98 protein-coding genes and 1 pseudogene (1 of these 99 running past the window's edge) are annotated in these 115,343 nt (G+C 61.8%); 51 read left to right on the forward strand and 48 right to left on the reverse strand.

Features of this window, described 5'->3' with window-relative positions:
- Positions 1-151: 151 nt before the first annotated feature.
- The 4 genes from JMN22_RS05700 to gpmI all read right to left on the reverse strand — a co-directional run bounded on the left by JMN22_RS05700 (position 152) and on the right by gpmI (position 5,358).
- Complete coding sequence (locus JMN22_RS05700) at positions 152-931, reverse strand: divergent polysaccharide deacetylase family protein (RefSeq protein ID WP_198797371.1); 780 nt, start codon at positions 929-931, stop codon at positions 152-154.
- 1 nt (position 932) lies between these two features.
- Entirely contained in the window at positions 933-2,249 is a 1,317-nt protein-coding gene (locus JMN22_RS05705; protein ID WP_198797372.1) for a S41 family peptidase, read from the reverse strand.
- A gap of 32 nt (positions 2,250-2,281) precedes the next feature.
- Positions 2,282-3,574 (reverse strand): murein hydrolase activator EnvC family protein, encoded by a 1,293-nt coding sequence (locus JMN22_RS05710; RefSeq protein ID WP_198797373.1) that lies wholly within the window; start codon positions 3,572-3,574, stop codon positions 2,282-2,284.
- 254 nt (positions 3,575-3,828) lie between these two features.
- A complete protein-coding gene (gpmI, locus tag JMN22_RS05715) occupies positions 3,829-5,358 on the reverse strand; it encodes a 2,3-bisphosphoglycerate-independent phosphoglycerate mutase (protein ID WP_198797374.1) in 1,530 nt (509 codons plus the stop codon).
- A 152-nt stretch (positions 5,359-5,510) separates the two neighbouring features.
- Between gpmI and JMN22_RS05720 the strand changes: the two genes are divergently transcribed.
- The 3 genes from JMN22_RS05720 to secB are packed head-to-tail and all read left to right on the forward strand — an operon-like array spanning position 5,511 to position 6,699.
- The gene (locus JMN22_RS05720; RefSeq protein ID WP_030141473.1) at positions 5,511-5,924 is read left to right on the forward strand and encodes a rhodanese-like domain-containing protein; all 414 of its coding nucleotides are present in this window, start codon (positions 5,511-5,513) and stop codon (positions 5,922-5,924) included.
- On the forward strand, positions 5,925-6,179 hold the full coding sequence (gene grxC, locus JMN22_RS05725; protein ID WP_030141472.1) for a glutaredoxin 3: 255 nt from the start codon (positions 5,925-5,927) through the stop codon (positions 6,177-6,179). It abuts the gene before it with no gap.
- Between the two features lie 37 nt (positions 6,180-6,216).
- Positions 6,217-6,699 carry a protein-export chaperone SecB gene (secB, locus tag JMN22_RS05730; protein ID WP_030141471.1) on the forward strand — a complete coding sequence of 161 codons (483 nt, stop codon included), beginning with the start codon at positions 6,217-6,219 and terminating at the stop codon, positions 6,697-6,699.
- Between the two features lie 122 nt (positions 6,700-6,821).
- Here the strand turns inward: secB and trmL are convergent, their stop codons facing one another.
- Complete coding sequence (gene trmL, locus JMN22_RS05735) at positions 6,822-7,277, reverse strand: tRNA (uridine(34)/cytosine(34)/5-carboxymethylaminomethyluridine(34)-2'-O)-methyltransferase TrmL (RefSeq protein ID WP_030141470.1); 456 nt, start codon at positions 7,275-7,277, stop codon at positions 6,822-6,824.
- On the opposite strand from trmL, the gene JMN22_RS05740 reads away from it, so the two are divergent.
- Positions 7,276-7,716, forward strand: a complete 441-nt coding sequence (locus tag JMN22_RS05740; protein WP_030141469.1) for a hypothetical protein — start codon at positions 7,276-7,278, stop codon at positions 7,714-7,716. The two genes, trmL and JMN22_RS05740, sit on opposite strands and share 2 nt — an antisense overlap.
- A gap of 530 nt (positions 7,717-8,246) precedes the next feature.
- On the opposite strand, the gene ntrC is transcribed toward JMN22_RS05740, so the two are convergent.
- From ntrC to glnA, 6 genes are all read right to left on the reverse strand, one after another.
- Positions 8,247-9,683: a nitrogen regulation protein NR(I) gene (gene ntrC, locus JMN22_RS05745; RefSeq protein ID WP_030141468.1), complete on the reverse strand. Its 1,437-nt coding sequence runs from the start codon at positions 9,681-9,683 to the stop codon at positions 8,247-8,249.
- Complete coding sequence (glnL, locus tag JMN22_RS05750) at positions 9,680-10,765, reverse strand: nitrogen regulation protein NR(II) (RefSeq protein WP_030141467.1); 1,086 nt, start codon at positions 10,763-10,765, stop codon at positions 9,680-9,682. Before glnL ends, ntrC begins: the two co-directional genes overlap by 4 nt.
- 254 nt (positions 10,766-11,019) lie before the next feature.
- The gene (locus tag JMN22_RS05755; protein ID WP_198797375.1) at positions 11,020-11,646 is read right to left on the reverse strand and encodes a DUF4124 domain-containing protein; all 627 of its coding nucleotides are present in this window, start codon (positions 11,644-11,646) and stop codon (positions 11,020-11,022) included.
- Positions 11,643-12,161, reverse strand: coding sequence for a DUF4124 domain-containing protein (locus JMN22_RS05760; protein WP_198797376.1), 519 nt, complete (start codon positions 12,159-12,161; stop codon positions 11,643-11,645). Before JMN22_RS05760 ends, JMN22_RS05755 begins: the two co-directional genes overlap by 4 nt.
- A gap of 194 nt (positions 12,162-12,355) precedes the next feature.
- A complete protein-coding gene (locus JMN22_RS05765; RefSeq protein WP_198797377.1) occupies positions 12,356-12,913 on the reverse strand; it encodes a chorismate mutase in 558 nt (185 codons plus the stop codon).
- Positions 12,914-13,034: 121 nt separating this feature from the next.
- Positions 13,035-14,441: a type I glutamate--ammonia ligase gene (gene glnA / locus JMN22_RS05770; protein WP_030141463.1), complete on the reverse strand. Its 1,407-nt coding sequence runs from the start codon at positions 14,439-14,441 to the stop codon at positions 13,035-13,037.
- Between the two features lie 328 nt (positions 14,442-14,769).
- Here glnA and thiI point away from each other — a divergent pair, with 328 nt between their 5' ends.
- Together thiI and typA are read left to right on the forward strand one after the other, a co-directional pair.
- The gene (thiI, locus tag JMN22_RS05775) at positions 14,770-16,224 is read left to right on the forward strand and encodes a tRNA uracil 4-sulfurtransferase ThiI (RefSeq protein ID WP_198797378.1); all 1,455 of its coding nucleotides are present in this window, start codon (positions 14,770-14,772) and stop codon (positions 16,222-16,224) included.
- A 134-nt stretch (positions 16,225-16,358) separates the two neighbouring features.
- Positions 16,359-18,179 carry a translational GTPase TypA gene (gene typA / locus JMN22_RS05780; RefSeq protein WP_198797379.1) on the forward strand — a complete coding sequence of 607 codons (1,821 nt, stop codon included), beginning with the start codon at positions 16,359-16,361 and terminating at the stop codon, positions 18,177-18,179.
- 223 nt (positions 18,180-18,402) lie between these two features.
- Here the strand turns inward: typA and JMN22_RS05785 are convergent, their stop codons facing one another.
- A complete protein-coding gene (locus JMN22_RS05785) occupies positions 18,403-18,840 on the reverse strand; it encodes a YkgJ family cysteine cluster protein (protein ID WP_024778075.1) in 438 nt (145 codons plus the stop codon).
- Between the two features lie 254 nt (positions 18,841-19,094).
- On the opposite strand from JMN22_RS05785, the gene JMN22_RS05790 reads away from it, so the two are divergent.
- The 5 genes from JMN22_RS05790 (at position 19,095) to JMN22_RS05810 (ending at position 28,668) form a co-directional block, all read left to right on the forward strand.
- Complete coding sequence (locus tag JMN22_RS05790) at positions 19,095-21,545, forward strand: glycogen/starch/alpha-glucan phosphorylase (RefSeq protein ID WP_030141460.1); 2,451 nt, start codon at positions 19,095-19,097, stop codon at positions 21,543-21,545.
- A 290-nt stretch (positions 21,546-21,835) separates the two neighbouring features.
- Positions 21,836-25,456 (forward strand): DUF2339 domain-containing protein, encoded by a 3,621-nt coding sequence (locus tag JMN22_RS05795; protein WP_198797380.1) that lies wholly within the window; start codon positions 21,836-21,838, stop codon positions 25,454-25,456.
- A 32-nt stretch (positions 25,457-25,488) separates the two neighbouring features.
- Complete coding sequence (locus JMN22_RS05800) at positions 25,489-26,823, forward strand: DUF3999 domain-containing protein (protein WP_437127688.1); 1,335 nt, start codon at positions 25,489-25,491, stop codon at positions 26,821-26,823.
- A gap of 234 nt (positions 26,824-27,057) precedes the next feature.
- A complete protein-coding gene (locus tag JMN22_RS05805; protein ID WP_198797382.1) occupies positions 27,058-28,068 on the forward strand; it encodes a class 1 fructose-bisphosphatase in 1,011 nt (336 codons plus the stop codon).
- A 3-nt stretch (positions 28,069-28,071) separates the two neighbouring features.
- Positions 28,072-28,668 (forward strand): DUF924 family protein, encoded by a 597-nt coding sequence (locus tag JMN22_RS05810; protein WP_198797383.1) that lies wholly within the window; start codon positions 28,072-28,074, stop codon positions 28,666-28,668.
- Between the two features lie 122 nt (positions 28,669-28,790).
- Here the strand turns inward: JMN22_RS05810 and JMN22_RS05815 are convergent, their stop codons facing one another.
- Entirely contained in the window at positions 28,791-30,683 is a 1,893-nt protein-coding gene (locus JMN22_RS05815; protein ID WP_198797384.1) for a methyl-accepting chemotaxis protein, read from the reverse strand.
- A gap of 284 nt (positions 30,684-30,967) precedes the next feature.
- Between JMN22_RS05815 and JMN22_RS05820 the strand changes: the two genes are divergently transcribed.
- Both JMN22_RS05820 and JMN22_RS05825 read left to right on the forward strand, forming a co-directional pair.
- The gene (locus tag JMN22_RS05820; protein ID WP_003186715.1) at positions 30,968-31,222 is read left to right on the forward strand and encodes a hypothetical protein; all 255 of its coding nucleotides are present in this window, start codon (positions 30,968-30,970) and stop codon (positions 31,220-31,222) included.
- A 43-nt stretch (positions 31,223-31,265) separates the two neighbouring features.
- Entirely contained in the window at positions 31,266-31,835 is a 570-nt protein-coding gene (locus JMN22_RS05825; protein ID WP_030141454.1) for a lipocalin family protein, read from the forward strand.
- Between the two features lie 138 nt (positions 31,836-31,973).
- Here the strand turns inward: JMN22_RS05825 and JMN22_RS05830 are convergent, their stop codons facing one another.
- Positions 31,974-33,338 carry a formimidoylglutamate deiminase gene (locus JMN22_RS05830; protein WP_198797385.1) on the reverse strand — a complete coding sequence of 455 codons (1,365 nt, stop codon included), beginning with the start codon at positions 33,336-33,338 and terminating at the stop codon, positions 31,974-31,976.
- A 145-nt stretch (positions 33,339-33,483) separates the two neighbouring features.
- Here JMN22_RS05830 and hutC point away from each other — a divergent pair, with 145 nt between their 5' ends.
- From hutC to mdoH, 17 genes are all read left to right on the forward strand, one after another.
- Positions 33,484-34,194, forward strand: coding sequence for a histidine utilization repressor (hutC, locus tag JMN22_RS05835; protein WP_181291028.1), 711 nt, complete (start codon positions 33,484-33,486; stop codon positions 34,192-34,194).
- A complete protein-coding gene (locus tag JMN22_RS05840) occupies positions 34,191-34,760 on the forward strand; it encodes a HutD/Ves family protein (RefSeq protein ID WP_198797386.1) in 570 nt (189 codons plus the stop codon). Before hutC ends, JMN22_RS05840 begins: the two co-directional genes overlap by 4 nt.
- A gap of 478 nt (positions 34,761-35,238) precedes the next feature.
- Positions 35,239-36,927 carry a urocanate hydratase gene (gene hutU, locus JMN22_RS05845; RefSeq protein ID WP_039592729.1) on the forward strand — a complete coding sequence of 563 codons (1,689 nt, stop codon included), beginning with the start codon at positions 35,239-35,241 and terminating at the stop codon, positions 36,925-36,927.
- Between the two features lie 149 nt (positions 36,928-37,076).
- Positions 37,077-38,543 (forward strand): purine-cytosine permease family protein, encoded by a 1,467-nt coding sequence (locus tag JMN22_RS05850; RefSeq protein WP_198797387.1) that lies wholly within the window; start codon positions 37,077-37,079, stop codon positions 38,541-38,543.
- 70 nt (positions 38,544-38,613) lie between these two features.
- Entirely contained in the window at positions 38,614-39,582 is a 969-nt protein-coding gene (locus JMN22_RS05855) for an ABC transporter substrate-binding protein (RefSeq protein WP_014336129.1), read from the forward strand.
- A gap of 71 nt (positions 39,583-39,653) precedes the next feature.
- Positions 39,654-40,505, forward strand: a complete 852-nt coding sequence (locus JMN22_RS05860; RefSeq protein ID WP_030138265.1) for an ABC transporter permease — start codon at positions 39,654-39,656, stop codon at positions 40,503-40,505.
- Entirely contained in the window at positions 40,502-41,332 is an 831-nt protein-coding gene (locus tag JMN22_RS05865; RefSeq protein ID WP_050586211.1) for a quaternary amine ABC transporter ATP-binding protein, read from the forward strand. The genes JMN22_RS05860 and JMN22_RS05865 overlap by 4 nt, the downstream gene beginning before the upstream one ends.
- A gap of 169 nt (positions 41,333-41,501) precedes the next feature.
- Positions 41,502-43,025, forward strand: a complete 1,524-nt coding sequence (gene hutH, locus JMN22_RS05870; RefSeq protein ID WP_198797388.1) for a histidine ammonia-lyase — start codon at positions 41,502-41,504, stop codon at positions 43,023-43,025.
- A gap of 129 nt (positions 43,026-43,154) precedes the next feature.
- Positions 43,155-44,687, forward strand: a complete 1,533-nt coding sequence (hutH, locus tag JMN22_RS05875) for a histidine ammonia-lyase (protein WP_198797389.1) — start codon at positions 43,155-43,157, stop codon at positions 44,685-44,687.
- Between the two features lie 129 nt (positions 44,688-44,816).
- Positions 44,817-46,019, forward strand: coding sequence for an imidazolonepropionase (hutI, locus tag JMN22_RS05880; RefSeq protein ID WP_198797390.1), 1,203 nt, complete (start codon positions 44,817-44,819; stop codon positions 46,017-46,019).
- Between the two features lie 11 nt (positions 46,020-46,030).
- The gene (hutG, locus tag JMN22_RS05885) at positions 46,031-46,834 is read left to right on the forward strand and encodes an N-formylglutamate deformylase (protein ID WP_198797391.1); all 804 of its coding nucleotides are present in this window, start codon (positions 46,031-46,033) and stop codon (positions 46,832-46,834) included.
- Positions 46,835-47,141: 307 nt separating this feature from the next.
- On the forward strand, positions 47,142-48,089 hold the full coding sequence (locus JMN22_RS05890) for a choline ABC transporter substrate-binding protein (protein ID WP_198797392.1): 948 nt from the start codon (positions 47,142-47,144) through the stop codon (positions 48,087-48,089).
- A gap of 165 nt (positions 48,090-48,254) precedes the next feature.
- Positions 48,255-49,166, forward strand: coding sequence for an alpha/beta hydrolase (locus tag JMN22_RS05895; protein ID WP_030138258.1), 912 nt, complete (start codon positions 48,255-48,257; stop codon positions 49,164-49,166).
- A 105-nt stretch (positions 49,167-49,271) separates the two neighbouring features.
- Positions 49,272-50,243 carry a prolyl aminopeptidase gene (gene pip / locus JMN22_RS05900; protein ID WP_198797393.1) on the forward strand — a complete coding sequence of 324 codons (972 nt, stop codon included), beginning with the start codon at positions 49,272-49,274 and terminating at the stop codon, positions 50,241-50,243.
- Positions 50,240-50,677, forward strand: coding sequence for a D-aminoacyl-tRNA deacylase (dtd, locus tag JMN22_RS05905; protein WP_198797394.1), 438 nt, complete (start codon positions 50,240-50,242; stop codon positions 50,675-50,677). Before pip ends, dtd begins: the two co-directional genes overlap by 4 nt.
- A gap of 350 nt (positions 50,678-51,027) precedes the next feature.
- Complete coding sequence (locus JMN22_RS05910) at positions 51,028-52,770, forward strand: glucan biosynthesis protein G (RefSeq protein ID WP_206768577.1); 1,743 nt, start codon at positions 51,028-51,030, stop codon at positions 52,768-52,770.
- On the forward strand, positions 52,763-55,333 hold the full coding sequence (mdoH, locus tag JMN22_RS05915; protein WP_198797396.1) for a glucans biosynthesis glucosyltransferase MdoH: 2,571 nt from the start codon (positions 52,763-52,765) through the stop codon (positions 55,331-55,333). The genes JMN22_RS05910 and mdoH overlap by 8 nt, the downstream gene beginning before the upstream one ends.
- Before the next feature lie 127 nt (positions 55,334-55,460).
- Here mdoH and JMN22_RS05920 read toward each other — a convergent pair whose 3' ends face one another.
- The gene (locus tag JMN22_RS05920) at positions 55,461-55,802 is read right to left on the reverse strand and encodes a DUF6124 family protein (protein WP_030138254.1); all 342 of its coding nucleotides are present in this window, start codon (positions 55,800-55,802) and stop codon (positions 55,461-55,463) included.
- Positions 55,803-56,245: 443 nt separating this feature from the next.
- Here JMN22_RS05920 and JMN22_RS05925 point away from each other — a divergent pair, with 443 nt between their 5' ends.
- Positions 56,246-56,428, forward strand: coding sequence for a nucleoid-structuring protein H-NS (locus JMN22_RS05925; RefSeq protein ID WP_198797429.1), 183 nt, complete (start codon positions 56,246-56,248; stop codon positions 56,426-56,428).
- Positions 56,429-56,626: 198 nt separating this feature from the next.
- On the opposite strand, the gene JMN22_RS05930 is transcribed toward JMN22_RS05925, so the two are convergent.
- The 11 genes and pseudogenes from JMN22_RS05930 to ubiE form a co-directional block, all read right to left on the reverse strand.
- A complete protein-coding gene (locus tag JMN22_RS05930; protein WP_198797397.1) occupies positions 56,627-58,543 on the reverse strand; it encodes a methyl-accepting chemotaxis protein in 1,917 nt (638 codons plus the stop codon).
- Positions 58,544-58,680: 137 nt separating this feature from the next.
- Positions 58,681-60,585 (reverse strand): methyl-accepting chemotaxis protein, encoded by a 1,905-nt coding sequence (locus JMN22_RS05935; protein WP_198797398.1) that lies wholly within the window; start codon positions 60,583-60,585, stop codon positions 58,681-58,683.
- Between the two features lie 115 nt (positions 60,586-60,700).
- Positions 60,701-61,408: a 16S rRNA (uracil(1498)-N(3))-methyltransferase gene (locus tag JMN22_RS05940; RefSeq protein ID WP_030139114.1), complete on the reverse strand. Its 708-nt coding sequence runs from the start codon at positions 61,406-61,408 to the stop codon at positions 60,701-60,703.
- Positions 61,405-62,202 (reverse strand): twin-arginine translocase subunit TatC, encoded by a 798-nt coding sequence (gene tatC / locus JMN22_RS05945; protein ID WP_030139115.1) that lies wholly within the window; start codon positions 62,200-62,202, stop codon positions 61,405-61,407. The genes JMN22_RS05940 and tatC overlap by 4 nt, the downstream gene beginning before the upstream one ends.
- Entirely contained in the window at positions 62,199-62,612 is a 414-nt protein-coding gene (gene tatB / locus JMN22_RS05950; protein WP_198797399.1) for a Sec-independent protein translocase protein TatB, read from the reverse strand. The genes tatC and tatB overlap by 4 nt, the downstream gene beginning before the upstream one ends.
- Before the next feature lie 10 nt (positions 62,613-62,622).
- A complete protein-coding gene (locus JMN22_RS05955) occupies positions 62,623-62,910 on the reverse strand; it encodes a twin-arginine translocase TatA/TatE family subunit (RefSeq protein WP_030139117.1) in 288 nt (95 codons plus the stop codon).
- 24 nt (positions 62,911-62,934) lie between these two features.
- Complete coding sequence (locus JMN22_RS05960) at positions 62,935-63,267, reverse strand: phosphoribosyl-ATP diphosphatase (protein ID WP_017126935.1); 333 nt, start codon at positions 63,265-63,267, stop codon at positions 62,935-62,937.
- On the reverse strand, positions 63,260-63,658 hold the full coding sequence (gene hisI / locus JMN22_RS05965; RefSeq protein ID WP_181290774.1) for a phosphoribosyl-AMP cyclohydrolase: 399 nt from the start codon (positions 63,656-63,658) through the stop codon (positions 63,260-63,262). The genes JMN22_RS05960 and hisI overlap by 8 nt, the downstream gene beginning before the upstream one ends.
- A gap of 129 nt (positions 63,659-63,787) precedes the next feature.
- Positions 63,788-65,392: a ubiquinone biosynthesis regulatory protein kinase UbiB gene (gene ubiB, locus JMN22_RS05970; RefSeq protein WP_030139119.1), complete on the reverse strand. Its 1,605-nt coding sequence runs from the start codon at positions 65,390-65,392 to the stop codon at positions 63,788-63,790.
- A pseudogene (locus JMN22_RS05975) lies at positions 65,389-66,013 on the reverse strand (ubiquinone biosynthesis accessory factor UbiJ). Before JMN22_RS05975 ends, ubiB begins: the two are co-directional and overlap by 4 nt.
- A complete protein-coding gene (gene ubiE, locus JMN22_RS05980) occupies positions 66,013-66,783 on the reverse strand; it encodes a bifunctional demethylmenaquinone methyltransferase/2-methoxy-6-polyprenyl-1,4-benzoquinol methylase UbiE (protein ID WP_024779926.1) in 771 nt (256 codons plus the stop codon). The pseudogene JMN22_RS05975 and the gene ubiE overlap by 1 nt, the downstream one beginning before the upstream one ends.
- 154 nt (positions 66,784-66,937) lie before the next feature.
- Here ubiE and JMN22_RS05985 point away from each other — a divergent pair, with 154 nt between their 5' ends.
- The 3 genes from JMN22_RS05985 (at position 66,938) to JMN22_RS05995 (ending at position 68,841) form a co-directional block, all read left to right on the forward strand.
- Entirely contained in the window at positions 66,938-67,213 is a 276-nt protein-coding gene (locus JMN22_RS05985; protein WP_030139120.1) for a polyhydroxyalkanoic acid system family protein, read from the forward strand.
- A gap of 265 nt (positions 67,214-67,478) precedes the next feature.
- The gene (locus JMN22_RS05990; protein WP_198797401.1) at positions 67,479-67,901 is read left to right on the forward strand and encodes a phasin family protein; all 423 of its coding nucleotides are present in this window, start codon (positions 67,479-67,481) and stop codon (positions 67,899-67,901) included.
- Positions 67,902-67,911: 10 nt separating this feature from the next.
- Positions 67,912-68,841 carry a phasin family protein gene (locus JMN22_RS05995; protein WP_198797402.1) on the forward strand — a complete coding sequence of 310 codons (930 nt, stop codon included), beginning with the start codon at positions 67,912-67,914 and terminating at the stop codon, positions 68,839-68,841.
- Positions 68,842-69,018: 177 nt separating this feature from the next.
- On the opposite strand, the gene JMN22_RS06000 is transcribed toward JMN22_RS05995, so the two are convergent.
- The 10 genes from JMN22_RS06000 to JMN22_RS06045 form a co-directional block, all read right to left on the reverse strand.
- The gene (locus JMN22_RS06000; protein WP_198797403.1) at positions 69,019-69,639 is read right to left on the reverse strand and encodes a TetR/AcrR family transcriptional regulator; all 621 of its coding nucleotides are present in this window, start codon (positions 69,637-69,639) and stop codon (positions 69,019-69,021) included.
- 60 nt (positions 69,640-69,699) lie between these two features.
- Positions 69,700-71,382 (reverse strand): class II poly(R)-hydroxyalkanoic acid synthase, encoded by a 1,683-nt coding sequence (gene phaC, locus JMN22_RS06005; protein WP_198797404.1) that lies wholly within the window; start codon positions 71,380-71,382, stop codon positions 69,700-69,702.
- A gap of 111 nt (positions 71,383-71,493) precedes the next feature.
- Positions 71,494-72,351: a poly(3-hydroxyalkanoate) depolymerase gene (gene phaZ / locus JMN22_RS06010; protein WP_030141002.1), complete on the reverse strand. Its 858-nt coding sequence runs from the start codon at positions 72,349-72,351 to the stop codon at positions 71,494-71,496.
- Between the two features lie 212 nt (positions 72,352-72,563).
- Complete coding sequence (gene phaC / locus JMN22_RS06015) at positions 72,564-74,243, reverse strand: class II poly(R)-hydroxyalkanoic acid synthase (RefSeq protein ID WP_030141001.1); 1,680 nt, start codon at positions 74,241-74,243, stop codon at positions 72,564-72,566.
- A gap of 278 nt (positions 74,244-74,521) precedes the next feature.
- Positions 74,522-74,899, reverse strand: coding sequence for a gamma-butyrobetaine hydroxylase-like domain-containing protein (locus tag JMN22_RS06020; protein WP_030141000.1), 378 nt, complete (start codon positions 74,897-74,899; stop codon positions 74,522-74,524).
- A gap of 181 nt (positions 74,900-75,080) precedes the next feature.
- On the reverse strand, positions 75,081-76,418 hold the full coding sequence (gene hslU, locus JMN22_RS06025) for an ATP-dependent protease ATPase subunit HslU (protein WP_198797405.1): 1,338 nt from the start codon (positions 76,416-76,418) through the stop codon (positions 75,081-75,083).
- A 43-nt stretch (positions 76,419-76,461) separates the two neighbouring features.
- On the reverse strand, positions 76,462-76,992 hold the full coding sequence (gene hslV / locus JMN22_RS06030) for an ATP-dependent protease subunit HslV (protein WP_003186641.1): 531 nt from the start codon (positions 76,990-76,992) through the stop codon (positions 76,462-76,464).
- A 277-nt stretch (positions 76,993-77,269) separates the two neighbouring features.
- Positions 77,270-77,974 carry an SPOR domain-containing protein gene (locus JMN22_RS06035; RefSeq protein ID WP_030140998.1) on the reverse strand — a complete coding sequence of 235 codons (705 nt, stop codon included), beginning with the start codon at positions 77,972-77,974 and terminating at the stop codon, positions 77,270-77,272.
- 1 nt (position 77,975) lies between these two features.
- Entirely contained in the window at positions 77,976-79,712 is a 1,737-nt protein-coding gene (argS, locus tag JMN22_RS06040; RefSeq protein WP_030140997.1) for an arginine--tRNA ligase, read from the reverse strand.
- Positions 79,713-79,975: 263 nt separating this feature from the next.
- Complete coding sequence (locus JMN22_RS06045; protein WP_030140996.1) at positions 79,976-82,195, reverse strand: primosomal protein N'; 2,220 nt, start codon at positions 82,193-82,195, stop codon at positions 79,976-79,978.
- Between the two features lie 289 nt (positions 82,196-82,484).
- On the opposite strand from JMN22_RS06045, the gene rpmE reads away from it, so the two are divergent.
- The 3 genes from rpmE to JMN22_RS06060 all read left to right on the forward strand — a co-directional run bounded on the left by rpmE (position 82,485) and on the right by JMN22_RS06060 (position 84,981).
- Positions 82,485-82,703: a 50S ribosomal protein L31 gene (gene rpmE, locus JMN22_RS06050; RefSeq protein ID WP_030140995.1), complete on the forward strand. Its 219-nt coding sequence runs from the start codon at positions 82,485-82,487 to the stop codon at positions 82,701-82,703.
- 41 nt (positions 82,704-82,744) lie between these two features.
- Positions 82,745-83,527 carry a thermonuclease family protein gene (locus tag JMN22_RS06055; RefSeq protein ID WP_198797426.1) on the forward strand — a complete coding sequence of 261 codons (783 nt, stop codon included), beginning with the start codon at positions 82,745-82,747 and terminating at the stop codon, positions 83,525-83,527.
- Between the two features lie 185 nt (positions 83,528-83,712).
- The gene (locus tag JMN22_RS06060; protein ID WP_030140993.1) at positions 83,713-84,981 is read left to right on the forward strand and encodes a malic enzyme-like NAD(P)-binding protein; all 1,269 of its coding nucleotides are present in this window, start codon (positions 83,713-83,715) and stop codon (positions 84,979-84,981) included.
- Between the two features lie 300 nt (positions 84,982-85,281).
- Here the strand turns inward: JMN22_RS06060 and JMN22_RS06065 are convergent, their stop codons facing one another.
- On the reverse strand, positions 85,282-87,726 hold the full coding sequence (locus JMN22_RS06065) for a PBP1A family penicillin-binding protein (RefSeq protein WP_198797427.1): 2,445 nt from the start codon (positions 87,724-87,726) through the stop codon (positions 85,282-85,284).
- A gap of 208 nt (positions 87,727-87,934) precedes the next feature.
- Here JMN22_RS06065 and JMN22_RS06070 point away from each other — a divergent pair, with 208 nt between their 5' ends.
- From JMN22_RS06070 to hemE, 11 genes are all read left to right on the forward strand, one after another.
- Positions 87,935-88,999 carry a pilus assembly protein PilM gene (locus JMN22_RS06070; protein ID WP_030140991.1) on the forward strand — a complete coding sequence of 355 codons (1,065 nt, stop codon included), beginning with the start codon at positions 87,935-87,937 and terminating at the stop codon, positions 88,997-88,999.
- The gene (locus JMN22_RS06075; RefSeq protein ID WP_030140990.1) at positions 88,999-89,565 is read left to right on the forward strand and encodes a PilN domain-containing protein; all 567 of its coding nucleotides are present in this window, start codon (positions 88,999-89,001) and stop codon (positions 89,563-89,565) included. Before JMN22_RS06070 ends, JMN22_RS06075 begins: the two co-directional genes overlap by 1 nt.
- Positions 89,562-90,185, forward strand: a complete 624-nt coding sequence (gene pilO / locus JMN22_RS06080) for a type 4a pilus biogenesis protein PilO (RefSeq protein WP_030140989.1) — start codon at positions 89,562-89,564, stop codon at positions 90,183-90,185. The genes JMN22_RS06075 and pilO overlap by 4 nt, the downstream gene beginning before the upstream one ends.
- Positions 90,182-90,709: a pilus assembly protein PilP gene (locus tag JMN22_RS06085; protein WP_030140988.1), complete on the forward strand. Its 528-nt coding sequence runs from the start codon at positions 90,182-90,184 to the stop codon at positions 90,707-90,709. The genes pilO and JMN22_RS06085 overlap by 4 nt, the downstream gene beginning before the upstream one ends.
- A 13-nt stretch (positions 90,710-90,722) precedes the next feature.
- Positions 90,723-92,795 (forward strand): type IV pilus secretin PilQ, encoded by a 2,073-nt coding sequence (gene pilQ / locus JMN22_RS06090; RefSeq protein WP_198797406.1) that lies wholly within the window; start codon positions 90,723-90,725, stop codon positions 92,793-92,795.
- Positions 92,796-92,799: 4 nt separating this feature from the next.
- Positions 92,800-93,318, forward strand: coding sequence for a shikimate kinase AroK (gene aroK, locus JMN22_RS06095; protein WP_033864550.1), 519 nt, complete (start codon positions 92,800-92,802; stop codon positions 93,316-93,318).
- Between the two features lie 148 nt (positions 93,319-93,466).
- Positions 93,467-94,567 (forward strand): 3-dehydroquinate synthase, encoded by a 1,101-nt coding sequence (aroB, locus tag JMN22_RS06100; RefSeq protein ID WP_030140985.1) that lies wholly within the window; start codon positions 93,467-93,469, stop codon positions 94,565-94,567.
- A 10-nt stretch (positions 94,568-94,577) separates the two neighbouring features.
- Positions 94,578-96,155: an AAA family ATPase gene (locus JMN22_RS06105; RefSeq protein ID WP_198797407.1), complete on the forward strand. Its 1,578-nt coding sequence runs from the start codon at positions 94,578-94,580 to the stop codon at positions 96,153-96,155.
- A gap of 350 nt (positions 96,156-96,505) precedes the next feature.
- Positions 96,506-100,954, forward strand: coding sequence for a glutamate synthase large subunit (gene gltB / locus JMN22_RS06110; RefSeq protein ID WP_198797408.1), 4,449 nt, complete (start codon positions 96,506-96,508; stop codon positions 100,952-100,954).
- A gap of 33 nt (positions 100,955-100,987) precedes the next feature.
- Positions 100,988-102,406 (forward strand): FAD-dependent oxidoreductase, encoded by a 1,419-nt coding sequence (locus JMN22_RS06115; RefSeq protein ID WP_024779900.1) that lies wholly within the window; start codon positions 100,988-100,990, stop codon positions 102,404-102,406.
- 252 nt (positions 102,407-102,658) lie between these two features.
- Positions 102,659-103,726 (forward strand): uroporphyrinogen decarboxylase, encoded by a 1,068-nt coding sequence (hemE, locus tag JMN22_RS06120; protein ID WP_030140982.1) that lies wholly within the window; start codon positions 102,659-102,661, stop codon positions 103,724-103,726.
- A gap of 48 nt (positions 103,727-103,774) precedes the next feature.
- Here the strand turns inward: hemE and JMN22_RS06125 are convergent, their stop codons facing one another.
- The gene (locus JMN22_RS06125) at positions 103,775-105,016 is read right to left on the reverse strand and encodes an MFS transporter (RefSeq protein WP_437127689.1); all 1,242 of its coding nucleotides are present in this window, start codon (positions 105,014-105,016) and stop codon (positions 103,775-103,777) included.
- Between the two features lie 152 nt (positions 105,017-105,168).
- Here JMN22_RS06125 and JMN22_RS06130 point away from each other — a divergent pair, with 152 nt between their 5' ends.
- Together JMN22_RS06130 and JMN22_RS06135 are read left to right on the forward strand one after the other, a co-directional pair.
- On the forward strand, positions 105,169-106,074 hold the full coding sequence (locus JMN22_RS06130) for a LysR family transcriptional regulator (RefSeq protein ID WP_198797410.1): 906 nt from the start codon (positions 105,169-105,171) through the stop codon (positions 106,072-106,074).
- Between the two features lie 122 nt (positions 106,075-106,196).
- Positions 106,197-106,640, forward strand: coding sequence for a DUF2846 domain-containing protein (locus tag JMN22_RS06135; RefSeq protein ID WP_198797411.1), 444 nt, complete (start codon positions 106,197-106,199; stop codon positions 106,638-106,640).
- A 156-nt stretch (positions 106,641-106,796) separates the two neighbouring features.
- Here JMN22_RS06135 and queC read toward each other — a convergent pair whose 3' ends face one another.
- Both queC and JMN22_RS06145 read right to left on the reverse strand, forming a co-directional pair.
- Positions 106,797-107,510 (reverse strand): 7-cyano-7-deazaguanine synthase QueC, encoded by a 714-nt coding sequence (gene queC, locus JMN22_RS06140; RefSeq protein WP_198797412.1) that lies wholly within the window; start codon positions 107,508-107,510, stop codon positions 106,797-106,799.
- 78 nt (positions 107,511-107,588) lie between these two features.
- Positions 107,589-108,518 carry a DMT family transporter gene (locus JMN22_RS06145; RefSeq protein ID WP_198797413.1) on the reverse strand — a complete coding sequence of 310 codons (930 nt, stop codon included), beginning with the start codon at positions 108,516-108,518 and terminating at the stop codon, positions 107,589-107,591.
- An 85-nt stretch (positions 108,519-108,603) separates the two neighbouring features.
- Here JMN22_RS06145 and JMN22_RS06150 point away from each other — a divergent pair, with 85 nt between their 5' ends.
- Positions 108,604-109,482: a LysR family transcriptional regulator gene (locus JMN22_RS06150; RefSeq protein WP_198797414.1), complete on the forward strand. Its 879-nt coding sequence runs from the start codon at positions 108,604-108,606 to the stop codon at positions 109,480-109,482.
- 180 nt (positions 109,483-109,662) lie between these two features.
- On the opposite strand, the gene JMN22_RS06155 is transcribed toward JMN22_RS06150, so the two are convergent.
- The 8 genes in view from JMN22_RS06155 to JMN22_RS06190 are tightly spaced (at most 32 nt apart) and all read right to left on the reverse strand, a layout consistent with a single transcriptional unit that may run on beyond the window.
- A complete protein-coding gene (locus JMN22_RS06155) occupies positions 109,663-110,109 on the reverse strand; it encodes a hypothetical protein (RefSeq protein ID WP_030140968.1) in 447 nt (148 codons plus the stop codon).
- Between the two features lie 32 nt (positions 110,110-110,141).
- Positions 110,142-111,368 (reverse strand): beta-ketoacyl-ACP synthase, encoded by a 1,227-nt coding sequence (locus JMN22_RS06160; protein ID WP_030140967.1) that lies wholly within the window; start codon positions 111,366-111,368, stop codon positions 110,142-110,144.
- Complete coding sequence (gene fabG, locus JMN22_RS06165; RefSeq protein WP_030140966.1) at positions 111,368-112,096, reverse strand: 3-oxoacyl-ACP reductase FabG; 729 nt, start codon at positions 112,094-112,096, stop codon at positions 111,368-111,370. The genes JMN22_RS06160 and fabG overlap by 1 nt, the downstream gene beginning before the upstream one ends.
- Positions 112,093-112,560, reverse strand: coding sequence for a hotdog family protein (locus JMN22_RS06170; RefSeq protein ID WP_030140965.1), 468 nt, complete (start codon positions 112,558-112,560; stop codon positions 112,093-112,095). The genes fabG and JMN22_RS06170 overlap by 4 nt, the downstream gene beginning before the upstream one ends.
- Positions 112,557-113,753, reverse strand: coding sequence for a beta-ketoacyl-[acyl-carrier-protein] synthase family protein (locus JMN22_RS06175; RefSeq protein ID WP_198797415.1), 1,197 nt, complete (start codon positions 113,751-113,753; stop codon positions 112,557-112,559). Before JMN22_RS06175 ends, JMN22_RS06170 begins: the two co-directional genes overlap by 4 nt.
- On the reverse strand, positions 113,750-114,232 hold the full coding sequence (locus JMN22_RS06180; protein WP_198797416.1) for a DUF3261 domain-containing protein: 483 nt from the start codon (positions 114,230-114,232) through the stop codon (positions 113,750-113,752). Before JMN22_RS06180 ends, JMN22_RS06175 begins: the two co-directional genes overlap by 4 nt.
- Positions 114,229-114,957 (reverse strand): class I SAM-dependent methyltransferase, encoded by a 729-nt coding sequence (locus JMN22_RS06185; protein ID WP_198797417.1) that lies wholly within the window; start codon positions 114,955-114,957, stop codon positions 114,229-114,231. The genes JMN22_RS06180 and JMN22_RS06185 overlap by 4 nt, the downstream gene beginning before the upstream one ends.
- A protein-coding gene (locus tag JMN22_RS06190; RefSeq protein WP_198797418.1) for a tryptophan 7-halogenase crosses the window boundary here: on the reverse strand, positions 114,954-115,343 show its 3' portion. Its footprint extends 870 nt past the window's final position; only the last 390 of its 1,260 coding nucleotides appear in the window; the start codon falls outside the window, past its right edge — the gene reads right to left on this strand; the stop codon is at positions 114,954-114,956. The genes JMN22_RS06185 and JMN22_RS06190 overlap by 4 nt, the downstream gene beginning before the upstream one ends.

Here is a 115,343-nt window from a genome sequence, read left to right on the forward strand (position 1 = left end):
CGAAATCATATCGCCCTTAAGAGGTGTCCGGAATTATTAGGCCAGTTCAAGCTCGCTCCCACAAAGTTGCCAGGGTATTCACAGATGCGGTGGCCGCCACAGATTCGATGTGGGAGCGAGCCTGCTCGCGATGAAGGCAACGCGCTCGTCGCTACCGATAAACCCCATCTTTCCCATGCCCAACCATCGCCCGGTTGCTGCGCAGGCTGATCATCGACTTGATGTCGATCCATTCGATGCCCTGGGCCTTGAGCTTGGGCAGTTCGCGTTCGAGCACGGCCAGGGTCTGCGGGTAGGGGTGGCCGATCATCACGGCCGAGCCTTGCCGGCGGGCCAGGTCGATGGCGGTCTGGAGCTGATGGGCGATGGCGGCTTCGGTGCGCTCGTCATCGAGGAATACATCCCGCGACACGCTGGCGAGGCCGATCTTCTGCGCTTCGGCGGCAGCGACGGTCTGGGCGCTGGTGCGGCTGTCGACGAAAAACTTGTGCCGCTGCTGCAGATTCGCCATCAACCACGCCATGGCTTGGGGCTGGGCGGTCATGCGGCTGCCCATGTGGTTGTTGATGCCGGAGGTGTAGGGTACGGCGGCAAACGCGGCGTCGAGGCGCTTGCCCAGTTCTTCGATGGGCAAATCCGGATGCCAGGCGAACGGCCCGGTGGCCGGGTCCATGGGCATATGCAGCATGACCAGCTTGCCGGCGCGATGGGCCTCGCGGGCGAATTCGGCGGCGTGGGGCGTGTCAGGCATGATCGCGGCGGTGACCGGGCCGGGGAGGGCCAGGACCTGGCGATCCCGAGGCAGGTTTTGCCCCAGGTCGTCGATGATCAGGCTCAGGTAAGCCTTGTGCGGCGAGGAGGGTGTGGCGGGGGCCGCGTCAACGGCCCCCGCCAGCAGGCACAGCAGGATGAAGAGGCAACGCAGGCCCATCTCAGCGGCCGGACGTGATGTTCAATCCTTTGAGCAGGCTCAAGGCCTGTGCCAACTGATAATCGTCATCCTGCGGCATCGGCTTGGCCTTGGCACCGGAACCGGTCGGTTTGTCGGCGCCGCCGTTGCCATTGCCCAGGTGACCTTGCAGGTCGGCTTCCTTGAAGTACTCGCTGTCCGCCTCGCTGGTGATCTTGGCCTTGCGCACTTCGATGTCTGGGACGATGCCCTGGGCCTGGATGGAGCGGCCATTCGGTGTGAAGTACAGCGCGGTGGTGATCTTCAGGGCGCGGTCGTTGTTCAGCGGCAACACGGTCTGCACCGAGCCCTTGCCGAAGCTGGTGGTGCCCATGACCACGCCGCGCTTCTGATCCTGCAGGGCGCCGGCGACGATTTCCGAAGCCGAGGCGCTGCCGCCATTGATCAGCACCACCAACGGCACGGCTTCGCTCAGGTCGTTGCCGGTGGCCGAGAAGCGCAGTTCGGAATTGGCGATGCGACCCTTGGTGTAGACGATCAAGCCCTTGGTGATGAAGTGGTCCACCACTTCCACCGCTGATTGCAGCACGCCGCCGGGGTTGTTGCGCAGGTCCAGGACCAGGCCGTTGAGTTTCTTGCCGTTGTCCTTGCGCAGCTTGGCCAGGGCCTTGGCGACTTCTTCGCCGGTCTTGACCTGGAATTGGGTGATGCGGATGTAGCCGTAGCCTGATTCCAGCAGTTGGCTCTTCACGCTCTTGACCTGGATGACCGCCCGCGTGAGCGTCACGTCGAACGGCGTGCCACCGTCGCGTACCAGGGTCAGGGTGATCTTCTGGCCGATCTTGCCGCGCATCTTGTCCACGGCTTCGGTCATGCTCTGGCCGCGTGTCGGTTGGCCGTTGATCTTGACGATGAAGTCACCGGCCTGGATGCCGGCCTTGGAAGCAGGGGTGTCGTCGATGGGCGAGACGACTTTGACGAAGCCGTCTTCGCTGCCGACCTCTATACCCAGGCCGCCGAATTCGCCGCTGGTGCTTTCCTGCAGCTCGGCAAAGTCGTCCGGCCCCAGGTAGGCGGAGTGCGGGTCAAGGTTGCTGAGCATGCCCTTGATGGCGTTTTCCAGCAGCATCTTGTCGTCCACCGGTTCGACGTACGCGGCTTTGATCCGGTCCATGACCTCGGCAAAGGTGCGCAGTTCGTCCAGCGGCAACGGTGCCTTGGTAGTCGCGGCCGTGGCGGCGGGTGCCGACGGGGCCGGCTCGGCGGCGAAAGCCAGGGGCGCGCCGATCACGAGGGCGATCGTCAGGGCCAGCGAGGTGAGGCGGGACAAATGCAGCATGTCGAACGAACTCCTGAGTTGGATGGGCGCGCTTATCCTTGCGCACGACACCATTGGGCCGGGTCACTGGGGCGACCCTGCTGGCGAATAGCGAAATACAGTGCTGGCGTATCCTGCCCGCCACTGTTGCCGACCGTTGAGATGGACTCGCCGGCCTTGACCACATCCCCCGCCGATTTGAGCAGGGTCTGGTTGTGGCCGTAAAGGCTCAGGTATCCATTGCCGTGATCGAGGATCACCAGCAAGCCGGCGCCGCGCAGCCAATCGGCAAACACCACACGCCCGCCATGTACGGCATGCACCTGGCTTCCGGCGGAGGCGCTGATCATCACGCCGTCCCACTTGGTGCGGGTATCGTCGCCGCGGGTTTCACCGAAGCGCGCAAGTAATCGACCATTGACCGGCCATGGAAGTTTGCCTCGGGCCGAAGCAAAAGCGCCGCCGAAGGTTTCACCGTCACTGGAAACCAGTGCGCCGGGGCTGGATTTTGCAGATTTGCGCGGTGCGTCGCCGGCGTCCGCGTCGGCCTGGGCTTCACGTAACCGCTTTTTTTCGGCTTCCTGCTGGGCGATCAGCGCTTTCTGGCGCGCTTCTTCTGCCTCACGGGCCTGGCGAGCCAGGGTTTCTTCGATGGTTTTCAACACATTGGCCAGTTCGGCCTGGTCTTGCTCGCGGGCCTTGAGCTTGCTGTCTCGGGCCTTTACGTCATCGTTGAGCTTGGCCAGGGCCACCTGGCGCTCCTTGCGGACCTTTTCGAGTTCTTCGCGCTGGGTGTCGAGGCTGCTTTTCTGCACCAGCAACTGGGCTTGCTGCAACTCGATGTCTTTTTCGACATTGGCCAGCTGGCGCAGGGTTTCGTTGAAGTTCTTGAGCTGCTCCAGGCGGGCCTGGCTCAGGTAGTCGTAATAAGTGAGGGTGCGGGCGAATTTCTCGGGGTTCTGCTGGTTGAGCAGCAGCTTGAGGTATTCCTGGCGCCCGTTCTGGTAGGCCGCCCGAGCCTGGATGGCGATCAGCTTTTGCTGTTCAGTGCGCGCGCTCTGGAGTTTTTTTTTCTCACCATCGAGTCGCTGCAGCTCGGATTCGCTTTTCTTCAGTTCTTTCTGCAGGGCGTCGACCTGCTTTTCCAGCTTGCCCATCTCGGTCTCGGTGCCGCGCAGGTCTTTCTGCACGCTGGATTTTTCTTCCTGCAGCTTGTTCAGCAGCTTTTTCAGCTCGGCAATGTCCTGGCGCGTGGCTTCCAACTGTTGTTGGGTTTGCGCGCGCTCGTCGGCGAAGGCCGGTTGGAGCAGGCAGGTCAGGGCAAGGGCTATCAGGACGCGAAGCATAGAGGCGGGCGACACCAGGGAAAGGGACGGCCTAGTATGCCCGCCCCACGCTGCAAAAAAAACGCCCATTTGGGGCTGTGTGATAACTGGCCGAAAAAACACCAAAAACCATTGTGGGAGCGAGCTTGCTGTGGCGAGGGAGCTTGCTCCCGCTGGGCTGCGAAGCAGCCCCTCGACAAGATCAAGCCAGAAGCATCTGCGACGGGAGCAAGCTCCCTCGCCACAAAAGCCCTGCTCAATGCTGCGACGCCTGGTCAGACCAGGATCGAGGTCCCGGTCATCTCCGCCGGCTTTTCCATGCCCAGCAACATCAGCATGGTCGGGGCCACGTCAGCCAGCACGCCGCCGTCACGGACCTTGAAATCGCGCTTGCCGACATAGATGAACGGCACCGGCTCGGTGGTATGGGCGGTGTGGGCCTGGCCGGTGGACTCGTCGGACATCTGCTCGACGTTGCCATGGTCCGCCGTGATCAGGGCTTCGCCACCGACTTTCTCCAGGGCGTCGACGATGCGACCCACGCAAGTGTCCAGGCATTCCACCGCCTTGACCGCTGCGTCGAACACGCCGCTGTGGCCGACCATGTCGCCGTTGGCGTAGTTCACCACGATCACGTCGTAGCGCTGGTTCTCGATGGCATCGACGATGCGGTCGGTCACTTCCGGCGCGCTCATTTCCGGCTGTAGGTCGTAGGTGGCGACTTTCGGCGATGGGATCAGGATGCGTTCTTCGCCTGGGAAGGGTTCTTCACGGCCGCCGGAGAAGAAGAATGTCACGTGGGCGTACTTTTCGGTTTCGGCGATGCGCAGCTGGGTCTTGCCGTTTTTCGCCAGGTAATCGCCCAGCACGTTTTCCAGGCTGCCGGCGGCGAAGGCCGATGGCGCGGGAATGCTGGCGGCGTATTGGGTCAGCATCACGAAACCGGCCAGTTTCGGCTGGCGGGCGCGCTCGAACTCCTTGAAATCGTCTTCGACGAATACACGGGTCAATTCGCGGGCTCGGTCGGCGCGGAAGTTCATGAACACCACGGCGTCGCCGTCCTCGACTTTTACCGGCTCGCCGATAGTGGTGGCCTTGACGAATTCGTCGCTTTCGCCGCGTTCATAGGCGGCTTGCAGGCCTTCTTGGGCGGTGGCGGCGTGGAATTCGGCATTGCCGTCGACGATCAGGTTGTAGGCCTGGGCGACGCGGTCCCAGCGATTGTCACGGTCCATGGCGAAGTAGCGGCCGATCAGGCTGGCAATCCGGCCCTTGCCCAGCGCCTTGAAGGTGTCGTCCAGCAACGTGATCGACGACTCGGCGCTCTTCGGCGGCGTGTCGCGACCGTCGAGGAAGGCGTGCAGGTAGATGTTTTGGGCGCCGCGCTTGGCGGCCAATTCGGCCATGGCGACCAGGTGATCCTGGTGGCTGTGCACACCGCCATCGGACAGCAGGCCCATGAAATGCACGGCCTTGCCGGCGGCCACGGCTTTATCCACCGCGGCGCAGATGGTCGGGTTCTCGAAGAATTCGCCATCGCGGATCGACTTGGTCACCCGGGTGAAATCCTGATACACCACGCGGCCCGCGCCAAGGTTCATGTGGCCGACTTCGGAGTTGCCCATCTGCCCGTCGGGCAGGCCTACATCCATGCCGCTGCCGGAGATCAAGCCGTTCGGCACGGTGGCCCACAGGCGATCCAGTACAGGCTTGCTGGCCGCGTATACGGCGTTGGATTCGTGGCTGTCACTGTGACCGAAGCCGTCCAGAATCATCAGGACCAAAGGTTTAGGCGTGGTAGTCATGGAATCCACTCGTGGCTGGTTGAAAGAAGACGATGGAAAAGGGACGGGCAGTTTAAAGGTAAGTTCCGGTGCCGTCACCGCCGGGCGGGGTTTGGCCGGCCTTGTGTGCTGTGTATACTGGCCGACATTTTAACGCCCTGGAACCTCCTTCGATGGTTGCTCACCTGATTCAATTTGCCACTAACCACTACATTCTCGTCGGTATCTTCGTCGTACTGTTGGCGTTGCTGTTGGCCCATACGATGCAGGGCGGCGGACGCAGCCTGAGCACTGGCGAGCTGACCGCGCTGGTCAACAAGGATGCCGGCGTGGTGGTCGATATCCGCCCGAGCAAGGAATACGCCGCCGGTCACATTGTCGGCGCGCTGAACATTCCGCAGGACAAACTGATCGCGCGCGTTGGCGAACTGGAAAAGCACAAGGCCAAGACGCTGATCCTGGTGGACGCCCAAGGCCAGCAGGCCGGTACCCTTGCCCGCGAACTGATGAAGTCCGGCTTCACTGCCGCCAAACTGTCCGGTGGCGTTGCGAGCTGGAAAGCCGACAATCTGCCCCTGGTGAAGTGAATGCCCCACGTAGTTGTCTACTCCAGCGATTACTGCCCCTATTGCTCCCGAGCCAAGCACTTGCTCCAGAGCAAAGGCGTGGCTTTCGAAGAGATCAAGGTCGACGGCAAGCCGCAACTGCGCGCCGAAATGACCCAGAAGGCCCGGCGTACCTCCGTGCCGCAGATCTGGATCGGCGACACCCACGTGGGCGGTTGCGATGATCTGTACGCCCTGGAGCGCGCCGGCAAGCTCGACGCGCTGCTCAAGGCCTGAATTCCTATCAACAGAACTGAAGTAAGAAGGATCTGCGATGACTGACCAACAGAACACTGCTGCCACTGAAGAAGAAGCCGCACCGCAATTCTCCTTGCAGCGCATTTATGTCCGCGACCTGTCCTTCGAGGCCCCGAAAAGCCCGGCGATCTTTCGCCAGCAGTGGGAGCCGAGCGTAGGCCTGGACCTGAACACCCGTCAGAAAGCCCTGGAAGACGATTTCCACGAAGTGGTGCTGACCCTGTCGGTTACCGTGAAAAACGGTGACGAAGTGGCTTTTATCGCCGAAGTGCAACAGGCCGGGATCTTCCTGATCAAGAACCTCGATGCCGCTTCGATGAGCCACACCCTGGGCGCGTTCTGCCCCAACATCCTGTTCCCGTACGCTCGCGAAACCCTGGACAGCCTGGTGACCCGCGGTTCGTTCCCGGCCCTGATGCTGGCCCCGGTGAACTTCGATGCCCTGTACGCGCAAGAGCTGCAGCGCATGCAAGAGGAAGGCGGCGCGACCGTTCAGTAAACGGTCGACGCAAGTCCAATGTGGGAGCGGGCTTGCTCGCGAAGGCTATGGGTCAGTGACATTGATGCCAACTGACACTCCGTCTTCGCGAGCAAGCCCGCTCCCACATTTGTTATGCGGTGTTATTGAAAGCCGTTCTGCCGCCACGCCTCGTAAACCGCTACCGCCACGGTGTTGGACAGGTTCAGGCTGCGACAGCCTTCGCGCATCGGCAGGCGCAAGCGTTGCTCCGCCGGCAGGGCGTCGAGCACTTCGGCTGGCAGGCCGCGGCTCTCGGGGCCGAACAGGAACGCATCACCGGCGACGAAGCTGGCGTCATGGAACGGCCGCGAGCCCTTGGTAGTGAAAGCGAACAGGCGTGGATGCCCCAGGCTCTCCAGGCAACTGGCCAGGTCGGCGTGCCGCTGCAAAGTGGCATACTCGTGATAGTCGAGGCCGGCGCGGCGCAGGCGCTTGTCGTCCATGTCGAAGCCCAGCGGTTCGATCAAATGCAGGTGGCAGCCACTGTTGGCGCACAGCCTGATGACGTTGCCGGTATTCGGCGGGATTTCCGGTTGAAAAAGGATGACGTGAAACATGCACGGCTCCGCAGATGAAGATGAGCGGCATTCTACGCCGCAAACTGATCGACGTTCGAAGCTAATGCCTCGGGTGATGGGCTCGTTGGCGATTTTCGGCATGATGATCGGGTTGATGATCGGCCGCCTGACCACACCCGAGCCGAGCGTGCTGCAGCAGGTCGAGGTCACCAACGGCGGGCTGGTAGCCTGGTTCAACAACGAACCCAAGTTGCACGGGGAAATCATCGACGGCTCGGTGGCGCTGTTGTTCGACGCAGAGGGGTCACCGCAGAAGGGCCAGCTCAAGCTCAACGGCAAGGACGTGAATTGGCGGGTGCGGTTGAGTGACAAGGGCTTGTTGCTGACGCTGGTGGCGGCGCGTTCGTTGCGAGGGGAGTGGGCCGGCAGCGAAGTCGATGACCGCTGGCGGCTGGAGATCCGTCTCCAGGAGCAATAAAAGAGGGAATCCCCGGCCTGCCTGTACCAAGGTCCCCAAAACGGGAGGGCTCGCGCTCGGCGCAGGGCCCTGGGTGTAAAGAAGGGAAACCTTGACCTGCCTGTATCAAGGCCCCCAAAACAGTGGGCTAGATGAGCCCGGTATAAAAGAGGGGAATCCCCGGCCTGCCTGTACCAAGGTCCCCAAAACTGGGTAGTGATCTAGCTATTGCAGGGGGCGTGCCAGTTTTAAACGGCTTGTCACAAAAACATTGTTGTAGATGCGCAAAGCCCCGTAATCCGGGGCTTTTGCTTTTGTTTGTGCGGTTTTTTTCGAACTGGGTCGATTGGTTTTGGCTGGAGGTGCATGTGCAATTGCGGTTCGTAGTGCATTGATGCGGTGCACGAAGCTTTTAAAAGCATCGTCGGATCGCCGCCCGGAGCAAGCTCGCTCCCACAGGACGGCGGTGATAGTCGCAACACCGCAAAACCTTGTGGGAGCGAGCTTGCTCGCGATTGGGCCTTCAAATTCAGCGAAGGGTCAAAGGCTGATCAGCCCTCATCCCCCTCGTCATCATCCCCGCCATCAACCTTCATCCCCAATTCCTTGATCTTGCGGGTCAAGGTATTGCGGCCCCAGCCCAGCAGCACGGCGGCGTCGCGGCGGCGGCCGGCGGTGTGCTTGAGAGCGGTTTCGATCATGATGCGTTCGAAGCTCGGCACGGCGCTGTCCAGAAGGCTCGATTGGCCGCGGGCCAGCGCCTGGTCAGCCCACTGGCGCAGGGCCTGTTCCCAGTTGGTCACCGGCGCCGAATCCTGTGGCAGGCTCAACAGTTCCGGTGGCAGGTCGCTGATATGCACTTCGCGACCCGACGCCATCACCGTGATCCAACGGCAAGTGTTCTCCAACTGACGGACGTTGCCGGGCCATGGCAGGTTCTTGAGGTATTCCTCGGTTTCGTTCTTGAGCAGCTTGGGCTCGACCGCCAGTTCCTGGGCCGCGCGGCCGAGGAAGTGCCGGGCGAGGGTCGGGATGTCTTCGCGACGGTCCGCCAGGCGCGGAATATGGATACGGATCACGTTCAGGCGATGGAACAAGTCTTCCCGGAACTTGCCGGCGTGGACCAGGGTTTCCAGGTTCTGGTGGGTCGCGGCGATGATCCGTACATCGACCTTGACCGGTGTATGCCCGCCTACTCGATAGAACTCGCCATCGGCCAGTACGCGCAGCAAGCGAGTCTGGGTGTCAGCGGGCATGTCGCCGATTTCATCGAGGAACAGCGTGCCACCGTCGGCTTGCTCGAAACGTCCGCGTCGCAGGTTGGCGGCACCAGTGAACGCGCCTTTCTCATGGCCGAACAGCTCGGATTCCATCAGGTCCTTCGGGATCGCCGCCATGTTCAACGCAATAAACGGCGACGCCGCCCGCGGGCTGTGGCGGTGCAGGGCGTGGGCAACCAATTCCTTACCAGTGCCCGACTCGCCGTTGATCAACACGGTGATATTGGAATGGCTCAGGCGGCCGATGGCGCGAAACACTTCCTGCATCGCCGGCGCTTCGCCGATGATTTCCGGCGTGCGGGCCAGGGCCGGCACTTCTTCCAGGCCTTGTTGTTCCTGGGCGTGCTGGTTGGCGCGCTTGACCAGGGACACGGCTTCGTCGACATCGAACGGCTTGGGCAAGTATTCGAACGCACCGCCCTGGTAGGACGCGACGGCGCTGTCCAGGTCGGAGTGGGCGGTCATGATGATCACCGGCAGCCGTGGGTGCTGCTCGCGAATCCGCGCCAGCAGGTCCAGGCCACTGGCGCCGGGCATGCGGATGTCGGAGATGATGACGTCCGGCTGCTGACGGGCCAGGCGGCTCATCACCCCGTCGGCGCTGTCGAAGCTCTGGGTGGTCATGCCTTCCTGTTGCAAGGCTTTTTCCAGGACCCAGCGGATAGAACGGTCGTCATCGACGATCCACACGGTTTCACTACGGCTCATGTCGATGTGGCTCCTTGTTCCAGTGGCAGGAAGATCGAGAAAGTGGTGTGGCCGGGGTGGCTTTCACATTCGATCAAGCCCTGATGCTGACTGATGATGTTCTGGGTGATGGACAGCCCCAGCCCGGTACCGTCCGGGCGGCCGCTGACCATGGGAAAGAAGATGGTTTCCTGCAGTTCCTGGGGAATGCCTGGGCCGTTGTCGATGATCTCGATCTTGGTCACCAGGCGATGGCGCACATGGCCGATGGTGAACTGGCGCATGGCTCGGGTGCGCAGGCTGATGCGACCCAGGCGCAGCTCGTTCTGGCTGCTGATGGCCTGCATGGCGTTGCGCACGATGTTCAGCACCGCCTGGATCATCTGTTCGCGGTCGATCAAGACGTCGGGAATGCTCGGGTCATAGTCGCGCACCAACGTGATGCAGCCCTGGCTTTCGGCTTCGACCAGGCTGCTGACGCGTTCCAAGACTTCGTGGACGTTGCACAACGCCAGCGAGGGCAGCTTGTTCGAGCCGAGCATGCGGTCCACCAGGTTTCGCAGGCGGTCGGCTTCTTCGATGATGACGTTGGTGTAGTCCTTGAGGCTCTCTTCCGGCAGTTCCCGGGCAAGCAGCTGTGCCGCGCCGCGAATGCCGCCGAGCGGATTCTTGATCTCGTGGGCGAGGCCGCGCACCAGCATCTTGCTGGTTTCCTGCTTGGAGATCTGCGCCTCTTCCTTGGTGATGCGCAGCAGGCGATCACGGGGATGGACTTCCAACAACAGCAGCGTCGCGTGGTTGTTCAGGATTGGCGTTACGGCGTAGTCGACGGTCAGCGTCTGGCCGGTCAGGGCGGTCAGCATCGCTTCGCGCTTGGTGAACGGATGCGCCTGTTCCACGGCCTGGCGCAGGGAATTGAGCGCTTCGGCGGACTCGGTAAACAGTTCGCTGATGAACTGCCCATGGCTGCGCTGGCCGCTGACGGCCAGGAGCATCTCCGCCGCCGGGTTCATGTACTCAAGGCGCAGTTCGGCGTCGAGCAGGATGGTCGCGGTGGTGAGATTGTCGAGCAGCAAGCGGTGTAGTGCGTCGCTAATGGTCATCAGGACCTCTTTTAAAGCGTAGCGATCGAGGGCAGGCCCCCAAATCGCGCGCGCGGTTAATGCGCTGATACCAGCAAAATGCAAAAACCAAACCAAGGCTCCGAAAAGAAGCGTTTAGAGCCTCAAAAGGCCTTTATTCGCCCAGTTGCGTGGCGTTCTGCCAGCTTTTTCGGGTACTTTCGAACCAAAATGGGATTTGAAACTGGGTAGCGTGCAGCGTATTGCACCAATATAGTGCGCGACCCTGGGCGGCTTTAGAAGAACGGCAGGATGCTGGGTTTTTCTTCTTCGGGTTTTTCAGCAAGGGGGCATTCGGGACGCTGGCCATAGTCGGCTATGGCGCAGGGCTTGACGCGGCGCTTCTGCGCCAGGGACATGCGTTGCATGTGGAAGGGTTGGTTGGCGGTGCGTTCGACGATACGGCCTTGCTCATCCAGGATTTCCACTGCCAGATGGTGGGTGCCCCGGTCGATGTTTTTCAAGGCAAATACCGGACTGGGCCCTGGCTCTGCGGTGGGCTTGCCGTCCAGCAGCAGACGGTAGCGGTGGCCTCTTTGCAGGCCGGGTTCGCTGGTCGCGGTGACGATCAGCTCCCCGGCGGTGCTGCGTATCGTGGCGTCCGGTTCGGGAATCAACAGTCGGAGCATCTCGTAACGGAACAAGGGCTCGGGTTGTGGCGATTCGACCGGCATTGTCGAGTTGATGCCGGCGGCGGGTGTCGGCATGCGATTACCGGGCGGCAGTTGTACTTTCCTGGCATTGCCGGGGCGTGGCTGGTCGGTGAAGACGCGATTGCCCTGGGCGTCGATGTAGGTGTAGACCTGCGCCAGGCCAGGCATTGCGATCAGCAACAGGCCAAGGGCGACCAGCGGGCGAATCATGGCAGGTGCACTCGCTGCACGGTGAAGGTGACGGTTTCGCTCTGCTGCACGAGACGTTCCCCGTCGATTACCTGGACCGCCAGACTGTGCTCGCCGCGATCGATATTCACCAGTTGCAGGCGCGGCACGTTGCTCGGCTGGCCGTAAGGCTGGCCGTCGAGCAGCAACCTGAACAGATGTGGGCTCTGCAAGCGTGGTTGCGACCTAACGCTGACGGTGAAAGTGCCGTTGTTGGCACGCAGGGCCTCTTCGGTGGGGATGTCGGTCAGCTCCAACAGCTCGTAGGCTTTGCGCGGCGCGTTGGTGTTTTCTGGCGTTGGGGGTGTGTCGGGGTTGATCGGGGCCTGGGTTTCAACGCTGTTGAGCGGTGGTAATTCCACGGCTTGAGCCGGTACCCCGTCAGGCGGCTGGTTGCTGTAGGCGGTGTTGCCGTCGGCGTCGGTGTATTTGTAGATCTGCGCGGCGGCGGGCAGCGTCAGCAGCAACAAGAGCAGGATTGAAAAACTGCGACCCATGGGAAAATCGACCGAAAACTAAAAGTGATGGGTGCAGCATAGGCCAGGGTGGATGGCTGGCCCAAATTGTTGTGCTGCTTACATCCTCTGTGGGAGCGGGCTTGCTCGCGAAGGCGGCGGCGCAGTCGATATTGATGCAAGCTGACACACCGCTTTCGCGAGCAAGCCCGCTCCCACAGGGGAAGGGAGGTGGCTCAGGATTTCGGGGAGATACAGAGCCCGGCGGTTGCCCGGATCAGGGCCAGCCGGTGTATCGGGTGCTGCTTGTTGTGGTGAGTGGCACGGGCCAGCCATTGCGGACACTGCGGGTCGGTGCGGTAGGGCGCGAAGTCGGCCAGTTGCTGCAGCAGGCGCTTTTGCAGGCGGTCGAGTTTGGGGCGGATCTCGCCCACCAGGTCCGGGCGTGGCAGATCCGGTGCCTTGCCCTCCAGGGCCCAGTCGGACAAGTTGACGTATTGGATAAATTTGTTGGCCTCTATCTGGGCGGCGAAAAACGTTTCCACGGTTTCACCGCTCAGCTTGTAGATCGGCGCCTGGGCTACGGCGGCGGCAATGACTTCACGTTCGCGCTGACGGTCTTCCACGGGTTTGCCGCTGTCCCATTTGCTCAGCGCCACTTGATCGGCGATCTGCAGGCGTTCGCCGATGGCATTGAGCAGCGGGGTCAGCGCTTCGGGGGCGTTGTTGGCCTCGGCTGTGGAACATAGCAGTGCTGCAGACAGGGCGAGGCAAATCTTCAAGCGGGAAGTCATTGGCAATCTCGTCTTGTGAGGGAAGCGGCGCATCATCATGCACGTAACCTGCGCCCATAAAAAAGGCCTCCCGAAGGAGGCCTCTCTTTAACTCACGCCGTGCGTGGCGGCGCTTACTGGATCAGCAGCTGTAGTACAGCTCGTATTCCAGTGGGTGTACGAAGGTGCGAACCTTGATTTCTTCTTCGCTTTTCAGTGCGATGTAAGCGTCGATGAAGTCATCGCTGAATACGCCGCCCTTGGTCAGGAACGCACGGCCCTTGTCCAGCTCTTCCAGGGCTTCTTTCAGGCTGCCACAAACCTGTGGGATTTCCTTGGCCTCTTCAGGCGGCAGGTCATACAGGTTCTTGTCAGCGGCATCGCCAGGGTGGATCTTGTTCTGGATACCGTCCAGGCCAGCCATCATCAGTGCAGCGAAGGCCAGGTAAGGGTTGGCAGCCGGATCCGGGAAGCGCGCTTCGATGCGGCGGGCTTTCGGGCTGTTCACGTAAGGAATACGGATCGAGGCGGAACGGTTGCGAGCCGAGTAGGCCAGCATCACCGGGGCTTCGAAGCCTGGCACCAGACGCTTGTAGGAGTTGGTCGACGGGTTGGTGAAGCCGTTCAGGGCCTTGCCGTGCTTGATGATGCCGCCGATGAAGTACAGGGCGGTGTCCGACAGGCCGGCATAACCTTCGCCAGCAAAGGTGTTCTTGCCGTCCTTGGAGATCGACATGTGCACGTGCATGCCCGAACCGTTGTCGCCGTACAGAGGCTTCGGCATGAAGGTCGCGGTGCGGCCGTAGGCGTCGGCAACGTTGTGTACGCAGTACTTCAGGGTCTGTACTTCGTCAGCCTTCTTCACCAGCGTGTTGAATTTCACGCCGATTTCGTTCTGGCCGGCAGTCGCCACTTCGTGGTGGTGAACTTCGACGGTCTGGCCCATTTCTTCCAGTGCGTTGCACATGGAGGTACGGATTTCGTGGTCGAAGTCGAACGGTGGAACCGGGAAGTAGCCACCCTTGATGCCTGGACGGTGGCCTTTGTTGCCGCCTTCCACGTCCTGGTCGGACATCCACGAACCTTGTTCGGAGAAGATCTTGAACATGGAGCCGGAGATGTCGGACTTGAACTTGACCGAGTCGAAGATGAAGAATTCGGGCTCTGGACCGAAGAAAGCGGTGTCGCCAATACCGGTGGACTTCAGGTATTCCTCGGCACGGTGGGCGATGGCGCGTGGGTCGCGGTCATAGCCTTGCATGGTCGAAGGTTCGATGATGTCGCAGACCAGGATCAGGGTCGGCTCTTCGGTGAACGGGTCCAGGACGGCAGTGCTGTCGTCCGGCATCAGGATCATGTCGGAGGCTTCGATGCCTTTCCAGCCGGAGATGGAGGAACCGTCGAACATCTTGCCGATTTCGAAGAATTCGTCGTCCAGTGCATCACGGGCCGGCATGGTCACGTGATGTTGAGTGCCTTTGGTGTCAGTGAAGCGCAGATCAATCCACTTGACGTCATGATCTTTGATGAGTTGAACCGACTTCGACATATGTCCTCCGGGTGGCTTCGGGCGGGTAGTGGAGTGCCCTTAGATATGGGTGATGCCGGCGCGAATACTCTGCCAAGGCAACCTGCCTCACAAGGGAGCAAATTGCATGCCAGTGCCCCACCATGGGTTTTTTGCACCAAATCCACGCTTTTAAAGGCGTAAATCCAAGATTGTCGGACAATAACGCACTGCAATGTGGCGCCGTCAATCAATAATGACCTGTTTTGGTGCATGCAAAACCATCTGCACATTAACTGGTTAAACCTTGAGCAATTTCCGCTATAATCCGCGCCCCCCTTTTTCGGCTGGCCGTTCGCGCGCTGTTTTCATGAAACTAATCGTAAAAGTCTTCCCCGAGATCACCATCAAGAGCCGCCCGGTACGGATGCGTTTCATCCGCCAGTTGGCCAAGAACATCCGTGCCGTGCTCCGTGACCTGGACCCGGCCGTGGTGGTGAATGGCGTGTGGGACAACCTCGAACTGGAAACCCGCGTCAGCGAACCCAAGCTGCTGAAGGAAATGACCGAGCGTCTGAGCTGCATGCCAGGCATCGCGCATTTCCTGCAGGTCGACGAATACCCGCTGGGGGACTTCGACGACATCCTCGCCAAATGCATGCTCCATTATGGTGATGCGCTGGCCGGCAAGATCTTTTCGGTACGCTGCAAGCGCGCCGGCAAGCACCCGTTCAGTTCGATGGACGTGGAACGTTATGTCGGCAGCCAGTTGCGCCGGCAGTGCGGCGCCGCCGGGATCTCCTTGAAGGATCCTGAAATTGAAGTGCGCATCGAGATTCGCGACCAGCGGTTGTTCGTGATCCACAGCCAGCACGACAGCATCGGTGGATACCCGCTGGGCTCGTTGGAGCAGACGCTGGTGTTGATGTCCGGTGGTTTCGACTCCACCGTCGCCGCCTACCAGATCATGCGTCGCGGCCTGATGAGCCATTTCTGCTTCTTCAATCTCGGCGGGCGCGCCCACGAATTGGGCGTAATGGAAGTGGCGCACTTCATCTGGAAGAAGTACGGCAGCTCCCAACGCGTGTTATTTGTGAGCGTGCCGTTCGAAGAAGTCCTGGGCGAGATTCTCGGCAAAGTCGATAACAGTCATATGGGCGTCATTTTGAAGCGTATGATGTTGCGTGCCGCGACGAGCATCGCCGACCGCCTGCACATCGACGCGCTGGTGACCGGCGAGGCGATTTCCCAGGTATCGAGCCAGACGTTGCCGAACCTGTCGGTGATCGACTGCGTGACCGAGAAACTCGTGCTGCGTCCGCTGATCGCCAGCCACAAGCAGGACATCATCGACACGGCCAACGAGATCGGCACCGTCGATTTTGCCCGGCACATGCCGGAGTATTGCGGGGTCATCTCGGTCAATCCGAAGACGGCGGCCAAGCGCGGTCGCGTGGAACACGAAGAGAAAGAATTCGACATGGCGGTACTCGAACGCGCGATCGAGAACGCCAGGCTGGTACCGATCGATCGGGTCATCGACGAATTGGGCCAGGACATCCAGATTGAAGAAGTCGGCGAAGCGCTGGCCGGTCAGATCATCATCGACATCCGTCATCCGGACGATGCTGAAGACGACCCGCTGAGCGTCGCCGGCGTCGAGGTACAAACGATGCCGTTCTATGCAGTGAACGCGCGTTTCAAGGAACTGGACCCTACTCGCCAGTACCTGCTGTATTGCGACAAAGGCGTGATGAGTCGCCTGCATGCCCACCATTTGCTCAGTGAGGGGCATGCCAATGTGCGCGTTTATCGACCGAGCTAAGTGCCCGGGGCTGTTTGCCTGTGGCCTGCGTCACCGGCCCCCCGACGCCGCCGACACGCTGTAACTGTCGGACTCTACTGTAAATCGCTGCCACGACCTGTCAGCACACCGAATCCTCTGATCGAGATACACAAGTGATCGAAAATCTACGCAACATCGCCATCATTGCTCACGTTGACCATGGTAAGACCACCCTGGTAGACAAACTCTTGCGTCAATCCGGCACCCTGGAGCGCAACGAGCTCAACGACGAGCGCGTGATGGACTCCAACGACCAGGAAAAAGAGCGCGGTATTACCATCCTGGCGAAAAACACCGCCATCAACTGGAACGGCTACCACATCAACATCGTGGACACCCCGGGCCACGCCGACTTCGGTGGTGAAGTAGAGCGCGTGATGTCGATGGTCGACTCCGTGCTGCTGCTGGTCGACGCCCAGGACGGCCCTATGCCGCAAACCCGTTTCGTGACCAAGAAGGCCTTCGAAGCCGGCCTGCGTCCGATCGTGTGCATCAACAAGGTTGACCGTCCAGGCGCGCGTCCGGACTGGGTCCTGGACCAGATCTTCGACCTGTTCGACAACCTGGGCGCCACCGAAGAACAGCTGGACTTCAAAGTCGTCTACGCCTCGGCCCTGAACGGTATTGCCGGTCTGGACCACACCGACATGGCTGAAGACATGACCCCGCTGTACCAGTCGATCGTCGACAACGTACCTGCGCCGAAAGTCGACCGTGACGGTCCGTTCCAGATGCAAATCTCCGCACTGGACTACAACAGCTTCCTGGGTGTTATCGGTGTTGGCCGTATCGCCCGTGGTCGCGTCAAGCCGAACACTCCAGTCGTGGCTATCGGCGCCGATGGCAAGCGTCGCAACGGTCGTATCCTGAAGCTGATGGGTCACCACGGTCTGCACCGTGTAGACGTCGAAGAAGCGGCTGCCGGCGACATCGTCTGCATCAGCGGCCTGGACTCGCTGTTCATCTCCGACACCCTGTGCCACCCGGACACCGTTGAAGCGATGAAGCCGTTGACCGTCGACGAGCCAACCGTTTCCATGACCTTCCAGGTAAACGACTCGCCATTCTGCGGTAAAGAAGGCAAGTTCGTGACGTCCCGTAACATCAAGGAGCGTCTGGACAAGGAGCTGCTGTACAACGTTGCACTGCGCGTTGAAGAAGGCGACTCGGCTGACAAGTTCAAGGTCTCCGGCCGTGGCGAACTGCACCTCTCGGTACTGATCGAAACCATGCGTCGCGAAGGCTTCGAAATGGCTGTAGGTCGTCCGGAAGTGATCATCCGCCTGGTTGACGGCGTGAAGCACGAACCGTTCGAAAACGTCACCATCGACCTGCCGGAAGAATCCCAGGGCAAGGTGATGGAAGAGATGGGCCTGCGTAAGGGCGACCTGACCAACATGGTGCCGGATGGCAAGGGCCGTGTACGCCTGGAATACAACATCCCTGCTCGCGGTCTGATCGGTTTCCGTAACCAGTTCCTGACCCTGACCAACGGTGCTGGCATCCTGACCTCGATCTTCGACCGTTACGACGTGATGAAGTCGGGCGACATGTCCGGTCGCCAGAACGGCGTTCTGGTTTCGGTTGAAACCGGCAAGGCACTGACCTACTCCCTGGAAACCCTCCAGGCGCGTGGCAAGCTGTTCGTTGAACACGGCCAGGAAATCTACGGTGGCCAGATCGTTGGTCTGAACAGCCGTGACAACGACCTGGGCGTGAACCCTACCAAGGGCAAGAAGCTCGACAACATGCGCGCTTCGGGCAAAGACGAAACCATCGCCCTGGTTCCACCTGTTCGCTTCACCCTGGAACAGGCCCTGGAATTCATCCAGGACGACGAGCTGTGCGAAGTGACGCCGAAGTCGATCCGCCTGCGCAAGAAGATCCTGGACGAAAGCGAGCGTACCCGCGCCGCCAAGAAAGCCAAGGCCTGATTGCTTTAGCCTCGGCTGAATGAAAAACGCCCCCGGTTGCGAGACCGGGGGCGTTTTTTTGTGCCTGGGATTTTATGTGGCGCCTGTAGGGCCCCATCGCGAGCAAGCTCGCTCCCACAGTGGATTTATGTCGGACACAAAATCTGTATCCGCTGAAAATCAACTGTGGGAGCGAGCTTGCTCGCGATGGCGACGGTTCAGGCGCTGCTGAATCAGCAATAGATCAAAACCGATCCAACGTCCGCGGATTCCGCTCGCGTTCCACTTCCTTGGGCTTGTACGCGCAATAGCCCGGCCGTGGCCCGACCCGTGGATGATTGCGGCAGGTGTCCGGGCGCTTCTCGTAAATGGTGCACAACCGGCTCTTGCGGTCCAGATACAGGCAGTCGTTGTTGCTCATGCGTTGCAACGTGAAGATTTCCGACTTCTGGTTGTAGCGCTCGACGATCCCTTCCTTTTGCAGGCGCTTGGCGATGTTTTTTGGCGGGTCGCCCAGTTCGAACTCATCGACGATGCCAATCCGGATCAGGTCCTTGATCTTGACCTCCACCGGCAGGGTACAGCAGCTCGACACGCAGGAACCGCACATCGGGGCGGAGTACTTGGCCCAGGTATCGAGTCGGTCGATCTCCGCGGCGGCGATCAGGTTGGGCTTCATCATCACGGTTTACCAGCATGCATCAGGGCGCGCGATCATACCGGGACTGGTGAAATTTTGAACGACCATCTGCCGGTTTTTTTTGCGTCCCGACAAAACCCGCCTGTACCGGCACGGCCCCTGCATTCATTCGTCCATCGGCAATTCCTTGGCGACGATTCTCCGGCACCAGGGGAAAAACCACCGAACCAAGAGCCTGTACCGTCTGTCAGACCGACTAGGCTCAGACAATTCCATGCTCGTTCGAGGTCTCATCAATGACTCAAGAACCACTTGTTCGCGAAGCTGAGGTTGCGGCATTTCGCGACGCCGTGTTGACCAAACTCACTTATGCCGTCGGCAAGGACCCCGATCATGCGTTTGATCACGATTGGTTCGAAGCCATAGCCCTTGCCGCCCGCGACCACATGGTCGAACACTGGATGGACCACACGCGGCAGATCTACCGCAAGGGCCAGAAGCGCGTCTACTACCTCTCCCTGGAATTCCTCATCGGTCGCTTGCTCTACGACAGCCTGAGCAACCTAGGCCTGCTGGACACGGCGCGCGAGGCCCTGACCGAGCTGGGCGTCGACCTGGAACGCATCCGCCTGCTGGAGCCCGACGCGGCCTTGGGCAACGGTGGCCTCGGTCGCCTGGCGGCGTGCTTCATGGAGAGCATGTCGACACTGGGCATCGCCGGCCATGGCTACGGTATTCGGTATGAGCACGGCTTGTTCCGCCAGGCGATTGTCGACGGCTGGCAGCAGGAGCAGACCGAGCACTGGCTGGATTTCGGCAACCCGTGGGAGTTCGAGCGGCCGGAAGTGGTCTACCCGATCGGCTTTGGTGGCAGCGTTGAAACCGTGACGGACGACAACGGCAAGACTCGTCAGGTCTGGTCTCCGGCCGAAACCGTGCGCGCCATTGCCTATGACACGCCGGTGGTGGGCTGGCGCGGTGCCAGTGTCAACACCCTGCGCTTGTGGCGCGCCCGGGCCGTGGAAGACCTGCACCTGGAGCGCTTCAATGCCGGCGACCACCTCGGCGCCGTGGCGGAAGTGGCCCGGGCCGAGAGTATTTCCCGCGTCTTGTACCCGGCCGACAGCACCGAGGCCGGCCAGGAATTGCGCCTTCGCCAGGAGTATTTCTTCGTCGCCGCCTCGCTGCAGGATTTGCTGCGCCGCCATCGCAACATGCACACCTCGGTGCTGACCCTGGGCGATCACGCGGCGATCCAGCTCAACGATACGCACCCGTCCATTGCCGTGGCCGAGCTGATGCGCCAATTGGTGGACGTCTACGACGTCGCGTGGGACGCGGCCTGGCAGATCACCCAGGACACGTTGTCCTACACCAACCACACGCTGCTGCCCGAAGCCCTGGAAACCTGGCCGGTGGGGCTGATGGAGCGGATGTTGCCCCGGCACATGCAGATCATCTACCTGATCAACGCCCAGCACATCGATTCGCTGCGGGCCAAGGGCGTGCACGATTTCGACGTGCTGCGCTCGGTGTCGTTGATCGAAGAGGACAACGGCCGCCGGGTACGCATGGGTAACCTGGCGTTCCTCGGTTCCCACAGCGTCAACGGCGTGTCCGGGTTGCATACCCAACTGATGCGCAGCACGGTGTTCTCCGAGCTGCACAAGCTCTATCCGGAGCGAATCAACAACAAGACCAACGGCATCACCTTCCGCCGCTGGTTGTTCCAGGCCAACGCCGAATTGACCTCGATGATGGTCGACGCCCTTGGCCCGAGCGTGCTCGACAATCCCGAGGAGCGCCTGATCGAGCTGGAGCCGTTCGCCGACAAACCGGCGTTTCGCAAGCAGTTCGCCGAACAGCGCCTGCACAGCAAGAAAGCCCTGGCCTACCTGATCCACGAGCGGCTGGGCATCGCCGTCAACCCGGCGGCGATGTTCGACGTGCAGGTCAAGCGGATCCACGAATACAAGCGTCAGTTGCTCAACCTGATGCACACTGTGGCGCTGTACCAGGCGATTCGTGCCGAGCCGGAAGTGGACTGGGTGCCGCGGGTGAAAATCTTCGCCGGCAAGGCCGCCGCCAGTTATCACCAGGCCAAGCTGATCATCAAGCTGACCAACGACATCGCCCGGGTGGTGAACAACGACCCGACCGTGCGCGGCTTGCTCAAAGTGGTGTTCCTGCCCAACTACAACGTCAGCCTGGCCGAAAGCATCATCCCGGCGGCGGACTTGTCGGAGCAGATTTCCACGGCCGGTTTCGAAGCCTCGGGCACCAGCAACATGAAGTTCGGCCTCAACGGCGCGCTGACCATCGGCACCATGGACGGCGCCAACGTGGAAATGCACGAGCGTGTCGGCGGTGACCATATGTTCATCTTCGGCCTGACCGCCGAGCAGGTGGAAGCGCGCAAGCGCAACGGTGAATTCAGCGCCGCGCCGGACATCGCCGCGTCCCATCGCCTTGGCGATGTATTGCAAGCGATTCGTGGTGGCGTCTTCTCGCCGGATGACCCGATGCGCTACACCGGGCTGGTGGATTCGCTGGTGGATTACGACCGCTTCCTGGTCTGTGCCGATTTCGACGCGTACTGGAACGCCCAGGCCAAGGTCGAAGAGAAGTGGCACGACTCCAAGCAATGGTGGCGCTCGGCGGTGCTCAATACCGCGCGCATGGGCTGGTTCTCCTCTGACCGGACCATCCGCGAATACGCCACCGACATCTGGAAGGCGCTGGAGTAAACGTTGCAAGAAATGTGAGCGAAGCCCAACGGCGGTTGGGCTTCGTCGATATACTAAGCGCCAGATTCGCCGGGGTTGTGCGGCCGGACTCGGTACTGGAAATGCCAACCATTCCATGTGGGAGCGAGCTTGCTCGCGATAGCAGCCTGTCAGGCAACATCAATGTCGCCTGACACACTGCATCGCGAGCAAGCTCGCTCCCACAGGGTTTGGGGGTTTTCCACTAGACTGAGTCAGGCACTGCATCACCCGGTCATGCCCGCAACGGGCCGCTTAGGGATATCGACCATATGCAATGGATTTTGACACTGTTGGGCCTGGCTCTTGGCTGGGTGGTGGACGAGTCGTTCGCCGATGCGCTGATAGGTGCGTTGGTCGGGCTCGGCATCGCCCAGTCGTTTCGGCTGGGGCGCCTTGGCATCCAGGCGGCCAAACAGCAGATCCTGCTGCAAGAGGCCCAGCAGAGTCTGCTCACCCTGGAAGCGCGGCTGGCGGTTCTCGAACGCGGCAAGGCCGCCCAGCCGAGTGATCCGGCGCCGGCGGCCGAGGTCATCGCGCCACAGGCTGCAAAACCCGAAACGCGCACCGAGCCGGACCTCGTCTGGGAATTGCCGCCAGACCTCGAACCCGTCTCCGTGATGAGCACCCAGGCCAGCCAGCCGTTGCCTGACGAAATCTGGAGCCCTGCGCCAGCCGCTTCCAGCCGTCGCGCCAATCGCGATTTTGCGCCGTTGCCCCTTGAACCGACGGCGCCTGCGCCTGCGGCTCCCCGTGGCCCGAATCTGTTCGACCGCGCCCTCATCGGCGCGCGCGACTGGTTGTTCGGCGGCAACACCGTGCTGCGGGTCGGCGTGGTGTTGTTGTTCCTCGGCCTGGCTTTCCTGCTGCGCTACGCCACCGAAGGCATGGTGGTGCCGATCGAATTGCGCTACGCCGGCGTTGCGGCCAGCGCCTTGGGCCTGCTGGGCCTGGGTTGGTGGTTGCGCCAACGCAACAGCAGTTATGCGCTGATGCTGCAGGGGACCGGGATCGCCGTGTTGTACCTGACGGTGTTCGCCGCCATGCGCCTGCATCCGTTGCTCGATTCCAAGGCTGCCTTGGGGCTGCTGGTCGCGGTCACTGTGTTCTCGGCGATCCTGGCAGTGACCCAGAACGCCATGGGCCTGGCGGCGGCTGCGGCGCTGGGCGGCTTTGCCGCACCGATCCTGACCTCCACCGGCAGCGGTAACCATGTCGCGCTGTTCAGCTATTTCATCCTGCTCAACGCCGGCATCCTCGCAATCGCTTGGTTCAAGGCCTGGCGGATGCTCAACCTGATCGGCTTCGTCGGCACGTTCGGCATCGGTTTCGCCTGGGGCTTGCGCTCCTATACGCCGGAACTGCTGTGGAGCACCGAACCCTTCCTCATCGTTTTCTTCCTGGTGTACCTGGCGATCGGCTTGTTGTTTACCCGGCGCAAGCTGCTGGAAATGAGCGACGCGCCTGAAGATGACAGCCGCGACGCCATGCTGCGCTGGTCGGCGCGCAAGGGCGATTACGTGGACGGCAGCATGCTGTTCGGCCCGCCGCTGGTTGGCTTCGGCTTGCAGTTCGCCTTGGTGCAACACCTGGAATTCGCCGCAGCGTTCAGTGCCTTGGCCCTGGGCATGATCTACATGGGGCTGGCCCGCGTATTGATGGGTGGTCGCGCTGTATTGTTGGCTGAAACCTGCCTCGCCTTGGGCGTGATTTTCGGCAGTCTGGCGATTCCGCTAGGCCTCGATGCCCGTTGGACTGCTGCAGCCTGGGCGGTGGAAGGCGCCGGGATTTTCTGGCTGGGCCTGCGCCAACAGCGACCCTTCGCACGAATCTTTGCCCTGTTGCTGCAATTGGGTTCGGCGCTGGCCTTCGTCAGCGAATTGCATGCAGGTGAAGGCAGCCTGCTGGAGGGGTCGTGGCTGGGCGCGTTGATGCTCGGTTGTGCCTTGCTGTTCAGCTTCTATCAACTGCACAAGGCCGAGCCCGGCCATGTCGCAAGCTGGGAGCGTCAGGCTCAGCCTGTGTTGGCGGTGTTGGGGTTGGGCTTCCTTTACTTGCTGGCACCGCTGTTCTTCTTTACCCACGGCACCGCCATCGCCTGGGCCTTCGCCGGCCTGGCGACGCTGTTCATTGGTCTGCGCCTGCAATCACGGGCCTTTCTGTTTACCGCGTTCGCGGTGCAACTGTTGGGCGGCGCGCTGTTCCTGATGCGCCTGCAAGGCGCCGATGGAGATTCGGCGGTGTTGAATGCCGGCTGGAACGGACTGCTCAGCGCCTCGCTGATCGGCCTGGCGTTGATTGGCGGGATGCTGTTGGCGGCTCGCGACGACATGGTGCGCAACGATCCCCGGCTGTTGCGCGGCCTGTCGGTGGTGCTATTGGCGGGGCTGGTGCTGATCAATCTCGCGGTGTTGTTCGTCCTGCCGTGGCAAACGGCGAGCGGCGTATGGGCGGCCAGCGGCTTGTTGATCATCTGGCTGAGCCTGTACTTGAAGCAACGCGTGAGCTTTGTCTTCGGCCTGTTGCTGCAACTGTTGGGCGGCGCAGCGTTCCTGGCGGCTGGGCCGTTCCTGCTTGGGCCTCTTCAGTCCGAAGGTCTGCGACCCTTGGCCCACAGTGGTTTCTGGACACCGCTGGTGCTGGGATTGGCGGCATTGGTCGGCGCCTGGCGATTGCAACGGGCACACGCCGCGCAGGAACTGGACGTCCTGAGCTTGCAACGCCTGTCCGAGCTGTTGCTGATCTGGGGCGCCGGCTGGTGGGCGCTCGCGTGGGTCAGCGAGGTGCTGCGTTTTGCTCCGGCGAACCTGCAAGGCAGCTGGCTGCTGCTGGTCGCGGCGATCAGCGTGGCGGTGTGGACAGTTCTGGCCCTGCGCTTGAAATGGCCGGCGCTGGGGCTGCTGTGCACCTTGTTGATTCCGGCGGCGGGCTGCGTGCTGGTGGCAACGGGGCACAGCCACTATCACCCGGCGGCGGATTTCGGCTGGTTTGCCTGGCTGGCAATATTTGCCGTGCACTTCTTTTCGCTCAAGCGCCTGGCGCCGATGCTCCCGGCCCGGGCGCGCAGTACCGCCCACGTGCTCGGTTGCTGGTTGCTGATGACGGTGTTGATGCTGGAGCTGCGTTACGGCCTGCTGTTGCTGTCCGAACAGTACAACGCCTGGCGCTGGCTGGCCTGGGCAATCCTGCCAGGCCTTTACCTCGTGTTGATGGCCACGCCGCGTACCTTGCCATGGCCGGTTTCGGCCCAACCGCGCGAATATCGCGTCTACGCGGCGGCACCCATGGCACTGTTGATGCTCGGTTGGTTCTGGCTGACCAACACCTTCAGTGACGGCAACTCCGAGCCACTGCCTTATGTGCCGTTGCTCAATCCTCTGGAGCTGGGCCTGCTGTTCGCCTTGTTCGGTATCTATGTGTGGGCGCGCAACGCGGTGGAGCAATCGACGAACCGTTGGAGCCGCATCGGGTACGTCGCCCAATTGATCGCCGGTGTGTCGCTGTTCGCGTTCTTCACGGCCCTGGTGATGCGTACGGCCCACCAGTGGATGGGTGTGCCGTACGAGCTGGATGCGCTGCTCGACTCGATGTTCGTGCAGGCCGGCTTGTCCATCGTCTGGACCTTGATTGCCCTGGGCCTGATGATCGGCGGGCACCTGCGCCATCGCCGGGAAGTGTGGCTGGTCGGCGCGGTGTTGATCGCCGTGGTCGTGGCCAAGTTGTTCTTCGTCGAATTGAGTAACCGCGGCGGTCTGGCGCGGATCGTGTCGTTTATTGGCGTGGGTGTCTTGCTGCTGGTGGTCGGCTATTTTGCGCCGCTGCCACCCAAGCGCCCGGAGCCGGCCGTGGATGCCGAGCCGCCGATGCCTGTCAGTGAGGGAGTGTCGTCTTGAGTCGCAAGTTGAGTCGAATCGGGCTGGGCCTGATGGGGTTGTGGGTGGCCTTGGCGGCTGCGGCACCGGAGCAGCCGCAAGACTTCGCCCATCAGGTGCCGTTGGCCTTGAGCGGTGAAGGCCCGTGGTATCGCCTGGCGTTGCCGCTGGATGTCCAATTGCGGGCTCGGCAAACCGACCTGAGTGACGTGCGGGTGTTCAACGCCGCCGGCCAGGCCCAGGCCTATGCATTGGTGCGCGAATCGGCCCAGAGCCGGGAGAATCGCACCCTGACCGATGTGAAGTGGTTTCCGCTGTACAACGCTGCCGACGACAGTGAACGCGCGCCCAGCGTACGTGTGCAATCGAACGCCAACGGCACGCTGGTGGAAGTCCAGCCGTCCAGTCGGCTCGAAGCCGGGGAAGAGGAATTGCGTGGCTGGCTGCTCGACGCCAGCGCGATCAAGGCGCCGCTGCAACAATTGATCCTGGACTGGACCAGCGAGCGCGACGGTTTCCAGCGCTTCACCATCGAGGCCAGTGACGACCTGCAGCACTGGCAGGCGTGGGGCGAAGGCCAGGTCGCGCGGCTGACATTCGCCGATGAGCGGGTCGAGCAGCACGAAGTGAGCCTGCCCGGACAATCGGCGCGGTACTTGCGATTGCTGTGGGATTCGCCGTCCTCGGCGCCGGTGCTGACCTCGGCCCAACTGCAAAGCGCCAGCCGCGAAAGCCTGCCGCTGCCGCTGGTCTGGTCGCAACCGTTGGCGGGCACCACGACGAAGGCGGGTGAATATACCTGGCAATTGCCGATGGGGCTGAACATCGAGCAAGTCCAGGTGGAACTGAGCCAGGCCAACAGCCTGGCGCCGGTGACCCTGGCCGGTCGCCGTGAAAGCAGCCATCCGTGGCAGTCGATGGGCGGTGGCTTGCTCTATCGCCTGACCCAGAACGGTCAGGATGTGCAGCAAAACCAGCTGCAGTTGTCCGGCCAGACCGTGCAGCAATTGAAACTGACCGTGGACGAGCGCGGCGGCGGCCTGGGCACCGAGGCCCCGGCCCTGCGTTTTGCCGTGCGCCCGACCCAAGTGGTGTTCCTGGCGCGCGGCGACGCGCCCTACAACCTGGCACTGGGCAGTGCGACGGCGAAGGCAGCCAGCTTGCCGCTGACCACGCTGATCCCGGACTACAAGCCGTCGCGCCTGGCGACGTTGGGTGCCGCAACGGTCAACGGAACGGCGACCTCGACGCCAGCGGTTGAAGCGCCGCCGGTGGCTGTGAGTACCAACTGGAAGAAGATCGGCCTGTGGGCGGTGTTGCTGCTCAGCGTGGTGTTCCTCGGTGCGATGGCGTTCAGCCTGCTGCGCAAGCCGCCGGACAAGAACTGAGGTGTGCTCATCGCGAGCAAGCTCGCTCCCACAGTTGACCGGGTTGTTCCGACGAACGCGGTCTATTGTGGGAGCGAGCTTGCTCGCGATGGCGCCCTGTCAATCAACAGAAATACCCAAACGAGCCGCCAGCCCGTGAACTCAATCCTCCATATCCCGTCTCATAGGAGGAATTAAGTCCCGACTCGCGCTAAACTGCGCGGGTTTTCCGCCCCCTATTCTTCGGAGCCGTCCATGTCCCGCGTTACCTTGAGTCGCTATTTGATTGAGCAGACCCGCAGCAACAATACCCCTGCCGATCTGCGCTTTTTGATCGAAGTGGTGGCGCGTGCATGCAAGGAGATCAGCCACGCCGTGTCCAAGGGCGCGCTGGGCGGTGTCCTGGGCAGCATGGGCACCGAAAACGTGCAGGGCGAAGTGCAGAAGAAGCTCGACGTGCTCTCCAACGAAATCCTGCTGGAAGCCAACGAATGGGGCGGTCACCTGGCCGGCATGGCGTCCGAGGAAATGGACAATGCCTACCAGATCCCGGGCAAGTATCCGAAAGGCGCCTACCTGTTGGTATTCGACCCACTGGACGGTTCGTCGAACATCGACATCAACGCGCCGGTCGGCACGATCTTCTCGGTACTGCGTTGCCCGAACGAGTACCTGAGCCAGAACGAAGCCCTGAATGAAAAGGCCTTCCTGCAGCCCGGCACCGAACAGGTCGCCGCCGGTTATGCCATCTACGGTCCCCAGACCATGCTGGTGCTGACCCTGGGCGACGGCGTCAAGGGCTTCACCCTGGACCGTGAGATGGGCAGCTTCGTCCTGACCCACGAAGACATCACCATTCCTGAGACCACCCAGGAATTCGCCATCAACATGTCCAACCAGCGTCACTGGGAAGCCCCGGTACAACGCTACGTCGAAGAGTTGCTGGCCGGTGAAGAAGGTCCGCTGAAAAAGAACTACAACATGCGTTGGGTCGCTGCGATGGTCGCCGATGTACACCGCATCCTGACCCGTGGCGGTCTGTTCATGTACCCACGCGACAGCCGCGAGCCGTCCAAGCCGGGCAAGCTGCGCCTGATGTACGAAGCCAACCCGATGTCGTTCCTGGTGGAGCAGGCAGGCGGCGCTTCCACCGACGGCCACCAGCGCATCCTCGACATCAAGCCTGAAGGCCTGCACCAGCGCGTCGCAGTGTTCCTCGGCTCGAAAGAAGAAGTGGCGCGCGCCACGGCTTACCACAAGGAGTAAATCATGGCCGAGCCCTGGCAGCCGTTGCTCGATTGGTGGTTTGGCACAGCCGAAAAACCAGATGAGATCGCGGCTGACAAGGGCAAGCTGTGGTTTGGCAAAGGCCATGATCGCCAGGCGCGAGAGCGCTTCGGTGATCTGGTCGAGCAAGCACTGGCCGGCGGATTGACCGATTGGGCGCAACGCCCGGAAGGTTGGCTGGCCCTGGTGCTGCTACTGGATCAACTTCCGCGGATGATCTTTCGCAACACACCCAAGAGCTTCTCCGGCGACCTGCGTGCCCAAGCGCTGGTGGCCCAGGGTCTGGCGGCGGGTTTCGACCGGCAACTGCGGCCGATCCAGCGCGTATTCATCTACCTCGTCCTCGAACACTGCGAAAACCTCGCGGTGCAGAACGAAGCCGTGTCGCGGTTCATCGAACTGGTCCGGGAACAGCCCGAGGCGCAGCGGGCGGTGTTCGAAGACAACCTGGATTATGCCGAGCGGCATCAGAAGATCATTGCCCGGTTCGGGCGCTTTCCCCATCGCAATGCGGTGCTGGGGCGCGAGTCTACGGCGGATGAGCTGGAGTTTTTGAGCAGGCCTGGGTCCAGGTTCTGAATTTTCTGCGAGGCTGATACCGTCTTCGCGAGCAAGCCCGCTCCCACAGTTGATCAGGTTTCCCTGACGGAACGCGGTCAACTGTGGGAGCGAGCCTGCTCGCGAAAGGGCCCTTGAGAGCACTAGATCCGGAAACTCCCCACCAACTGCTTCAACCGCGCCGCCTGCTGCTCCAGGTCGGAACAGGCGCGCAGGGTGGCTTGCAGGTTTTCCACACCTTCCTGGTTCAGGGTGTTGATCTCGTTGATGTCGACGTTGATCGATTCCACCACGGCGGTCTGTTCTTCGGTGGCGGTGGCCACGGATTGGTTCATGCCGTCGATTTCGCCGATGCGCTGGGTCACGCTACCCAGGCGTTCGCCCGCCTGGTTGGCGATGCTGACGCTGCCTTCGCTTTGGCGCTGGCTGTCGGTCATGGTCAGCACCGCTTCCCGCGCGCCGACTTGCAGCTCTTCGATCATCTTCTGCACTTGCTGCGCTGAATCCTGGGTGCGGTGGGCCAGGTTGCGCACCTCGTCGGCGACGACCGCGAAGCCGCGACCGGCTTCACCGGCCCGGGCCGCTTCGATGGCAGCGTTGAGAGCGAGCAGGTTGGTCTGCTGGGAAATGCTGGTGATCACTTCGAGAATCTGGCCGATGTTCACCGTGTTGCTGTTCAGCGTTTCGATGTTGCCGCACGAATCGCTGATCTTGGCCGACAGCTGCTGCATCGCCGTGATGGTTTTATCCACCACTTGCTGGCCATCTTCGGCCAGGTTGCGGGCCTCGCTGGAGTGCTGCGAGGCGAGGGCGGCGTTCTGGGCGATTTCCTGGGCGGCGGCGCCCAGCTGGTTGATGGCCGCGGCGACGCTGCTGGTGCGCGAGGCCTGCTGGTCGGAGTTGAACATCGACGAGTTGGACGCGCTGACCACGCGCAGGGCGACTTCATTGACCTGGCCGGTTGCAGAAGCCACTTCACGAATCGAGGTATGGATACGTTCGACAAAGCGGTTGAACGAGGTGCCCAGCGCGCCGAATTCGTCATGGCCGTGGATGGTCAGGCGGCGGGTCAGGTCGCCTTCGCCTTCGGCGATGTCGTGCATGGCGCGGCCCATGGTCAGCAGCGGTTGCATCAGCACGCGGATCAGCATGCCCAGCAGCGCGATGATGAACACCACTGCAATGGCCATGGCAATCAGCGCCGAGGTGCGGAATTCGCTGAGCATCGCCAAGGCTGTGTCTTTATCAAGCACCAGGGCCACGTACCAGTTGGCACCGGGGACGCCGTTGACCTGGGTGAAAGAGATAAATTGGGTTTTGCCGTCGAGGTCGACTTCTTTAACGCCCGGACTGATTTGAGGCGCACCGTTGGGATAGGCCTCGGCGAGGGTCTTGAGCACGCGCTTGCTGTCCGGATGCACGAGGATCTTGCCGTCGGCGCTGACGATGAACGCATGACCGTGGCCGCCAAAGTTCAGCGAGTTGATGATGGCGCTGACGCTCGACAGATCAATGTCCGCCCCGGCCACGCCGATCATCTGGTTCTGGCGCTGTACCGGCGTGGCAACGGTGATCACCAGCTTGCCCGACGAAGCGGCGATGTAGGGTTCGGTGACGATGGTCTGCTGGGCGCTGTTGGCGGCCTTGTACCAGCCACGGGCGCGCGGGTCGTAATCGGCGGCACGATTGCCGGCCGGTACCGAAAACATCACGCCGTCAGTGCCGCCGAAGTAGCTGAGCTGAAAATTGCTGGTGTAGGCCGGCAGGCCCACGGCGCGTTTCAGGCTGTCGGCAGCGCTGCCGTCGATAGCGATTTGCTGGGCCAGCGATTGCAGCAATTGGATTCGGCCTTCGACCCAGGTCTGGATGTTACGGCTGGTCAGGCTGCCGAGTTCCTGCATGGACGTCTCGGTGCTGGTGTTGAGGCTTTGTCGTTGGCGGTAGTCGTTGAACAGGATGAAACAGGCGAATGCGACAGCCACCACAAGGGCGGCAGCCAACAGGATTTTGTGGCTGAATTTCATGTTTCTGGTCATTAAGAACGCTACCGCGAAGGGACGGGTCAAAAAGGGGAGTCAATTTGCCATAACGCAGGATTTTGCGCTGTTACTTTTTATCGGCCCGCAAGCCCGGCTCATCAGGCTCCGGGGCAGCTATCCCGACGAAAGGCACGACCCCGTCACGCTCTGACTGATTCATCGGTGAAACACCTCTGCACGGCCAATAAATACTGGGGGAGTCGGGGAACCAGATAGGGGTTTTCTCTTCTAAGGTTCAGGTTGGCACCCTGCCACCTCCCTTCCGTTCCAGGAGTTACACCATGTCGCTGCGTTCTATCGCCCTGCTGTTTATGTGCGTCGTGTTGACCGCATGCAGCAAGGTCAACCAGGAAAACTATTCGAAGCTGTCGGCCGGGATGCCCAAGGCCGAGGTCGAGACGTTGCTGGGAAAACCGACTGACTGCTCGGGCGCGCTCGGCATGTCCAGCTGCACTTGGGGCGACCAGAAAAGCTTTATCAGCGTGCAGTACGCCGGTGACAAAGTGTTGATGTTTTCCGGCCAAGGCCTGAAGTAACCTGGAGTAAACCGGGGCCAAGCGCCCACGGGAGAAAAAAATAATGATGCGGTTAGTTTTTGTGCTTTTGGCTGGCCTGGTATTGGCCGGCTGTGCCACTTCTGGCGTAGACCCGTTGGCGCCCAAGACTGTCAACAGTGTCAATCTCAAGCGTTACCAAGGGACCTGGTACGAGCTGGCCCGCCTGCCGATGTATTTCCAGCGCAACTGCGCGCAATCGGAAGCCCATTACACCCTCAAGCCCGATGGCAACGTGGATGTGTTCAACCGCTGCCTGACTTCCGACTGGAAATGGGAAGAAGCCAGGGGCACCGCTTACCCGCAGGTACCGGGCAAGACCGACAAGCTCTGGGTCGAATTCGATACCTGGTTCTCGAAAGTCCTGCCGGGCGTGGCCAAGGGTGAGTATTGGGTGCTGTACGTCAGCGATGACTACAAGACCGCCATTGTTGGTGACCCGAGCCGTCGCTACATGTGGCTGCTGTCCCGCACGCCAACGGTCAAGGTCGATGTACGCGAAGAGCTGCTGAGCAAGGCGCGGCAGCAAGGGTATGACACGACGCGGTTGGTCTGGCGTGCGTCGGACCGGCAGATGGCCAAGACTTCGGACTGACCGTCACCCGAAAACCAAATGTGGGAGCGAGCTTGCTCGCGATAGCGGACTATCAATCAACATTCATGTTGAAGGTAAAGGCCTCATCGCGAGCAAGCTCGCTCCCACATTTGGTATCTGTCACATTGATTTTTGGGCTCAGCCCAGCAGTTCGCGCAGTACCTGGGTAAACGCCCGGGCGCTTTCTTCCTCGCCGGCATGGTGTCCGTCGCGCACTTGCCACTTGCCGGCAACCATCACATCCCGCACCTGGCGATCGCCGCCGGCAAACAGCCAACGGTTGAGGATGCCGTCGCCATTGGCCGTGGCCAGGTACGGATCGTTGCCATCGAGCACCAGCCAGTCGGCGCGCTTGCCGACTTCCAACGCGCCGATGGGTTGGCCCAACGCCTGGGCGCCACCTTCCAACGCTGCGTCATACAGGGTACGTCCCACCATCGGCTGATCCGTTCGGTACAACCGGTTGCGGCGCTGGTCCCGCAGCCGCTGGCCGTATTCCAGCCAGCGCAACTCTTCAACGACGCTCAGCGACACATGACTGTCGGAGCCAATACCCATTCGCCCACCTTGGGCGAGGAAGTCCACGGCTGGAAAAATCCCGTCGCCCAGGTTGGCTTCGGTGGTCAGGCACAGGCCGGCAATCGCCCGGCTCCTGGCCATCAGGCTGACTTCGTGTGGATTGGCGTGGGTGGCATGGACCAGGCACCAGCGTTGATCCACCTCGGCATTTTCGTACAGCCATTGCAGCGGACGCACGCCGCTCCAGCTCAGGCAGTCGTCGACTTCCTTTTGCTGTTCGGCGATGTGGATGTGCACCGGGCAATCACGGTCGCTGGCGGCCAGCACGTCATGGATCTGCCCCGGTGTCACGGCGCGCAGCGAGTGGAAGCACAAGCCCAGCGCCTGGGACGGTTGCCCGGCCAGGATCGGTTGCAAGCGTGACTGGAGCTTCAGGTAGTTTTCGGTGCTGTTGATGAACCGGCGCTGTCCGTCATTGGGCGCCTGGCCGCCGAAGCCGGAATGGCTGTAGAGCACCGGCAGCAAGGTCAAGCCAATGCCCGCGGCACTGGCGGCCTGACTGATACGCAGGGCCAGTTCGGCCGGGTCGGCGTAAGGCGTGCCGTCGATGTCATGGTGTACGTAATGGAATTCGGCAACCGAGGTATAGCCGGCCTTGAGCATTTCGATGTAAAGCTGCCGGGCGATGATGCCAAGCTGGTCGGGGCTGATCTTTCCGACGAGGCGATACATCAGGTCGCGCCAGGTCCAGAAACTGTCATTGGGATTGCCCGCCACTTCCGCCAGGCCGGCCATGGCCCGCTGGAACGCATGGGAATGCAGGTTCGGCATGCCCGGCAACAGCGGACCGCCAAGCCGTTCGGCGCCGTCTGCGTGGGAATCGGCCTGGACATGGGTCAGGACGCCCTCGGCGTCGACCTCAAGACGTACATCGTTGGCCCATCCATTAGGCAGTAGCGCACGCTCGGCAAAGAAGGCGGACATCGGTTGAACCTCGTTGCGTGTAATTTGTATATACATATACAGACGTTTGCCTGCCCGGTAAACTCCGGCAAGCTAGTCATCAACATTCGCAGAACAGGAATACGCCGTGCCGACTCCGCCTGCCAAACCGCCGCTGGCCGCACACATGGGTGACAGTCCGGCGCCCTTGTACGCCCGCGTCAAACAGATGATCACCCAGCAGATCGACAGTGGAAACTGGCCGCCGCATTATCGGGTGCCCTCGGAAAGCGAACTGGTCAGCCAGTTGGGCTTCAGCCGCATGACCATCAACCGCGCCCTGCGGGAAATGACCGCCGATGGCCTGCTGGTGCGCATGCAGGGTGTCGGCACGTTCGTGGCCGAACCGAAGAGTCAGTCCGCGCTGTTCGAAGTGCACAACATCGCCGATGAAATCGCCTCCCGCGGTCATCGCCACACCTGCAAAGTCATCACCCTCGAAGAAGAGGCCGCCGGTTCCGAGCGCGCGTTGGCCCTGGACATGCGCGAAGGCCAGAAGGTGTTCCACTCGTTGATCGTGCATTTCGAGAACGACATCCCCGTGCAAATCGAGGACCGTTTCGTCAACGCACTGGTGGCGCCCGAGTATCTCAAGCAAGACTTCACCCTCCAAACCCCCTACGCCTATCTGAATCAGGTTGCGCCGCTGACCGAAGGCGAGCATGTGGTCGAGGCGATCCTGGCCGAGCCGAGCGAATGCAAGCTGCTGCAGATCGAGCGGGGCGAGCCGTGCCTGTTGATCCGTCGCCGCACCTGGTCCGGGCGCCAGCCGGTGACCGCCGCACGCCTGATCCATCCGGGCTCCCGTCACAGTCTGGAAGGGCGTTTTCATAAATGAGCCAGTTGAAGGTTTTACGCGCTGCGGATTACCCGCGCATGCCGTGGAAGAACGGCGGTGGCAGCACGGAAGAAATCACCCGCGATGCCGGTGCCGGCCTCGAAGGCTTCGGCTGGCGCCTGTCGATTGCCGATATTGGTGAGTCGGGTGGTTTTTCCACCTTCGCCGGTTACGAGCGGGTCATCAGCGTCTTGCAAGGGGATGGCATGACACTGAACGTCGATGGCCAGGCCACGCGGCCTTTGCATCCGCTGGACCCTTTTGCGTTCAGCGGTGAGAGTCATGTGAATTGCACCCTGCTGGGTGGACCGATTCGCGACTTCAACCTCATCTACGCGCCGCAGCGTTACCGTGCGCGGTTACAGTGGTTGGGCGGCCAGCAGCGGTTTTTCAGCGAGGCGGAGACGGTATTGGTGTTCAGTGCGGCTCCGGGGTTGGTTATCAGGATCGGGGAGTCCGCCGTTGACTTGGGGCTTTACGATTGTCTGCAACTGAGCGGTAACACCACGCTGGTGGATGTTTCCACTCACGGTCAATGCTGCGTGATTGAGCTGACGGCCCACTAGGCGCCTTCACTCACCCTGTGGCGAGGGGATTTATCCCCGCTGGGCTGCGAAGCAGCCCCAGATCTACCAACTCAGTGAGTCAGGCTGATCGCATTTATGCTTTTTGGGGTTGCTGCGCACCCCAGCGGGGATAAATCCCCTCGCCACAAAGTGCCTGCCCTCTGTTTCTTCTGTGCACCAATTTGTTACCGAACGCCCCAGCGTGGCGCAATACCACGCTTTTATGACCTTCCGATTTTTCCCAAAAAATCTCCTTCAAAAAATTCATTCAGCTCGGCAGCCTTTCTACAACGGGGCTTTCCGGCAATTCTCCAATCTTTCTTGAACATCCCTTCAACAAGTTGGCCGCTTGATTGCATATGCTTGTACATACAAGTAAAGACGTATGCGTATGAGTTACCTGCATTCAACGCAACGTTCGCTAAATCGCTGCCCACTGCCCGGGCTGGTCTGGATTGATCGCTGAGGAGTTTTTGCTGTGACCGACGCTACCCGCAAACCCGAAAAATACCGTGACGTTGAAATCCGCGCCCCTCGCGGTAACACGCTGACCGCCAAGAGCTGGCTGACTGAAGCGCCGCTGCGCATGCTGATGAACAACCTCGACCCGGAAGTGGCCGAGAACCCCAAGGAACTGGTGGTCTACGGTGGCATCGGCCGCGCGGCGCGCAACTGGGAGTGCTACGACAAGATCGTCGAAAGCCTCACCAACCTGAACGACGACGAAACCCTGCTGGTGCAATCCGGCAAGCCGGTGGGCGTGTTCAAGACCCACAGCAACGCCCCGCGCGTGCTGATCGCCAACTCCAACCTGGTGCCGCACTGGGCCAGTTGGGAACACTTCAACGAGCTCGACGCCAAGGGCCTGGCCATGTACGGCCAGATGACCGCCGGCAGTTGGATCTACATCGGTAGCCAGGGCATCGTGCAGGGCACCTATGAAACCTTCGTCGAGGCCGGTCGCCAGCACTACGATTCCAACCTCAAGGGCCGTTGGGTCCTGACCGCCGGCCTGGGCGGCATGGGTGGCGCGCAACCGCTGGCCGCGACCTTGGCCGGTGCGTGCTCGCTGAACATCGAGTGTCAGCAGGTGAGCATCGATTTCCGCTTGAAAACCCGCTACGTCGACGAGCAAGCCAAGGACCTCGACGACGCCCTGGCGCGCATCGAGAAATACACCGCCGAAGGCAAGGCAATATCCATCGCGCTGTGTGGGAACGCCGCCGAGATCCTGCCGGAAATGGTCCGTCGTGGTGTGCGCCCCGACATGGTCACCGACCAGACCAGCGCCCATGACCCACTCAACGGCTACCTGCCGGCCGGCTGGACCTGGGACGAATACCGCGCCCGCGCCAAGACCGAGCCTGCTGCCGTGGTGAAAGCCGCCAAGCAATCGATGGCCGTCCACGTCAAAGCCATGCTCGCCTTCCAGAAGATGGGCGTGCCGACCTTCGACTACGGCAACAACATTCGCCAGATGGCCCAGGAAGAGGGCGTCGAGAATGCCTTCGACTTCCCGGGTTTCGTCCCGGCCTACATCCGTCCGTTGTTCTGCCGTGGCATCGGCCCGTTCCGCTGGGCGGCGCTGTCGGGTGACCCGCAGGACATCTACAAGACCGACGCCAAGGTCAAGGAACTGATTCCCGACGACGCCCACCTGCACAACTGGTTGGACATGGCCCGCGAGCGCATCAGCTTCCAGGGCTTGCCGGCACGGATCTGCTGGGTCGGCCTGGGCCAGCGCGCTAAGTTGGGCCTGGCGTTCAACGAAATGGTCCGCAGCGGTGAGTTGTCGGCGCCGATCGTCATCGGCCGTGACCACCTCGATTCCGGTTCCGTGGCCAGCCCGAACCGTGAAACCGAATCCATGCAGGACGGCTCCGACGCCGTTTCCGACTGGCCGCTGCTCAACGCCTTGCTCAACACCGCCAGCGGCGCGACCTGGGTGTCGCTGCACCACGGTGGTGGCGTCGGCATGGGCTTCTCCCAGCACTCGGGCATGGTGATCGTCTGCGACGGTACCGACGAAGCGGCCGAGCGGATTGCCCGCGTGCTGCACAACGACCCGGGCACCGGCGTGATGCGCCATGCCGATGCCGGTTACCAGATTGCAATCGATTGCGCGAAGGAGCAGGGGCTGAACCTGCCGATGATCACCGGCAAATAACGCAACATCCCATGTGGGAGCGGGCTTGCTCGCGAAGACGGTTTTACATCCGAGGCAGGTGTTGAATGACACACCGCTTTCGCGAGCAAGCCCGCTCCCACAGGAATGCGGCGCAAACGAATACCAGAACAATCCACAGAGGTTGAACCATGGCTGTCACCAGCACACGCGAAAGCAGCAAGCCGTTGATCGAGAAACGTTCGATCGACTACATCCCGGAAGCGGAGCGGCACGGGCGGTTATTGAGCCAGTTCACCCTCTGGATGGGGGCAAACCTGCAGATCACTGCAATCGTCACCGGTGCATTGGCGGTGGTGTTGGGCGGTGATGTGTTCTGGTCGTTGATCGGTTTGCTGATCGGCCAATTGCTCGGCGGTGGCGTCATGGCACTGCATGCTGCGCAAGGGCCCAAGCTGGGACTGCCGCAGATGATCTCCAGCCGGGTGCAGTTCGGCGTGTACGGCGCGGCCATCCCGATCGTGCTGGTGTGCCTGATGTACCTGGGCTTCACCGCAACGGGAACCGTGCTTTCCGGCCAGGCGCTGGGCCAGTTGTTTGGCGTCAGCGACAGTGTCGGCATCCTCATTTTCGCCAGTGTCATCGTGCTGGTCACGGTGCTCGGTTATCGGGTGATTCACTTCATTGGCCGTGTCGCCAGCGCCATTGGCGTGATCGCCTTTGTCTATCTGTTCGCTCGGTTGATCAGCCAGACCGACGTTGGCGCACTGCTGCAAATCCGCCATTTCAGCTGGAGCAGCTTCCTGCTGGCGGTGTCGCTCGCGGCTTCCTGGCAGATCGCCTTCGGCCCCTACGTGGCGGACTATTCGCGTTATCTGCCGAGCAAGACGTCGTCGGTGAAAACCTTTTTCGCCGCAGGCGCCGGTTCAGTCATCGGCGCACAAGTGGCGATGATCCTCGGCGTGTTCGCCGCCGCCTCGGCCAACGGCCAGTTCGCCGGTCACGAAGTGGCCTACATCGTCGGCCTGGGCGGGACCGGTGCCACCGCTGCGCTGCTGTACTTCAGCATCGCGTTCGGCAAGGTCACCATCTCCACGCTGAACTCCTACGGCAGCTTCATGTGCATCGCGACCATCATCAGCGGATTCCGTGGCCACTTGAACGTAACGCGTGTGCAGCGCCTGGTGTTCGTGCTGTTCATTGTCGGCGCCGCGACCCTGATTGCGCTGCTCGGCCAGCACTCGTTCCTCGGTGCGTTCAAGTCCTTCATCTTGTTCCTGCTGGCGTTCTTCACGCCGTGGAGTGCGATCAACCTGGTGGACTACTACTGCATCACGCGCGAGCGCTATGACGTGCCGGCGCTGGCCGATCCGAACGGTCGCTACGGCCGTTGGAACGTGCTCGGCATCAGCGTCTATGTCTTTGGCGTACTGGTTCAATTGCCGTTCATTGCGACCAAGTTCTATACCGGCCCACTGGTGAAAGCCATGGGTGGAGTGGATATCTCCTGGATCATCGGCCTGGTGGTCCCGGCGGCGCTGTACTACGTCCTCGCCAGGAAGTGGCACAGCGCAGTACCCGATCAATTGATCCTGCCAGTCGAGCAGGACGCGGTTGACGCACAACCGAGCAGGGCGGGCCGCATCCAAGCGGTCTGATGGGACGTTGACAGGGCTGGATGCCTCTTGACTGCCGTAAGCCAATCCAACTGATTAGGAGCGTCACATAATGAAGTCGAACAAGACCCTGCTGACCACATTGCTTTCCATGGGCCTGCTGGCCAGCGCCGGCGCCACGCAAGCGGCCGGTTGGTGCGAGTCGGGTAAACCGGTGAAGTTCGCCGGCCTGAACTGGGAAAGCGGCATGCTGCTGACCGACGTCCTGCAAGTGGTGCTGGAAAAAGGCTACGACTGCAAGACCGACAGCCTGCCGGGCAACTCCATCACCATGGAGAACGCCCTGAGCAGCAACGACATCCAGGTGTTCGCCGAAGAGTGGGTCGGCCGCAGCGAAGTGTGGAACAAGGCCGAGAAGGCCGGCAAAGTGGTCGGCGTCGGTGCCCCGGTGGTGGGCGCCATCGAAGGCTGGTACGTGCCGCGCTACGTGGTTGAAGGCGACGCCAAGCGCAAGCTCGAAGCCAAGGCGCCGGGCCTGAAGAACATCGCCGACCTGGGCCAGTACGCCGCCGTGTTCAAGGACCCGGAAGAACCGTCCAAGGGCCGTTTCTACAACTGCCCGGCCGGTTGGACCTGCGAGCTGGACAACAGCGAAATGCTGAAAAGCTACGGCCTGGAAAAAACCTACACCAACTTCCGTCCAGGCACCGGCCCGGCGCTGGATGCGGCGGTGCTGTCGAGCTACAAGCGTGGCGAACCGATCCTGTTCTACTACTGGTCGCCAACGCCGCTGATGGGCCAAGTGGACCTGGTGAAATTGGAAGAGAAACCGGGCGTGGATAAAAGCGTGAGCATCAAGGTCGGCCTGTCCAAGACCTTCCACGACGAAGCCCCGGAATTGGTGGCGGTCCTGGAAAAGGTCAACCTGCCCATCGATATCCTGAACCAGAACCTCGGGCGCATGGCCAAAGAGCGGATCGAGTCGCCGAAACTGGCGAAGATCTTCCTGAAGGAACATCCTGAAGTCTGGCATGCGTGGGTCAGCGAAGACGCTGCCAAGAAAATCGACGCGGCTCTGTAGGTCGAATATCTCCCGGCCAACCCATGGGCTGGCCGGGACATTCACCGCATCCACCTGATCGAGAGTCTCTTATGTTTCCCGAAAGCTTTACCTTCTCCATCGCCGACTGGGTCAACGGTTGGGTCGACGCCCTGGTGACCAACTATGGCGACGTGTTCCGGCACATCTCCGACACGCTGCTGTGGGCTATCGTCAACCTCGAAGGCCTGCTGCGCATGGCGCCCTGGTGGCTGATGCTGGCCATTGTCGGCGGCGTTGCCTGGCACGCCACGCGCAAGGTCGTCACCACGGCGGTGATCGTCGGCCTGCTGTTCCTGGTGGGCGCGGTGGGCCTGTGGGACAAGCTCATGCAGACCCTCGCCCTGATGCTGGTGGCGACGCTGATTTCGGTGATGATCGGCATTCCCCTGGGCATCCTCTCGGCGCGCAGCAATCGCCTGCGTTCGGTGCTGATGCCGTTGCTGGACATCATGCAGACCATGCCGAGCTTCGTGTACCTGATTCCGGTGTTGATGCTGTTTGGCCTGGGCAAGGTCCCGGCGATTTTCGCCACGGTGATCTACGCCGCGCCGCCGTTGATTCGCCTGACCGACCTGGGCATCCGCCAGGTGGACGGCGAAGTGATGGAAGCCATCAACGCCTTCGGCGCCAACCGCTGGCAGCAGCTGTTCGGCGTGCAACTGCCCCTGGCCCTGCCGAGCATCATGGCCGGGATCAACCAGACCACCATGATGGCCCTGTCGATGGTGGTCATTGCCTCGATGATCGGCGCCCGTGGCCTGGGTGAAGACGTGCTGGTGGGCATCCAGACCCTCAACGTCGGGCGCGGCCTGGAAGCGGGGCTGGCCATCGTGATTCTCGCCGTGGTCATCGACCGCATTACCCAGGCCTATGGTCGTCCTCGGCATGAGGTGAGCAAATGAGCAACGCAGCCATCAGCAAGATCGAAGTCAAGAATGTCTTCAAGATTTTCGGCAACCGCTCCAAGGAGGCCCTGGAGCTGATCCGCCAGAACAAGACCAAGGACCAGGTGCTGGCCGAAACCGGCTGCGTGGTCGGTGTGAACGACCTGTCGCTGAGCATCGGTACCGGTGAGATCTTCGTGATCATGGGCTTGTCCGGCTCCGGCAAATCCACCCTGGTGCGCCACTTCAACCGGCTGATCGATCCCACCAGCGGCGCGATCCTGGTGGACGGCGAAGACATCCTGCAACTGGACATGGACGCCCTGCGCGAATTTCGCCGGCACAAGATCAGCATGGTCTTCCAGAGCTTCGGCCTGCTGCCCCACAAGAGCGTGCTGGACAACGTCGCCTATGGCTTGAAAGTGCGCGGCGAGAGCAAGCAGGTGTGCGCCGAGCGTGCACTGCACTGGATCAACACCGTCGGGCTGAAAGGCTACGAAAACAAATACCCGCACCAGCTCTCCGGCGGCATGCGCCAGCGCGTCGGCCTGGCCCGGGCGCTGGCGGCGGACACCGACATCATCCTGATGGACGAAGCCTTCAGCGCCCTCGATCCGCTGATTCGCGCGGAAATGCAGGACCAGTTACTGGAACTGCAAAAGACCCTGCACAAGACCATCGTCTTCATCACCCACGACCTCGACGAGGCCGTGCGCATCGGCAATCGCATCGCGATTCTCAAGGACGGCAAGCTGATCCAGGTCGGCACGCCGCGGGAGATCCTGCACTCGCCGGCGGATGAGTATGTCGATCGGTTTGTGCAGCGGCGGGCGGCGGTGGTTTGAGGGATTTATGATGGCTGGGCTGGCGTCATCGCGAGCAAGCTCGCTCCCACAAGGGGCCTCCTTTGTTCACACATTTTTTGCCCAAAGGAAATCCCTGTGGGAGCGAGCTTGCTCGCGATAGGGCCGGCAAAGCTGCATCAATGTTCAGGTTGCAAGCATGAGGTTTGAGATGTCCCAGGCTGAAAAAATCATCATCACCGGCGCCCCCCTGCGCTGGCAGGACGTGGTCGCCGTCGCCCGCTTCGGCGCGCCGCTGGAACTGTCGGCCCAAGTCTGGGCGCGGATCGACAATGCCCAGGCCATCGTCCAGCGCATCGTCGAAAGCGGCGAGCGCGCCTATGGCGTCAACACCGGCCTCGGGGCATTGTGCAATGTCTCGCTCAAGGATGAACAACTCAGCCAGCTGTCGCGCAATACCTTGCTCAGCCATGCCTGTGGTGTCGGCCCGGCACTCTCCGACGAGCAGACCCGGGCAATCCTCTGTGCCGCCATCCACAACTACAGCCAAGGCAAGTCCGGCATACATCGCCGGGTGGTCGAGGCGTTGCTGGCGCTGCTCAATCGCGGCATCACGCCGCAAGTGCCGTCCCAGGGTTCGGTGGGTTACCTGACCCACATGGCGCACATTGGCATCGCGCTGCTGGGCGTCGGCCAGGTCAGCTATCGCGGGCAGATCGTTTCGGCACAACAGGCCCTGGCTGCCGAAGGTCTGCAACCGGTGCAACTGGGAGCCAAGGACGGCTTGTGCCTGGTCAACGGCACGCCGTGCATGACCGGCCTCAGTTGCCTGGCCCTGGCCGATGCCACGCGGCTGGTGCGATGGGCGGATGTGATCGGCGCCATGAGCTTCGAGGCCCAGCGCGGGCAGATTGCCGCGTTCGATGCCGAGATCATCGCGCTCAAGCCACACCCCGGCATGCAGCAGGTTGGCGTGAACCTGCGGGCATTGCTCGATGGCAGCGAAGTCATTGCGTCAAGCCTGGGCATCCGCACCCAGGACGCCTTGAGCATCCGCTCGATTCCGCAAGTGCACGGCGCTGCTCGCGATCAACTGGAGCACGCCCGGCAACAGATTGAAACCGAGCTCAACGCCGTCACCGACAACCCGCTGCTCCTGGGGACGCCAGAGAATTTCCGGGTCATGTCCCAGGCCAATCCCCACGGCCAATCGGTGGCGTTGGCGGCGGACTTGCTGGCGATTGCCATGGCCGAGATCGGCTCCATCGCCGAGCGCCGCCTCGACCGCTTGATCAACCCGCACGTCAGCGGTTTGCCGGCATTCCTTGTCGCCAATCCTGGTGTGAATTCGGGGATGATGATCGTGCAATACGTCGCCGCGTCGCTGTGCGCGGAAAACAAGCAACTGGCGCAACCGGCGGTGCTGGATAATTTCGTCACCTCCGGCTTGCAGGAAGATCACTTGAGCATGGGCACCAACGCGGCCCTGAAGCTGCATCGGGCGCTGGAAAACTGCACGCAGATCCTCGCCATCGAATACCTGCTGGCGGCCCAGGCCTTTGAGTTCCTCAAGGCCCAACGCTTCGGCGCCGGCACCGACATCGCCTGGAAGCTGCTGCGCGAGCGCGTTCCAGCCTACGATCAGGACCGCTGGCTGGCGCCGGACATCGCCAGTGCCGCCGGGCTGATCAGAGACCCCGACGTGCTGGGCACCGTGTTACCGAATTTGAATTGATCAAAAAAGCGCCAGCGTGCCAAGGCACCTATAGCCCACAAGGCATCGCCCAAAAGCGAAGGTGACGGATAACGGAACATTCCGGAGCGACTGGCGGGTGAAAAACAAAACTCTCAAAAGGAGCACTACATGACTGCCTTAAACCTGATTCCTGGCCAATTGAGCCTGGCTCAATTGCGTGACATCTATCAGCAACCGGTGAACCTGAGCCTCGACGCCAGCGCGTCGGCGCAGATCGAAGCCAGTGTTGCCTGCGTGGAACAGATCCTCGCCGAGAACCGCACCGCCTATGGCATCAATACCGGTTTCGGCCTGCTGGCCTCGACCCGCATCGCCAGCGAGGACCTGGAAAACCTCCAGCGTTCCCTGGTGCTGTCCCATGCCGCCGGTGTCGGCGAGCCGATCAGCGATGCACTGGTGCGGTTGATCATGGTGCTCAAGGTCAACAGCCTGAGCCGGGGTTTTTCCGGTATCCGCCGGCAGGTGATCGATGCGCTGATCGCACTGATCAACGCCGAGGTTTATCCACACATTCCGTTGAAAGGTTCGGTGGGTGCATCCGGTGACCTGGCGCCACTGGCGCACATGTCCCTGGTGCTGCTGGGCGAAGGCAAGGCCCGCTACAAGGGTGAATGGCTGCCGGCCGTCGAGGCCCTTAAAGTCGCTGGCCTCGCGCCGCTGACCCTGGCCGCCAAGGAAGGCCTGGCGCTGCTCAATGGCACCCAGGTGTCCACCGCGTTTGCCCTGCGTGGCCTGTTCGAAGGCGAAGACCTGTTTGCCGGTGCGCTGGCCCTGGGTGGCCTCACGGTGGAAGCGGTGCTCGGCTCGCGTTCGCCATTCGATGCACGCATCCATGCCGCCCGTGGCCAGAAAGGCCAGATCGACGCCGCCGCTGCCTACCGCGATCTGCTGGGCGAGCGCAGCGAAGTCTCCGATTCGCACCAGAACTGCGACAAGGTCCAGGATCCGTACTCCCTGCGCTGCCAGCCGCAAGTGATGGGCGCCTGCCTGACCCAGTTCCGCCAGGCCGCCGAGGTGCTGGTGATCGAGGCCAACGCCGTGTCGGATAACCCGCTGGTGTTCGCTGCCGAGGGCGACGTGATTTCAGGTGGCAACTTCCACGCCGAACCGGTGGCGATGGCCGCCGATAACATGGCCTTGGCAATCGCCGAGATCGGCTCCCTGAGCGAGCGGCGCATTTCGCTGATGATGGACAAGCACATGTCGCAACTGCCGCCGTTCCTGGTGGCCAATGGCGGCGTGAACTCCGGCTTCATGATCGCCCAGGTGACGGCGGCTGCGCTGGCCAGCGAAAACAAGGCTCTGTCCCATCCTCATTCGGTGGACAGCCTGCCGACTTCGGCCAACCAGGAAGACCACGTCTCCATGGCCCCGGCTGCGGGCAAGCGCTTGTGGGAAATGGCCGAGAACACCCGTGGGATTCTGGCGGTGGAATGGCTGGCGGCGTGCCAGGGGCTGGATTTGCGCGGCGGTCTGAAAACCTCCGCCAAGCTGGAGCAGGCCAGGGCGCTGCTGCGTGCAGAAGTGCCGTTCTACGAGAAGGACCGGTTCTTTGCGCCGGACATCAATGCAGCCAGCGAGCTGTTGGCGAGTCGGTGCCTGAACGAGCTGGTCGCGGCGCAGTTGTTGCCGAGCCTGTAAGGGCCCCTTCGCGAGCAAGCTCGCTCCCACAGGGGATCGGTGTCGAGCCCTTCATTTGGGGTACACCCCTGATCCCTGTGGGAGCGAGCTTGCTCGCGATCCGATTTTGAATGCGACGAGGAAACCGGGATGAAAACCCTCTGGCAAAACTGCCACGCCGCCACCATGGCCCTGGGCGTCTACTCGATCATCGAAGACGCCGCCATCGTCACCCAGGACGCGCACATTCAATGGATCGGCCCCAGTGCCGAATTACCGGTGGGCGACTACCCGGCGGTCAACGACCTCAAGGGTGCCTGGGTTACACCAGGGCTGATCGACTGCCACACCCACACGGTGTTTGGCGGCAACCGCAGCGGTGAGTTCGAACAGCGCCTGCAAGGCGTCAGCTACGCCGAAATCGCCGCGGCCGGCGGCGGCATCGCCAGCACCGTGCGCGCCACTCGGGCCGCCAGCGAGGACGAGCTGTTCGCCAGCGCCGCCAAGCGCCTGAAAAGCCTGATGCGCGACGGCGTGACCACGGTGGAAATAAAATCCGGCTACGGCCTGGACCTGGCCAGCGAGCGCAAGATCCTGCGCGTCATCCGCCGTCTCGGCGCCGAGTTGCCGGTCAGCATACGCAGCACGTGCCTGGCGGCTCACGCCTTGCCACCGGAATACAAGGATCGCGCCGACGACTACATCGAACATATCTGCACCGAAATGCTTCCCGCCTTGGCGGCCGAAGGCTTGGTAGACGCCGTTGACGCTTTTTGTGAGTACCTGGCGTTTTTCCCGCAGCAGGTCGAGCGGGTGTTTATCACCGCGCAACAGCTCGGCTTGCCGGTAAAGCTGCACGCCGAACAGCTATCGTCGCTGCACGGTTCAAGCCTGGCGGCGCGCTACCAGGCGTTGTCGGCCGATCATCTGGAGTTCATGACCGAAGACGACGCCAAGGCCATGGCCGCGTCCGGCACCGTGGCGGTGCTCCTGCCAGGAGCGTTTTATTTCCTGCGTGAAACCCAGCTGCCGCCCATGGATGCGCTGCGCCAGCACGGCGTGAAAATCGCCGTGGCCAGCGACCTCAACCCCGGCACTTCGCCGGCGTTGTCGTTGCGCTTGATGCTGAACATGGCCTGCACCTGTTTCCGCATGACGCCGGAAGAAGCGTTGGCAGGGGCGACGATTCATGCCGCCCAAGCCCTGGGCATGGCCGAGACGCACGGTTCGCTGGAGGCCGGCAAGGTGGCGGATTTTGTCGCCTGGCACATCGATCGCCCCGCCGACCTGGCCTACTGGCTCGGTGGCGATCTGGAAAAACGCGTCGTGCGTCACGGCGTGGAAATCGATTGAGGAGAACGGTTGTGGAGAAGGTCCTGAATTTCAAGCAAGGGCGCGTGCCGCTGTTGATCAGCATGCCCCACGCCGGTCTGCGCCTGACCCCGGCGGTACAGGCCGGGTTGATCCCCGAGGCCCAGAGCCTGCCGGACACCGACTGGCACATCCCACGGCTCTACGAATTCGCCGATGAGCTGGGCGCCAGCACCCTGGCCGCCGAATACTCGCGGTTCGTCGTCGACCTGAACCGCCCCTCCGATGACAAGCCGATGTACGTCGGCGCCACCACCGGTTTGTACCCGGCGACCCTGTTCGATGGCGTGCCGTTGTTTCGCGAAGGGCTGGAGCCATCGGTCGAGGAGCGGGCGACGTATCTGCAACAGGTCTGGATGCCGTATCACCAAGCACTGCAACAGGAGCTGGCGCGGCTCAAGGCTGAGTTTGGCTATGCCTTGCTGTTCGACGCCCACTCGATCCGTTCGGTGATCCCGCACCTGTTCGACGGCAAGCTGCCGGATTTCAATCTGGGCACCTTCAATGGCGCCAGCTGCGATCCGGCCCTGGCCAGCCAGCTCGAAGCCATCTGCGCCCGTCACGATCAGTTCACCCATGTGCTCAACGGTCGTTTCAAGGGCGGACACATAACCCGGCACTACGGCAACCCGGAGCAGGACATTCACGCGGTGCAACTGGAACTGTGCCAGAGCACTTACATGGAAGAGTTCGAACCGTTCAACTACCGCCCGGACCTGGCGGCGCCGACCCAGGTGGTGCTCAGGGAATTGCTAGAAGGCTTCGTGGCGTGGGGGCAGAAGACTTACAAAAAATAAACACCTGCCCAATACCTGTGGCGAGGGGATTTATCCCCGCTGGGTTGCGGAGCGACCCCAAAATGGATGAATCACATCGGCCTGATTGGTGGGATTTAGAGTTTTGGGACTGCTGCGCAGTCCAGCGGGGATAAATCCCCTCGCCACAGGGTTGTGTTGTCCTTGAACCTCGGAGGGGAACTGTCGCCACCGTGCAAAACCAAGTCGCCACAGTTCACTTTCGCCCCCTCGACGCTGCGTAATGTTCCAGGCACGGTGCACCTAGACACCGACCTACAACAATCCACTGCCGCACGAGACCCACGCGATGAAAAGACTGTCCAAACGCTGTCTGTCGTTCCTCTGCGGTACCGTTCTACTAAGCTCCGGCGCGATGGCCGCCGAGCCTGCGTCTTGCCAGGTCGTGCGCATGGGCGTGGTCAACTGGACCGACGTGATCGCCACCAGCGGCATGGCCGATGTGTTGCTCTCCGGGCTGGGCTACGAAAGCAAGCAGACCAGCGCCGTGCAACAGATCATCTTCGCCGGCATTCGCGACAAGCGGCTCGATATCTTCCTGGGCTACTGGAAGCCGGCAATGGACAAGAACATCGCCCCGTTCCTGGCGGCCAACCAGGTGAAGGTGCTGGGCCAGCCAAGCCTGGCCGATGCCCAGGCCACCCTGGCCGTTCCAGACTACGTGGCGGCGGCGGGGCTCAAGACTTTCGGCGATATCGCCCGATTCAAGGACCAGCTCGGTGGCAAGATCTACGGGATCGAGCCGGGCAGTGGCGCCAACACCACCATCAAGTCGATGATCGAGACCAATCACTTTGGCCTCAAGGATTTCAAGCTGATCGAATCCGGCGAGGCTGGAATGCTGGCGGCGGTGCAGCGGGCGGTGAACCGCAAGGAGTTCGTGGTCTTCGTCGGGTGGACCCCGCACCCGATGAATATCAACATGAAAATGACGTACCTGACGGGCAGTGAAGACGTTTATGGCCCGAACGAAGGCGCCGCGACCGTATCCACCGTGACCGCGCCGGACTACGCCCAGCGCTGCCCCAACGTTCAGCGGTTGCTGGAAAATCTCACGTTCACCGCCGCCCAGGAAAGCCAGTTGATGGTGCCGATCATGGAGCGCAAGACACCCCAGGATGTCGCCCGGCAATGGCTGCGCGAACATCCCGAGGATCTGCAGCGCTGGCTGGCCGGCGTGACCAGCTTCGATGGCAAGGATGGCATCGCGGCGGTGCAGGCAAGCCTCAAGAACTGACACGGTATCAAGGACAGCGATAATCCCGTGGCGAGGGAGCTTGCTCCCGCTGGGCTGCGAAGCAGACCCGGCTTTTCCTGGCGGTCGCTGCGCAACCGAGCGGGAGCAAGCTCCCTCGCCACAAAAGCCTCCGGGTTACACCTTGGCATTCCACGGCAAATCACAATGGCCTACCCACTCTCCCAGGCAATGTCAGCCTTCATCGACAAAACCCTGAGCTTCAGCGCCCCGGACGACAGCCTCGCCGGTTCTCGCGAGGCCTACCGCCAGATGTGCCGGGCGTTCACCCCGCCGCGCCCGGCAACGCTGGCGGTCGAGGACCTGCATTTGGCTGGCGTGGCTGTCCGCGCCTACCACCCACGCACCGCGCCGCCGCTGGCCGGTTGGCCGTGCATCCTTTACCTGCACGGTGGTGGTTGGGTGGTGGGTGACCTGGATTCCCATGATTTCATCTGCACGGAACTGGCCGAGACTCTTGGCGTGCTGGTCGTGGCGGTGGACTATCGCCTCGCCCCGGAACATCCCTTTCCGGCTGGTTTCGAAGACTGCCTCGCGGTGTGGCGTCACCTGACGGACCTGCCGTTTGCCATTGACCCGCGTCGCCGTGCGGTGACTGGCGACAGTGCCGGCGGCAACCTCGCCGCGGCGTTGTGCCTGGCCCTGCGCGACGCAGGCCAGCCTCAGCCCAGGGCCCAGGTGCTGATTTATCCGGCACTCGGCGGCCCCGCGCATTTGCCGTCGCGCGACGAGTGTTCCGACGCACCGCTCTTGAGCAGCAATGACCTGCAACACTATGACGCTTTGTACCTGCAGGGTGCCGACCCCACGCCCTACGCCGCACCGTTGCTTGCCGATGATCTGAAGGGCTTGGCACCCGCCTTCGTCGCCGTCGCCCAATGGGATCCGCTGCGTGATGACGGTGTCCTTTATAGCGAGCGGCTGAACGCCGCAGGAGAGGCTTGCGTGTTGTACCGGGGCGAAGGCCTGGTCCACGGTTGCCTGCGCGCTCGGGGCCAGGTACCGGAGGTGGATAAGATGTATCGCACGCTGCTCGCCTACCTGGCTGACACGCTTTGACTGCGCGCGGGGCATGCTCATTAAGGTGATTCGGGTTTATGATGCCGGACGGCAGACTAAATAGAAGTCCCCACAGGGATGACTCGACCCCTTACGGAGCGCGCAATGCAGACTTTGTACCCGCAGATCAAACCCCATGCCCGGCACGATCTGGCTGTCGATGACACCCACACGCTCTATGTCGATGAAAGCGGCTCGCCGGAAGGCCTGCCAGTCGTGTTCATTCACGGCGGCCCGGGGGCGGGTTGCGATGCACAAAGCCGTCGCTACTTCGATCCGAACCTGTACCGCATCGTCACCTTCGACCAGCGCGGCTGCGGTCGTTCCACGCCTCACGCCAGCCTGGAAAACAACACCACCTGGGATCTGGTCGAAGACCTGGAGCGCATCCGCAAGCACCTGGGCATCGAAAAATGGGTGCTGTTCGGCGGTTCCTGGGGCTCGACCCTGGCCCTGGCCTACGCCCAGACCCATCCGGAGCGGGTACATGGCTTGATCCTGCGTGGGATATTTCTCTGCCGTCCGCAGGAAATCGAGTGGTTCTACCAGGCTGGCGCCAGTCGCCTGTTCCCTGACTACTGGCAGGACTACATCGCGCCGATCCCGTTGGACGAGCGCGACAACTTGCTCGGCGCTTTCCACAAGCGCCTGACCGGTAACGACCAGATTGCCCAGATGCACGCGGCCAAGGCCTGGTCGACCTGGGAGGGCCGTACCGCGACCCTGCGGCCGAACCCGCTGGTGGTCGATCGCTTCTCCGAGCCGCAGCGCGCGCTGTCGATCGCCCGGATCGAATGCCACTACTTCACCAATAACGCTTTCCTCGAGCCCAACCAACTGATTCGCGACATGGGCAAGATCGCCCACTTGCCGGGCGTCATCGTGCACGGCCGCTACGACGTGATCTGCCCGCTGGACAACGCCTGGGAGCTGCACCAGAACTGGCCCAACAGCGAATTGCAGGTCATCCGCGACGCCGGCCACGCCGCCTCGGAGCCCGGAATCACCGATGCACTGGTGCGCGCCGCCGCACAAATGGCCCGTCGCCTGCTTGACCTGCCGCCCGAAGAAGCATGAAAGGGCTGCTGCAGCGGGTTCGCGGCGCCCGCGTCGAGGTCGCGGGCGAAATTGTCGGCGCCGTGGACCATGGATTGCTGGTGCTGGTGGCGGTCGAGCCCAGGGACACGCGTGCCCACGCCGACAAACTGCTGCACAAGCTGCTTAACTACCGGGTGTTCAGCGACGCCGATGGGAAGATGAACCTGTCCCTGGCGGATGTGGCAGGCGGTTTGCTGCTGGTTTCACAATTCACCCTGGCAGCGGACACCAAAAGCGGCCTGCGACCGAGTTTTTCGACCGCCGCGCCTCCCGCCCTGGGCGAAGAGCTATTCAACTATTTGCTTAACCAGGCGAAACAGGTGCATGGCACCGTGGCATCAGGTAGATTCGGCGCCGACATGCAAGTGCATCTGGTCAACGATGGCCCGGTAACCTTTCTGTTACAGGCCTGAAAGCGTTTGAAACATCTTTTCGGTCCGGTTTCGAGGCAAAACAAGATGTTTTCTCGATAAATACTTTGCTAGCCCTGATGCGTTGTCACGCGGCCTACTAGATAATCGCGCGCTACGGGGGACCAGCGATCGCTGGTCCATTTGACTTAGGTAGAGACTTGTCCTGAACCGTTTGGGGAATCATTTTGTCCCATCGGAGTCGGAACAATGCTCGCCAACTTGGCAAGAGTGGTCCGCAGGAACGGTTTTTCAGCGCCGTTACCGTGTAGATACTTTATCTGGCCGTTGGTTTTTTGATCAGTTTTCGGCGAGGGTTGCTCGTGATTGTTAGTCCCTGTAATGCACCAAAAATGACTGCCAAACGGTTTAGAAACGCTCTGGTAGCGGGCTCGGCCCTGTTTTGCCTGCTTGGCGCCGGCCAACTGTGGGCATTCAGCCTGGATGATGTGTCGGCAAAAGCGCAAGAACTGGCCGGGCAGAAGTTCGAAGCCCCGCGCAGCAACTTGCCGAACGAATTCCGCGAAATGAAGTTCGCCGATTATCAGAAAATCCGTTTCCGCACTGAAAAAGCTGAATGGGCCGACCAGAAGACGCCGTTCCGGCTGTCCTTCTATCACCAGGGCATGCACTTCGACACGCCGGTGAAGATCAACGAAATCACCGCGACCACCGTCGACGAGATCAAGTACGACCCGACACGTTTCGATTTCGGCGACGTGAAGTTCGATCCCAAGGCGACCGAACAGCTGGGCTACGCCGGTTTCCGCGTGCTGTATCCGATCAACAAGGCTGACAAGCAAGACGAAATCATGACCATGCTGGGCGCGAGCTATTTCCGCGTCATCGGCAAGGGTCAGGTCTACGGTTTGTCCGCGCGTGGCATGGCGATCGATACTGCCTTGCCATCGGGTGAAGAGTTCCCACGCTTCCGCGAGTTCTGGATCCAGCGTCCGAAACCGACCGACAAGCACCTGGTGATCTTCGCCTTGCTGGATTCGCCACGGGCCACGGGCGCTTATCGCCTGACCCTGCGTCCGGGCACCGACACCGTGGTCGACGTGAAGTCGCGTGTATTCCTGCGTGATCGCGTCAACAAGCTGGGCATCGCCCCGCTGACCAGCATGTTCCTGTTCGGCGCCAACCAGCCGTCCAAAGTGCTGAACTACCGTCGTGAACTCCACGATTCCAGCGGCCTGTCCATCCATGCCGGCAACGGCGAGTGGATCTGGCGTCCGCTGAACAATCCAAAACACCTGGCCGTGAGCAACTTCTCGGTCGAAAACCCGCGTGGTTTCGGCTTGTTGCAACGTGGTCGTGACTTCAGTCACTACGAAGACCTGGACGATCGTTACGAGAAACGTCCTAGTGCCTGGATCGAGCCGAAAGGCGATTGGGGCAAAGGCACCGTCGACCTGGTTGAAATCCCGACCGCCGATGAAACCAACGACAACATCGTTGCGTTCTGGAGCCCGGAAAAACTGCCTGAGCCTGGCCAGCCGCTGGACTTCGCCTACCGTCTGCATTGGACGCTCGATGAAGCCAACCTGCACTCGCCAGACAGCGCCTGGGTCAAGCAGACCTTGCGTTCCACCGGTGACGTGAAGCAGTCCAACCTGATTCGTCAGCCGGACGGCAGCGTGGCCTACCTGGTCGACTTCGAAGGGCCGTCCCTGCAAGCGCTGCCTGAAGACGCCGAAGTGCGTAGCCAGGTGAGCGTTGGCGACAACGGCGAGATCGTCGAGAACAGCGTTCGCTACAACCCTGAAACCAAGGGCTGGCGCTTGACGCTGCGCCTGAAGATCAAGGACCCGAGCAAAGCCACCGAGATGCGTGCTGCCCTGGTCCGGCCGCTGGTTCCTGTCGAACTGCCTGCCACCTCGCATTCCGTGAACACGTTGGCCAAGGCTGACAAGGTCGCGAAGCAGCAGAGCGAAAAAGAAAAAGCCAACGAGCAAGCCGCCGAGCAGAAAGAAGCCAAGGCCGTGAAGGCGTCCACCGCCGCCGCCGAGCCGACCCCAACCCCACAGGAACCGGAACAGACTGAACAAGTCCTGACCGAGACCTGGAGCTACCAGTTGCCTGCCGATGAGTAATACTCCCGTACAACCAGAGTCTCTCAGCGAGTATCTGGCCCATTTGCCGATGACCGACGAGCAGCGCGCCGAGCTGGCGGGCTGCAAGTCATTCAGCGAATTGCATGAACGCCTGGCTTCTTCGACATTCGACGCACCCAACGAGGCGGCGCAAGCCTCGGTGGGCCGTCGCCTGGTACTGAGCACCGCCGAGGAACTCGAGGACGCTGAAATGCTGGCGCTCGATTCCAACGGCCGGGTGTGCCTGAAGGCGACGCCGCCGATTCGCCGGACCAAAGTCGTGCCGGAGCCGTGGCGCACCAATATCCTGGTGCGTGGCTGGCGCCGCCTGACCGGTCGCACCAATCCGCCGAAGCCGCCCAAGGACGAGCGCGTCTTGCCGCATGCGCGGTGGCGTACCGTGGGTTCGATCCGCCGCTACATCCTGCTGATTCTGATGCTCGGCCAGACCATCGTCGCCGGCTGGTACATGAAAGGCATCATGCCGTACCAGGGCTGGTCGCTGGTGGACCTCGACGAAGTGATGCACCAACCGCTGCTGCAGACGGCCACGCAAGTGCTGCCGTACGCGCTGCAAACCAGCATCCTGATCATGTTCGGCATCCTGTTCTGCTGGGTGTCGGCCGGTTTCTGGACCGCGTTGATGGGCTTCCTGGAACTGCTCACCGGTCACGACAAGTACCGTATCTCCGGTGCCAGTGCCGGCAACGAGCCGATTCCGAAGGACGCCCGCACTGCACTGGTCATGCCGATCTGCAACGAGGACGTTCCGCGGGTATTCGCCGGTTTGCGCGCCACGTTCGAGTCGGTCGCCGCCACCGGTGACCTGGACCGCTTCGATTTCTTCGTGCTCAGCGACAGTAACGAAACCGACATCTGCGTCGCCGAGCAGCAGGCCTGGCTGGACGTCTGCCGTGAAACCGGCGGCTTCGGCAAGATCTTCTACCGTCGTCGTCGCCGTCGCGTGAAGCGCAAGAGCGGCAACCTCGACGACTTCTGCCGTCGTTGGGGCAGCGACTACAAGTACATGGTCGTGCTCGACGCCGACAGCGTCATGAGCGGCGAATGCCTGACCAGCCTGGTGCGCCTGATGGAAGCCACGCCTGACGCCGGCATTATCCAGACCGCGCCAAGGGCCTCGGGCATGGACACGCTGTATGCGCGCATGCAGCAGTTCGCCACCCGCGTCTATGGTCCGCTGTTCACCGCCGGCCTGCACTTCTGGCAGTTGGGCGAGTCGCACTACTGGGGTCACAACGCGATCATCCGCATGAAGCCGTTTATCGACCACTGCGCCCTGGCGCCGTTGCCCGGTAAAGGTGCGTTCTCGGGCGCGATCCTCTCCCACGACTTCGTCGAAGCCGCGCTGATGCGCCGTGCCGGCTGGGGCGTGTGGATTGCCTACGACTTGCCGGGCAGCTACGAGGAACTGCCGCCGAACCTGCTGGACGAACTCAAGCGTGACCGTCGCTGGTGCCACGGCAACCTGATGAACTTCCGGCTGTTCCTGGTCAAGGGCATGCACCCGGTGCACCGCGCGGTGTTCCTGACCGGCGTGATGTCCTACCTGTCGGCGCCGTTGTGGTTCTTCTTCCTGGTGCTCTCCACCGCGCTGCTGGCGGTGAACACGTTGATGGAGCCGCAGTACTTCCTGGAGCCGCGCCAGCTGTATCCGCTCTGGCCACAATGGCATCCGGAAAAAGCCATCGCGCTGTTTTCCACCACCATTGTCCTGCTGTTCCTGCCCAAGCTCTTGAGCATCGTGTTGATCTGGGCAAAAGGCGCAAAGGAGTTTGGTGGCAAGTTCAAGGTGACCTTGTCGATGCTGCTGGAAATGCTGTTTTCCATGCTGCTGGCGCCGGTGCGGATGATCTTCCACACCCGTTTCGTCCTTGCCGCTTTCCTGGGCTGGGCCGCGACGTGGAACTCGCCGAAACGTGACGACGACTCCACGCCATGGAGCGAAGCCGTCAAGCGCCACGGTCCGCAAACCTTGCTGGGCTTCTTCTGGGCCTTGCTGGTGATCTGGCTGAACCCGAGCTTCCTGTGGTGGCTCGTGCCGATCGTCGGCTCGCTGATGCTATCGATCCCGGTCTCGGTGATTTCCAGCCGCGTGGGCCTGGGCTTGAAGTCCCGTGATGAAAGCTTGTTCCTCATTCCGGAGGAATACGCACCGCCACAGGAATTGCTGTCGACCGACCAGTACACCCATGAAAACCGTTGGCACGCGCTGAACGACGGTTTCATCCGGGCGGTGGTCGATCCACAACAGAACGCCCTGGCCTATGCATTGGCGACGTCACGTCACGGCAAGGCTGAGCCGATCGAATGGCTGCGGGTCGAACGCGTTCGTCACGCGCTGAAGGTCGGCCCTGCGGGGCTCAGCAACGCCGAGCGATTGGCATTGTTGAGCGACCCGGTGGCGTTGTCCCGCCTGCATGAGCAGGTGTGGGCCGAGACACATCCTGAATGGCTGGCAGCGTGGCGTGAGTCGGTCAAGGCCGATCCGCATGCACCGCTGCTGCCGCTTCAGCCGGTGAGCGTGCAGCCTCAGGTGGCTTGATCGCCTGATACGCAAAAGCCCCGCTTCTGAAAAGAGGCGGGGCTTTTTGTTGGGCGCTGCGTTGAGGTTGCTGTTTTTGTGGCGAGGGGATTTATCCCCGTTGGGCTGCGTAGCGGCCCCGAAAACGCTAAGGCTGTGGATTGACGCTATCCAACATCCGATTCGCCAACAAACCACTCAGCTCGATTAGTTGCAGGATGCCAAGCGCAACTTGGCGTCTCGAACCTTCAAGATCGAACGCTAGGTCGTTGATCATTGCGTCGGCTGAAGCCAGGGTTTCGCTGAGGTTGGCCAGCAGGCTTTCGGTGTCGATGCCGTCGACGATGGTGAAGAGTTGGCCTGGCGACGGTTTTTTCTCGGGTTTGGCCTGTTTGGGCTTCAGGTAGTAATCCAGCGCGCGATCAGTGGCTTCCTGGATTTTCTTGGGGTCGGTTTCGGGTTCTGGTGGGTTGGGTGTCACTTTGTACATGGATGACGCTCCTTGATTGATGGAGCCGCCAGACATCGCTGCTAAACGAAAAGGGTGGCGGCAGTACGCGGGTTAGCAGACCAGGAATCAAGGAACCCGGCGCACCGAAGTGCCCCACGCACAGCCGCCATGAAGCGGACCTGCGTGCCTTGATATTAAGCCGAGCTGCTAAACCCGATCGCTGAACTTACAGCGACCTGCAAACGTTAGAGCCCAGGGCCAAGGCGCACAAGCCGGCGGATTCTGGCGTAGTTGTAGGCAATGGCGCAAGGCGGCGTAGCCTTGGGATGACGGATTGTGGGAGTTGGGGTTTTTGTGTGTATATCCGTTATTTAGGTAACGGCTGCTTAGGGTTCCGCCCTTACGGCGGGTTACTTTTTTCAGACGCCAAAAAAGTAACCAAAAAGGCTTTGCCCCACCACTCGGCACCTCGCCCAGGCTCGGTGTGCCCTCACTCCGGCATTGCTCCGTGGGCCCGCCGCGAAGGGCCGTCCCTGGCCCAGCGCGGCTATCCCGGCATCCATGCCGGGATGTCCACTGCGCAATGCCTGCGTTCGGCCAGCGTGGTTAACGGGGCGCCCCAGATCAAGATCAAGATCAAGGTCTACAGCGAGGCGGCCTTATAGCCGACCTAGTTCTTTGGCTTTATTCCAATCCCATTGTGGGAGCGAGCCTGCTCGCGAAGAGGCCGGCACATCCAACATTTTCGTCGACTGTGGCACCCCTATCGCGAGCAAGCTCGCTCTCACGGGAGAAACTCGGTCACTCAGAGCCAGGTCGGCTTTAAAGCCGCCTCCTCATGAACATTTATCTCGGATGCCAAGTCAAACCCTAAACCGCCCCACTAACGTCTGCAAATGAACCCCCAGCCGCGCCAACTCTGCGCTGGAGGCGGCCGTCTCTTCACTGGACGACGCCGTCTGCTCCGACACATCGCGCACATTCAAGACGCTGCGGTTGATCTCCTCGGCCACCGCGCTCTGCTGCTCAGCCGCCGCCGCGATCTGCTGGTTCATCGACTGGATCGCCGACACCGTGCGCGTGATGTTCTCCAGCGAGCCCCCGGCGCGGCGGGTCAGTTCGACGCTGCTGTCGGTCAGGCTGCGACTGTTGTCCATGATGGTCGCAACCTGCTCGGTGCCGGCTTGCAGACCGACGATCAGCTCTTCAATCTCTTCGGTAGACTTCTGGGTGCGCTGGGCCAGGCTGCGGACTTCATCGGCCACCACCGCGAAACCACGTCCGGCTTCCCCGGCACGGGCCGCTTCGATGGCTGCGTTGAGGGCCAGCAGGTTGGTTTGCTGGGCCACGGACTTGATCACGTCCAGGACGCTGCCGATCTTGTCGCTTTCGCGCTTCAAATCGCCCATGGCGGCGGTGGAGTTGCCCACTTCCTTGGCCAGGCGCTCGATCTGGGCGATGGCTTCGCCAACTACCTTATCGCCTTCACGGGCCTGTTGGTCGGCGGCGACGGCGGCTTCGGAGGCTTCCTCGGCGTTGCGCGCGACTTCCTGCACCGTGGCGGTCATTTCGTGCATGGCCGTGGCGACCTGATCGGTTTCCACTTTCTGACTGTTCACACCGGCGCTGGTCTGTTCGGTCACGGCCGACAGCTGTTCGGCGGCGCTGGCGATCTGGGTAACCCCTTCACCGATGCCTCCGATCAATTGCCGCAGGCCCACGGTCATGCGTTGCATGGCGCGTTGCAGTTGGCCGAGTTCGTCGCGGCGTTCAGAGGTGAGATTATGGGTCAGGTCACCCGCGGCGACGCGTTCTGCCACCTTCAGGGTCTCATCCAGAGGACCGACGATCTGCCGAGTGATGAGCAGGGCGGCGATTACGCCAAATAGGAGGGCCAGGGCGGCGGCTGCAATCAGGATGCTCTTGGCTTGGGCGGTATCGCGGTCGCGCACGGCGGTCTGTGACACGGTGAGCTTCTGGCTGGAGTCGATCAGGATCTGGCCTTGCTCGCTCATGCGCTGCAGTGCGGCGCCGTTATCGAGCTGGGAGTCGCGGAACTGGCTGACCGCCGCTCGATAGAGGTTCATCGAGTCGCTGGCCTGCTGGAGCTTGTCGGCATGCTCCTCGGGCAACTGGGCTGGCAAGCGAGCCAGCAGCTTCAAGACATCGGTGATTGCATCGATGGCCGGCTGTTGGGCCTCGCTTTTGCCGCTGTAAGTGTAACCGCGGACCTGGTAGCGGGCCTGCTGGATCGCCTTGCTCAGGGTCACGATGTTGTTGAACGGGGTGATGTCGCCGCCTTGCAGCAGCGCTTTTTCCACTTCGGCGACCCGCGCCACGGTGTTATCGGCGCTGGCGCCCAGCTTGCTGCGGGCATCTTCGCGACTGACGGTGGCACTGGTCATCTGGGCGAAGGCGCTTTTGTACTCGGCGACGGCGGCCAGTTGCTGGTCGATCAACGCGATGTCGGCGGGCTGTTCGATCAATTCGCGAGCGGTTTTCAGGCCTGCATCGAGCTTGCCAAGCAGGTCGTTGACCTGTTGCGGGCCTTTCTCGCCCCGGGTGGTGTTGTAGTCGATGCTGGCCAGGTTCAAGTCCTTGCTCAGGTCGTTGAGACCGGCAATGAACCCGAGCTTGTCGCCGCGGCTGATGACATTGCCCAGGCCGGACCAGCCGGTGAACGCGATCATCAAGGTGAGGAGCAGCACCAGGCCGAAGCCTGCGCCGAGTTTGCGATTCACGCTTACATTTCCCAGACCCTGGGCAAGCCACCGGAACATGCTGATACTCCCTTGGAGCGCTGATTTGGTTTTATGGGGACTGTATCGGCGGCTTGGGAGGGATCTGTAGGGGATTGTCAAGATTTCGTGGCGCGGGAGCAAGCTCCCTCGCCACAGGGTTATGCCGGCCGTTCTGGTCAGACCTTGAAGCGTCCTACCAGCGTTTGCAAATGAACCCCCAGCCGTGCCAACTCGGCGCTGGAGGCTGCGGTCTCTTCGCTGGCGGCGGAGGCCTGCTCGGATACATCGCGGACGTTCAGCACGCTGCGGTTGATCTCCTCGGCCACGGCGCTCTGTTGCTCGGCTGCGGCGGCGATCTGTTGGTTCATTGCCTGGATCGCCGAGACGGTGCGGGTGATGTTCTCCAGGGAACCGCCGGCGCGGCGGGTCAGTTCGACACTGCTATCGGTCAGGCCGCGGCTGCTGCCCAGGCTGCTCGCGACCTTTTCGGTGCCCGTCTGCAGGCCGGCAATCAACTCTTCGATTTCCTCGGTGGATTTCTGGGTGCGCTGGGCGAGGCTGCGGACTTCATCGGCCACCACGGCGAAACCACGACCGGCTTCACCGGCACGGGCCGCTTCGATGGCCGCGTTGAGGGCCAGCAGGTTGGTTTGTTGGGCGACGGACTTGATGACGTCGAGGACGCTGCCGATCTTGTCGCTTTCGCGCTGGAGCTGGCCCATCGCTTCGGTAGAGTTGCTCACTTCCCTGGACAGGCGTTCGATCTGGGCGATGGCTTCGCCCACCACTTGGTCGCCCTCGCGGGCCTGCTGGTCGGCGGCGAGGGAGGCCTCGGAGGCTTCCTCGGCATTACGCGCCACTTCCTGCACCGTGGCCGTCATTTCGTGCATGGCGGTGGCGACCTGGTCGGTTTCCACTTTCTGCCTGCTGACTCCGGCGCTAGTCTGCTCGGTGACGGCCGAGAGCTGCTCGGCGGCACTGGCAATCTGCGTAACGCCTTCGCTGATGCCGCCGATCAATTGCCGCAGGCCCACGGTCATGCCTTGCATGGCACGCTGTAGCTGGCCCAGTTCGTCGCGGCGCTCGGAGGTGAGGTTGTGGGTCAGGTCGCCTGCGGCCACGTGTTTGGCCACCTTGAGGGTCTGGCCCAGCGGGTCGACGATCTGTCGGGTGATTATCAGGGCTGCGATCACGCCGAACAGGAGGGCCAGCGCAGCGGCCGAGACCAGGAGAGTATCGGCCTGGGCCGCTTCATGGTTGCGCACCATCGTCTGGGACGCGGTGAGATTCCTGCTGGCCTCGCGTAGCACGACCCCCAGGTCCGACATACGCTTGATGGCAGCTGCGTTGGCCGTCTGGGCGTCATGGAACTGGCTGACCGCTGCACGATAAGCCTTGAACGATGCACTGGCCTGCTGCAGCTTGGCGGCGTGTTCATCGGCCAGTTGCGGTGCAAGACTGTCGAGGGCTTTCATCGCGTTATCGATGGCATCCAGCGCGGGTTGCTCGGCGCTGGCCTGGCCACTGTAGGTGTAGCCGCGAACCTGATAGCGGGCCTGCTGGAGTGCTTTCGCCAGGCTCGACACACCGCCGAGTCGTGGAACGCTATCGCCTTGCAGCATGGCGTTTTCAACGTCGGCGACATGGGCCACTGCGTTATCGGCGCTGGCGCCCAGTTTGCTGCGGGCATCCTCGCGACTGGCGGTGGCGCGGATCAAATCGGCGACGACAGTCTTGTACTCGGCGACAGCCGCCAACTGCTTATCGATGATCGCTACATCGGCCGGCTCCTCGATCGATTGGCGGGCGCTCTGTAGCCCAGGCTCCAATTTACCGAGGAGATCGTTGAGGTCACCTGGGCCTTTTTCGCCACGGGTCGCGTCATAATCCATGCGCGCGGAGCGCAGGTCCTTGGTCAGGTCGTTCAGGCTGGCGATGAGTCCCAGCGTGTCGCCGCGAGCAACTACCTTGCTCAGGCCGGTCCAACCGGTGAAAGCGATCATTACGGTCAAGAGCAGTACCAAGCCGAAACCGAAGCCGAGTTTGCGATTAACGCCTACGTTACCTAGCCATCGGAACATGCCGGTACTCCCTTGAAGGGCGGAACTGCTTTTTATGATAGTTGTATCGGCGCGATGTGGGAGGACAGGAGAAATGCGTTAGATGCGTTTGGAATACCCTTGCAAACGATCAGGATCAGAATAGCCGCGCAAGCAACGCCGTCACCGCGGTCTCGACCCGCAGGATCCGCTCACCAAGCTGCACCGGCTGCAAGCCGGCCTTGCCCAGCAAGTCGATCTCATAGGGAATCCAACCGCCTTCGGGGCCGATTGCCAGGGTCACCGGTTCGGTCAGTGCCCGGGGGCAGGGCGGGTGGTTGCCGGGGTGGCCGACCAGCCCGAGGGTGCCCTCGGCGATGGCGGGCAGGCGATCCTCGACGAAGGGTTTGAAGCGCTTCTCGATGACGATTTCCGGCAGCACGCTGTCCCGGGCCTGCTCCAGCCCCAGGATCAGTTGTTCACGAATCGCCTCGGGCTCCAGGAACGGCGTCTGCCAAAAACTTTTTTCCACCCGATAACTGTTCACCAGCACCACGCGCGGCACGCCCATGGTCGCCACGGTCTGGAACACGCGCCTGAGCATCTTCGGACGCGGCAGTGCCAGCACCAGGGTCAAGGGCAACTTGGCCGGTGGCGGCTGGTCCAGGGTCACTTGCAGTTCGGCTTCGCGAGTTTCCAGGCGCAGCACCTGGGCCGTGCCCATCAAGCCGCCGATGCGCCCGACCCGCAGGCTGTCGCCGACGGCGCTGCGGTGGACTTCCTGCATGTGCGTCAACCGGCGATCGCTCAGGACGACGCGGTCAGGCCCGATGAAATCGGCCTCTTCGAGCAGCAGCAGGTTCACGCTTGGGTCGCTGGCGGCTGGTCGTTGTGGTCATCGACCGGCTGGTCCTCGGGTTCATCTTCCCGGCGCTTGCGCACCAGGCCACCGAACAGGATACCGATTTCGAACAGCAGCCACATCGGCACGGCCAGCAAGGTCTGGGAGAAAATGTCCGGCGGCGTGAGGATCATGCCGACCACGAAGCAGCCGATGATCACGTACGGGCGGATTTTCTTCAGATAGGCGACATCGACCACGCCGATCCACACCAGCAGCACCACTGCTACAGGAATCTCGAACGCCACGCCGAAGGCGAAGAACAGCGTCATGACGAAATCCAGGTAGCTGGTGATGTCGGTCATCATCTCCACGCCCGCCGGGGTGGCGGCGGCGAAGAACTTGAAGATCAGCGGGAACACCAGGAAATAGGCGAAGGCCATGCCGGTATAGAACAGCAGGATGCTCGACACCAGCAGCGGCACGGCGATGCGTTTTTCATGCTTGTACAGGCCCGGTGCGATGAAGCCCCAGATCTGGTGCAGGATCACCGGGATCGCCAGGAACAGCGAGACCATCATCGTCAGCTTCAGTGGCGTCAGGAACGGCGACGACACGTCGGTGGCGATCATCGTCGCGCCCGCCGGCAGGTATTCGCGCAGCGGCGTGGAGACGAAGGTGTAGATCTGCTGGGTGAAGGAGAATAGCCCGGCGAAGATAATGAAAACCGCCGCGACGCAACGCAGCAGGCGGGTGCGCAACTCGGTGAGGTGCGATACCAGCGGCATCGGCTGGTCATTTTCAGGGATATCGCTCATGGGGCTCGCGGCGGCAAAGTGGGATCGTGGGGAGTCGGTGTGGTTGCAGGCGCCGGATCGACCGGCTTCGCGGGTTCGGCCACTGCTGGCGCCGCTTCGACAGTCGGTGCCTGGGGCGCAATCGTCGGCTCGGCTACGGGCTGGACCGGCGTAGGCTCCTGCTGGGTCGGCGTGAAGATTTTCCGCGCTTCCTGCTCCAGGGACAGGATGTGTTCGTTGTGCAGTTGCCGACGGATGTCGTCGGCACCGATTTCACGTTCAACTTCCTGTTTGATCGCGTTGAAGCTGCGCTTCAGGCGCCCGATCCACAGACCGGCGGTACGCGCAGCGCCCGGCAGGCGCTCGGGGCCCAGCACCAGCAGGGCGACGAGGCCGACGAGCAGCAGTTCAGTGAAGCTGATCCCAAACATTAGTCAGTGCTCACGAGTCTTTGCGGGTTGGCTCTTCGACTTTCTGGGCCTGCACGTCGATGGTGTTCGGCGCATTCACCGGCTGGGTGGCCTGCGGGTGTACCGGTTGGGCCGGCTGCACGGGTTGAGCCTGGGAGGTCGCCGGGTCGGCCGGTTTTTCGTCATCGTTCATGGCCTTGCGGAAGCCCTTGATCGACTCGCCGACATCGGTGCCGAGGTTTTTCAGTTTCTTGGTGCCGAATACCAGCACCACGACCACCAGAATGACGATCCAGTGTTTCCAGTCAAAGATACCCATGTGGCTACTCCTCTCAAAAATTGATCAGGCGGACGGGCGCGAGGCTTTCTCGACGTGCCCGGACAGACCGAAGCGACGGTCCAGTTCATCCAGTACGGCCTGCGGATGCTGCCCCAGTTGGGCCAGCATGACCAGGCTGTGGAACCATAGGTCGGCGGTCTCGTAGATCACGTCGCTGCAGTCGCCGCTGATGGCGGCGTCCTTGGCGGCGATGATGGTCTCGACCGACTCTTCGCCGACCTTTTCCAGAATCTTGTTCAAGCCCTTGTGGTACAGGCTGGCGACATAGGAACTGTCGGCCGCGGCGCCCTTGCGTTCTTCCAGCACCTGGGCCAGGCGGGTCAAGGTGTCAGTCATGGGAGTGTCCTGAATAAATGGCATGCGGGTCCTTGAGCACCGGGTCGACGGTTTTCCAGTCGCCGTTCTCGAAGACGCGATAGAAGCAGCTTTGACGGCCGGTATGGCAGGCGATTTCGCCGACCTGCTCGACCATCAGGATGATGACGTCGCCGTCGCAATCCAGGCGCATCTCATGCAGGTGCTGCACATGCCCGGATTCTTCACCTTTGCGCCACAGCTTGCCACGGGAACGTGACCAGTAGATGGCGCGGTTCTCGGCGGCGGTCAGGGCCAGCGCTTCGCGGTTCATCCAGGCCATCATCAGTACGCGCCCGGTCTTGTGATCCTGGGCGATGGCCGGCACCAGGCCGTCAGCGTCCCACTTGATCTCGTCCTGCCAGTTTTTCATCTTGGGTCCTGGGGCAGCGGCAAGCTTTAAGCTTCAAGCTGCAAGTAAAAGCGATTCTGTGTGGTGCTTGCGTTGATAGTTCACCCATGAACTTGCGGCTTGCAGCTTATCGCTTGCAGCTGCTTCGTGCTATCGACGAACGACCAGATACAAACCAACGGCCACCATGATGCCGGCGGGCCAATGGCCCAACTGGCTTAACGGACCGCCGGCGGCCAGCACGGCGCCCCCGCCCAGGTGGGCTGCGCCGAGCAATCGCAGGAACCAGTCATCCTTGCGTCGGTGCCACGGCGGTGCCGGGTCGTTGGCGTGGGGTTGGGACATGCGTTCGAGCAGGTCACGGGTCATGTTGGCCAGGTGGGGAAGCTGTTCGAACTGGCTCTGGACGTTGCCCAGCAAGGCTTTCGGACTCATCCGCTCGCGCATCCAGCGTTCGAGGAACGGTTGGGCGGTGTTCCACAAATCCAGGTCAGGGTAGAGCTGGCGGCCGAGGCCTTCGATGTTCAGCAGGGTTTTCTGCAGCAGCACCAACTGCGGCTGGACTTCCATGTTGAAGCGTCGTGCGGTCTGGAACAGGCGCATCAGCACCTGGCCGAAGGAAATATCCTTTAACGGTTTTTCGAAGATCGGTTCGCACACGGTGCGGATTGCCGCTTCGAATTCGTTGAGCTTGGTCTCGGCCGGCACCCAACCCGAATCGATGTGCAGTTGGGCGACGCGACGGTAGTCTCGCTTGAAGAAGGCGAACAGGTTGCGCGCCAGGTAATCCTGGTCCTCAGGGGTGAGGCTGCCGACGATGCCGCAGTCGATCGCGATGTATTGCGGGCTCCACGGCTGCACGGTGCTGACGAAGATGTTGCCCGGGTGCATGTCGGCGTGGAAGAAGCTGTCGCGGAACACCTGGGTGAAGAAGATTTCCACGCCGCGCTCGGCCAGCAGTTTCATGTCGGTGCGCTGGTCGGCGAGGGTCGCCAGGTCGGTGACCTGGATGCCGTAGATGCGCTCCATCACCAGCACTTTCGGCCGGCACCAGTCCCAATAGACTTGCGGCACATAGAGCAGCGGCGAGCCTTCGAAGTTGCGGCGCAGTTGGCTGGCGTTGGCGGCCTCGCGCAACAGGTCGAGTTCATCGAAGATGGTTTTCTCGTAGTCCTGGACCACGTCCACCGGGTGCAGCAGGCGCGCGTCGGCGGACACCCGCTCGGCGGCGCGGGCCAGGATGAACAGCCAGGCCAGGTCCTGGGCGATGACCGGTTTCAGACCCGGGCGAATCACCTTCACCACGACCTCTTCGCCTGTCTTGAGCTGGGCGGCGTGCACCTGGGCGACCGACGCCGAGGCCAGGGGCTCGACATCGAAGCGGCTGAAGACTTCGCTGATCTTCTTGCCCAGTTGCGCTTCGATCAGCGCGACCGACAACTTCGAGTCGAACGGCGGCACGCGGTCTTGCAGCAGCATCAACTCATCGGCGATGTCTTCGGGCAACAGGTCGCGGCGGGTCGAAAGGATCTGCCCGAACTTGATGAAGATCGGCCCCAGGTCCTGCAAGGCCAGGCGCAGGCGAGCGCCGCGACTCAGGTCCAGGGTTCGCCGGGGGAACCAGCGCCACGGCAACACGAAGCGCAGCGCCAGGAGAAACCAGGGCAGCGGCAAGGCGAACAGCAGGTCATCGAGGCGGTAACGGATCACGACGCGCTGGATGCGCAACAGACGGCGGACGGCAAGCAGCTTCATGCGTTATCGCTTGGATTCAAGGGTTCGGGAAAGGCGCTCGAAACGCGCCTCGAGACGTTCCAGGTCGAGCTTGACCTGGTCCAGTTCATCAAAACGGGCCTGTGCTTCGCGCCGCCCCACGAGGGTACGCGATTCTTCGGCCAGGTATTCACTCAGATTCTGTCCCAGGCTGGCGAAGCCCTGGCGGTACCAGCGGCTGCGGCTGCGCAGGTGGCCGCTGAGCAACTGAGTCGCCACCGGGCCGATCCAGCGGGACACTTCGTATTCCCAGTCCAGCTCCAGGTCCTGGAGGATCGCCGCCAGCTCCAGCAGCACGCCGCTGTCGCCGTCGAGCTCGACGTCCGGGCCGTGCAACACGGCGGTCTTGTTCTTGCTCAGCGCCAGTTCCAGCAGGCTCGACGCCGGGGCGCGCAGCGTACAGTCAGCCTCGGCCTCCCAATGGGCGGCGAGCATCAGGCCTTCATCGCTGGGCAGGATAAACAGCTGCAACGCCGGGCTGCGGCAGTCGACGGCGATCACCTTGCCACTCAAGTGCGCCAGGCGCATCGGCGCCGTACTGTCCAGGCGCAGGACCCGGTTGATCCCGAGTTCGACGCTGGCGAGCAGGCCGGTGAGCAGCATCAGGGCTTGATACCGCGGTGCAGGGCGACGATGCCTGAAGTCATGTTGTGGTAGGTCACCCGGTCGAAACCGGCCTCGACCATCATCGACTTCAAGGTTTCCTGGTCGGGGTGCATGCGGATCGATTCGGCCAGGTAGCGATAGCTTTCCGCGTCGTTGGTGATCAGCTTGCCCATCAGCGGCATGAAGGCGAACGAGTAGGCGTCATAGGCCTTGGACATCAGCGCATTGGTCGGCTTGGAGAATTCCAGCACCAGCAGCCGGCCACCGGGCTTGAGCACACGCAGCATCGAGCGCAGGGCGTCTTCCTTGTGGGTGACGTTACGCAGGCCGAAGGCGATGGTCACGCAGTCGAAGTGGTTATCCGGGAACGGCAGCTTTTCGGCATCGGCCTGGACGAACTCGACGTTGCCGGCCACGCCCAGGTCCAGCAGGCGATCGCGGCCGACCTTGAGCATCGATTCGTTGATGTCGGCGAGCACCACGTGGCCGGTCGGGCCGACGATGTGGGAAAACTTCTTGGTCAGGTCGCCCGTGCCGCCGGCGATGTCCAGCACCCGGTTGCCGCTGCGCACGCCTGACAGTTCGATCGCGAAACGCTTCCAGAGGCGATGCATGCCGCCCGAAAGCAGGTCGTTCATCAAGTCGTACTTGGCGGCCACCGAGTGGAAAACCTCGGCGACTTTTTCCGCCTTCTGGCTTTCCGGCACGTTCTTGAAGCCGAAGTGTGTGGTGGGTTCGGCATCGCTGCCTTTGCGCTGATCAGTCATATCGCGGTCACCAAAAAAGAATGCGGGACATTCTAATCCCGGTGGAGGGCTTTGTCTTGGCAAGGCTGCAGGTAAGATGGACCATCGCCCGGACGTTTTGACGCAGGCAGGGTCTGAACGTTCAGGCAAGTCTCGATCAAGCAGGAGTTATCAGATGGCCCGTATTACTGTTGAACGTGCCCATGGCCTGGGCAAGGAAGCGGCCCGTGAAAAGGCTGACAAGTTGGCCGCAAAATTGTCCAGCAGCTATGGCCTGGAGCCTACTTGGGAAGGCGACACGCTCAAGCTCAAGCGTTCCGGGGTCAAGGGCGAAGTGCATGTGGGCGAGGATTCGATTCGCGTCGATGTGGAGTTGGGCATGTTGATGTCGGCCATGAGCGGCACGATCAAAGGTGAAATCGAAAAGGCGCTGGATAAGGCGTTGGCTTGATTGATTGGAAGAGTGCGATTGCAAAATTAAAGTTCACCACTCACCCCTGTGGGAGCGAGCTTGCTCGCGATTGCATTGTTTCAGTCACATCAAGGTTGGCTGACACTCCGCCATCGCGAGCAAGCTCGCTCCCACAATGGCAGTCGTCGCCTTCGGAATATGTGTCGGTTGTTAGGGTGCCCTTTCTAATTATTGTCACTACTTTGTGCCTGAGCCCGACCGCGTGCGGGCAGTTCCTCAAACCTTTTTTCGAGTGAGGTGCACCATGGCCAAAGTTATCCTGAAGAAAAAAACCGACGTTGAATCTTCCACGCTGAGCGACGTGAAAACGTATGCGCGCAAGATCTGGCTGGCGGGCCTGGGCGCCTACACGAAGGTCGGCCAGGAAGGCAGCGAGTACTTCCAGGAGTTGGTAAAAGCTGGCGAAGTTATTGAAACCAAAGGCAAAAAGAAGATTGCCGGAAAACTTGAAGCGGCTAACAGCGAGCTGATCGAAGCCAAGACCGACGTGAATACGTTCAAGGCTCGGGTTGAAGTACAACTCGATAAAGTCGAGAAGGTATTCGACGCGCGTGTTGCAAGTGCCTTGAATCGTATCGGCATTCCGTCTAAACATGACGTTGAGGCACTCTCTGCTAAGCTCGATGAGCTGACGGCATTGCTCGAACGTGTCGCGCGTAAACATTAAGGAGAACGGGATGGCTGGCAAAAAAATCACCGAAAAAGAAGGCAGCTCGTGGGCCGGGAAGATTGAAAAGTACTCCCGCAAAATCTGGCTTGCTGGTTTAGGCGTGTACTCGAAGATCGACACTGACGGCAGCAAACTCTTCGAGTCCCTGGTTAAGGACGGCGAGAAAGCCGAAAAACTCACCAAGACGGCGATCGGCAAACAAGTCGATGCGGCTGCGGTCTCTGCCGAGTCCGCCAAGTCGAGAATCGGCGGCGTGAAGGATCGGGCGATGGGTAAGTGGGACGAGCTGGAAGGGGCTTTCGACAAGCGCCTGAACAGCGCGATTTCCCGCCTGGGCGTGCCGAGCCGCAATGAAGTCAAGGAACTGCACAACAAGGTCGACACCCTGACCAAGCAGATCGAAAAACTCACCGGCGCGAAAGTCACGCCAGTCGCGACCAAGGCTACAGCCACCAAGACGGCGGCGGCCAAGCCTGCGGCGAAGACGGCAGCCAAGCCACTGGTCAAGGCTGCGGCCAAACCGGCAGCGAAAGCCGCCGCCAAGCCCGCGGCCAAAACCGCAGCGGCGAAACCGGCAGCGAAGGCAGCGGCCAAACCAGTAGCGGCCAAGGCAGCAGCCAAACCCGCCGCTAAGCCTGCGGCCAAAACCGCGGCCGCCAAACCTGCCACCGCCAAGCCGGCAGCCAAGCCAGCGGCAAAAGCGCCGGCCAAACCAGCGGCGAAAGCAGCAGCCAAACCCGCCGCAAAACCTGCCGCAGCGAAAAAGCCTGCCGTGAAAAAACCGGCCGCACCCAAAGCAGCCGCACCCAAGGCGCCAACCGCCACCACCAAACCGGCAACACCTCCGGTGAGCGCGGCGAACTCCGCCTCGGCTCCGGCCCCGGTTGCCACGCCAACACCTGCGCCGACCCCATCGACGCCACCCACCCAGTCCTGATCTCCAGGACTAAAAAACGCCCGGCCTGTTGAGGCCGGGCTTTTTTATGCGTGTGCATTTGGATGCACTGCAGGTTCAACTTGTGGGAGCGAGCTTGCTCGCGATGGCGGTGTATCAGGACACATTGTCGTTGAAGAGCAAGCTCGCTCCCACAATGGGGTCTGCCACTGCAGTTCGTTATTCGTGCTCTTCCAGATACCGCAACGCCATCTGCTCGGTCGCGACCTTGATCGCTGGCGGCAGGTGCGGCGCCACCAGCATCATGATCTGGTAGACCACCAGGCGAACGTCGCCTTCGCGATCCAGGATTCTTTGATAATCCAGCGAGAACAACAGGGTCATGGTGATCTGCTCCACCAGTTGCCCCAACGCCTGGGTGTCGCTGACCAATAACCCTTGGGCCTTGAGCTGCGCCAGCAATGAGGCCAGGGTCCGCTTCAGGGCGTTGAGCAACTGTCGGATACCCTTGGCCAGTTTCGGCAGGCGCCCGGCCAGGTTCGACAGATCCTGGAACAAGAACCGGTATTGGGCCAGGCGTTCGACGATCAAGTGCAAGAACAACCAGTAGTCTTCCGGCGCCAATTGCGCATCGGCGGGTGGGTCCAGCAGTGGCGCCAGCTCGGCCTGGAATCGCTCGAACAACCCGAGGATCAGCGGCTCCTTGCCGTGGAAGTGGTAGTAGAGGTTGCCAGGGCTGATCCCCATTTCATTGGCGATTTCCAGGGTGGAAACGTTCGGTTCGCCCTTTTCGTTGAACAACTGCAGGGCACATTCGAGGATACGGTCGCGGGTTTTCATCCGGTCTTCTTGGTGATGGAGTTGTTCCACGGCCAACAGCGTGGCCGTGGGATGAGGTGTTCAGCGGACTCGCACGTAGTTTCCAGGCGCCGCTTCCAGGGGCGGGTAGTTGGCGTTACCCAGGGCCATCCGGGTCTCGTGCTGGGCACCGGAGCGCTCCTGGATCCAGCCCAGCCATTGGGTCCACCAACTGCCCTCGATGTGCTTGGCGTCGTAATACCAGGCCCGTGGGTCGCCGCTCAGCTTCGGATTCTCGATGTAGTTGGCCTTGGGGTTGCCTGGCGGATTGAGGATGCTCTGGACATGGCCGCTGTTGGACAAGACGAAGCGTCGATCACCTCCCAGCAGCAGCGTCGAACGATAGACCGCGTCCCAAGGCGTGATGTGATCGTTGATGCCGGCCACGCTGAAGCTGTCCACCGTGACTTTTTGCAGGTCGATCGGCGTGCCGCATACCTCCAGGCCGCCCGCGTGGGTCAGCGGGTTGTGCTTGAAAAAGTCCAGCAGGTCGCCGTGATAGGCCGCCGGAAGCCGGGTGCAGTCGTTGTTCCAGTAGAGGATGTCGAACGCCGGCGGCTCCTTGCCCAGCAGGTAATTGTTGACGAAGTAGGTCCAGATCAAGTCGTTGGGGCGCATCCAGGCGAATACGCGAGCCATGTCGCGGCCGTCGAGAATGCCCTTCTGGTAGGAGCGGCGCTTGGCGGCCTCGAGGGTCTGTTCGTCGATGAACAGCGTGGCCGGGCTTTCGATTTCGCTGTCCAGCAGGCTCACCAGGTACGTGGCGCTGGCGACCCGGCGCAATTGACGCTTGGCTTGCAGGTGGCCTTGCAGCGCGGCGATGGTCATGCCGCCGGCGCAGGCGCCCATCAGGTTGACTTCACGCGCGCCGGTGATTGCCCGGCAGACGTTCATGGCTTCTTCCGTTGCTTCGACATAGCTGGACAGGCCCCATTCGCGATGGCGCACATCGGGGTTGCGCCAACTGATGATGAACACTTGCAAACCATTTTTCAGCGCGTATTGGACGAAGCTGTTGGACGGGCTGAGGTCGAAAATATAGAACTTGTTGATCTGCGGCGGCACGATCAGCAGCGGCCTTGCGTACTGCTTTTCGCTCATTGGCTTGTACTGGATCAGCTCCAGCAACTCATTGCGAAACACCACCGCGCCGGGGGTGGTTGCGAGGTTCTTGCCGACTTCGAAGGCCTGGGGCGTGACCTGCCGGGGCAGGCCGTCGTTGTGCAACAGGTCGTCCACCAAGTGGCTGAGTCCGCGGATCAGGCTGGTGCCGCCAGAGTTGAACAGCTCCTTGATCGCCAGGGGGTTGAGCAAAGTGTTGGAAGGCGATACGGCGTCGTTGAGCAAGGAAAAAGTGAAATGCGCGCGGGCACGATCATCCGGGCTCATGTCACTTTCGTCGATCCAGCTCTTGACCTGTTTTTGCCAGCTCAGGTACGCCTGCAAGCTACGACGATAGAACGGGTTGAGCTGCCACGTGGGATCGGCGAAGCGCTTGTCTTCGGGGTTGGTGGGGTGCAGGGTTTCGCCCAGCAACACTCGGCCCAGTTGACTGCCCAGGCGCAACGCGTGCCGCACGCTGTGCACCGGGTTGCGCAAGCCATGGGCGGCAACGTTGCGCAGGGTGGAAAGCAGGTCGCTGCCCCGCAAGCCGGTGACCGCGCTTTGAGCATTGATGAAACTGGCAGGGGCGGGCATGGAACCCTTCGCCGGTCTGTCGCGCATGAGTCAACTCCTTCGTCATCAAGCTAAAAACAAACACACCGAACCAGACAACATAGTCGCTGTTTCGGGTAGTTGCGTGATCCGGCGTCCTGCCAGGCGCTAATGAGGGTGTCAGCCGCCACCCAGCGGCGCGGGATGCGGATGCATGACCGCGCGCTGACGTTCTTCCTCCAGAAATTTCATGATGATCGGTGCCACGGCCTCGGCCCGCGTAATCAGGAACAGATGGCCGTCATCGATGATATGCAGTTGCGAATTGGGGATGCGCCACGCCAGCATGCGCATGTTGATCAAGGGGATCAGCGGGTCGTCGTCACCGGCCAGGATCAGGGTCGGCTGGTGGATCTTGTGCAGCCAGTGGATGCTGGTCCAGCCTAGTCCCGCGAAGAGTTGCCAGTAATAACCGAGCTTGCCCGCCGAACGCACCTTGGCGGCATGGCGGGCCGCCAGGCTTGGATCGCGGCGGAACGAGCCGCCATAGATCAGCGGGGCGATACGCATCACATGTGACGGCTGCACGTAGCGCCGTGGACTGGCCATCATCCACAGCACCTTCGGCTTGCCCGGCACCATCACCGCACCGGCGGCGGTCGCCGCCAATACCAGCTTCTTGCAGCGCTCCGGATAGTCATGGGCAAACTGCTGTGCCAAGGCGCCGCCCCAGGACACGCCGATCACATTCACCTGGCCATAGTCCAGGTAATCAAGCATCCGCGCGGTGAGCTTGGCCAGGCCAGGAAAGCGATAGGGCCGGTTCGGTGTCGACGAACCACCGACCCCGGGCACGTCGAAGGCAATCACTTCCAGGTCCGGATCCAGGGCTTCGATGAAGGGAAATACCAGTTCCAGGTTGGCGCCGATGCCATTGAAGATCAGCAGCGGCGTCAAGTGAGGCTTGCCGGGACGTACCGCGGTGCGCAAGGTCTGGCCATCCAGGTCGACGGTACGGAAGATGTACGGTTGCGGCATGCTTCAAGCCCTGTGGGTCATGTCTCGGGTTACCAGTGTTCGGTCTGTGAGACCGAGTCGCAGCCTTCGCGAGCAAGCCCGCTCCCACGTTGAAATGCGGGTCCCTGTGGGAGCGGGCTTGCTCGCGAAGACGGCCTTGCATCCACTGTTGATGTCGGCTGCCTGGGCGCTTTCGTGAGCATCCCTTCCCAATACCAGACCAGTTGTATCAGTCACCGCTCATGCACGTAAGTACCCGGCGCCGCTTCACCGGCCACGTAGGTCTTGTTGCCCAGCACAGTCGGTGCCTTTTTCAGCTTGCCCGAGCGCTCGGCCTGCCAGGCCTGCCAGTGCAGCCACCAGGAGTCGGTGTGCTTGGTGGAGTTCTCCATCCAGTCCTCGGCCTTGGCCGGCATGTCCTCGCTGGTCATGTAGCGCGACTTGGGGTTGCCTGGCGGGTTGAGGATGCTCTGGATGTGCCCGCTGCTCGACAGCACGAAATCAACCTTGCCGCCAAATAGCTGCGCCGACTTGTAGCAGGACTTCCACGGCGTGATGTGGTCGTTGGTGCCGGCCAGGGAAAAGATGTCGGCAGTCACCTGCTTTAGATCGATCGGCGTGCCGCACACTTCCAGTGCGTTGGGGCGGGTCAGCGGGTTGTTCTTGAACATTTCGATGAGGTCGCCATGGAACGCCGCCGGCAGCCGCGTCGTGTCGTTGTTCCAGAACAGGATGTCGAATACCGGTGGTTCGTTGCCCAGCAGGTAATTGTTGACCCAGTAATTCCAGATCAGGTCATTGGGACGCATCCAGGCGAAGACCTTGGCCATGTCGCGGCCTTCCAGCACGCCGGCCTGGTAGGAATGGCGCTTGGCCGCTTCCAGGGTCTGTTCATCGACGAACAGGGCCACGTCGGTGTCCAGGGTGGTGTCCAGCACGCTCACCAGCAACGTCAGGGCATTGACCTTCTTCTCGCCCAGCGCGGCGTAATGGCCGAGCAGCGCGGTGCAGGTAATGCCACCCGAGCAGGCGCCCAACATATTGACGTCCTTGCTGCCGGTGATGGCCGTGACCACGTCCACCGCTTCCTTGAGCGCGTCGATATAGGTCGACAGGCCCCATTCGCGTTGCGCCTTGGTGGGGTTGCGCCAACTGACGATGAACGTCTGCACATTGCTGCGCAGGCAGAAGCGCGCCAGGCTCTTGTCCGGGCTCAGGTCGAATACGTAGAACTTGTTGATCTGCGGCGGGACCACCAGCAGCGGTCGCTCATGCACTTGTTCGGTGATGGGGCGGTACTGGATCAATTCCAGCACATCGTTGCGAAAGACCACGGCGCCTTCCGTCACGCCCAGGCTCTTGCCGACTTCGAATGCGCCCATGTCCACTTGGCTCGGCATCCCGCCGTTGTGCACCAGGTCCTTGGCCAGGTGGGACAGGCCATCGAGCAGGCTCTTGCCACCGGTTTCGAAGAAGCGCTTGACCGCCGCCGGGTTGGCCGCCGAGTTGGTCGGCGCCATGGCTTCGGTCATCAGGTTGATCACGAAATGCCCACGACTGATGTCCTGGGGCGAGAGGCTGCTGTCGTCGATCCAGTCGTGCAGCTCCTTGCGCCACGCCAGGTAGGTTTGCAGATAACGTCGATAGAGCGGGTTCTGGCTCCAGGCCGGATCGGCAAAGCGTCGATCATCGCTGGAAGGCTGCAACTCCGATTTGCCGAACAGGACTTTCCTGAGTTCGGCGCCGAAGTGCGCCACGTGCTTGACGCTATGCAGCGGTTGTTTGATGGTCTGGGTCAGCACCATCCGGGCAGAGGCCAGCAGGTCTTTCCTGCGCAAGCCGACGACGGGATTCAAGCCGAGGGTGTTTTCCGAGGCTTGGTACTTCAACTCATCGTTGTTCTTGTTGCTCATCTACGACGCTCCATTGTCCTTCAGACGAGTACCGGGACCGTGCCGTGAAGCCGCAAGGCCAATACCAGGTACGCTGCTCGGGGTGACCGTTAATTCCGCATCGAGGGCAATGAGGAAACGTGTGCCAGGAACTCGCCGGTTCCTTTGCAGGGAACTTGCCAGCTCCATTGGTTACCCGAGTTTAATTTTTTTCGCAAGCAGGCCAGTCATTGACGTTGCTGCGCGGGCATTCAAGCAGATGAGTCTAGAAAGTTCGCCCTAAAGCGCCAGTCCTTGAGCTAGAGCATCAGCTTGACGACGGACTCGTTCGGGTCACGGGTTTTTCCGGCGGCCTTGAGTTCGGCGAGATAATCGTTCCACAGGTCTTCCTGGCGCACCGCCAACTGGTACAGGTAGTCCCAGGTGAACAATCCGCTGTCATGGCCGTCGTCGAAGGTCAATTTCAGTGCGTACTGGCCGGCGGGTTCAACCTTGGTCAGGCCGACGCCGAGCTTGCCGTATTGCAGGATGGGCTTGCCGTGGCCCTGGACCTCGGCGGAAGGCGAGTGCACCCGCAGGAATTCCGCAGGCAGGTGGTACTCCTCGTCTGGCGCGTATTTGAGCGTCAGGGTCTTGGAGGCTTTGTGCAGATTGATGGCGGTGGGGAATTTGGTCATGGGATCGTCAGTCTCGTGAGGCCTGTGGCGAGGGGATTTATCCCCGTTGGGCTGCATAGCAGCCCCCTGAAAAGCTGATCACATCAACTTAATACACCACGGTGGCAGGCTTTAGGGCTGCTTCGCAGCCCAGCGGGGATAAATCCCCTCGCCACAAGAGCTCGCTCACACTGGGTGTCGTTTACAGGATATACCGCGACAGGTCTTCGTTCTCCGCCAGTTCGCCCAGGTGGCTGTTGACGTACTCGGCGTCGATGCGGATCGGCGCTTCGTCGTGGGCGCTGGCCAGGTCGCCGGCGCTGAACGAGACCTCCTCCAGCAAACGCTCAAGCAGCGTGTGCAGGCGACGGGCACCGATGTTCTCGGTCTTCTCGTTGACCTGCCAGGCAATCTGCGCCAGGCGCTTGATGCCTTCGGGCGTGAACTCGATGTTCAGGCCTTCGGTCTTGAGCAGCGCGCAGTATTGCTCGGTCAGCGACGCATGGGGCTCGCTCAGGATGCGTTCGAAATCTTCCGGCGACAGCGCCTTGAGCTCGACACGGATCGGCAGGCGGCCTTGCAGCTCCGGCACCAGGTCGCTCGGCTTGCTCAGGTGGAACGCGCCGGAAGCGATGAACAGGATATGGTCGGTCTTGACCATGCCCAGCTTGGTGTTGACGGTGCAGCCTTCGATCAACGGCAGCAGGTCGCGTTGCACGCCTTCGCGGGACACATCGGCGCCGCCAACATTACCGCGCTTGGCGACCTTGTCGATCTCGTCGATGAACACGATTCCATGCTGCTCGACCGCTTCCAGGGCCTTGGCCTTCAACTCTTCTTCGTTGACCAGGCGACTCGCTTCTTCATCGCGCACCAGCTTCAGCGCTTCCTTGACCTTGAGCTTGCGGCTTTTCTTCTTGCCCTTGCCCATGTTGGCGAAAAGGCTTTGCAACTGGTTGGTCATTTCTTCCATGCCCGGCGGCGCGGAAATGTCGACGCCAGCCATCTCGGCCACTTCGATCTCGATTTCCTTGTCGTCCAACTGACCTTCACGCAGGCGCTTGCGGAACAGTTGGCGGGTGTTGGAATCCTGGGTCGCGGCGGAGTCCGCGTTGAAACCCATGCGCGCTGGCGGCAGGAGCGCATCGAGGATGCGTTCCTCGGCGGCGTCTTCGGCGCGATGGCGAACCTTGGTGATTTCCTGTTCGCGCAGCAGCTTGATGGCGGCATCGGCGAGGTCACGAATGATCGACTCGACGTCACGGCCCACGTAGCCGACTTCGGTGAACTTGGTGGCTTCGACCTTGATGAACGGCGCGTTGGCGAGCTTGGCCAGGCGGCGGGCAATCTCGGTCTTGCCGACACCGGTCGGGCCGATCATCAGGATGTTCTTGGGCGTCACTTCGACGCGCAGTTCTTCAGGCAACTGCATCCGGCGCCAGCGGTTACGCAGGGCAATGGCGACGGCGCGCTTGGCATCGTCCTGGCCGATGATATGGCGATTGAGTTCGTGGACGATTTCGCGGGGAGTCATGGACATAGTATTTGGCGGTCCTCAAGCGGGAGTCTGGGCCTGGACGGGCTTACTCCGCGAGGTCCTGCTCCTCAATGGTCTGGGTGTGGTTGGTGAAGACGCAGATGTCGCCGGCAATGCCCAGGGCTGTCTCGACGATTTCGCGGGCCGACAGATCGGTTTTCTTCAGCAGGGCGCTGGCGGCGGCCTGGGCGTAGGCGCCACCGGAGCCCATGGCGATCAGGCCGTCTTCGGGCTCAACGACGTCACCGTTGCCGGTGATGATCAGCGAGGCGTCCTTGTTGGCGACTGCGAGCATGGCTTCGAGGCGGCTCAGGGAGCGGTCGGTACGCCATTCCTTCGCCAGTTCGACGGCGGCACGAACCAAATGGCCCTGGTGTTTCTCAAGCTGGCCTTCGAAACGCTCGAACAGGGTGAAGGCGTCGGCGGTTGCCCCGGCGAAACCGGCGATGACCTGGCCGTGGTACAGGCGGCGGACTTTCTTCGCGTTGCCTTTCATCACGGTGTTGCCCAGTGAAACCTGGCCGTCGCCGCCCATGACGACTTTGCCGTGACGGCGGACTGAAACGATGGTGGTCAAGGGAAGAGTCTCCACGCAGCGGGGCGAAAATGCCCGGATGGAACTCATATTGGGGGTGGCGTGGGGTTTTTCAACTGTGGGGTGGGGGAGGGGATGAGTGGTGCGCTGTGATTGTTCCGCGACCCTGTGGCGAGGGGATTTATCCCCGCTGGGCTGCGAAGCAGCCCTAAAATCAGAGAACGCGGTGCATCAGACTCACCAGGTCCGCTGCTGTTGGGGTCGCTGCGCGACCCAGCGGGGATAAATCCCCTCGCCACAGGATCGCGGTCGCCTGCCTTCAGCGGCTCTGTCGTTGTTGTAACAACAGGTTGCTGAAACCGCTGCCGGCCAGTTGTTTCTGGGCCTTGGTCAACTCTTCCCGATTGCTGAACGGTCCGACCAGCACCCGATACCAGGTCTCGTCCTTCACCGTCCCGGATTCCACCGACACCGATTGGCCCAGCAGGATGATCTGCGCTCGCACCTTGTCGGCGTCAGCTTCCTTGCGGAACGAACCAGCCTGCAGGAAGAACTTCGTCACTGGCGCTGCTTTCTGCACAGGCGGCGCGGGTGGCGGCGTGATGCCGGCCAAGGCCGCCTGGGCGCGGGCGGTGTCGATCTTTGCCGCTTCGGCCGGGGTCACTGGTGTGGTCGGCACCTGGGGCACTTGCGGCGTCGGCAGGGTTTTCTCCGGCACGGCGTCAGGCGGCACGATGACTTCCGATTCCGGCAGCAAGGTATAGAAGTCGTACTTCGGCTTCACTGGCTGCGTCGGGCTCGGCGGCGTCTTGTTGGCCTCGGCGATCCGCGTGGCTTTCTGCTGCTCTTGCCGGACGCGCTTGACGTCATCGCCCTGGCCCGGCTCCAGCTTCATCAAGAAGACAATGAAAGCGCCGACCGTCAGGCCGATGGCCATCCACAACCAGCCCGGGATCGGCTTTTTCGCCGGGGGCTGGTAACGACTGGCGCCGCGTTTGGGGGCGGGTTTTTTCTTGGCGGCCAACTTACATGCGCTCCAGCGTTTCCAGGCCCAGCAGTTCCAGGCCTTGCTTGAGCGTGCGTCCGGTCAGTGCGGCGAGGCGCAGGCGGCTCTGCATCTGTGCCGGTGTCTCGGCGCTGAGGATCGGACAGTTTTCGTAGAAGCTGGAGAACAGGCCGGCGACGTCGTACAGGTACGCGCACAAGGTATGCGGCGTGCCCTTGTCGGCGACGTTGTTCAGTACTTCACCGAACTGAGCGAGCCTGGCTGCCAATTCCTGCTCGTGGGCGGCCTCGAGGACGATCTGGCCTTCCACTTCGTCGAAGTCCTTGCCGAGCTTGCGGAACACCCCCGCCACTCGGGTGTAGGCATACAGCAGGTACGGCGCGGTGTTGCCTTCGAAGTTGAGCATCAGGTCGAAGTTGAAGCTGTAGTCGCTGGTGCGGTGCTTCGACAAGTCGGCGTACTTCACCGCGTCGATACCGACGACCTTGGCGATGTTGCGCAGCTCGTCTTCGGCCAGGTCCGGGTTCTTGCCCTTGACCAGGCTGTAGGCGCGGTCCTGGGCTTCGGTCAGCAGGTCGATCAGTTTTACGGTGCCACCGTCGCGGGTCTTGAACGGACGGCCATCAGCGCCGTTCATGGTACCGAAGCCCATGTGTTCCATTTCCATCGGGTGGGTCACGAAGCCGGCCAGCCGGGCCACTTCGAACACCTGCTGGAAGTGCAGGGCCTGGCGCTGGTCGACGAAATACAGCACCCGATCAGCCTTGAGCACACGGTTGCGGTAGCGCACGGCCGCCAGGTCGGTGGTGGCGTAGAGGTAGCCGCCATCGGCCTTGACGATGATCACCGGCAGCGGCTCGCCATCGGCGGTCTTGAACTGGTCGAGGAACACGCACTGGGCGCCGTTGCTTTCCACCAGCATGCCCTTGGCGCGGAGGTCGTTGACCACGTTGACCAGGTCATCGTTGTAGGCGCTTTCGCCCATCACGTCGGCCATGGTCAGCTTGACGTTCAGCAGCTCGTAGATTTTCTGGCAGTGGGACAGGGAGATGTCCTTGAACTTGGTCCACAGCGCCAGGCACTCGGTGTCGCCGGCTTGCAGCTTGACCACCAGGCCGCGGGCGCGGTCGGCGAATTCGGGCGACTCGTCGAAACGTTGCTTGGCGGCGCGGTAGAAATTTTCCAGGTCCGACAGCTCGTCGCTGGTGATGGGATTTTCCTGCAGGTAGGCCATCAGCATGCCGAACTGGGTGCCCCAGTCACCGACGTGGTTCTGGCGGATCACGGTGTCGCCGAGAAACTCCAGCACGCGGGCCACGCCGTCGCCAATGATGGTCGAGCGCAGGTGGCCGACGTGCATTTCCTTGGCGAGGTTGGGGGCCGAGAGGTCGACCACGGTACGCTGCAACGGGCCGGCCTTGCGCACGCCGAGGCGCGCGTCGGCCAAGGCCGCGTCGAGGCGCGAGGCCAGGGCCTGGGTGTTCTGGAAGAAGTTGATGAACCCGGGGCCGGCGATGTCAGCCTTGCTGACGTTTTCGTCGGCCGGCAGCGCGGCGATGATTTTTTCCGCCAGATCGCGAGGCTTCATGCCAGCCGGCTTGGCGAGCATCATCGCGATGTTGCTGGCGAAGTCGCCGTGGGTCTTGTCGCGGGTGTTCTCGACCTGAATCGCCGGCGACAGGCCTTCTGGCAGCACACCTTCAGCGACGAGTTGGGTGATGGCTTGCTGGATGAGCTGGCGAATGGTGTCTTTCATGGTCTTCTCTTTCAACCGCAGGCGCGGCGGCGCTTCGATGCGCTGGTGGAAAAACTGGGCATTATCCGTGGCGCGGGCGAGCTTGCCAACTGTAGCGGGTTCGTTGGGGGTGTGTGGTGATTATTCTGGGTGGCCCGGATGTACGCGATCCCCTGTGGGAGCGAGCTTGCTCGCGATAGCGGTCTGGCATTCAATATTCATGCAAGCTGACCCGCCGCCATCGCGAGCAAGCTCGCTCCCACAAGGGCTAGATTAGCGATCCATTAATACAAATCCACCGGATCCACATCCAGCGACCAGCGCACCGCCCGCCCGCTGGGCATCTGTTCCAGCGCCAGCAGCCATGCACTCAGCAGCCGATGCAACGGCGCCCGGGCATTGGCTTGCAACAGAAGCTGCGCGCGATAACGCCCGGCCCGCCGCTCCATCGGAGCCGGAACCGGGCCCAATAGTTCGATGCCGGTGAGGTTCTGCTCCGCCAGCAGCCGTTCCGCCTCACTGCACGCTTCGTCCAGGAAACCTTCCGCCTGCCCCGGTTTATGAGCCTCGGCGCGCAACAGCGCCAAGTGCGCAAATGGCGGCAACCCGGCGCCACGGCGTTCGCTCAGCGCCTGTTCGGCAAAGGCGAAATAGCCCTGCTCGGTCAGTTGTATCAGCAGCGGATGATCCGCCAGGTGAGTCTGGATGATCACTTTGCCCGGTTCCTCGGCGCGTCCGGCGCGGCCTGCGACCTGGACGATCAGCTGCGCCATGCGCTCGCTGGCCCGGAAATCACCGGAGAACAGCCCGCCGTCGGCATCCAGGATCGACACCAGCGTGACCCGGGGGAAGTGATGCCCCTTGGCGAGCATTTGCGTGCCCACCAGGATGCACGGCTGACCCTTCTGGATGGTGGCGAACAGATTGTTCATCGCATCTTTTCGCGAGGTGCTGTCGCGATCCACGCGTAGCACGGGATAGTCGGGAAACAAGATCCCCAGCCGTTCTTCGGCGCGCTCGGTGCCGGCGCCCACCGGACGCAAGTCCACTTTCCCGCACTGCGGGCAGTTCCTCGGCACGCGTTCGGAGTGCCCGCAATGGTGACAACGCAGCTCGCCGTAACGCTGATGCACGGTCATCCGCGCGTCGCAGCGTTCGCAACCGGACATCCAGCCGCAATCATGGCACAGCAAGGTCGGGGCAAATCCCCGGCGATTGAGAAAGACCAGCACCTGTTGCCCGGCGGCCAGGGTCTGGCCGATGGCTTGCTGCATCGGTCCGGAGATGCCGCTGTCCAGCGGACGACTTTTCACATCCAGGCGCAGGAAGCGTGGCTGCTTGGCGCCGCCGGCCCGTTCGTTGAGGCGCAGCAGGCCGTAGCGACCGGTGTAGGCGTTGTGCAGGCTTTCCAGGGAAGGTGTGGCCGAGCCAAGGACGATGGGAATGTTCTCTTGTCGGGCCCGCACCAGCGCCAGGTCGCGGGCGTGGTAGCGCAGGCCTTCCTGCTGTTTATAGGAACCGTCGTGCTCTTCGTCGATGATGATCAGGCCGGGGTTTTTCATCGGCGTGAACAGCGCCGAGCGGGTGCCGATGATGATATCGGCCTCGCCGTCCCGGGCGGCGAGCCAGGCTTCCAGGCGTTCGCGGTCGTTGACCGCCGAGTGCACCAGGGCGATCCGTGCATTGAAGCGCTGTTCGAAGCGCGCCAGTGTTTGTGGGCCGAGGTTGATTTCCGGAATCAGTACCAGGGCCTGCTTGCCGGCTTCCAGGGTCTGGCGGATCAGCTGCAGGTAGACCTCGGTCTTGCCGCTGCCGGTGACACCCGCCAACAAGAATGCGTGATAGCTGTCGAAACCTGCGCGAATCGCCTCGCAAGCGGCCCGTTGTTCGGCGTTTAGCGGCAGTTCTGGCTGGGCCAGCCAGTGTTCGTGGCGCTCGCCTGGGGCATGGCGGCGAACTTCCACCTGGACCAGGTCCTTGGCCAGCAGCAGGTCGAGGCTGTCCTTGCTGAGCATCAGTTTGCTCAATAACTGGTGGGCCACGCCGTGGGGATGCTGGGCCAAGGTCGCCAGGGCTTCGCGCTGGCGCGGTGCGCGGGCGATACGCGGGTCGTCCAGTGAGGCGCCTGGTGCCACCGACCAGAACCGCTCCTGGCGTGCCTCGGCCGGTTCGCCCTGGCGCAACAGCACAGGCAGGGCCCAACTCAGGGTGTCGCCCAGGCTGTGCTGATAATACTGGGCGGTCCACAGGCACAACTTGAACAGCGACGCCGGCAGCGGCGGCGTGGCATCGAGCAGGGCCAGGGCTGGCTTGAGTTTATCCACCGGCACTTCGCTGTGGTCGGTGACTTCCACCAGGATCCCGATCATTTCCCGCCGGCCGAACGGCACCCGCAGGCGCATGCCCGGCTGCAACTGGGCGCGCAGGACCCCGGCCGGAGCGCGGTAGTCGAACAGGCGGCGCAGGGGCGAGGGCAGGGCGAGGCGCAGGATGGCGTCGGGCACGCGGGGGATCTCGGTAGGCAAACAAGTTCGCAAGGCTGAGCGCTATTCAATGTGGGAGCGAGCTTGCTCGCGATGGCGTCAGTTCTGTCACATTGATGCTGACTGAATCGCCGCTATCGCGAGCAAGCTCGCTCCCACAGGGATTGTGCTTGAGGGCGCGAGCCTAGCAGACGGTTGGTACAAGGCATAGCTTGCGCGAATGACGATGTCTGGTAGAATCCGCGGCCTAATTACGTGCGGTATTCAACAATAGTGTTGGGTGGCGGCACGCTAGCCTGAGGAAAACACCATGAAAACCGATATCCATCCAGACTATCCAGTTGTGGCCGTAACCTGCAGCTGCGGCAACAAGTTCGAAACCCGTTCGACCTACGGCAAAGCCCTGGCGATCGACGTTTGCAACGAATGCCACCCGTTCTACACCGGTAAGCAAAAGACTCTGGATACCGGCGGCCGCGTTCAGAAGTTCGCCGATCGTTTCGGTGCTTTCGGCGCGAAGAAAGCCTAAGGCTGATTATCTTGGAAAGTCGTTCCGGCTATTCCAGGCTAATGAAGAAGGCGTCCCTAGTGGGCGCCTTTTTTGTGCCTGCGATTTGGTTCTGTGGTGCCCAGGCGTCCTGCCCCCTACCGGGCAAGCTGCCTGAAGTGGTGGTGCAGCGGGTGGTGGATGGCGACACGTTGTATCTCCAGGACGGCCGTCGTATCCGCATGATCGGTCTCAACAGCCCGGAGCTGGGCAAGCGCGGGCGTGCTGACGAACCGTTCGCCGTGGCGGCGCACCAGCGACTCGAGGCGCTGGTGGCTGCCAGTGCCGGCCGGGTCAAGGTATCGCCCGGTGAAGATGATCAGGACAACTACGGACGCACGCTCGCCCACGTCTATGACCGTCAGGGCCGCAACCTGGAAGAACAACTGATTGCCGAGGGGCTGGGCTTCCTGGTGGCAGTCGCGCCCAATGTCGATCTGGTCCAGTGCCAACAGGCGGCGGAACGCCAGGCGCGACAGGCCGGGCTCGGTATATGGAAAAAGTCTCCCGTCACGCGAGCGGAGCAAATCGACGCGGCCGGCTTTGCATTGGTCCGCGGTCGTGTAGACAGCGTGCAGCGCAATCGCGGCGGCATCTGGATGGAAATGCAGGGGGCGGTTGTCTTGCACATCGCCCCCGATTTGCAGCGTAACTTTGACGCTTCGATGCTCAAGCGCCTGGAAGGCCGGACAATCGAGGCGCGCGGTTGGGTCGTCGATCGCTCCCGGCGTGGGGCGCCAAAGCCCGGGCAGGCGCGATGGATGCTGCCGGTGACCGATCCGGCGATGTTGCAGGCGCTCCCCTGAGAAAAAAATTGTAGACATTTATGCTGTCGATTGTATGCATCAAGCCCTTGTGTTTCGCTGCTCTTGGCCCAAAGTCGTAGGGCAGGGCGCTTGACAGGAGTGACTGGTCAGTCTTGTAGGGACTTTGCGAGGCGCGTATCCTCGGCGGTCCGTCTGTCCAACACAGTAAAAAGCGGAATGCCCACATGTCTGATCTGAAAACTGCCGCTCTCGAATATCACGCTAATCCTCGTCCGGGTAAGCTGAGTGTCGAGCTCACCAAGGCCACCGCTACTGCCCGCGATCTGTCGCTGGCCTACAGCCCCGGCGTAGCCGAACCAGTCCGCGAAATTGCTCGCGACCCTGAACTGGCCTACAAGTACACCGGCAAGGGCAACCTGGTTGCAGTCATTTCCGATGGCACCGCGATTCTCGGCCTGGGTAACCTCGGCCCACTGGCTTCCAAGCCGGTCATGGAAGGCAAGGGTGTTCTGTTCAAGCGTTTCGCCGGCATCGACGTGTTCGACATCGAAGTCGACTCCGAAAGCCCGCAAGCCTTCATCGACACCGTCAAGCGCATCTCCATCACTTTCGGCGGCATCAACCTGGAAGACATCAAGGCACCAGAGTGCTTCGAGATCGAGCGCGCCCTGATCGAACAGTGCGACATCCCGGTTTTCCACGATGACCAGCACGGTACCGCGATCGTAACCGCGGCCGGCATGATCAACGCCCTGGAAATCGCTGGCAAAACCCTGCCGGAAGCCAAGATCGTCTGCCTGGGCGCCGGCGCTGCGGCCATCTCCTGCATGAAGTTGCTGGTGAGCATGGGCGCCAAGATCGAAAACATCTTCATGGTTGACCGTACCGGCGTGATCCACTCCGGCCGTGACGACCTGAACCAGTACAAGGCCGTGTTCGCCCACGCGACCGACAAGCGCTCCCTGGCGGACGCGCTGGACGGCGCCGACGTGTTCGTTGGCCTGTCGGGCCCGAACCTGCTGAGCGCGGAAAACCTGCTGCGCATGGCGCCGAACCCGATCGTGTTCGCCTGCTCGAACCCTGATCCGGAAATCTCCCCGGAGCTGGCTCACGCTACCCGCAACGACGTGATCATGGCCACCGGCCGTTCGGACTACCCGAACCAGGTCAACAACGTACTGGGCTTCCCGTTCATCTTCCGTGGTGCCCTGGACGTTCGCGCCAAGCGCATCAACGAAGAAATGAAAGTCGCTGCCGCCAACGCCCTGCGTGAACTGGCCAAGCTGCCGGTACCGCAGGAAGTGTGCGACGCCTACGGCGGCATCAAGTTGGAATTCGGTCGTGAGTACATCATCCCGAAACCAATGGACGCCCGCCTGATCACCCTGATCTCCGACGCCGTGGCCAAGGCCGCCATCGAGACGGGTGTTGCAACCCTGCCGTACCCGAAGAACTACCCGCTCAAGAGCGTGGATGACGTGTTCAACGGCTAAGCTGTTGTAGCGCTTCAACAAAAAGCCCCGGCTCGTGTGAGTCGGGGCTTTTTTGTGGCTGGGTTGTATGGGTGGAAACCCTTTGCTGGGCAAGTCGAAAATCTGTGGCGAGGGGATTTATCCCCGCTCGGCTGCGTAGCAGTCGTAATTTGGTTTGCGCGGTTCAACTATTGTTCCGCGCAGTCTGGATTTGGGGCTGCTGCGCAGCCCAGCGGGGATAAATCCCCTCGCCACAGAATCCGCACGGCATAAAAAAGCCCCGCGCTTCTCTCGAAGGCGGGGCTTTTTGGAAGGGGCCGGTCAGAACAGATCGATCGGCGCCGCTTCGTCCGCCGGTAGCGGGCTGCCCGGCGCTACACCGTTGCCCAACTCGTTGACCGAAGGCGGGGTGTCTTCGCTCTTGAACAGTTCGAAGTACGCGCTTGGCGTGCCTGGCGTGGCGGCGCGGCCGCTGACCGGGTCGACCCGCAGGCTGAGGATGCCTTCCGGTTCAGGTTGGGTGTGCGGCGGCTTGTCCTTCAGGGCGGCGCCCATGTAGCTCATCCAGATCGGCAGCGCCACGGTGCCGCCGAACTCGCGGCGACCCAGGCTTTCTGGCTGGTCGAAACCGGTCCAGACGGTGGTCACGTAATCGGCGTTGTAGCCGGAGAACCAGGCGTCCTTGGATTCGTTGGTGGTGCCGGTCTTGCCCGCCAGGTCAGTGCGACCCAACGCCAGGGCGCGGCGGCCGGTGCCGAGCTTGATCACGTCCTGGAGCATGCTGTTGAGGATGTAGGTGGTGCGGCCATCGACAATGCGTTCAGCGACGGCGGGTGCTTGCGGCAGGCCTGGGGCCGTGGTGGCTTCGCCTGGCGTTGCATTGACCGTGAAGGTCTCGGTGGCCGGCGCGGCGACGCCGTCGCTGGCCTGCTCGCCCGTAGGCACTCGCGGCGGGTTGGCGACAAACAGCGTCTCGCCATTGCGGCTTTCGATCTTGTCGATGATGTACGGGGTGATCTTGTATCCGCCGTTGGCGAATGTGCTCCAGCCCGTGGCGATTTCCATCGGCGTCAGGGTCGCGGTGCCCAGGGCCAGGGACAGGTTGCGCGGCAGGTCCTGCTTGTTGAAGCCGAACTTGCTGATGTAGTCGATGGTGCGATCCACGCCCAGGGCCTGCAACAGGCGGATCGACACCAGATTGCGGGACTTGTACAGCGCCTCGCGCAGGCGAATCGGGCCGAGGAAGGTATTGGTGTCGTTTTTCGGCCGCCAGACCTTGTCCAGGTACTCGTCGACAAACACGATCGGCGCATCGTTGACCAGGCTGGCGGCGGTGTAGCCGTTATCCAGCGCAGCACTGTAGACGAACGGCTTGAAGCTCGAGCCCGGCTGGCGCTTGGCCTGCAAGGCGCGGTTGTAATTGCTCTGCTCGAAAGCGAAGCCGCCTACCAGTGAGCGGATCGCGCCGTCCTGAGGGTCGAGGGACACCAGCGCGCCCTGGGCGGCCGGGATCTGGCTGAACTTGAGCGAGTTGTCCGGCTGGCGCTGTACCCGGATCAGGTCGCCGACCTGCGCCACATCCGAAGGCTGGCGAGGATTGGCGCCCATGCTGTTGGTGTTGAGGAACGGACGGGCCCATTTCATGGTGTCCCAGGCCACGTGCTCTTCCGACTCGCCATTGCGCGTCAGTACCTTGATGCCGTCCTTTTCCACCTGGGTGACGATTGCCGGTTCCAGGCTGCTGATGGTGCGCTGCTTGGTCAGCTCCAGGGCCCAGGCCTCCTTGGTCTTGCCTGGCAGGCGCGACTCGGGGCCACGGTAGCCGTGGCGCTGGTCATACGTCATCAAGCCTTCATGCAGTGCAGTGTTGGCCATTTCCTGCAGGTTGCTCGGCACCGTGGTGGTGACGCGGAAACCTTCGGTATAGGCGTCGCTGCCATAGCGCCCGACCATTTCGGCCCGGGCCATCTCGGCGATGTAGGGGGCGTTCACTTCCGGCGTCGGTACGTGATAGCTGGCGTTCAAAGGCTCGTTGATCGCGGCGGTGTAGTCGGCTTCGCTGATCTTGCCGAGCTTGTACATGCGCCCCAGGATCCAGTCGCGACGTTCCTTGCTGCGCGCCGGGTTGGCCAGCGGATTGAAGCGCGACGGTGCCTTGGGCAGGCCGGCGATCATTGCCATCTGCGCCAGGCTCACGTCGCGGATCGACTTGCCGTAATACACCTGCGCTGCGGCCTCGATGCCATAGGCGCGGTTGCCCAGGTAGATCTTGTTCACGTACAGCTCAAGGATCTCGTCCTTGGTCAACTGCCGCTCGATCTGCAGGGCCAGGAGAATCTCGGTGGTCTTGCGCGAAAAGCTGCGTTCGCTGGTCAGGAAGAAATTCTTGGCGACCTGCATGGTGATGGTACTGCCGCCGGACTGGATGTGGCCACTCTTGACCAGCTGGCTGGCGGCGCGCATCAGGCTGCCCGGATCGACGCCATAGTGGTTGGCGAAATTGTCGTCTTCAGCACTTAGTAACGCATTGATGAAATTGGGAGGAATGTCGGCGAACCGGATCGGTGTGCGGCGCATTTCGCCAAATTCGGCGATCAACTTGTTGTCGCTGCTGTACACCCGCAAAGGAATCTGCAACTGAATACTTCTCAGCGCCTCCACGGACGGCAATCCCGGACTAAGGTAAAGAAACGCACCGCTCAGACCCAGGAGCAGTCCGCAGAAAACGGCGACGATGGACCATCCGAAAAATTTCAGCAGACGAATCAAGGCTTTTGGATATCCAGGCAAAGAATGAAAAAGGCGCCAGGTGCAGCGAAGGACCCGTGCCAGCAACAAAGCGAAAAAAAACGCTGGGCATTATAAGCATTTTTTTTCGTCGGGAACGCCATCCGGACGTCCGTCGGACCGGGGGGATTGAACGCAACGCATATTAGAGAGTCCGTAACTCACGGATAGTCATAGGGAATTGGTAGTGCTGCGACTCTTCAATAAAAAAGCCCACGGGCTTTTGGGCATCGACATCAGTTCAACATCGGTCAAGCTGCTCGAGTTGAGCCGCCAGGGCGACCGATACCGCGTCGAGTCCTATGCGGTCGAACCGCTGCCGGCCAACGCAGTGATCGAGAAGAATATCGCCGAGCTCGAAGGGGTGGGCATGGCGTTGTCGCGGGTGCTCGACAAGGCCCGGACGCCCTTGCGCAACGTGGCGGTCGCGGTTGCGGGGTCGGCGGTCATTACCAAGACCATCGAGATGGACGCCGGGTTGTCGGAAGATGACATGGAAAACCAGCTCAAGATCGAGGCCGACCAATACATTCCTTATCCGCTGGATGAGGTGGCGATCGATTTCGAGGTGGTGGGTGCTTCTCCCCGCAGCACCGAACGGGTCGAAGTGCTGCTGGCGGCTTGTCGAAAGGAGAACGTCGAGGTCCGCGAGGCGGCGCTGGGGCTCGCCGGGCTGACGGCTCGCGTGGTCGATGTCGAAGCCTACGCGCTGGAGCGAGCCTTCGGTCTGCTCGCCACGCAACTTGCCGCGTCCCAGGAGCGACTGACCGTGGCGGTCGTCGACATCGGCGCCACCATGACCACGCTCAGCGTGTTGCACAACGGTCGCATCATTTATACCCGTGAGCAGTTGTTCGGGGGGCGTCAGCTTACCGAGGAAATCCAGCGTCGCTATGGCCTGACGCCAGAGCAGGCCGGCCTGGCGAAAAAGCAGGGCGGTTTGCCCGACGATTATCTCGGCGAGGTGCTTCAACCGTTTCGCGAAGCGCTGGTGCAGCAGGTCTCGCGTTCGTTGCAGTTTTTCTTCGCCTCGGGTCAGTACAGCGCGGTGGATCACATCCTGCTGGCGGGAGGCACTGCGTCAGTCGCCGGCCTGGACCGCCTGATCGAGCAGCGCCTGGGCACGCCAACCCAGGTCGCCAACCCGTTTACCAATATGGCCCTGAGTAGCAAGGTCAACGCCGGCGCCCTGGCCAGCGATGCGCCGGCGCTGATGATCGCCTGCGGGTTGGCCCTCAGGAGTTTCGACTGATGGCGCGGATCAACCTTCTTCCCTGGCGCGAGGAGCTGCGCGAGGAGCGGCGCAAACGCTTTCTGCTGGCGTTGGTGGGCGCGCTGGTGGGCGCGGTGGGCTTGACCTTGATTGCAGTCCAGTACCTGAACAGTGAGATCGACTATCAGACCGCGCGCAACGGCCACGTCCGTGATCAGATTGCCATTCTGGATGAGCGCATCCAGCAGATCAGCGAACTGAAGGCCCGTCGACAGCAACTGCTGGAACGCATGCGCATCATCCAGGACTTGCAGGGCAACCGTCCGGTCAGTGCGCGGATTTTCGATCAATTGGCGCGGACCCTGCCGGACGGGGTTTATTTCACCGAAGTGAAAATGGAAGAGGGCATGCTTTCCATCCAGGGCGTCGCAGAGTCCAACAACCGGGTCTCGGACCTGATGCGTAACCTGGACTCGTCAGACCTGTTCGATGCCCCCAGCCTGACGGAGGTCAAGGCTGCCACGGCGGGCCAGCCCGACCAGGCCAGCGTTTTCCAACTGACGGTCCGCCAGACCCGTCCTGTCGACGCGGAGGGTGCCCAATGAAAGCCGGAGAATGGCTGGACGCGCTGCGCAAGATCGATTTCAGTGACCTGGACACCAATAACGTTGGCTCCTGGCCGGCGCCGATCAAGTGGCTGGCCGGAATATTGCTGGTACTGCTGGTGTTGGGGCTGGGCTATAACTTTGCCTTGAGTGACCTGGAAAGCCAGCTGCAGCAGGTGCGCGAGGAGGAAAATACCCTCAAGGCGCAATTTGCCGGCAAGGCCCACATGGCGGCGAACCTGGAACGCTATATCGAACAGATGAAGCAGATGGAAACCTCTTTCGGCGTGCTGCTGCGCCAACTGCCCAGTGACACCGAGGTGCCGGGCCTGTTGGAGGACATCACTCGCACCGGCCTGGGCAGCGGCCTGGAGTTCGAAGAGATCAAGCTGCTGCCGGAGGCCACCCAGCCGTTCTACATCGAATTGCCCATCCAGATCACGGTGACGGGCGGTTACCACGACCTGGCAACGTTCGTCAGCGGCGTCGCGGGGCTGCCCCGCATCGTCACGCTGCATGATTTCGAAATCGCACCCGTGGAGCCCGGCGCGGGGGCGAAGCTGCGCATGAGCATCCAGGCCAAGACCTACCGGTACAACGAGCAGGAGACGCTGCCATGAGGCGGGTCTATTGCGTGGGCCTGCTGGCCGGGCTGCTTGCGCTGGCCGGTTGCAACAGCGACGACGGTTTCAGTGACCTGGATGCCTACATGAACGAAGTACGCCTGCGTCCGCCCGGCAAGATCGAGCCCACGCCGACCTTCAGGCCTGGCGAAACCTTCACCTACAGCGCCGCCAATCTGCGTAGCCCGTTTTCCCCGCAGGTCCGCATGGACCAGGCCGAGCGGCAACAGGGCTCGCGCAATGTCAGGCCTGATCCCAACCGGGCGAAGCAGTACCTGGAGGGCTTCAATATCGAGCAGTTTGAAATGGTCGGCACGATCTCCAACGCCAGTGGCTCGTTTGCGCTCCTGCGGGGTGCGGGCGGGGTGCATCGACTGAAGGTCGGTGACTACCTGGGGCGCAACGATGGGCGGATCGTCGCTATCAGCGCCACCCAGGTCGATGTGGTCGAAATCGTTCCCGATGGCCAAGGCGCCTGGCTGGAGCGACCACGGACCATTACTTTGAAAGAGCATTCATAGTGGAATTCGAACAATGAACAGGATTTTTTCAGCCCTCGGTATTTCGCTATGGATAGCGCTGTTGTCGCCGATGGTTCAAGCGGCCAGCCTGAAGACGCTGGATGTGGCGGCGTTGCCGGGGGATCGTGTCGAGTTGAAGCTTACCTTCGACGGGCCGCCGCCGCCGCCCCGGGGCTATACCACCGAACAGCCGGCCCGTATCGCCTTGGACCTGCCCGGCGTGACCAATCGGTTGGCCAGCAAGAACCATGATCTTGGCGGTGGCAATGCACGCAGTGCCACCGTGGTCGAGGCGGGGGACCGGACCCGGCTGATCATCGGCCTTACGCAACTGGCGCCGTACGACACCCGGATCGAAGGCAACAACCTGTTCGTCGTGGTTGGCAAGGGAGCCGCCCGCCAGGCCGCTGCTCAGGCTCCGCGTCCTGCGGTTGCCAGCGCCGCGCCTGCCAGGGCCGCTGCGCCGGCCGGCAAGGCGATCCGAGGCGTGGACTTTCAGCGCGGAACCCAGGGCGAAGGTAACGTGGTAATCGACTTGTCCGATCCTTCCATTGCCCCGGACATCCAGGAGCGCGAAGGCAAGATCATCCTCAATTTCCCCAGGACCCAATTGCCCGAACCATTGCGGGTACGCCTGGACGTCAAGGACTTCGCCACGCCGGTGCAGTTCGTCAATGCCAGCGCCGGTTCCGACCGCGCCACCATCAGCATCGAACCCAGCGGCACCTTCGATTACTCCACCTACCAGACCGACAACAAGCTGACCGTCAGTGTCCGGCCCATGACGGTCGAAGACCTGCAGAAACGCAACAGCGACCGCGCCGCCTATAGCGGCGAGAAGTTATCGCTGAATTTCCAGGACATCGAAGTGCGCTCGGTGCTGCAACTCATCGCCGACTTCACCAACCTGAACCTGGTGGCCAGCGACACCGTGCAGGGTGGTATCACCTTGCGGCTGCAGAATGTGCCGTGGGACCAGGCGCTGGATCTGGTGCTCAAGACCAAGGGGCTCGACAAGCGCAAGGTGGGCAATGTGCTGCTGGTGGCCCCGGCGGATGAAATTGCCGCACGCGAACGCCAGGAGCTGGAATCCCAGAAACAGATCGCCGATCTGGCACCGCTGCGGCGCGAGCTGTTGCAGGTCAACTATGCCAAGGCGGCCGACATCGCCAAGCTGTTCCAGTCAGTCACCAGTGCCGAGGCGAAGGCGGATGAGCGCGGCACGATCACGGTCGATGAACGCACCAACAACATCATCGCCTACCAGACCCAGGACCGGCTCGACGAGTTGCGCCGGATCGTCGCGCAACTGGACATCCCGGTGCGCCAGGTGATGATCGAGGCGCGGATCGTCGAGGCCAACGTCGATTATGACAAAAGCCTGGGCGTGCGCTGGGGCGGCTCGATACAGAACAAGGGCAACTGGAACTCTTCGGGCGTCACCACGGGGGACTCCACGACCATCGGCACGCCGGGCAGTACCAGTACCAACCAACCATTCGTCGATCTCGGGGCGTCAGGCAATACCTCCGGGATCGGTATCGCGTTCATCACTGACAACGTGCTGCTGGACCTGGAACTGACGGCCATGGAAAAGACCGGCAACGGCGAAATCGTCTCCCAGCCCAAGGTAGTGACTTCCGACAAGGAGACCGCGAAAATCCTCAAGGGCACGGAAATTCCCTATCAGGAAGCCAGCTCCAGCGGCGCCACTTCGGTGTCGTTCAAGGAAGCCTCGTTGTCGCTGGAGGTCACGCCGCAGATCACTCCGGACAACCGGATCATCATGGAGGTCAAGGTCACCAAGGATGAGCCGGATTACCTGAACAAGGTCCAGGATGTACCGCCGATCAAGAAAAACGAAGTCAACGCCAAGGTGCTGGTCAATGACGGCGAGACCATTGTGATTGGCGGCGTTTTCTCAAATACTCAGAGCAAAGTTGTAGATAAGGTGCCATTTCTTGGCGATGTGCCGTATCTTGGCCGCCTTTTCCGGCGTGATGTGGTTTCGGAGAAAAAATCCGAGCTGCTGGTATTTCTCACTCCGCGTATCATGAACAACCAGGCGATTGCTGTGAGTCGTTGATTCTGTGCGAAATTTGATTCTTGTTGGGCCGATGGGGGCTGGAAAAAGCACCATCGGTCGTTTGCTGGCCAAAGAGCTGCGCCTGCCTTTCAAAGATTCCGACAAGGAAATTGAATTGCGCACGGGCGCCAATATCCCATGGATCTTCGATAAGGAAGGCGAGCCCGGTTTCCGGGACCGTGAGCAGGCGATGATCGCCGAGCTGTGCGGTTTCGAGGGCGTGGTGTTGGCCACTGGCGGCGGCGCGGTGATGCGCGAAGCCAATCGTCGGGCGTTGCATGCCGGCGGACGAGTGGTCTACCTGCATGCTTCCGTCGAGCAGCAGGTGGGACGCACTTCACGTGATCGCAACCGGCCGCTGCTGCGTACCGCCGATCCGGCCAAGACCTTGCGCGACCTGCTGGAGCTGCGTGACCCGCTGTATCGGGAAATCGCCGACCTGGTCATCGAAACCGACGAGCGGCCGCCACGGATGGTGGTGCTGGAAATCCTCGATCGCCTGCAACAGCTGCCTCCCCGTTAATGCGTGGCGCGAAATGCGCTATCCTCGGCGTCCCGCCTTGGCTCGTCCGGGGCGTGGCGGATGGCCATTAACTGGCGCCACGGCAGGCACCGTTGACTTTCGTTAATAGCAGGCAGGACGCCTGATTTCATCTTCACTGTGGGGACACATGCAGACACTTAAGGTCGACCTGGGCGAGCGCAGCTACCCGATTCACATTGGCGAAGGCTTGCTGGACCAGCCTGAACTGCTGACACCGCACATCGCCGGGCGGCAAGTCGCGATTATCTCCAACGAAACCGTCGCCCCTTTGTATCTGGAACGCCTGGCTCGCAGCCTGTCGGCCTATTCGGTCATTTCCGTGGTGTTGCCGGACGGCGAGGCCTTCAAGAACTGGGAAACCCTGCAGCTGATTTTCGACGGTCTGCTGACTGCACGGCATGATCGCCGCACCACCGTGGTCGCCCTGGGCGGCGGCGTGATCGGCGACATGGCCGGTTTTGCCGCGGCTTGCTATCAGCGCGGTGTCGATTTCATCCAGATCCCCACCACGTTGCTGTCCCAGGTCGACTCGTCGGTGGGTGGCAAGACCGGCATCAACCATCCGCTGGGCAAGAACATGGTAGGCGCGTTCTACCAGCCCAACGTCGTGTTGATCGACACCGCGACGTTGAAGACTCTGCCAGCCCGTGAATTGTCCGCAGGCTTGGCCGAGGTCATCAAGTACGGTCTGATCTGCGACGAGCCGTTCCTGGGCTGGCTCGAAGAAAATGTCGACCGCTTGCGTGCGCTGGACCAGACCGCCCTGACCTATGCCATCGAGCGCTCCTGTGCAGCCAAGGCTGCCGTGGTGGGTGCCGATGAGCGCGAATCTGGCGTGCGCGCCACGCTCAACCTCGGCCACACCTTCGGCCACGCCATCGAAACCCACATGGGCTATGGCGTCTGGTTGCATGGCGAGGCGGTTGCCGCGGGCACGGTCATGGCCCTGGAAATGTCCGCGCGCCTGGGGTGGATCAGCGAGCAGGAGCGCGATCGTGGGATCCGCCTGTTCCAGCGGGCCGGGCTGCCGGTCGTTCCGCCCGAGGAGATGAGCGAGGCGGATTTCCTTGAACACATGGCAATCGACAAAAAAGTGATCGACGGTCGTCTGCGTCTGGTGCTGCTGCGCCGCATGGGCGAAGCGGTAGTGACCGACGATTATCCGAAAGAGGTTCTACAGGCCACGCTGGGAGCGGATTACCGCGCCCTGGCTCAGCTTAAAGGTTAATAAGATTCCGATGACTAGTTTGCATGCCGACGAGGCTTTCCTCGGCCATTTCCAGTTGAGTCATGACCCTTTTGCTCCGCGGGTCCCAGGCTTCAAATTCTTTCCTGCCCAGCGCAAGCCGGTGTTGGGCCAGCTGCATCACCTTGCGCGCTACAGCCAGTTGCTGTTGGTCGTCACCGGCCCCCAGGGCAGTGGCAAGACGTTGTTGCGCCAGGCCTTGGTGGCCAGTACCAACAAACAGTCCGTGCAAAGCGTGGTGGTATCGGCCCGTGGTGCCGGCGACGCAGCCGGCGTGTTGCGCCAAGTCGCCCAGGCACTGAATGTCGCCCAGGCGGAGATCGGTGCGATCCTCGACCAGATCGTCCAGTTGGCATTGACGGGGCAGGAAGTCTATCTGCTGGTGGACGATGCCGAGCAGCTCGACGAATCAGCCCTGGAAGCCCTGCTGGCCCTGGCTGCCGGTGCACCGGAAGGTCGTCCCCATGTGTTCCTGTTCGGGGAGTCTTCGCTGATCGCCGAACTGGACCAGTTGAACCTTGAGGAAGAGCGCTTCCACGTCATCGAACTGGCGCCCTATACCGAGGAAGAAACCCGTGAATACCTGGCCCAGCGTCTTGAGGGCGCCGGCCGGGGTATCGAACTTTTCACCGCAGATCAGATCTCTGAGATTCACGAAAGCTCTGACGGTTGGCCTGGCAACATCAACCAGGTGGCCCGAGATGCTCTGATCGAAATCATGATCGCCAGCCGCTCAGCGGTGAAGCGTCCAAGTATGGGGTTCAACATGCCGAAGAAACACGTATTGGCGATTTCCGCCGTGGTCGTGGTCGCGGTCGCCGCCGCCTGGCTGATGCCGGGTCGCAACAAGGCGCCCACCACCGGCGCACCTGCCAATGAACAGGCGCAGTTGCCTCTCGGTCAGGGCACGCCGCAACCCAACGGCGGCGCCCCGACGGTGGAGTTTGCAGGTAATACCCAGCCGATGCCGCTGCCGCTGGTCGGCAACTCGCAACCGGTCATGCGCGGTCCCCTGGCTGAAGCGGCAGGCGGAATCACCGAGGGCGACGACGGCGCAGCGCCGCCGATCGACGACAGCAGCGATACTCCGCCAACCGTGACCACCACCTCGCCTCCCTCGGGCGTACCGGCTGGTCCGGCCCCAACGCCAGTACCGACGCCGACCGCCAAGCCGACCCCTGCGCCTACCCAGGTCGCCACCGCCAAGCCTGCTCCGGCCCCAGTTGCCAAACCGGCGCCCGCGCCTGCGACCAAGCCCGCTGCCGCGCCAGCCAAGGCCACGGGCGGTAGCTGGTACGCCGGCCAGGCACCCGGCAACTACGTGGTGCAGATCCTCGGCACCAGCTCCGAAACCGCTGCGCAGAACTTCGTCAAGGAGCAGGGCGGCGAGTACCGTTATTTCAAGAAAGTGCTTAACGGCAAGCCACTTTACGTCATCACTTATGGCAGCTTTGCCAACCGTGACGCAGCCGTTTCCGCCATCAAGGCCTTGCCAGCGAAGGTTCAGGCTGGTAAACCTTGGCCTCGCACTGTCGCCAGCGTCCAACAGGAACTGGCTGCAACTCGCTGATGATTCGGCGGCCTTACCCAGGCCGCCTCTCCCGGCAACCTCAACATTTCCGCAAGGGCGGGCGACCTTTCAGGCCGCGCGCCTTGCGGTGTCTGCGTCACAGTAGCGTTTGAGTCGTAGCGGTCGAACCCAAAAAAGTTTTGACTAGCACAGCATATAGCTTTAAACCTTTCACAAATGCGACATGGATTTGCGACAGTTCGTCGTCAAATTTGTGAGCCTCTGTGTCGGTGTGTACAATGACCTCCCTTTTGCCCCCGCAAAGCCGGCGTACGTTCGGCGCGGAACGCAACTGGTTGAATTGAAAAGAAATTTGCCTCGGTAAGAGGCAGCCTGGTGAGAAAGTGTCTATGAAAGCAGGTCTGTACCAACCAGATGAATTCAAGGATAACTGCGGTTTTGGCCTGATAGCCCATATGCAGGGCGAGCCCAGCCATACCCTTTTGCAAACGGCCATTGAGGCCCTGACCTGCATGACCCACCGTGGTGGGATCAACGCCGACGGCAAGACCGGTGACGGTTGTGGCTTGCTGATTCAAAAGCCGGACGAGTTCCTGCGTGCCATCGCCCAGGAAACGTTTGGCGTGACCCTGCCCAAGCAGTACGCCGTGGGCATGGTGTTTTTCAACCAGGACCCGGTAAAGGCGCAAGCGGCTCGCGAAAACATGAACCGCGAGATCCTGGCCGCCGGCCTGCAGCTTGTCGGCTGGCGCAAAGTGCCGATCGACACCAGCGTCCTTGGCCGCCTGGCCCTTGAGCGCCTGCCGTTGATCGAGCAGGTGTTCATCGCCGGCGAAGGCCTGAGCGACCAGGACATGGCGATCAAGCTGTTCAGCTCCCGTCGTCGTTCGTCCGTGGCCAACGCCGCCGACACCGACCACTACATCTGCAGCTTTTCCCACAAGACCATCATCTATAAAGGCCTGATGATGCCGGCGGACCTCACCGCCTTCTATCCGGACCTGAGCGACGAGCGCCTGAAAACCGCGATCTGCGTGTTCCACCAGCGCTTCTCCACCAACACCCTGCCGAAATGGCCGCTCGCCCAGCCATTCCGCTTCCTCGCCCACAACGGCGAGATCAACACCATCACCGGCAACCGCAACTGGGCCTTGGCCCGTCGCACCAAGTTCGCCAACGATTTGATGCCGGACCTCGAAGAGCTTGGCCCACTGGTCAACCGCGTCGGTTCGGACTCCTCGAGCATGGACAACATGCTCGAGCTGATGGTGACCGGCGGCATCGACCTGTTCCGTGGCGTGCGCATGCTCGTGCCGCCAGCTTGGCAGAACGTCGAGACCATGGACCCGGACCTGCGCGCCTTCTACGAATACAACTCCATGCACATGGAGCCGTGGGACGGCCCGGCCGGTATCGTCATGACCGACGGCCGCTACGCCGTGTGCCTGCTCGACCGTAACGGCCTGCGCCCGGCGCGCTGGGTCACCACCACCAACGGGTTCATCACCCTGGCGTCGGAAATCGGTGTCTGGAACTACCAGCCCCAGGACGTCATCGCCAAGGGCCGCGTAGGTCCGGGCCAGATATTTGCCGTGGACACCGAGACCGGCCAGATCCTCGACACCGACGCCATCGACAACCGCCTCAAGTCCCGTCATCCGTACAAGCAATGGCTGCGCAAGAATGCCCTGCGCATCCAGGCGACCATGGAAGACAACGACCACGGTTCGGCTTTCTACGACGTCGATCAGCTCAAGCAGTACATGAAGATGTACCAGGTGACGTTCGAAGAGCGTGACCAGGTGCTGCGTCCGTTGGGTGAGCAGGGCTACGAAGCGGTCGGCTCCATGGGCGATGACACGCCGATGGCCGTGCTGTCCCAGCGCGTGCGCACGCCGTACGACTATTTCCGCCAGCAGTTCGCCCAGGTGACCAACCCACCGATCGACCCGCTGCGCGAAGCGATCGTGATGTCCCTGGAAATCTGCCTCGGTGCCGAGCGCAACATTTTCCAGGAGTCGCCGGAACACGCTTCGCGGGTGATCCTGAGCTCGCCGGTCATTTCCCCGGCCAAGTGGCGCTCGCTGACCAACCTCGACCGCCCTGGTTTCGAACGTCAGGTCATCGACCTGAACTACGACGAAAACATCGGCCTGGAAGCGGCGATCCGCAACGTCGCCGACCAGGCCGAAGAAGCCGCGCGCGCCGGGCGTACCCAGATTGTCCTGACCGACCGTCATATCGCTCCGGGCAAGCTGCCGATCCACGCCTCGCTGGCCACCGGTGCGGTGCACCATCGCCTGACCGAAAAAGGCCTGCGCTGCGATTCCAACATCTTGGTGGAAACAGCCACCGCACGCGATCCGCATCACTTCGCGGTGCTGATCGGCTTCGGCGCCTCGGCGGTCTATCCGTTCCTGGCCTACGAAGTGCTGGGCGACCTGATCCGTACCGGTGAAGTCCTGGGCGACCTCTACGAGGTGTTCAAGAACTACCGCAAGGGCATCACCAAGGGCCTGCTCAAGATCCTCTCGAAGATGGGCATCTCGACCATCGCCTCGTACCGTGGCGCGCAACTGTTCGAGGCCATCGGCCTGTCCGAAGAAGTCTGCGAACTGAGCTTCCGTGGCGTGCCGAGTCGCATCAAGGGTGCGCGTTTCGTCGACATCGAAGCCGAGCAGAAAGCCCTCGCCGCCGAAGCCTGGAGCCCGCGCAAGCCGATCCAGCAGGGGGGCCTGCTGAAGTTCGTCCACGGTGGCGAATACCATGCCTACAACCCGGACGTGGTCAACACCTTGCAAGCCGCCGTGCAGCAAGGCGACTACAGCAAGTTCAAGGAGTACACCGCGCTGGTGGACAACCGTCCGGTGTCGATGATCCGCGACCTGCTCAGGGTCAAGACCCTCGAAACGCCGCTGGACATCAATGAAGTGGAACCGCTGGAATCGGTGCTCAAGCGCTTCGATTCGGCCGGTATTTCCCTGGGCGCCTTGTCCCCGGAAGCCCACGAAGCCCTGGCCGAAGCCATGAACCGCCTCGGTGCGCGTTCCAACTCTGGCGAAGGCGGCGAAGACCCGGCGCGCTACGGCACCATCAAGAGTTCGAAAATCAAGCAGGTGGCCACCGGTCGCTTCGGTGTGACGCCGGAGTACCTGGTCAACGCCGAAGTGCTGCAGATCAAGGTTGCCCAGGGCGCCAAGCCCGGCGAAGGCGGCCAGCTACCTGGCGGCAAGGTCAACGGCCTGATCGCCAAGCTGCGTTATGCGGTGCCCGGCGTGACCCTGATCTCGCCACCGCCACACCATGACATCTACTCGATCGAAGACTTGTCGCAACTGATCTTCGACCTCAAGCAGGTCAACCCGAAGGCCCTGGTCTCGGTGAAACTGGTGGCGGAAGCCGGCGTCGGCACCATTGCCGCCGGCGTGGCCAAGGCCTATGCCGACCTGATCACCATCTCCGGCTATGACGGCGGCACCGGTGCATCGCCGCTGACTTCGATCAAGTACGCCGGTGCGCCATGGGAATTGGGCTTGGCGGAAACTCACCAGACCCTGCGCGGCAACGACTTGCGCGGCAAGGTCCGGGTGCAGACCGACGGTGGCCTGAAGACCGGCCTGGATGTGATCAAGGCCGCCATCCTCGGCGCCGAGAGCTTCGGCTTCGGCACCGCGCCGATGATCGCCCTGGGCTGCAAATACCTGCGCATCTGCCACCTGAACAACTGCGCCACCGGCGTGGCGACCCAGAACGACAAGCTGCGCAAGGACCACTACATCGGTACCGTCGACATGGTGGTGAATTTCTTCACCTACGTGGCCGAAGAGACCCGTGAGTGGCTGGCGAAGCTGGGCGTGCGCTCGCTGGAAGAGCTGATCGGCCGTACCGATCTGCTGGAAGTGCTCGAAGGCCAGACCGCCAAACAGCAGCACCTGGACCTGACCCCGTTGCTGGGCAGCGATCTGATTCCGGCCGACAAGCCTCAGTTCTGTCATGTCGACCGCAACCCGCCGTTCGACAAGGGTGAGCTGGCCGAGAAAATGGTCGACATGGCCGCTGCGGCGATCAACGACCTGAGCGGTGCCGAATTCGAGCTGGATATCTGCAACTGCGACCGCTCCATCGGTGCGCGGATCTCCGGCGAAATCGCCCGTAAGCACGGCAACCAGGGCATGGCCCATGCACCGGTCACCTTCCGCTTCAAGGGCACGGCCGGGCAGAGCTTTGGCGTATGGAACGCCGGCGGCCTGAACATGTATCTGGAAGGCGATGCCAACGACTACGTGGGCAAGGGCATGACCGGCGGCAAGCTGGTCATCGTTCCGCCCAAGGGCAGCCTCTATAGGACCCAGGACAGTGCAATCATCGGCAACACCTGCCTCTACGGCGCCACGGGCGGCAAGTTGTTCGCCGCCGGCACCGCGGGCGAGCGTTTCGCCGTGCGCAACTCCGGCGCCCACACGGTCGTGGAAGGCACCGGCGATCACTGCTGCGAGTACATGACCGGTGGTTTCGTCTGCGTACTGGGCAAGACCGGTTATAACTTCGGCTCTGGCATGACAGGCGGTTTCGCCTACGTGCTCGACCAGGACAACACCTTCGTTGACCGGGTCAACCACGAACTGGTGGAAATCCAGCGGATCAGCGGCGAGGCGATGGAAGCCTACCGCAGCCACCTGCAACGCGTGCTGAACGAGTACGTCGAGGAAACCGACAGCGAGTGGGGTCGTGAACTCGCCGAGAACCTCGATGACTATGTGCGTCGTTTCTGGCTGGTCAAGCCCAAGGCTGCCAACCTGAAGTCGTTGCTTTCCAGCACTCGTGCCAACCCGCAGTGATATGCGCCTGAAGAGTTTGATGAGGTTTTAACAATGGCTGAACGTCTGAATAACGACTTCCAGTTCATCGATGTCGGGCGCAAGGATCCGAAGAAGAAACTGTTGCGTCAACGCAAGAAAGAGTTCGTGGAAATCTACGAGCCTTTCAAACCCCAGCAGTCGGCCGACCAGGCCCACCGCTGCCTGGGTTGCGGTAACCCGTATTGCGAATGGAAGTGCCCGGTGCACAACTTCATTCCCAACTGGCTAAAGCTGGTGGCCGAGGGCAACATCCTCCAGGCCGCCGAGCTGTCCCACCAGACCAACACCCTGCCGGAAGTCTGCGGCCGGGTGTGTCCGCAGGATCGCCTGTGTGAAGGTGCTTGCACCCTCAACGACGGTTTCGGCGCGGTCACGATTGGTTCGGTGGAGAAATACATCACCGACACCGCGTTCGCCATGGGCTGGCGCCCGGACATGTCCAAGGTCAAGCCGACCGGCAAGCGCGTGGCGATCATCGGCGCGGGCCCGGCGGGTCTCGGTTGTGCCGATGTGCTGGTGCGTGGTGGCGTCACTCCGGTGGTGTTCGACAAGAACCCGGAAATCGGTGGCCTGCTGACCTTTGGCATCCCCGAGTTCAAGCTGGAAAAGACCGTGCTGAGCAATCGTCGCGAAGTCTTCACCGGCATGGGCATCGAGTTCCGCCTGAACACAGAGGTGGGCAGGGACGTGACCATGGAGCAACTGCTCGAAGAGTACGATGCGGTCTTCATGGGCATGGGCACCTACACCTACATGAAAGGCGGCTTTGCCGGCGAGGACCTGCCGGGCGTCTACGACGCGCTGGACTTCCTGATCGCCAACGTCAACCGCAACCTGGGCTTTGAAAAGTCGCCGGAAGATTTCGTCGACATGAAAGGCAAGAAGGTCGTAGTACTCGGCGGTGGCGACACGGCGATGGACTGCAACCGCACGTCGATTCGCCAGGGCGCCAAGTCGGTGACCTGCGCCTACCGTCGTGACGAAGCGAACATGCCCGGCTCGCGCAAAGAGGTGAAGAACGCCAAGGAAGAAGGCGTGAAGTTCCTCTACAACCGCCAGCCGATCGCCATTGTCGGGGAAGACAAGGTTGAAGGTGTGAAAGTGGTCGAGACCCGTCTCGGCGAGCCGGACGCCCGTGGTCGCCGCAGCCCTGAGCCGATCCCCGGCTCCGAAGAGATCATCCCGGCCGACGCCGTGGTCATCGCCTTCGGTTTCCGTCCGAGCCCGGCGCCGTGGTTCGAGCAGTTCAGCATCCAGACTGACAGCCAGGGCCGCGTCGTCGCCCCGGAACAAGGCCAGTACAAGCACCAGACCAGCAACCCGAAGATCTTCGCCGGCGGCGACATGGTCCGGGGTTCCGACCTGGTGGTGACAGCGATCTTCGAAGGCCGCAATGCGGCGGAAGGGATCCTGGATTACCTGCAAGTCTGATCACTTCCTGATGCTGGAATGCGATCAAAATGTGGGAGCGAGCTTGCTCGCGATAGCGGTGAATCAGTCGACGAATATGTTGAATGTGACGCCCTCATCGCGAGCAAGCTCGCTCCCACAATTGTTTTGCGGTGTTGCGAAAGTTGTGTTGCACCGCGACAAATTGCCCCGATAGATAAAAGGCACGGCTCTTGCCGTGCCTTTTGCGTCGCGCTCTGAGAAAATGCCCGCACTTTTTTTCCGGATGCCGACATGACTGCCCTGAAGAACGACCGTTTCCTTCGCGCCCTGCTCAAGCAACCCGTGGACGTCACCCCCGTGTGGATGATGCGCCAGGCCGGTCGCTACCTGCCGGAATACCGCGCCAGCCGCGCCAAGGCCGGTGACTTCATGAGCCTGTGCATGAACCCGCAGTTCGCCTGCGAAGTCACGATGCAGCCGCTGGACCGCTATCCGCAACTGGACGCGGCGATCCTGTTCTCCGACATCCTCACCATTCCCGACGCCATGGGCCAAGGCCTGTACTTCGAGACCGGCGAAGGCCCGCGTTTCAAGAAAGTGGTCAGCACCCTGGCCGACATCGAAGCGCTGCCGATTCCCGATCCGCAGAAGGACCTGGGTTATGTCATGGACGCGGTCAGCACCATTCGCCGTGAATTGAACGGTCGCGTTCCGTTGATCGGTTTTTCCGGCAGCCCGTGGACACTCGCGACTTACATGGTCGAAGGCGGCTCGTCGAAGGACTTCCGCAAGACCAAGGCGATGCTCTACGACAATCCGCAAGCCATGCACCTGCTGCTGGACAAGCTGGCGCAGTCGGTCACGTCCTACCTCAACGGCCAGATCATGGCCGGTGCGCAAGCGGTGCAGATCTTTGATACCTGGGGCGGCAACCTGTCGGCGGCGGCGTATCAGGAATTCTCCCTGGCCTACATGCGCAAGATCGTCAGCGGCCTGATCCGCGAACACGAAGGTCGTAAAGTGCCGGTGATCCTGTTCACCAAGAACGGTGGGCTGTGGCTGGAAAGCATCGCCGATGCCGGTGCCGACGCCCTGGGCCTGGACTGGACCTGCGACATCGGCAACGCTCGCGAGCGCGTCGGCCACAAGGTTGCGTTGCAAGGCAACATGGACCCAACGGTGCTCTACGCCAAGCCTGAAGCGATCCGTGCTGAAGTCGGGCGTATCCTGGCCAGTTACGGCAAGGGCACCGGCCATGTGTTCAACCTTGGCCATGGCATCACGCCGGAAGTCGATCCGGAACACGCCGGCGCTTTCCTGCGAGCGGTGCATGAATTGTCGGCGCAGTACCACGATTGACGCGTAGCGGGAGCGAGCCAACTCGCTCCCGCTATTGTTCCACCCGTCTCAGGCTTTTATCTCGCCCAGCGGTGGCAACTTGGCCAGCTTCAGCGCGATCAATAGGGCGATGGTCAACAGCGAGCCGATGAACAGCCCGGTTCCGTTCCAACCACCCAAGTGCCACGCCACGCCCCCCGCCGTACCGGCGACACTCGAACCGGCGTAATAGCTGAACAAGTACAACGACGAAGCCTGTCCCTTTGCCCTGAGCGCACGCCGGCCAATCCAGCTGCTGGCGACCGAGTGTGCGCCGAAGAACCCGAAGGTGAATATCAACATGCCGATGATCACCAGCCATAGCGGCGTGAACAGGGTCAGGACAAGGCCCGCCAACATCAGCGCGATGGTCGCCCAAAGCATTTTCCGGCGCCCGAGCTTGTCAGCCATGGCGCCGACTTTCGCCGAACTGTAGATGCCCGACAGATAGACGACTGATAAAAGCCCGACAAATGCCTGATCCAGCTGATAAGGCGCGGCCAGCAGGCGATAGCCGATGTAATTGAAAAGCGTCACGAATGCGCCCATCAATACGAAAGCTTCAAGAAACAACAGCGGCAACCCAGCGTCGCGAAAGTGCATGATGAACCCGTCCAGCAAGCTGCGCGGATGCAGCGACCGGGGACGGAAATTGCGCGACTCGGGGAGGATCCGCCAGAACACCGCTGCCGCGATCAGCGACAGGCCGCCTATCACCAGCATCGCGGTGTGCCAGCTGACAAAGTCGATCAACACCCCGGTGATCAGGCGCCCGCTCATGCCGCCGATGGCGTTGCCGGCGATATACAGCCCCATCGCGAGGCCAATGTGCTTGGGATGGATTTCTTCGCTCAGATACGTCATCGCGACCGCCGCCAAACCGCTCAACGACAGCCCGACCAAGGCGCGCAACAGCAACACGCCGTGCCAGGTCGGCATCATCGCGCTGGCAATCGTGCACACCGACGCAGCGAACAGCGCCGCGACCATCACCGATTTGCGGCCGATGCGGTCGGAAATCGGACCGGTGATCAACAAGCCGACGGCGAGCAGGCCGGTCGCCACCGACAGGATCAGGCTGCTTTGCGCGGCGTTGATGGAAAACTCGTGGGACAACAACGGCATCATCGGTTGCACGCAATAGAGCAGGGCAAACGTCGCAAAGCCACCGCAGAACAGCGCCAGCACCGTGCGCATGAACATCGGCGTGCCCTTCTCGATGTAGATGTCCTTCAATTCGGCGACGACATCATCCTGCGCACGGGGAGGGATTTCATGGGCGAGTGGGGCGACAGCAGTTTTCACGGTGGACCTCGGAGGAGCACGGCCAGGCAGGCAATGAAAAAAGCATATAGCCGGCTAATGATTCTATCCAATATATTGTTCGACCTATTTAAGACGTTGAACGACCTACTGGGGTTTCCATGGAACTGCGGCATCTGCGCTACTTCATCGCCGTCGCCGAAGAACTGCACTTCGGCCGCGCCGCACTCGCCCTGGGCATCTCCCAGCCGCCTTTGAGCCAGCAGATACAGGCGCTGGAGCAAGAGATTGGCGCACGGCTGTTCGATCGCACCAATCGTCGGGTCGAACTGAGTGAGGCCGGGCGGCTTTTCCTGGAAGAGGCGCGGCGGGTATTGGCCCAGGTCGACAAGGCCGCCGATGTGGCCCGCCGTGCTCAGTTGGGGGAACTGGGCGAGCTGAAGATCGGCTTTACCTCCTCGGCGCCTTTCAACTCCACTATCCCCCAAGCGATTTTTACCTTTCGCCAACGCTTCCCCGCCGTGCACCTGAACCTGCGGGAAATGAGCAGCACCCAAGTGGCCGACGCGTTGATGGACGAAGTGATCGAGGTGGGCATCATGCGACCGTTGCCGTTGCCCGATTCACTGGTCGAAATCGAACTCAGCCGCGAACCGCTGGTGGCCGTGCTCAGCGCCAAGCATCCGCTGGCCCAGGGCAACGAAGAAGGCCTGTTCCTTGCCGCGCTGGCCCAGGAGCCGTTCGTGTTCTTTCCGCGAAGCTACGGCAGCGGCCTCTACGCGCAACTCCTGAACCTGGCCCGCGACGCCGGCTTCAACCCGCACTTCGCCCAGGAAGCGGGAGAGGCCATGACCATCATCGGCCTGGTGGCAGCGGGGCTGGGCGTCTCGGTGCTGCCGGCGTCTTATCAGCGCATGCGCATCGATGGGGTGGTGTACCGACCGCTGCTTGACCCGGCGGCGGTGTCGGCGGTGTGGCTGGTACAGCGCAAGGACCAGCGGTCGCCGATGGCGAAGGCGTTTGTGGCGTTGTTGACTGACGGGGTGGAGTTACCTGCTTGGTCTTGAGGCTTGTTATTGTCAGGCGCCATGACGCATCCACCGTGGCCGGCCTACGAAGATTGCTTTAGTTTTCCAACGCCTCGGCCGATATCCCATTGTTCGACCAACCCAATCCATGGAGAAACAGGATGTTCAAGCAGTTGACCTTTACTGCCTTGTTGGCAGTTGCCGCGCTGACTACCGGCTGTGCTTCGGTGAAAATGGCCGATGACACCCAGGATGCGCAGGCGAAAACCTTCCAGACCGTCCCTGACAAAGCGAACATCTACCTTTACCGCAACGAGAGCATGGGCGCCGGGGTAAAAATGCCAGTAACGCTCAACGGCAAAGCGGTCGGACAAACCGTTGCCAAGTCGTATTTGATGCTAACGGTACCGGCCGGCCAGCAGACGCTGGTGTCTTCTGCCGAAAACGATTCGGAGCTCAAGCTCAGCACAGAAGCCGGCAAGAACTATTTTGTCTGGCAGGAAGTGAAAGTGGGTTTCATCAAGGCTCGTAACAACCTGCAGGTCGTCGATGATAAAACCGGCCGCGCCGGGGTGGCGGAGAGCAAGTTGATTCAAGCCCAATAACCCGGTTTCTCTGATCCGGGCTATTTGAGAGGGCGCTGAAAGGCGCCCTTTTTCGTGATATAGCCTGATGGCGATCAGTCCGTTACCTGAGCTTCCCAAGACCCGGGACTCAACCTGCTTGAAAAGGCTGGCTGTCAGTTTGACAGCCAGCGGCTTTTAGAGATTTTTTTGGTTTATTTTATTTGTTAACGCGTTGCTAATCCTTTCCCTATTTTCAGTAAAAGCCTTCAGCCCCCCTGCACGAAGACTGCAAGCATCACATCCCCCACACCCACTGCCCACAACCCCGTTATAACAAGTCAGCGTACGATTCATCACCAATTCCAGCTGGTTGTAATAATCCGCGAGCGCCCAAGTCTCTGCTTTATTCAGCCACATCAACGGAGTCTCGATGCGCAATTTGTAATCCATGCCGGTTTCAATCGCGACGTTCATGGCTTTGACAAAACTGTCCCGACAATCCGGATACCCTGAAAAATCCGTCTCGCACACGCCTGTGATCACCGCTTCAGCCCCTACCTGATAGGCATAGATCGACGCCAACGTCAGAAACAGGATATTGCGACCCGGCACGAATGTATTAGGCGGGCCGTCCTTGCTGCTGTTCGCCGACGGAACCGGAATGTTGTCCCGAGTCAGACTGCTGACCGCCAGTTCGTTCAACAACGTGGTGTCCAGGACCTTATGGGCCGTTACACCAAAATGCCTGGCGAGGTCCTTCGCCACTTCAATCTCGGCGCGATGACGTTGCCCATAATCAAACGTGATGCAGTGGATTTCGTCGTACTGGGTTAATGCGTGGATCAGGCAGGTGGTGGAATCCTGGCCGCCGCTGAATACGATCACGGCTTTCTTGGTCACTTCGTTCATCCTTGGCATTCCCGGTTTGTGGTTGGGATGTGACCGTAGCGCGAAGTTCAAGGGTTTTGGTGTGGGAAACTTCGGAAATTAAGTGCTCCGCTTTCCGAGTTTTGCTTGTCGCCTCGTAGGGTCAAGGTTGAGTGCAAGGACGCTGGTCAGCACGGTGGCCGCCCCGACGATGACCATTGCCGACGGACGTTCGGCGAGGATCATCGAGGCCATCAGCATGGCGGTCGGAGGGGTCAGGTAAAGCGCCATGGAGGCTCGGCTCACGTCGCTGTGTGCCAGGACGTAGGCCCAGGCAAGGTACGCCAGCGCGCTGGGAAAGATGCCCAGCATCAGTACGGCCAGATTCACCGAAGTGGGCGCTTGTTTCGCCTCGTTCAGCAGCCCTGGCGCGAATATGAATAACAGGGCGGTGCCTGACCAGACGGTGTAACAGACCATGGTCAAGCCGTCGTAGCGATGGCAATAGCGTTTTTGCAGGGCGAAATAAAAGCTCCAGGATAATGCTGCCAGGAGGATCAGCAGCCCATGGGCATTTATCTGACCCAAACCACGATCCCCCATGACCACTACGGCAGCGCCCGCCAACCCCAACAGCACGCACATCCACTGCCACGCATTGACGCTGTTCTTGAAGGCGAAATGCGCCAGTAGCGCACTGAACAATGGTGTGGATTGGGCCAGGACACTGGCGGCGCCAGCGCTGACACCTCGCTGCCCGTAGTTGAGGGCGATGTGATGCAGGCTGACGGCGAAAAAACCCAGCAGGGCGAGCAATGGCAGGTCCTTCACTCGAGGCAGGCCGATGCCCTTGACCGAGGCCAATACGGCCATGAACGTCGAGGCGATGAGAAATCTAATCAAGGCCAGGTGGCCGGGTTCGTAGGCCTGGAGACCGATGCGAATGCCAATCGGGGAATAGGCCCAGCACACAATGACGAACGTTGCTGCCAGGGTCACCTTTACGCCCGATCGTTCCGAACCTTTGTTGAGCATCAGCGGCGTCTTCATCCAAGTGCATGTCTCGGAGTATCGAAAACGCGGCTTATCACCACAAGTGACTTAAACTCAGTCAATCATTCACTTTGGGTGAGCTATGGAACTGTCCCAACTGCGCATGGTGAAAGCGGTCTGTGACACCGGCAGCATTGCGCGTGCCGCTGAAACGCTGCACTGCGTTCCGTCCAATGTCACCGCCCGCCTCAAGTCGCTGGAGCGAGAGCTGGGCACGTCGTTGTTTTTCCGCGAGGGACGTGGGTTGCGAGTCAGCCCGGCGGGACAGATATTCCTGGAATATGCGACGAGAATCCTCAGCCTGACGGAAGAGGCTCGCCGCGCAATCGCACCCTCCAACGCTCCGAGTGGACCGTTGCGCATTGGTGCGATCGAGTCCAGCGCCACCGGGCGCCTGCCCCAGTTGTTGGCTAAATATCACGCGCAGTACCCGCAGGTGTCGCTGGAACTGAGCACGGGGACCTGGGCTCAGTTGCTGGACGATATCCGGCAGCACCGGCTCGACGCTGCGATTGTCGCGGTTGACGTGGAGCGGCCCGGGCTGAAGCGAGCGGTGATGTACCGTGAGGATCTGGTGCTCATTGCAGCCGATTCCCTTGGCCCGCTGCGCAGTGCGGCGGATTTGCAAGGCAAGGCGATTTTCATGTGGCCTGTCGGTTGTCCGTACCGCCTGGCACTGGAGCAGTGGTTGCTGCGTCACGGTCAGGTGCAGCCGATCGTCAGCATCGCCAGCTATGGCGCTATCGTTGGCTGTGTCAGCGCTGGGGCGGGTGTTTCGCTGGTTCCCAGGGGGATCTATGAGCAGTATTGCCAGGGGGCGGGTTGGACGGGGTACGAATTTCCGGAATTGGCAGGGGTAGACAATCTGTTTTATTGGCATGAAAACGCGGGTCGGCATCCTGCCAGGGAGGCGTTTTTGGCGATGTTGGAGAGGGAGTTTGAAGGGGGTGTGGTTAGCTAGGTTGCTGGGGCCGCTGCGCAGCCCAGCGGGAGCAAGCTCCCTCGCCACGGGGCGATACCTGTGGGAGCGAGCTTGCTCGCGATAGCGGTGGGTCAGTGCCGGTGATGCTGCATGTACTGACGCAATCGCGAGCAAGCTCGCTCCCACAGTGGATTTATCTATGTAAGCCCCAAAATCCAGCTACTGCACCTTCGCCAAATCGCCTTTCAACGCGACGCCGGCCATGATTGCCCCGGCGTGGCACTCATAGGTAGTCGGGTCCTTGCGTTCGTTGCTCTTGTAGAAGCTGACGATGTTGGTGACGGCGTTGGCGCCGGCGTTCTTGGCGGCTTGGTGCAGGCTGATCAGTGCCGATTGCAGCACCCATTCGCAGGCCACTTCGTCGGACTTGTTGAAGGCGTTGGTTTTCTTGTTGGTCACCGCGCCTGGGCTGACCACGGTGACGTTGCCGGCCGGTTTGTTGCCGGCCAGGTAGAACTTCACGCTGCCGTCGATCTTGCCGGTGCGGATGGCTTCGGCGACGACTTTATCGAACGGCAGGAACAGCGCGGTATCACGGGCCTGGCTGAGGCTTGGCAGGGTGCCGAGCAACAGGGCGGCGGTCACAGCGATTTTCTTCAACGGCATCATGGTCTCCTTGACCAGGGGATTTACGGGAATCAATGCCAGCGGCGGAAGATCAGCGAAGTGTTGACCCCACCGAAGGCAAAGTTGTTGTTCATCACGTATTCATTGCTCATCGCGCGGAACTCGTTGCGCAAATAGTCGAGTTTGCCGCACTCAGGGTCGACCTCATCGAGGTTGCAAGTATGCACATAGAGGTCGCGGTTCAGCATTTCGATGCTGAACCAGGACTCCAGCGCACCGCAGGCACCGAGGGTGTGGCCAAGGAAGCTTTTCTGCGAGCTGATGGGCATGTGCTCGCCGAACAGGCTGCTGGTGGCCAGGGTCTCGGCGACGTCGCCCTGTTCGGTGGCCGTACCGTGACCGTTGACGTAGCCGATGGCGGATGGCTCGAGGCCGGCATCCTCAAGGGCCAGTTCCATGGCCCGGCGCATGGTGCTCAATTCGGGGCGGGTGGCGTGCTGGCCGTCGGCGTTGCTGCCAAAACCAACGATCTCGGCATGGATGTGCGCGCCACGGGCCAGGGCGTGTTCCAGTTCTTCGAGCACCAGCATGCCGGCGCCTTCACCGATCACCAATCCATCGCGTCCCTTGTCGTAAGGGCGTGGACTGGTCTGCGGCGCATCGTTTTTCAGGCTGGTGGCGTAGAGCGCGTCGAAGACCATTGCTTCGGTCGGGCACAGTTCTTCGGCGCCGCCAGCGAGCATCAGCGGCAGGCGGCCGAACTTGATGGCCTCGTAGGCATAGCCGATGCCATGGCTGCCGCTGGTGCAGGCGCTGGACGTAGGGATCAGCCGTCCAGTCAGGCCGAAGAAGATGCTGATGTTGGCCGCCGTGGTGTGCGGCATCATCCGCACATAGGAATTGGCGTTCAGCCCTTCGGCCACGCTGTTGAGCAGCATGTTGCCGAAGGCCTTGATCTCGTCGGTGCTGCCGGTGGACGAGCCGCAGGATACGCCCATGCGTCCGTCCTTGATCGACGGATCGCCCAGCAGGCCGGCGTCGGCCAGGGCCTGTTCCGCCGAGGCCACGGCCAGGCGCGAGACCCGGCCCATACTGCGCAGTTGCTTGCGCGTCCAGTGGGCCGGGACCTGGAAATCGTCGATGGGGCCGGCCAGGCGTGTGTTCAGTTCGGTGAAGCGGTCCCACTCATCCATGCGCCGGATGCCGCTACGGTTGGCGGCGAAGTTGGCGGCGATGGTTTCCCAGTCACTGCCAATGGAGGTGATGCCGGCCATGCCGGTGACGACGACGCGCTTCATCAGCACAAGCCTCCGTTGACGGCCAGGACCTGCCGAGTGATGTAACCGGCTTCGGCGGACATCAGGAAATTCACCGCGCCGGCGACTTCTTCCGGAGTGCCCATGCGCTGGGCGGGGATCATCTTCATCAATTCTTCCACGGGTACGTTTTCATCGAGCATGGCGGTGTCGATCAAGCCCGGCGCGACGCAGTTCACGGTAATCTTGCGCTTGCCCAGTTCGATGGCCAATGCCTTGGCCGCGCCGATCAGGCCGGCTTTCGAGGCGCTGTAGTTGACTTGGCCACGGTTGCCGATCAGGCCGGACACTGACGTGATACAGACGATTCGTCCTGCGGCGCGGCGGCGGATCATCGGCATCATCACCGGGTGCAGCACGTTATAGAAACCGTCGAGGTTGGTGCGCAGCACACTGTCCCAGTCGTCTTCGCTCAGGGCCGGGAAGGCGCCGTCGCGGGTCAGGCCGGCGTTGAGCACCACGCCGTAATAGGCGCCGTGGGTTTCCACATCCGCCTCGAGAGCGGCTTTGCAGGCGGCGCGGTCGGAGACGTCGAATTGCAGGACACGGGCGTTGCGGCCCAAGGCCAGGACTTCTGCCTGGACCGCTTCGGCCTCGGCGCGCCCGCTGCGGCAATGCAAGACGATATCGTGCCCGGCCTGGGCCAGGCGCAAGGCGATGGCGCGGCCGATGCCACGGCTGGAGCCGGTAACCAGTACGGATTCAGTCATGGCTGGGTTCCTGTTGCAGAGGTTTCATTGAGGTACTGGGCGGCATGGGGTGGACGGAATACGTTCAGCCGCGCGGTGGCGTGGATGCCCGGCGCGTGGATGTGGCATTCGAACACACCCATGCCGTTGTCGTCTTCCAGGGAGCGAACGCCGTGGATGGCCAGTTCGGTGCCCACCGGGAAATGTTCGACGTTGCATTCGAACTTGCGGGTCCCGAGCAGGAAGCCCAGCTCCACGGCATCGCCGCGCTGGCGGGCGTGGCAACCGGCGAACGCCGCGACGCTCTGGGCCATCAGCTCGATGCCGACCCAGGCCGGCAGCGCGCCGTCGTCCAGGTTGAACAAACCGCCTGGCTTGACCGTGGCGACGGTATGGATCTGCTCGTCATCGAAGGTCACGATCCGGTCGATAAGGATCATGTCCCCTGCGTGGGGCAGCAGTTCGGCGAGCGGCCAGTCAATCATTGGGCGTCTCCGATAATCAGGCTGACGTTGTTGCCGCCGAAGGCAAACGAGTTGCTCATCAGGCGACGGGGGTGGGTCGGGTTCAGGCGGGCGCGGCTATCGATCCAGTTCAGTGCCGGCAGTTCGGGATCGGGCTGGCCGTCCCAGACATGGGGTGGCAAGGCATGGCTGGGATTGTCCGCGCTCAGGGCCAACCAGCAGAACGCAGCCTCCAGTGCGCCTGCCGCGCCGAGGGTGTGGCCGGTCATCGGCTTGGTGGACGAGCAGGGCACGCCCGCTGGAAACAGTCCGGCCACCGCATGGCTTTCCATGGCGTCGTTATGCTGCGTGGCTGTGCCGTGCAGGTTCAGGTAGTCGATCTGGCTGGCGTCCAGGCCGGCGCAGCGCAAGGCTTTTTCCATCGCCTGGCGGGCGCCGCGACCGCTGGGTTCCGGCGCGGAAATATGGTGCGCGTCGGAGCTGGCGCCGTCACCGAGCAGCGCGATCGAGTGACCGTCGCCTGGCGTCTTGCTCATGAGAAACAGCACCGCCGCCTCGCCGATGTTGATGCCGCTGCGGTTCACCGAAAACGGATTGCAGCGCTCGTTCGACACCGCTTCCAGCGCAGAGAAACCGTTAAGGGTCAGTTTGCACAGGCTGTCGACGCCACCGCACAGCACGGCGTCGCACAACCCCAGATCCAGCAGGCGACGGGCGCTCATCAAGGCCCGCGCGCTGGAGGTGCAAGCGGTCGAGATCACGTAGGAGGGGCCGCTCAGGCCAAGCCAGTCGGAGAGGAAATTGGCCGGCGCGCTGAGTTCCTGTTGCTGGTAATCGTAGCCTTCGGGGAACCGCTGCTCGCGCAGGTAATGGGCGATGCCCTGGCTGGCCTCGTCGATGCCCGAGGTGCTGGTGCCCAGGACGATGCCGATGCGCGCGCGGCCGTAAGCCTGGATGGCCCGGTCGATCTCGGGACGAATCTGCAATCCAGCTTCCAGCAACAGCTGATTGTTGCGGCTGCGTTGGGCCGCCAGGGTTTCCGGGATCTGGGCGAGCTCACCCGCTACCGAAGCCACCGGCAATGCCCGTTCGGCGACCCAGCCAGCCTCGCTGCGCACGCCCGAGCAGTCGCCGGCGAACAGGTTGCGCGCGACGTTCTGTTTGTCCCGGCCCAGGGCGCAGATCACCCCGAGGGCATTCAGATAAGCAGTCATTGGGCACTCTCGGTCAACGGCGTGATGCGGTAATACGGGCCTTCGGGCAGGCGCAGTTCAAACTCCAGCGGTTGCTGGTAACGCACCTGCCAGCGGCTCTCGAGCGCTCGTTCGACGCCGTGTTGCCGGGCGATGGGGTAGTTGCTGGCCAGCTCCGTTTCCGGGGTCAGGGCGAACAACAGCGCCGCGAACAGTTCCCGGGCCTCGGCATTGGGCGGCAGCAGGCCGTCGGCCCGCCACTGGCCATCGGCCAGGCGCTGGCGGGCGACGGGAATGCCCAGCGGGTCCATCATCGACCAGCGGATGCCGGTGTTTTCACGCTGGATCACCAACAGCCAATCCTGGCGCTGGCCGGCCAGTTGCCGCTCGATGTGCAATTGCAGCGGCAGCGCCAGGGTCGGCGTGCGTTCGGGCAGCGGCGCATGACTGGCGCAGGCGCTGAGCAACAGCAGGCAGCCGATCAACAGGCAGCGGATCATCCCGTGGCCCCCTCGAGCGGCTTGCGCGCCACCACGTTGACCAGGGTTTCCTCGCGCTCGCCAAACGGCTTGGGCCGACGCAGGCCCCAGCGTTCCAGCAGGCCGAAGTCCTTGGCGCGGCTCCACCACAGGTACGGGTAGGAGACGTTGCGGTCTTCGAATTGGAACCCTTGGTCGCGGATCATCGCCAGGTACTGCGCGGCGCTTTTCTGCACGTGCATCGGATGACGGAACAGCCAGCGGATTACCCAGGTGTCGATGTAGGCCTCGGTGGATTCGGCGAACATCAAATAACCGCCGGGCTTGAGCACGCGATAGAACTCGGCGAGGGCTTTTTCCTGTTCCACCAAATGATGAAAGGTCTGGTGGCAGAACAGCAAGTCAACGCTCGCATCGGGCACCGCCAAGGTCGCGCAGTCACTGCCGATCAGCTCGACCGCCATGCCTTGGCGAGCCGCTTCCTCGGCGCTCAGGTCCAGGCTCTGGGGATCGGCGTCCACGCCAATCAGGCGTTGCGGCGCGAATGCCTGGCGCAGGTACTGGAATGACTTGCCCTGGCCGCAACCGGCGTCCAGCAACACTGGATTGGATGGCGGCGCAGCGCTGAACAGGCCGCGCAGGTCGTTGATCGCCACGCGCAGCACATGGTGTTGCCAGGTGTGGCTGCGCAGGAACCAGAAACCGAAGCGGGTTTCCTCGACGTAGCTGTCGCTCAGGTAGCTCATGTTTGCTGACTCGGCGCCGGACTCGCGCAGATTTCCGAGAGCATGCGCAGGCGCCGCTTGGGTTCGCTGACGAATGGGTTGCGTTGATCCCAGGCGTAGCCGGCGAGGATCGAACTGATCATGCGGCGGATGTCGTCGGAGCCTTCGGTGTAGAAGATCACGTCCTGGAAGGTGCCGGCGTACCAGCCTTCGACGTAACAGCGGAAGGTGTCGACGCCGCGTTTCAATGGCTCGGCGAATTCGCTCTGCCAATCCACCGGCTCGCCTTGCAACTGCCGATGCAGCACGTCGGCGGCCATGCTCGCCGAACGCATGGCGATGGTCACGCCGGATGAGAACACCGGGTCGAGGAATTCCGCGGCGTTGCCCAGCAGGGCGAAGCCGGG

It is taken from the genome of Pseudomonas sp. HB05 (genome assembly GCF_016756915.1).
Taxonomy (GTDB): domain Bacteria; phylum Pseudomonadota; class Gammaproteobacteria; order Pseudomonadales; family Pseudomonadaceae; genus Aquipseudomonas; species Aquipseudomonas alvandae.

Coding starts and splice junctions, on each gene's coding strand:
- JMN22_RS05700 (WP_198797371.1), bottom strand. CDS start 931: ATGGGCCTGCGTTGCCTCTTCATCCTGCTGTGCCTGCTGGCGGGGGCC.
- JMN22_RS05705 (WP_198797372.1), bottom strand. CDS start 2,249: ATGCTGCATTTGTCCCGCCTCACCTCGCTGGCCCTGACGATCGCCCTC.
- JMN22_RS05710 (WP_198797373.1), bottom strand. CDS start 3,574: ATGCTTCGCGTCCTGATAGCCCTTGCCCTGACCTGCCTGCTCCAACCG.
- gpmI (WP_198797374.1), bottom strand. CDS start 5,358: ATGACTACCACGCCTAAACCTTTGGTCCTGATGATTCTGGACGGCTTC.
- JMN22_RS05720 (WP_030141473.1), top strand. CDS start 5,511: ATGGTTGCTCACCTGATTCAATTTGCCACTAACCACTACATTCTCGTC.
- grxC (WP_030141472.1), top strand. CDS start 5,925: ATGCCCCACGTAGTTGTCTACTCCAGCGATTACTGCCCCTATTGCTCC.
- secB (WP_030141471.1), top strand. CDS start 6,217: ATGACTGACCAACAGAACACTGCTGCCACTGAAGAAGAAGCCGCACCG.
- JMN22_RS05740 (WP_030141469.1), top strand. CDS start 7,276: ATGCACGGCTCCGCAGATGAAGATGAGCGGCATTCTACGCCGCAAACT.
- trmL (WP_030141470.1), bottom strand. CDS start 7,277: ATGTTTCACGTCATCCTTTTTCAACCGGAAATCCCGCCGAATACCGGC.
- ntrC (WP_030141468.1), bottom strand. CDS start 9,683: ATGAGCCGTAGTGAAACCGTGTGGATCGTCGATGACGACCGTTCTATC.
- glnL (WP_030141467.1), bottom strand. CDS start 10,765: ATGACCATTAGCGACGCACTACACCGCTTGCTGCTCGACAATCTCACC.
- JMN22_RS05755 (WP_198797375.1), bottom strand. CDS start 11,646: ATGATTCGCCCGCTGGTCGCCCTTGGCCTGTTGCTGATCGCAATGCCT.
- JMN22_RS05760 (WP_198797376.1), bottom strand. CDS start 12,161: ATGGGTCGCAGTTTTTCAATCCTGCTCTTGTTGCTGCTGACGCTGCCC.
- JMN22_RS05765 (WP_198797377.1), bottom strand. CDS start 12,913: ATGACTTCCCGCTTGAAGATTTGCCTCGCCCTGTCTGCAGCACTGCTA.
- glnA (WP_030141463.1), bottom strand. CDS start 14,441: ATGTCGAAGTCGGTTCAACTCATCAAAGATCATGACGTCAAGTGGATT.
- thiI (WP_198797378.1), top strand. CDS start 14,770: ATGAAACTAATCGTAAAAGTCTTCCCCGAGATCACCATCAAGAGCCGC.
- JMN22_RS05785 (WP_024778075.1), bottom strand. CDS start 18,840: ATGATGAAGCCCAACCTGATCGCCGCCGCGGAGATCGACCGACTCGAT.
- JMN22_RS05790 (WP_030141460.1), top strand. CDS start 19,095: ATGACTCAAGAACCACTTGTTCGCGAAGCTGAGGTTGCGGCATTTCGC.
- JMN22_RS05795 (WP_198797380.1), top strand. CDS start 21,836: ATGCAATGGATTTTGACACTGTTGGGCCTGGCTCTTGGCTGGGTGGTG.
- JMN22_RS05800 (WP_437127688.1), top strand. CDS start 25,489: ATGGGGTTGTGGGTGGCCTTGGCGGCTGCGGCACCGGAGCAGCCGCAA.
- JMN22_RS05805 (WP_198797382.1), top strand. CDS start 27,058: ATGTCCCGCGTTACCTTGAGTCGCTATTTGATTGAGCAGACCCGCAGC.
- JMN22_RS05810 (WP_198797383.1), top strand. CDS start 28,072: ATGGCCGAGCCCTGGCAGCCGTTGCTCGATTGGTGGTTTGGCACAGCC.
- JMN22_RS05815 (WP_198797384.1), bottom strand. CDS start 30,683: ATGACCAGAAACATGAAATTCAGCCACAAAATCCTGTTGGCTGCCGCC.
- JMN22_RS05820 (WP_003186715.1), top strand. CDS start 30,968: ATGTCGCTGCGTTCTATCGCCCTGCTGTTTATGTGCGTCGTGTTGACC.
- JMN22_RS05825 (WP_030141454.1), top strand. CDS start 31,266: ATGATGCGGTTAGTTTTTGTGCTTTTGGCTGGCCTGGTATTGGCCGGC.
- JMN22_RS05830 (WP_198797385.1), bottom strand. CDS start 33,338: ATGTCCGCCTTCTTTGCCGAGCGTGCGCTACTGCCTAATGGATGGGCC.
- hutC (WP_181291028.1), top strand. CDS start 33,484: ATGGGTGACAGTCCGGCGCCCTTGTACGCCCGCGTCAAACAGATGATC.
- JMN22_RS05840 (WP_198797386.1), top strand. CDS start 34,191: ATGAGCCAGTTGAAGGTTTTACGCGCTGCGGATTACCCGCGCATGCCG.
- JMN22_RS05850 (WP_198797387.1), top strand. CDS start 37,077: ATGGCTGTCACCAGCACACGCGAAAGCAGCAAGCCGTTGATCGAGAAA.
- JMN22_RS05855 (WP_014336129.1), top strand. CDS start 38,614: ATGAAGTCGAACAAGACCCTGCTGACCACATTGCTTTCCATGGGCCTG.
- JMN22_RS05860 (WP_030138265.1), top strand. CDS start 39,654: ATGTTTCCCGAAAGCTTTACCTTCTCCATCGCCGACTGGGTCAACGGT.
- JMN22_RS05865 (WP_050586211.1), top strand. CDS start 40,502: ATGAGCAACGCAGCCATCAGCAAGATCGAAGTCAAGAATGTCTTCAAG.
- hutH (WP_198797388.1), top strand. CDS start 41,502: ATGTCCCAGGCTGAAAAAATCATCATCACCGGCGCCCCCCTGCGCTGG.
- hutH (WP_198797389.1), top strand. CDS start 43,155: ATGACTGCCTTAAACCTGATTCCTGGCCAATTGAGCCTGGCTCAATTG.
- hutI (WP_198797390.1), top strand. CDS start 44,817: ATGAAAACCCTCTGGCAAAACTGCCACGCCGCCACCATGGCCCTGGGC.
- JMN22_RS05890 (WP_198797392.1), top strand. CDS start 47,142: ATGAAAAGACTGTCCAAACGCTGTCTGTCGTTCCTCTGCGGTACCGTT.
- JMN22_RS05895 (WP_030138258.1), top strand. CDS start 48,255: ATGGCCTACCCACTCTCCCAGGCAATGTCAGCCTTCATCGACAAAACC.
- pip (WP_198797393.1), top strand. CDS start 49,272: ATGCAGACTTTGTACCCGCAGATCAAACCCCATGCCCGGCACGATCTG.
- dtd (WP_198797394.1), top strand. CDS start 50,240: ATGAAAGGGCTGCTGCAGCGGGTTCGCGGCGCCCGCGTCGAGGTCGCG.
- JMN22_RS05910 (WP_206768577.1), top strand. CDS start 51,028: ATGACTGCCAAACGGTTTAGAAACGCTCTGGTAGCGGGCTCGGCCCTG.
- mdoH (WP_198797396.1), top strand. CDS start 52,763: ATGAGTAATACTCCCGTACAACCAGAGTCTCTCAGCGAGTATCTGGCC.
- JMN22_RS05920 (WP_030138254.1), bottom strand. CDS start 55,802: ATGTACAAAGTGACACCCAACCCACCAGAACCCGAAACCGACCCCAAG.
- JMN22_RS05930 (WP_198797397.1), bottom strand. CDS start 58,543: ATGTTCCGGTGGCTTGCCCAGGGTCTGGGAAATGTAAGCGTGAATCGC.
- JMN22_RS05935 (WP_198797398.1), bottom strand. CDS start 60,585: ATGTTCCGATGGCTAGGTAACGTAGGCGTTAATCGCAAACTCGGCTTC.
- tatC (WP_030139115.1), bottom strand. CDS start 62,202: ATGAGCGATATCCCTGAAAATGACCAGCCGATGCCGCTGGTATCGCAC.
- tatB (WP_198797399.1), bottom strand. CDS start 62,612: ATGTTTGGGATCAGCTTCACTGAACTGCTGCTCGTCGGCCTCGTCGCC.
- JMN22_RS05955 (WP_030139117.1), bottom strand. CDS start 62,910: ATGGGTATCTTTGACTGGAAACACTGGATCGTCATTCTGGTGGTCGTG.
- JMN22_RS05960 (WP_017126935.1), bottom strand. CDS start 63,267: ATGACTGACACCTTGACCCGCCTGGCCCAGGTGCTGGAAGAACGCAAG.
- hisI (WP_181290774.1), bottom strand. CDS start 63,658: ATGAAAAACTGGCAGGACGAGATCAAGTGGGACGCTGACGGCCTGGTG.
- ubiB (WP_030139119.1), bottom strand. CDS start 65,392: ATGAAGCTGCTTGCCGTCCGCCGTCTGTTGCGCATCCAGCGCGTCGTG.
- ubiE (WP_024779926.1), bottom strand. CDS start 66,783: ATGACTGATCAGCGCAAAGGCAGCGATGCCGAACCCACCACACACTTC.
- JMN22_RS05985 (WP_030139120.1), top strand. CDS start 66,938: ATGGCCCGTATTACTGTTGAACGTGCCCATGGCCTGGGCAAGGAAGCG.
- JMN22_RS05990 (WP_198797401.1), top strand. CDS start 67,479: ATGGCCAAAGTTATCCTGAAGAAAAAAACCGACGTTGAATCTTCCACG.
- JMN22_RS05995 (WP_198797402.1), top strand. CDS start 67,912: ATGGCTGGCAAAAAAATCACCGAAAAAGAAGGCAGCTCGTGGGCCGGG.
- JMN22_RS06000 (WP_198797403.1), bottom strand. CDS start 69,639: ATGAAAACCCGCGACCGTATCCTCGAATGTGCCCTGCAGTTGTTCAAC.
- phaC (WP_198797404.1), bottom strand. CDS start 71,382: ATGCGCGACAGACCGGCGAAGGGTTCCATGCCCGCCCCTGCCAGTTTC.
- phaZ (WP_030141002.1), bottom strand. CDS start 72,351: ATGCCGCAACCGTACATCTTCCGTACCGTCGACCTGGATGGCCAGACC.
- phaC (WP_030141001.1), bottom strand. CDS start 74,243: ATGAGCAACAAGAACAACGATGAGTTGAAGTACCAAGCCTCGGAAAAC.
- JMN22_RS06020 (WP_030141000.1), bottom strand. CDS start 74,899: ATGACCAAATTCCCCACCGCCATCAATCTGCACAAAGCCTCCAAGACC.
- hslU (WP_198797405.1), bottom strand. CDS start 76,418: ATGTCCATGACTCCCCGCGAAATCGTCCACGAACTCAATCGCCATATC.
- argS (WP_030140997.1), bottom strand. CDS start 79,712: ATGAAAGACACCATTCGCCAGCTCATCCAGCAAGCCATCACCCAACTC.
- rpmE (WP_030140995.1), top strand. CDS start 82,485: ATGAAAACCGATATCCATCCAGACTATCCAGTTGTGGCCGTAACCTGC.
- JMN22_RS06055 (WP_198797426.1), top strand. CDS start 82,745: ATGAAGAAGGCGTCCCTAGTGGGCGCCTTTTTTGTGCCTGCGATTTGG.
- JMN22_RS06060 (WP_030140993.1), top strand. CDS start 83,713: ATGTCTGATCTGAAAACTGCCGCTCTCGAATATCACGCTAATCCTCGT.
- JMN22_RS06075 (WP_030140990.1), top strand. CDS start 88,999: ATGGCGCGGATCAACCTTCTTCCCTGGCGCGAGGAGCTGCGCGAGGAG.
- pilO (WP_030140989.1), top strand. CDS start 89,562: ATGAAAGCCGGAGAATGGCTGGACGCGCTGCGCAAGATCGATTTCAGT.
- JMN22_RS06085 (WP_030140988.1), top strand. CDS start 90,182: ATGAGGCGGGTCTATTGCGTGGGCCTGCTGGCCGGGCTGCTTGCGCTG.
- pilQ (WP_198797406.1), top strand. CDS start 90,723: ATGAACAGGATTTTTTCAGCCCTCGGTATTTCGCTATGGATAGCGCTG.
- aroB (WP_030140985.1), top strand. CDS start 93,467: ATGCAGACACTTAAGGTCGACCTGGGCGAGCGCAGCTACCCGATTCAC.
- JMN22_RS06105 (WP_198797407.1), top strand. CDS start 94,578: ATGACTAGTTTGCATGCCGACGAGGCTTTCCTCGGCCATTTCCAGTTG.
- gltB (WP_198797408.1), top strand. CDS start 96,506: ATGAAAGCAGGTCTGTACCAACCAGATGAATTCAAGGATAACTGCGGT.
- JMN22_RS06115 (WP_024779900.1), top strand. CDS start 100,988: ATGGCTGAACGTCTGAATAACGACTTCCAGTTCATCGATGTCGGGCGC.
- hemE (WP_030140982.1), top strand. CDS start 102,659: ATGACTGCCCTGAAGAACGACCGTTTCCTTCGCGCCCTGCTCAAGCAA.
- JMN22_RS06130 (WP_198797410.1), top strand. CDS start 105,169: ATGGAACTGCGGCATCTGCGCTACTTCATCGCCGTCGCCGAAGAACTG.
- JMN22_RS06135 (WP_198797411.1), top strand. CDS start 106,197: ATGTTCAAGCAGTTGACCTTTACTGCCTTGTTGGCAGTTGCCGCGCTG.
- queC (WP_198797412.1), bottom strand. CDS start 107,510: ATGAACGAAGTGACCAAGAAAGCCGTGATCGTATTCAGCGGCGGCCAG.
- JMN22_RS06145 (WP_198797413.1), bottom strand. CDS start 108,518: ATGAAGACGCCGCTGATGCTCAACAAAGGTTCGGAACGATCGGGCGTA.
- JMN22_RS06150 (WP_198797414.1), top strand. CDS start 108,604: ATGGAACTGTCCCAACTGCGCATGGTGAAAGCGGTCTGTGACACCGGC.
- JMN22_RS06155 (WP_030140968.1), bottom strand. CDS start 110,109: ATGCCGTTGAAGAAAATCGCTGTGACCGCCGCCCTGTTGCTCGGCACC.
- JMN22_RS06160 (WP_030140967.1), bottom strand. CDS start 111,368: ATGAAGCGCGTCGTCGTCACCGGCATGGCCGGCATCACCTCCATTGGC.
- fabG (WP_030140966.1), bottom strand. CDS start 112,096: ATGACTGAATCCGTACTGGTTACCGGCTCCAGCCGTGGCATCGGCCGC.
- JMN22_RS06170 (WP_030140965.1), bottom strand. CDS start 112,560: ATGATTGACTGGCCGCTCGCCGAACTGCTGCCCCACGCAGGGGACATG.
- JMN22_RS06175 (WP_198797415.1), bottom strand. CDS start 113,753: ATGACTGCTTATCTGAATGCCCTCGGGGTGATCTGCGCCCTGGGCCGG.
- JMN22_RS06180 (WP_198797416.1), bottom strand. CDS start 114,232: ATGATCCGCTGCCTGTTGATCGGCTGCCTGCTGTTGCTCAGCGCCTGC.
- JMN22_RS06185 (WP_198797417.1), bottom strand. CDS start 114,957: ATGAGCTACCTGAGCGACAGCTACGTCGAGGAAACCCGCTTCGGTTTC.